Origin of the sequence: Flavobacterium fryxellicola (genome assembly GCF_900143245.1) — a bacterium.
GTDB classification, from domain to species: Bacteria; Bacteroidota; Bacteroidia; order Flavobacteriales; family Flavobacteriaceae; genus Flavobacterium; species Flavobacterium fryxellicola.
Map to the genome: position 1 here is coordinate 173015 of NZ_FRDK01000004.1, position 87732 is coordinate 260746.

Genomic DNA, 87732 nt, shown 5'->3' on the forward strand with positions numbered 1-87732 from the left:
AATACTTTTATTTTAATAGTTTTTACGATATTAAAAATGTTTTCCCTGCTCGTAATGTGACTATTTTATTAAATTGCACTTCCAGTTTAATGCTACCTGATTATTGATTTTTAGCATCGATGCATGGAGAGCTGCTTTATGAATCAGAAGCAGGTGTCTTGTTTATACTTACAATTTCTCACTATTTTGGCTGCTATATCTGAGATATTATTTTTGAAAATCGAAAAAAAATTGTTTGCTTTTTTAATTATTAATCACTTGCATGGTGTGTTGCTCAAATAAATAAATGGTTTTTTTTCCAACGAGTCAAGGCAGGCAAAATGTTTATGGCTTTTTGAACCATGTAATCAGGATGGTTCTTTTTCTCCATGTGAACTTTTACCATGTTTTTCATTTCTTCTAAGTTCATATCGGGTTGTTTAAATTGGCTGTCTTCATAACAATATTTACAGTAATCACTTGTTTTATGACCCGTATTTTCTGTTCCTTTGACTTCTTCTGTAGCCATAGGCATTCCACAACTTTGACAAAAAGGGATGATTTCCATGTCGATTGATTTAAGTGGTTAGCTTCGTTTATTTTGTTTAGATTTTTATTTTATGTCAATTTTTTAGTAATGGATCGCACAAGATTCAGATTATTAATTTCATATAAGACACTGTTGTACAATTTTTTAAAAGTAAACAGGGATTCAAACTACTACTTTATATTTGGTATTAACTGCTTTTCCAACGTATCAGTGTCGGTAAAATGTTTACCGTTTTCTGAATGGAATCTTCATTGATTGCTAATTTTTTTAATTTATTTTTCACGTTGATTTTCATCTCTTCTAAATTCATCTCTGGATTTTTGAAAGCACCATCGTTAAAACAATACTTACAATAGTCCTTACTTTTTAGACCGTTTTTTTCAGTTCCTTGCAATGCGATGGCATCAAGTGGCATGCTACAACTTTGACAGCTAATTCTATTTTCCATAATTTTTAAATCTACTATTCCTGTTTCTTATTAAACATTTATTTTTTAGTTGCGGTGAAGGCTGTCAAGTTCCAGCTTGTTCAAAATGATGCTGGAATTTTGGAATTAAAAGTAGTTCAACCTATGAGTTCGCTCAACCCCAATGTTAAACTAGTATTGAAAAAGTTTTAGTTTGATGTGATTTTCTGGTCTTATTTCTATTATTGTGCTACAAAACCGCCATCTACGACCATCGCATGTCCAGTTACAAAAGAGGCTTCATCTGAGCACATCCATACCACCGAATTCGCTATTTCTTCCGGAAGACCAAAGCGACCCAAAGGTTCTAAACCCGTAAATTGTTCTATTGCTTCTTTATTTTTTCCAGTCAGACGATCAATCATTGGGGTTTGGATTACACCAGGACAAATCACATTTATTCGGATTCCTAATAGGGCACATTCCAAAGCTGCAGTTTTAGTAAGTCCCACGACGCCGTGCTTAGACGCCACGTAAGCTGGTAATCCTGGAAAACCAACTAATCCAGCGACCGAAGAGCAATTGATAATGACGCCTTTCCCTTGTTTGCGTATTTCTGGAATTTCATATTTCATACAAAGCCAGATTCCTTTTAGGTTTATCCCAATGGTTTTATCCCAATTTTCTTCCGAGCACGCATAAGTTGGAGCAGATGTTCCCTCGATCCCGGCATTATTGAAAGCATAATCCAACCGGCCAAATGTGGCAATCGTTTTGGCGACCATTGCTTTTACATCCTCCGTTTTGGAGACATCACATTTGATAAAAAGTGCATCACCACCTAATTCTTTGATTAGGGCTATCACTTCTTTATTTTCCTTCCAGTCTACAACAGCTATTTTAGCTCCCTTTTTTGCAAAAGCAAGTGCCGACGCCTTGCCAATTCCAGAGGAGCCACCGGTTACAATGACTACTTTATTTTTAAATGGTGTTTCCATTTAGAGCTATTTTAATTAGTTTGTAATTGTTCTTTTGGTTTTATGTTCGGCCTCTAAAATATTTTCGATTCCTTTTATCAAAGCATCTGGATTAAAGGAGATGCTGTCGATTCCTTCCTGGACTAAAAAAGCAGCAAACTCAGGAATGTCGCTTGGAGCTTGACCACAGAGTCCCACTTTTATTTCATAACGTTTGGCAACTTTAATGGTTTCTTTTATTAAATATTTGACAGCTGGATTTTCTTCATTAAACAAATAACTGACTAAAGCTGAATCACGATCTAAACCTAAGGTGAGTTGTGTCAAGTCATTGGATCCTATAGAAAATCCGTCAAATAATTTTGCAAATTCAGCAGCCATCAATACATTGCTTGGAATTTCAATCATCACATATACTTGTAACCCGTTGATGCCTTGTACTAAACCATTATGTGTCATTTCAGCTAAGACATTTTCACCTTCTTCTATTGTTCTACAAAATGGAATCATCAATTTCACGTTGAGCAGTCCCATTTCGTTTCGTACTTTTTTCATAGCTTCACATTCTAAAGCAAACCCTTTTCTATAAAAGTCACTGTAATACCGGGAAGCGCCACGAAAACCAATCATCGGGTTTTCCTCTTTTGGTTCGTAAAATTGTCCTCCGATCAGGTTGGCGTATTCATTGCTTTTAAAATCACTCATCCGTACAATGACTTCCTTTGGGTAAAAGGCGGCAGCCACAATAGCCACTGCTTCGGCCAGTTTATCTATGAAATATTTTTTTGGATCTTCGTAGCCTTCTGTTAAAGCTGCAATTTCGGATTTGATATTTTTGTCGGTTATTTTTTCCGGTTCGCATAATGCCAAAGGATGGATTTTGATTGTATTTGAAATAGCAAATTCCATTCGCATTAAACCCACGCCCTGATTTGGATATTGGCTTAACTCAAAAGCTCTTTCGGGATCAGACAGAATGAGCATGGGATGCGTCTCTGGCATTTTGAGGGCACTAAAATCCTGTTCTGTAATGTCCCATTTCAAGAGTCCATCATAAATGTTTCCTGCTGTACCTTCGGCGCAGGAAACGGTGATTTCCTGACCATTTTTTATTGCTGAAGTGGCATCTCCACAACCCACAACAGCAACGGTTCCTAATTCTCGAGCCACAATGGCGGCATGACTAGTGCGGCCTCCTTTATTAGTGATAATCGCTGCGGCTCGTTTCATGATAGGATCCCAATCTGGATTTGTTACATCCGTTACGATGATTTCGCCATTTTGTAGTAAATCGCCTTCTTGTGGATTGTTTAGAATTCGGGCTTTACCGGAAGCAATTTTGTCACCTAATGCGATTCCTTTAGCTAAGAGGGTGCTTTTTTCTTTTAACTTATAAATTTCTCGCAGTTGCTTATTTGCTTTTCCGTGAACGGTTTCTGGACGTGCCTGAACAATGTACAATTGATTGTTTAGACCGTCTTTGGCCCACTCAATGTCCATTGCTTTTTTATAATGTTTTTCAATTTTTGAACACCATTGTGCCAGTTGAATGACTTCTTTGTCGTTTAGCGAAAATTGTTTTTGTTTTTCCAATGAAGTATCGGTATTAACAATGGTGTTTTCAGCAGCTGAACCTGCCACTGCATTTTTATAGATCATCGTAAATTCTTTTTGGCCGCACTGTCTTTTTAAAATGGGATTCACGTTCGGATTTGTCAATGTAGGTTTGAATACAATCCATTCGTCTGGCGTAACCGTACCTTGAACAATATTTTCTCCCAGTCCCCAAATACTATTTATGATGATGGTATTTTCGAATCCGCTATCGGGATCAATTGTAAAAGCCACTCCGGAAGCCGCTATGTCACTTCGGACCATTTGTTGGACACCCACGGAAATAGCAATGTCTAATTTAGTAAAATCCATGTCGTGACGGTATTTTATAGCACGATCTGTAAACAAAGAAGCGTAACAACGGTGTATAGTTGATAGTAATTCTTGTTCTCCATTAATATGAAGAAAAGATTCCATTCGTCCTGCAAAACTTGCTGTGGGTAAATCTTCAGAAGTTGCACTGCTTCGAACTGCCACATCAAGATTAGACGTGCCACATTGCTCGCTGAGCGATTGGTAAGCGACTTTTATTTCATCCCGTATTTCGTCTGGAATCGCTGCGGATAAAATGAGATTTCTGGCTTTTTCTCCAATAAGGGAGAGATTTGAATATTCCTTGGTATCTAAAGACAACAATAAATCTTGCAATAGTTGTTCTAAACGGTTGGTTTTTCGGAATAGCCGATACCCTTCTGCAGTAACGGCAAATCCGTTTGGAATAATGATGCCAATTGGGTTGAGCTGATTGTACATTTCGCCAAGAGATGCATTTTTACCGCCTACTTTGTCAATTGCATCTATATTTATTTCGTTGAAAAACAGGATGTATTTGTATGTTCTCATTGCGCCTTTTTTTTAGATAGGAAAGAGTATTAAATTCGTATGTCAAATAGTAATAGTCGAAAAAAACAGGTCTTGTTTTTTTTACCACACGTGTAAATTTTTTAATTAAAAGCTAGGTTTGGAATTTACGAACCGCTTTTTTTGAGCTTGTGTAGGTGAGCAGTAGGAGCTTCACCTAGTTAAACTAATAGCGTAAATTTAGATAAATATTTTTTCTAATTTTAATATAAACACTATTTTTATTTTACAAGTTGTTGTTTATCAGGGTAATGTGTATTTTGTCGAATGATTTTTTTTATTTTTTTATTTTCAAGGCCTAATAAGCGGTATTGCATGTCTTTGTTTCAAGAGGCAAGCATCAAAAAAGAAACAAAACGCAAAATAAGTAAATGAAATTACTACCCGCAATTCCTTAATTTCGACTTTAATGAATCGTTTTTGATAAGAGAAAAAAGGGCTCTTTTGCAGATGCGTTTGTTTTTCCTAATTTTGATTTTTTGATAGTGATAAAGAAGTAAAATGGAGCAATACTTTTTTATAAATTGCAGTAAATTTAAGTAGCTACAATGCTGTTTATTCGAAATTAATTTTATTTTTGTAGCTAAACCAATTGTTTTTTCGACTGGAATTAGTGCGTAGGAATGATAAGCATAAAATAATTAAGCATTAATTATTGCTCAACAATAGTAAAGAAAATCCTTATTTTAATGAAAATAAATCTTAAACCGGAAAATGAAATTGAAAGACTCCAAGTACTGAAAGACTATGCTATTCTGGACTCCTTGTCTGAACAAGAATATGATTCTATTGCACAGCTAGCTTCTTTTATTTGCGGAACCCCTATTGCTTTAGTTAATTTAATAGATGAAGACCGACAATGGTTTAAATCAAAAGTAGGAATAAATGTATCAGAAACATCGAGAGAGCTGTCTTTTTGTCAATACACCATTTTAGGTGATGATGTTTTTGAAGTTCAGAATGCTACTGAAAACAAGCTGTTTTCGGAGAATCCATTGGTTACTGGTAGTCCTAATATTCGATTTTATGCAGGAGCTCCACTTCGAACTAGAAACGGGTTTAATATGGGGTCGCTTTGTGTGATTGATACGGAACCTCGAGCTCTTAATGTAGAACAAAAAAACGCCCTAAAATTACTTGCTGATCAAGTTGTTGCATTATTGGATTCACGCAAAAAACATTTAGATTTCCTTGAATCTCAAAAGGAAATACAAAATTTCATCGAACTGTCTAAAGATTTGGTTTGTATTGCTAATGTGAATGGATTATTCTATAAAGTTAATCCCGCTTTTACAAAGGTTTTAGGTTATTCTAAAGAAGAATTGGAAGGAACTCCTTTTATTGATTTGGTGCATCCTGATGATTTGGCTCAAACCTACAAGGAAGTAGAGAAATTATCAAAGGGGGAATTAACGATAAGTTTTGAGAACCGTTACCGTTGTAAAAGTGGAGATTATATTATACTGAGCTGGAATACCTCTCCAGAGCCTAATACTGGGAATTTATACTGCATTGCTCGAAATGTAACAAAGGAAAAAGAAGCCGAGCAACATCTAATCGATGGGAATAATCTATTAGAGGAGTCGCAGCATATTGCTAAAATTGGGAGTTGGAAATTTAATTTAGTTACTAATGATCTTGTTTGGTCAGAGGGTCATTATCGTATTTTTGAATTAGATCAACTGCCTTCAGATCAGTTGTATAAAGAATATAGAAGCAGAATTCACACGGATGATTTAGTAAAGCTGGATCAAGTCAGTGAGGATGTTATACAAACAGGAAAAGACTTTAAAATCAAATATAGAATCGTATTTCCAGATCAAAGAGTCAAGCATATTCTAGAAATTGGACAACCTTTTAAAAATGAAAAAGGGGAAGTGATTGAGTTAAAAGGAATTATTCAGGATGTTACCGAGATCACATTAGCAGAGCAAAAAATCATTCAAAAATCAAAAGAAATAAGAGACATACGATCCGCTTTAGATGAATCAGCAATTGTATCTATTTCAGATCAACAGGGATTGCTAACTTATGTGAACGATAACTTCTGTAGTATTTCTAAATATACCAAAGACGAGTTGATAGGCAAAGATCAACGCACTATTACAGGGCATTTTCCTAAAGCGTTTGCGAAACAAATTTTGAAAACAATTGTCAACGGGAATGTTTGGAAAGGCGAAATGAGGAATTTAGCTAAAGATGGTTCCTATTATTGGGAAAAGGCGACTATCGTGCCGTTTTTGGACGAAAAAAATAAGCCGTATCAATACATTTCAATAAGCACCGATATTACCGATCAAAAAAATGCAGAAGCAAACTTACAAAGTGCATTATTGAATTTGGGTAAAAAAAACAACGAACTCGATCAGTTTGCTTATGTAGTTTCTCATGATTTAAAGGCGCCACTTAGAGCGATTAATAATTTGTCAGAATGGATTGTTGAAGATATGCCAGATATGCCTGAGGCCGTTAGCGCTAATTTTGACTTACTGCGCGGAAGAGTGTTGCGAATGGAAAACTTAATCAATGGAGTTTTAGAATACTCGCGTATTGGTCGTACCGAAATCGAAAAAGAAAAGATTGATTTAAAATTGATGTTAAATCAAATTATAGATTCAATCGTTCCCAAGCAAGGCTTTGAAATCACAATTGGCGAAAACTTTCCCGTGATTGAATCGGAACGAATACTTTTGCAACAAGTATTTAGTAACTTGATTAGTAATGCAGTTAAGTACAGTGATAAACCAGTAGGAAAAATAGATTGCCAGTATAAAGCACTGCCCAGTTTTCATCAGTTTAGTATAAAAGATAATGGTCCTGGGATTGCAATAGAATACCATAAAAAAGTGTTCAAAGTTTTTCAAACTATTGAGGCACGTGATGTAAAAGAGAGTACAGGTATAGGTTTGTCAATTGTAAAAAAAATTATTGAAGAAAAAGGAGGAAGTATCCATATTGAATCCGAAGAAAATAAAGGGTGTAGTTTCATTTTTACATTCCCTAAATAAACAACAATGGAGGAAGCAGAAGATAAATGTCAACAGGAATTAGCAGCCCTTAAAAAAGAGTTTGAAGAATTTGTTTATATAGTCTCACATGATATAAAATCGCCTATGCGGGCAATTTCAAATATAACAACGTGGATTGAAGAGGATCTGGGAACCGTTGAAAATCAAGAAGTGCTTGCAAACTTAAGCTTGCTGAAAAACAGGGTCAATCGAATGGAAAACATGATGAATGGACTGTTGGAACTTTCTCGCGTAGATAGGGTAGAATTGGAATTTTATGAAGTTAATATTTCTAAAATGATGGCAAACAGCATTGCATTATTTGAAACTAATTCCAACGTTGAATTTACTTTAAACACGACTCTTATTAATGAAAATTGTGTAACTTTAGGAGCGAAATTGCAAAAAGTGATATTGAGTGTACTCGACAATGCCGTCCGATTTCACGATAAAGAAAATAGAAAAGTAGGTGTTGAGGTTGTAGAAACCCAAAGCGACTATGAAATAAAAGTTAGCGATAATGGGCCCGGAATACCCGAACAAATAGCATCTAAAATTTTCTCTATTTTTTACACTGTTAATTCTAAAGATGTTGTGGATACAACCGGAGCAGGATTAGCCATCAGTTGTAAAATCATGAAATTGGTGGGAGGAAAAATTAAATATTCTGCTGGTATAAACAATGGCTCAATTTTTACGTTAATTTGGCCAAAAATAATAATATTAAAAAATTAAAATTATGAACCAAAAATTGGTAAATATTTTATTGGTCGAAGACGATGAAGTAGATGTAATGAATGTAAAAAGAGCCTTCTCCAAAAATAATATCATGAACCCGCTTTTTGTAGCCGGAAATGGAGTGGAAGCACTTGAAATGCTGGAAAACCATATTATTCCGCTGCCTAAAATTATTATTTTGGATATAAATATGCCAAAAATGAATGGGATTGAGTTTCTTAAAATAATGAGGGAAAACGAGATACTTAAAAACATATCTGTTTTTGTTATGACCACTTCAAACGAGGATAGTGACAAGATAAATGCTTACAATTTGAATGTTGCGGGATATATCCTTAAGCCACTTTCTTTTGAAAAGTTTTTGACTTCAGTGGCTACTCTCAAGAACTTCTGGCAATTATGTGAACTGTAATATATCCAATTCATTTTTGTTATGGGAAATGCAAGTATCTTATTGGTCGACAATAGAAAGGCTATCATCGAAAGCTTCAGAAAATCTTTTTCAGAAATAGAGGTGAAACATACTTTATTTTCAGCTGCCAATGAAAATGAGGCATGGTCGATGCTAGATGGCTCTCAAAAATTAAGCCCTGTACCTAAAATAATTCTAATCGATGTCAACAGGACGAAGAATAAAGGAATACAATTTTTAAATGCAATACGAAATCATACGGATTTAAAATCAATTTTAGTTTTTGTAATCACAGATTCAGAAAATGAAATAAATAAAGCAGCAGCTTTGAATTTGAATATTGCAGGATATATTCCCATGTCATTTGAAAGTCAAACTCTTAACTCATTCGTTTCAGTCCTCAATGAATATTGGAATATTATTGAATTTTCTAGTCAAAAATAAAAGCATACTATGGCCCAAGTTTTAAGAATATTAATAATTGACGATGATAAAATCGATGCTATCACTATCACTCGTTCCATTTCGCAATCTGGCATAATTGCTGAGGTCGATAGCGTTTTTTCAGCAAAAGATGGAATTGAAAAAATCACAACATTGGAGTATGACTTAATTTTTTTAGATTATATGATGCCCGAAACCGATGGAATTTCTTTTTTGAAGAAAATTAGAGATTTGGATATTGAGACGCCTGTGATTTTTGTAACCTCACAAGGAGATGAAAAAATCGCTAGTCAAGCAATATTAAGTGGCGCCTCAGATTATATTCCAAAAACGTTACTGACTCCAGATGGGGTATCTCAAAGTATCAGGAATGCCATTAAGTCGCATGAAAGTTTAAAACTTAGAAAAGTTACCGAACTAGCTTTGAAAGTCAATTCAAATCGTCTTCTTGAAGCGCAAAAATTAGCTAAAATAGGAAGTTGGGAAATTAATTTAAGCAATAATGAGGTGTATTTTTCAGATGAATTTTTTACTATTTTTGAAGTTGAAAACCAGAAGATTGCTTCAGTTGATTTTTTTAAATCATGTTTTACAGATGACGAAGATTTAGCCCTTTTTGAAACTAATCTAAAACACGTTAAAACCACAAAAACGGAAGTACAATTTCATCATAGTATAACTAGTAAAAAAGGAACTGTAAAATACATCAAGCAATTTATTAAATGTTTGAATGATGATAGAGACAAACCTTGTAAAATACTTGGAACCATTCAAGATATTAGCGAGCAGAAACGAACAGAGGCTGAGCTTATAAAGGCTAAGGAATTAGCTGAAAAAGCAGTAGTTGTAAAAGAACAGTTTTTAACGAATATGAGCCACGAGATTCGGACTCCTATGAATGGTATTATTGGATTTGCCAAAATTCTCGAAGGTACTAAATTAGATAATAGCCAGAAGCAAAGTGTAGAGGCTATTAAAAAAGCCAGTCAAAACTTGATGTTTATTATTAATGATATTCTTGACTTCTCAAAAATTGAAGCAGATAAAATGACTTTTGAAGAGGTGAAATTTTCGCTATCAAAAACAGTTTATTCTGTAATTGAGTTATTGGCTCAAAATGCAAAAGAGAAGAAAATAAAATTGTTATACGATATTGATTCTAAAATAACTGATAATCTAATTGGTGATCCTACGAAGTTATCTCAAATATTAGTAAACTTACTGGGGAATGCACTTAAATTTACCGAAAAAGGTTTTGTAGAATTAGTAGTTACTGAAGTGCAGCAAACAGCATCAGAATGCAAATTGAAATTTTCAATTATCGATACCGGCATTGGTATCCCAAGCGATAAAGTAAATTCCATATTTGAAAGTTTCAATCAGGCATCAAATGAAACAACAAGAAAATATGGTGGAACAGGACTTGGACTTACAATTACACGTAATCTTGTTGAGTTGCAGGGAGGCAAAATTAGTGTTGAAAGTGCAGTTTCTAAAGGAAGTGAATTCTCCTTTTCTTTAGTGTATAAAAAAGCGGAAAAGGGAATTACGATGTCGCCTCAGTTGACAAACAAAACCATTGCTCCAGATTTTTTAAAGGAGGTCAAAATACTCTTAGTGGAGGACAACGAGCTCAATCAACTTCTGGCAATCAAAGTGTTTGAAAAATGGGGAAAAGAAATTGATGTTGCTGAAAACGGAAAAAAAGCAATTGAAAAGATAGAAAAAACGGCTTATGATATTATCTTGTTAGACATACAAATGCCTGAAATGGATGGGATTGAACTCGCTAATTATATTAGGTCTAACATGGGAGAAAAAGCGGGGATTCCTATTATTGCATTAACAGCGCATGCCACTGTTGAGGAAGAACGAAAATGCCTTGAAAATGGAATGAATGATTATTTATCTAAGCCCTATGATTTTGATGTGTTATTGAATAAATTGTATTTAAATTTAAAGGTAAATAAAGTAAACATGACACACTCTTCAGTTGTGCAAAAGGAAGAATTAACAGCAGAAAAACTAGTTGATCTTAAATATTTGAAAGAGTTTTCGGAAGGTGATGAGACTTTTATTAAAGAGATGATCACGCTTTTTTTAGAAAACACACCAGAAACAATGGAAATAATTCTGAAATCTAATGAGAATAATGATCTCATAATTTTGAAAGAAGAAATCCATAAGCTTAAGTCCTCTCTAAGTTTGTTAGGGATGGTCAAAGCATCTCAATGTGTTGACATTATTGAAAAAGAAATTGAAATAAACCCTCTAGGACAAAAAAGAATAGAGGAAGTTATTAAGTTAAATGCTATTTGCCAGTTGGCTATCAAGGAATTACAGGTAGCGATCGAGCTTTATTCGTAAATAGGAGCTTTAATTGTTGTTGTCCTATGAATTTGCGATTAAGGCAGTGTAAAAAATCTTATTTTTAGAAATTAATTCTCCTGAAAAATCAAATGACGGGGGAATAAAATTGTGCTGCTTTTAGTATGAATCTATAAAACCAGTTAATATGAAAACAATTTTAGTTGCTGAGGATGACGAAATGATGTCAAAAGCTATGGAATTTAAATTGGTTAGAGAAGGATATAAAGTCCTCTTATGTCCAAATGGTCAGATTGCACTAGAAAAAATTGTTTCTGAAAATCCAGATTTAATAATTTCAGATATTATGATGCCATTTGTAACCGGTTTAGATATTGTCAAAAAAGTAAAAATCGAGTTGAAATTGAACATCCCAATAATCATGCTGTCTGCAGTGGGATTGGAGAAAACAGTTTTGGAAGCTTTTGAGCTTGGAGCAGATGACTTTATAACAAAACCATTCAGTCCGAATGAATTATCTGTTAGAGTAAAACGCCTGCTGCTCAAGAAATAAAAAGCAGGTACAAGTTGTTCTAATGGGTGGTAAAGTAAAAACAATTGAAGAACTTCAGAAGTGCCTTTTGCGATTGATTACTAATAAATAATATCAAAAACGGAATGGATTTTTTGCGGTAGAAACTTCGTCATGACTCACCCAAGCATTATTTTCGTTAATACTCATTTTGTAATTTGTATTGATTGCATAGCCGCCATTCCCCATAGATTTTGGATCTGTATTGGTCATTGCAATTGCAGGAATATCTAAAGTGTGTCCATCTATCGTTTAAACTTATATTCTGCTATAGGGTTGGATATGCAAGCATTCGCCATGTCCTTTTCCATCTCCGGCTCTCCATGTTGCTGATTCTTTCTCTAGCAGTTTTTTGATATTTTTTGATTCGTCACTCTTTTGATTACAAGCAATTAGTGTTACTGCTGCAAGCGAGTAAAGTAATAATTTAGAATTCATTATGTCGTGCTTTTTAAGTGTTATTAAAAAATCTGTTTCAACGCTTCATACTAAAATGATAGTACCTTCTATAAAACAGTCAGTAAAATAGGAGTAACTATCGATGTAGTGTTCTGAAACTTAAATTTTCTCTTTATTGTGGACAGATTGAAGTAAAAACACACTATTATGTCATTTCCTAGTCTTCTGTAGTGCGTTGTAAAAAAAAACGGTTATTTTTTAAAACTAATTTCATCCAATCCAATCGTGTATTCTACGCGCTGATTGTCGGCACTATCCCAAATTTCCATTTTTATTTTTGGAATTTTGTTTTTCCAATCGATTGTAATTAAGCCAAAATGATTTTCCATAATGGGACCTTCAATTCTATTTTTATTCGGTGTCGCAAAATGCCATGTGGAGGAAAGACCGCTGGAAGTTACATCATAAATAGGGTAGAGACCCGGTTCAGTAAGTTTCGAAATTTCAGCATAATGTACGTCTCCGGTTAAAAATAAAATGCCGTTAGCTTTTGTTTTTTTGATGAGATTTAAGAATTTTTTTTGCTCTAGCGGAAAATTAGCCCAACCTTCATACCCATTGTATTCAATTCCAAACTGAGATCCGGAACCAATCAATCTAATGGAGGCGGGTTTCTTTAATTCCTCTTCCAACCATTTCCATTGCGCAGCTCCTAAATAGGTAGAGTCAGGTTCCTGTTGTGGAGTATAATCTAGACTGTAGAAAAACCTTTTGTCCTTAGCAACTTCCCCGTTGTATTTCTTGTAATTATCTCTAAAAGTACGGTTGTCTAACAAGATAATCTGTACTTTTTTCCCTTTGTTTTCATACATATAGGAGGTATAAATACCTTTGTGTTTTCTTCTTTCAGAATCTTTAGGTTCATCAAAAAAATTCAGGAAAAGTTCCTTGGATTCTTCTTTTTTTGGATAATGTCTGCCCGCATCATTTTGTCCATAATCATGATCATCCCAAGTTGCAATAATAGGAATGTGTTTTTTTAGATTTTGGAAAGAGGGCTTGGCGGCTAATTGTTCGTATTTAGATTGAAGGGTACTCATATTATCAGTATCTCCATAAATGTTGTCTCCAAGAAAGACAAATAAATCAGGTTTGTGTTGAACTACAACATCAAAAATGGGCAACGGATTACTTTGATGTGAACAGGAACCAAAAGCTATTTTTGAAATATTCTTTTGGCAATACCCATTATACGACAGCAGTAAAAGCAGTACTGCATGCAAGTAGATTTTACGAGAACTGTTTTGAATCATCTTTTATTTTTTGTGGGTTGTAAATTTTTTACAAAAATTAGAATAGCTCCAAACGAAGTACTGCATCGCTTGTAATTACTAGAAAATAAATTGATAATTACCAAATGTAATAAAAAAGAACGGCAAACAAAAGGTTGGGATGCGCCAAGAAAAATAAAATATTCGACTCAAAACGGTTGTTAATTAAAAGTTAAAACATTGGTTAATATGCAATTTTAAGACACTAAAAATTATTTTTGATATTAATTAACCATTAAATAACCACTAAATGAAGAAATTTTTCATTTTAACTGCAATCGCAGCCACATTATTAATACCCACCACCCAGTTTGCCCAATCCAAAAGAAAAAAAGATAAAAATGCTGTGACGCTTCCCGCTCCGGATAAAAAGCCAGAACCTACCATCAAGGAATACAGTAAGGTAATTACTAAAGAGGCTATTTCAGACGAAGGCTTGTTTACGGTTCATAAAGTAGATAAAAAATATTTTTTTGAAATCCCGAATAAATACTTAGATAAAGATATGTTGTTGGTTAGTAGGTTGTCTAAACTACCTTCTAATTTAGGAGGTGGATATGTAAACGCAGGATCCGAAACGAACGAGCAACTCATTGTTTGGCAACGTTTTCAGGATAAGATTCTCATTAAATTGAAATCTTACAATGCGGTTGCCAATGACAGTTTGCCGATCAGCATATCGGTTAAATCCAATAATTATGAACCCACTTTATTTGCTTTTGATATTGTAGCATTCAGCAAAGATTCAGCAAATACGGTGATTGATGTGACTAAATTTTATGGTACAGATGTAAAATCAATTAGCGGATTATCAGCTGAAATGAGAGAAACTTACAAAGTAAAAGGATTGGATGAATCCCGAAGTTTTATCAATACGATGAAAAGTTTTCCATTGAATATTGAAGTGATTCAAGATTTTAGTTACAACGCTACTAAACCACCCAGTCAAGAAGATGCAGAGACAATCAGCATACAAATGAATCAATCGATGATTCTGTTGCCTGAAAAATTGATGCAACCGCGCCTTGCTGATCCACGCGTAGGATGGTTTACGATGAGCCAAATCGATTATGGAAGTAACGAACTAAAATCAGACAGTAAAACGTACATTCGTCGTTGGAAATTGGAGCCAAAAGATCCTGTCGCTTACGCAAAAGGGGAGTTGGTGGAACCCATTAAGCCCATCGTTTATTATCTTGATCCTGCCACTCCTGAAAAACTGCGCAAGTACATCAAGCAAGGTATTGAAGATTGGCAAAAGCCTTTTGAAACAGCTGGTTTTAAAAATGCCATTATTGCCAAAGATGCACCAACAAAGGAACAAGACCCTGATTTCAGCCCAGAAGACATTCGGTATTCCGTGATTCGGTATGTGGCGAGTACCACGCGTAATGCGGTTGGACCAAGTGTGTCTGATCCAAGAACAGGAGAAATTATCGAGAGCGACGTAATTTGGTACCACAACCATTTGCGCTCCTACAGAAACCGCTATTTATTAGAAACGGGAGCTGCAAATCCAACTGCACGAACATTAAACACAAGTGATGAAGAAATGGGTGAAATGATGCGTATGGTTATCGCTCACGAAGTGGGACATGCGCTTGGATTTCCCCATAACATGGGGGCAAGTTGTGCTTATGATACCGAAAGTTACAGAGATGGCGACTTTACACAAAAAAACGGAATCGCGGCCAGCTTGATGGATTATGCCCGTTTTAATTATATTGCGCAGCCTGGAGATAAAAACATTCGTTTTATCCGTAAAATGGGGCCTTATGATCATTATGCTACGAATTGGGGATACAGAGCGATTCCTAATATGACTTCACCTGAGGCTGAAGTTCCTACTTTAGACCAGTGGATTATGGAAAAATCTGCAAATATTATTTATAAATACGGGAAACAAAGCAGTAGTTTTGATCCTACGTCACAAACAGAAGATATTGGGAATGATGCGATGAAAGCGAGTACTTATGGACTCAAAAACTTGCAGTATGTAGCCTCACATTTATCAGAATGGACCAGTGATGTGACTAATAATTATGAAGATTTAGATGAATTATACAAAGAAATGTTGGATGTCTGGAGCAGGTATGTAGGGCATGTCGTTACAAATGTTGGAGGAGTTTATGAAACTACCAAAAAACCAAATCAATCTGGAAGTATTTATGATGTTGTTTCAAAATCCAAACAACAAGAAGCCATGCAGTGGTTGCAAACGAATGCTTTTGCTTCTCCAACTTGGTTGGTCAATGTAAATACCTTGAAAAATATTGATTACGCAGGATACACAGAGCGATATCGCAACTTGCAAGCCCGACATGTAAATAATGTGCTGAGTTTTGAGCGTATTGGGCGATTAATGGATGCAGAAATATTGGGAGCAGCTCATTATAAAGCGCTTGATTTATTAGGTGATATGCGCAAAGGAATCTGGAAAGAAGCTAATCTTCCATTAAATGTTACCATTTATAGACGAAATTTACAACGCGCTTACATCGAAAGAATGGCGTATTTGATGAAAGAGGAAATCAAAGCAGGTCGCTCTTCTGATTTTTATAATGTGGCACAATCTGATGTGAGAGGATTAGTGAGAGGGGAATTGAATGCTTTAAAAAGCACTTTATCAGTTGCTAGAACAAGAGCCATAAATGCAGAAACAAAATACCATTATGAAGATGCCATCAAAAGAATTGAATTGATCTTAAATCCAAAATAATCGCAATTTACGTGCTTGTTTTATACAAAAAAATCCGCTTTCGAGCGGATTTTTTGGTTTGATGCAATGGACTTTACAATTAAAAACAGATTTATTTCATTGGAAAATTTGCTTCGAAAGTCTTAAATCTAAGATCTAAATCCTTAAGAAGTTGTTTTTTTACACCCTCATCCTTTATAAAACTGTAATTGATGCTGTTGTACACATATTGCTTGATATCGCTGTAAGAAACGCCTTTGTATCTTTTGGCTAACAATACATATTGCTCAGTCATATTAGTGCGTAAAATTCCTGCATCGTCCGTGCTGATAACGATAGGAACACCAAATTCTTTATATAAAGTTAATGGATGACGACCGTCTTTTACTTTCAAAATAAATTCGTTACTCACTAAATTGATTTCGATTGGGATTGATTTCTTGGCCATATAACGCAATAAATCGTATGAATCTTTTTCGTACGCTAAGTCTACTCCGTGACCAATTCTGTTGGCTCCTGCAGTATAAACCGCAGCGCTGATGTGCCACGTAAGTTCTTCGGGTTGTACTAATCCCAAGGTAAGTTCGCCAGCATGCATCGCGTATTTTACATCTGGATAACGGGAATGACAATATTTAAACATTAGCATGTGCAACCAATAATCCTTCATCGACGTTGTTCCATCTTCTGGAGAAACAATGTTGACTCCGGCAATCAGCGGACTTTCATCTGCCGAAATAAAAGCGATAACCAGATTCTTGAATAAATCGACAGGTTCCATGAAACGCAATACAAAATTTTGGTACCGCATTGTAAATTGTTTGTCATCAATTTTAAGGTCTTTGTGAAGTTTTGCCACAAAATTGCTATTGAAATCTTTGGCATAAGATTCAGCCTCTTTTTTTACTAATGAATTGTAAACAGAATCTAGTGTTTTTAAAATTGTTTTTTCGTCTTTCGCCAAAGCTAATTTTCGCAATCTTGAATTGAACTTTGTTAAATCATCCGTATTAAGGTCCGTTGGAATCGTCGATAATTGGGTTTCAATATAACTGACGTTTTCTGAAATGGCTCTGTTTTTGAGTTCTAATAATCCTTTCCCGAAATTTCCCTTTATAGCTGGTTCAAACTTCATAAACGATTCAAAAAATAACTTATCCGAAGGGTAATCTACATAATTATAGTCCTTTACAGACCATTTTTGCATGATTTGTTGTTTGTAATAATCTAAAGTTCCATTTGTTTTTAAGGTAGAAAATAAATTCCAATTTCCAGTCGCTGGCTTTTCTTTTCGAACATCCATCGTTTCAGTATTCAAATAAAAATCGTCTGTTATGGCACGTTGTAATAAAGGCTCAGCATAAATAGAACCGGAAAAATGGTGGTGTAAATCGCCGCCTTTTGGCATGTGGGAAAAGAAAGCAGTCAACGCGACTTCATTATCCCTACTATTTTCAAAATAGTCATTCGTTGCTTGAGAATAGCTACCAGTTAAACAAAAAGCAAAAAATAAAGTATATAGTAATTTCATAACATAATTTTTTTAAAAACTGATTTTTTTTTATTAGTCGAAATTAGTTCGTTGTAGTTCTACATAATTTTTACGAATAAAAAACTTTTAATAAGTCAAAGATGAATATTTTTGATGGATTTTAAAAATTTGGAGCTAAAAGTCTTATTTTTTTAATGCAAGATATAAGTGTGGTCCAATTGCCGTTATTCTAAAATTTTCGTTATAAAAGTCAAAAGTGTTGCGTCGTAGTTCCAATTTCTGGTTGTAAAAGCAATTAAAAAATTCTATTTTTGCAATTCCAATGAAAAAACAAACAATAGCATCTTCTCAAAGTATTCCGCACTGATTTACAGTTTTTAAATCTAGGAATTTCTTCCAAGAACAATTTATCGATGATTTTATTCGATGTAATTTCTAACTATGAAATTGCGTCGTCCACTTATATTTATGAAATGAAAAAAGTATTTAATTTATTTGATTTTTCTCAAAAAGTCAATTTTAGAATAGAAATTTTAGCAGGTTTAACCGTAGCCATGACGATGATTCCAGAATCGCTCTCTTTTGCAATAGTTGCCGGTTTTCCACCTTTAATGGGCTTGTATGCTGCATTTATTGCGGGTTTAATCACAGCTATTTTTGGTGGAAGACCAGGAATGATATCGGGAGGAGCTGGAGCTACAGTGATTGTTTTAATTGCTCTAATGAAGTCCAATGGCTTAGAATATGTTTTTGCAGCAGTAGCTTTGGCAGGTATTTTACAAATTTTAGTGGGTATCTTTAAACTCGGAAAATTTATTCGATTGGTGCCGCAACCTGTGATGTTTGGGTTCGTCAATGGTTTAGCGGTTATTATTTTCATGTCGCAATTGGATCAATTCAAAGCAATAGTCAATAGGCAAATCCAATTTCTTTCAGGAAGTCCCTTACTAATTATGACAAGTTTAGTTGCGCTTACCATTGCGATTATAGTGTTGTTGCCAAAAGTATCAAAAGCGATACCGGCTTCATTGGCCGCTATTATCGTTGTCTTTGCATTGGTTTTTTTCTTTGGAATCGAAACAAAAACGGTCCAAGATATTGCTTCAATCAGCGGTGGTTTTCCTCCATTTCATATTCCAAATGTTCCAATTACTTTCGAAATGTTGGAAATTATATTTCCGTATGCCTTAATCATGGCTGCTGTAGGATTGACTGAAGGATTATTAACACTGACCTTGGTAGATGAAATTACAGGAACTAAGGGCAATGGAAATCGAGAATGTATTGCACAAGGAAGTTCAAATATTTTAAATGGTTTTTTCTTCGGGATGGGCGGATGTCCCATGATTGCACAAACGTTGGTAAATCTATCTGCAGGTTCTAGAGCACGTTTGTCTGGAATTGTTGCTGCCTTGACAATACTCGTTATTATTTTGTTTGGAGCTCCAATAATTGAACAATTACCCATGGCAGCTTTGGTTGGTGTCATGATTATGGTAGCCATTGGAACATTTGAGTGGGCGAGTTTCCGAATAATAAATAAAATGCCAAAACATGATATTTTTGTTGGAATAGTAGTAGCAGTTATAACCATTCTATTGCACAATTTAGCGCTAGCAGTTTTAATAGGAGTGATTATTTCCGCTCTAGTTTTTGCATGGGAAAGTGCTAAAAGAATTCGGGCCAAAAAGTACATTGATGCAAATGGAGTGAAACATTATGAAATATATGGTCCTTTATTTTTTGCGTCCACAACAGCTTTCTCTGAAAAATTTGATGTTTTTAATGATCCAAAAGAGGTTATTATTGATTTTAAGGAAAGTAAAATTACGGATATGAGTGCGATTGATGCCGTTAACAAAATTACGGAACGGTACGCCAAGCTTAATAAAACGGTTCATTTACAACATTTAAGCGCTGATTGTAAAACCCTACTAAAAAATGCAGATCAGATTATAGACGTAAATATTTTAGAAGATCCTACCTACAAAGTAATAATTGATTAAATCAAGTGCTAATTATAAAGATTAGATCGTTTTTTTTTTGAACCAATAAGAAAATCAAGGATAGTTGCACTTGATTTTCTTAATGGTTTTATAAAAGACAATTGCTGAATTAGATAGCTAGACTTTTTTGTAAAAATAAAGGACTAAAATTTTAAATGTAAAAATTATTTTTTGACAATACTTTTCTTTTATGCAGAATCCTAAATTTGCATTGCTTCCGCCGCTAACCTACCTGTTTTCATTGCTGCATTTATGGAACCATTCAGTAAGTTATCTCCACAAATGTACAGTACATTTGATATTTTTATTTCAGAAGCAGCGATGTCATTTCGCACACTTTCTTGTGTTGGCAAAGCATACTCAATGCGATAACCCTTTAACATTTTCCATGAAGATACTTTATGACCGTACCACTGTTTTAACTCGTCTTTCATGCTTTCAGCCAAAGTTGCGTCGTCAATAGTTGGGATTCCATTGTAGGAAACAGAAATAAGTACTTTGCCTTTTGGCGCATAAGCTTCAGAAACATTAGAAAGGACCGTCAAATTATTGACCCACTTTTTCTGTGTTGAGGCATTCAATACAACGACGGCCTTTTTTGTAGGCGCTTCTTGGGCTTCAAAATAGAGGTTAGTCACTTGATGAGAAGTCATTTTTTGGTTTGGAAAAAATTCTTGCGTAAGATTATTTGCGGTCGTTGCCAAAAGGATTTGGTTGGCTTCTAAAATTGTTCCATCTGCAGTAGTTACTTTATTGCCATCAACAGCAGTTACCTTCGTATTGCATTCTATAGTTCCTGCTGGAAGCATGGCGACTAGTTGTTTTGGGATTTCTTCCATTCCTAAAGCAGGAACTGCCACGTCACCATCAGAAAACATTTTCATCACAAAATCAAACATTCGTCGGGAAGTTTGTAAATCATTTTCTAAAAAAATTCCAGAAAGGAAAGGGGCATAAAAACGCTGAATCATCTTTGGACTAAAACCATATTCGGCTAGTTGCTTTTGGGTCGTTTGTTCTGGCTGTTCGAAAATGGCTTCGATGGTTAACTTTTGTAATTTATTTTTTAACCATAGGGTATTCATTTTATCTTTTAAAGTACCAACGGGAGCAAAAAGGGTTGCCAATGCAGCCGAAGGTCTTCGCAAGGGATCTGCAATTTCAAAAATGCCTCCGTCATAGAGTACGGTTGCTCCAGGTAGCATTTTTTTTAGTTGTAAGTCTTTGTAATTGAGTAAGGCTTGCGTTTCTGGGTAAGCAGTCAAAAGTACTTGGAAACCTCGGTCTAAGAGAAATCCTTCATGGGAATCGGTTTTTATTCTTCCTCCCGCTCGGTCGCTGGCCTCTAGAATAAGTACTTTTCGCCCTTGGCGGTGCAAATGAACAGCCGCAGTCAATCCTGACAATCCCGCTCCAATAATAATTACATCGTGTTTCATAGCTTTTAGTCCTCTTTGTTACAAAAATAAGCCAAATAACGTTTCCGACCGGCGTAAATAAGGGGGAATTTAAGTTTTAAAATTGAAAAATACTTGGTACAACGGGCAACCAAGTGTTACTTTTATGGAAGTCTAAGTTGCATTAATAAATCAGTTTGTTTATCATTTCCCAATGTGAAAACATGTTTATCAAAAACGACAAATCCATTTTTAGCATAAAATCGAAGCGCCCTGTAATTTTCTTCCCAGACACCAAGCCAAACAGACGCAACACCATTATTTTCCGCCACCTTTTTAGCCTGGTTTAGCAACAATTGTCCAATGTTTTTACCGTGAAAAGTTTGCAAAACATAAATCCGATGCACCTCCAAAGCATTTTTGTCATGGGTTTCGGTTTGGGCATCTCCAAAGTTTATTTTTAGGTAACCAACGGCTACTGCATTGGAATAGGCTAAATAAAACGTAGAATTAGTATTGTTCAATTCCGTTGTTACTTGCTGTGTGTTGAAACTATCCTTGATATAGTCGGCAATATTTTCAGGGGTATTTACGGCAGCAAACGTTTCCGTAAATGTTTGGATACTTAGTTCTTGCAGTATTTCTAGATCATTTAGGGTTGCTTGTTGGATTTCAATTGGATTCATTTTGAGGTCCGCTTTTGAGTTATTTTGAACTCAAAATTACGCAAATATAATGGGTTGTGAATTTAATTCTTTATGACAGTAGTAAACAAATCAGTGCAAATAGTTGTCGTTTCCGGTTTTCAATTTGTACTTTTGAGTTTATTAATTGAAAGAGCTCGAAAGAGTATTATTTATGAAAATTGTTATATCGCCAGCCAAATCCTTAAATTTCGAGAAAGAATTACCTACCAAATTACATACAGAACCTTTGTTTTTAAAAGAATCAAAACAGATTCAAAAAGTACTTAAAGAGAAAAAGCCCGCTGATTTATCAGATTTAATGAGTATTTCTGATAAATTGGCTGATTTAAATTGGAAACGAAATCAAGAATGGAAAACGCCTTTTACAACATCAAATGCACGTCCTGCCGTTTATACTTTTGACGGCGATGTGTACACGGGATTAGACGCTTATTCGTTACCTATAAATAAAATTCAAGCTTTGCAAGATAATTTGCGCATCCTTTCTGGTTTGTACGGATTGCTAAAACCTTTAGACTTAATGCAGGCCTACCGCTTGGAAATGGGAACTAATCTACCCATTGGCGAAAGCAAAAATTTATATGAATACTGGAAATCTACAATTACAGAAGCATTGAATAAAGAAGTAAATGAAGGAGAATTATTTGTGAATTTAGCCAGTAATGAATATTTTTCAGCAATTGATGTCAAAGCGTTAAAGGTTCCCGTAATTACACCAGAATTTAAGGATTATAAAAACGGAAAACTTAAAATAATCAGTTTTTTTGCTAAAAAAGCGAGGGGAATGATGGTGCGCTATATCATCGAAACCAATGCTCAAACAGTAGATGATTTAAAAGGTTTCAATTACGATGGCTATCAATTTGATGCTAATTTATCAGAAGGAAGTCATTTGGTTTTTACCCGATAATCTTACAGGTGCGATACATTGCGTCATTAAATAAGACGCTGTTTTCGGTTTATAAAAAAACACGATTTATAGCGTAATACATTAAGACGCTATAAATCGGATCTCTATTAATGCATTGCATCGGCGGGATTGATTTTATTTTTACCTTTTTTTATCAAAAGTATAAAAGGAATGCATAACAAAAACAAGGCGCCTAAATACAGGAAAATATCCATGTATGATAGTACAGAACTTTGTACCATTACTTTGTATTCTATCGCTTTATAAGCTTTTGCCAAAGCTTCATTTTCAGAAAATCCTTTGGACATGAATCCCATTTTGAGCTCTTGCACCGTTTTCTGTACTTCAAAAGAAGTAGCATTTAGATGTGATATCAGATTTACACGGTGTTCCTGATTGAATCTAGCAATGAAAGTGGTGATAATGGCAATACCAAAAGAACCACCTAATTGTCTCATCATTCCTGTAAAAGCAGCACCTTCGCCAATACTTTTCCCTTTTAAAGTAGACAATGAAAGGGTAGAAATAGGAACAAATAATAAACCCAAGCCAACACCTCTTAATATCAAAGGCCAAAATAAATGTTCTTCACCAGAATCTGGCGTAATTACTTGTTGCATCCAATAGGTAAAAAAGAAAAAGGTTAGAAAACCTGCAGCAACCATATAGGCCTGCGGTACCCCACGCTGGATCATTTTGCCTATAAAAGGCATCATAATTCCAGTAGTTATGGAGCTAGGAATCAATAATAAACCAGCATCCAACGCACTCCAGCCTAAAACGGATTGCGTGTAAATGGGGATAATAAAAGTAGAACCATACAACCCGAAACCAAGTATAAAGCACATAATAGTTCCCACTCTTAAGTTGGTATCCTTAAGAACTCTTAAATTCACGATGGGATGTTTATACGTTAGTTCTCTCCAAATAAACAGTAGTAAACCAAAAATGGAAATCACAGATAAAAGGACAATGGTAGTATTATTAAACCAATCATCTTGCTGACCATGTTCTAAAACATATTGTAAAGAACCAATAAAAGCAGTTAAAAGAAAGATTCCCCACCAATCGACTTGGCTCGCCTTTAGCTTGTCACCATACTTTGGACTTTTCACGAAGGATAAGGTTAATAATGTAGCGATAATTCCAAGTGGAATATTGATATAAAAGATATAAGGCCAAGAAAAATGATCTACAATATACCCTCCTAATGGCGGTCCAAGTGTAGGTCCTACAATCACTCCCATTCCATAAATGGCTTGTGCCATACCTCTTTTGGCGACCGGATAACTCTCTGTAATGATGGTTTGTGCTGTTACTAATAAAGCGCCTCCACCTAGTCCTTGTATAAATCTAAAGGCGACTAATTCCCATATATTATTGGCATTTCCACATAAAAAAGAAGCAACTGTAAAGATGATAATGGAAACTGCAAAATAATTTCTGCGCCCAAACTGTTGCGACAACCAACTCGTCATGGGAATCACAATCACATTGGCAATAGCATAAGCAGTTATTACCCAAGCCACATCAGTCAGAGAAGCACCAAGGCTGCCTCGCATATTGTTTAATGCTACATTTACAATTGTAGTATCTACAATTTCGAGCATTGCACAAAGAACGGCTGTAATGGTTATGATGACTCTTCTAAAGCCATATTCTACTAAATCATCTTCTCCGGTGTGTACCATTTTATACTAAATTGTAAACTATCATTCTCTTAAAAGTTGTGTCTCTTTTTGACATTTTAAAAGCTGCCAAAATTTTTATTTAATCTAAGTGTACGTCTACATCGACATTCATTCCTGGACGAAGTAATTTGATTTTTTCTGGATCATTTGTCGTGTTCAAACTGATCTTAACTGGAAGTCTCTGGATTGTTTTTACAAAATTTCCCGTGGCATTATCAGGAGGTAATAAGGAGAATCGGGAACCTGTAGCCGGAGAGAAAGAGGTAATGGATCCCTGAAAATTATAACCTGGGTACGCATCTACTTTTACGGTTACTTTTTGACCAATAACCATTTTGTTCAATTGCGTTTCTTTGAAATTAGCAATTACCCATGCTTCTTTGTTGTTGATGATATAAAATAACGATTGTCCTGGTTGCACTAATTGTCCGGGTTGAATATCAATTTTTGAAACTTGACCATCAATTGCAGCAGTTATTGCCGTGTATGTTAAATTTAATTTGGCAGCATCTAATACGGCTTTGGCTCTTTTAATATTGGCGGCAGCTACTTCTGTTTGCTTGTTTGAAACCTTTGACTTAGCCACGATTACTGATTTTTGAAAGGCACTTGCTCTTTCTTGCTGTTGCAACACACGAACTTGACTTTCTGCTTCCAATTTAGCCGCTAAGGCTTGCTCGTATTGTTGTTTTGTAATCGAATGGCTTTTGTATAGATTTTCATATCGTTGGTAATCACTGGTAATACGTCCTAATCTAATTTTTGCCGATTCAATATTTCCACCTGCTGACAATACATTAGCATCAGATACAGAGATGCTGGCCAATGCACTTCCAATATCTGCTTTAGAAACTTCAAAATTACCTTCCGCTCCAACCATCGCAGCATTTGCTTCTTCAATTTTTAATTGATAATCTCTTTTGTCAATTGTAAAAAGCGTATCGCCTTTAGTAACAAAATCATTGTCTTTGATATACACTTTGTCCACATATCCTGAAACTCTTGGGATAATTGGATTCATATTTTTTTCAATTTGGGCATCATCTGTTTCCTCATGCGATTGTGAATGCATGTATTTATAAATCCCGTAAGTTGCGCTTAAAACTACCAAAGCCACAAGGATAATAATAAATTTTTTATTTGTTTTTTTCTTTTCCATGGGGTGCGATTATTTTTGAGCAATAGTGAAGGTTTGTGATAGTTGGCCAGTTACGGAAAGTAACTCGTAGTATTTTTGAATGGTATTGGCTCTGGCCAAAGCTTTATTGATTTTAGAACTAAGTTGCTCTACATCCGCTTCCAATAAATCATTGGTATCGGATAGCCCGTTATCATATTTATCTTTTACAATGCGGTAATTTTCAGTAGATTGTTCTTCGGCTTCTACATAAACAACACTTTGTTTCAAGGCTAAATCGTAGTCTTCAATAGCCTTTTTTACTTGAATTTTAATATAATCAGTTAATATCGATTCCGAATTTTGCACTTCAAGATATTTGCTTTCGGCTAGTTTAACCAGCGTACCATTTTTGAGAATCGCACTTAAATCATAAGAAATTCCAACACCAATATTCATCGCATTTTGAACGGTGATTACATTGCTCAAATCTAATGCAGTGTATCCACCAACTAGAGCAATCGCTGGATAGTAAGACCCTTTGGCTATTTTGATATTAGCTTCACTTGCTTTTCCCTGAAAGCGTATGGCTTCTAAATCTTTGCGATATTCTAAAGCTGGTAAATCATTTGTTGGAACATTCGTCATTTGGAAATCAGCAAAATCTTCTTCCCGAATTTCTAGTTTTGTACTGGGATTTAATTTTAAAAGTGTTACCAAATAAAAGTTGATAATTTTTAAATTATTGTTCGTTTCGTCCAGCGATAGTTGAATTTTCGAAGTTTGTAATTTAGATTTCAGAAGATCATTTCTGGGAATAATTCCGTTTTTTTCTAATTCGATAAAATCTTTTACACGTTGTTGTGCACTTTTTTGATTTTCTTTTAAAAGTTCAATTGTTTTTTGAGCTTTGTACAAGCTAGCATAGTAATCGATAACCCGCAACGCTATTTCTTCTTTTGTTTGCGAAGCCGTTGCCATTTCTGCCTGATATAAATTCTCATAGACCGTAATGCTATTTCGAATTTTGAAGCCAGAAAAAACAGGGACACTGGCGTTCAGTTGTCCAATCATCAACTGATTGACAAGTGGCAGTGGTTGCGCGTTGTTATTTTGATTGAGTTTAAAATTGACCGATGCATTGGCCAATCTTTGATATTGACCCGATAGTTTTAAATCTGGATATTGATTGTTTTTTGTGGATTGTAATTCGTATTTTTTGGTTTTTACTTTTGTATTTGCCAACGTAACCTCATTGCTTTTGGTCCAAGCCAAATTAATGGCTTCGTTCAATGTTAAACTTGTTTTTTCTTGTGCTTCTACAGCGGAAATTCCAATGAAGAAAATCCCAAAGAGCATGAATTGACTAACTTTCATAAATCAGAAGTGCTTTAATAGTTTGTTGAATGTGCTTTGTCAAATTGGTTTTTATGTAGTTATTGTACAAATCTTCGGTTTTCAAGTTTAATAAATTTTCGAAGAAAGGTTTATTCATGTGAAAATGAAAGAAAGTACCCAAAATGGTGGGCGTAATAAGTGGAATAATAACGTCTTTTCTGAAAATCCCTTTTTTCTGACCTTCTTCAATAATGGTTTCAAGGGATTTTAGATTTCCCTTTTTTAATTCCGAAAAAGCCTGAAGATTTTGTTCTCTCTTTTTTGTGGTGAATTCAAAGTGTAGAATTCTATAAATTCCTCGATTGCTATTAATTCTATTGATGTATAATTCAATCAGTTTATTGATTTTATCAATTGGTTCAAGATCTTCCTGCAGTAACTTGTCTAATTGATGTTTAAGATCGGAGGTTCGATATACTATCAGGGATTCCAATAGACGCTCCTTGGAACCAAAGTAATAAGAAACCATGGCAACATTAATTTTTGCCACTTTTGCTATGTTGCGAATAGAAGTACCATCAAATCCTTTTTCGGCAAAAAGAACTTCAGCCACTTCGAGGATTTGAATTTGTTTGTCGTTAAAATTACTTTTCAATTGGATCTAATTTATTCAAAACAAATTTAAACAAGCGTTTAATTTAAACAACTGTTTGGTATTTATTTAACATTATATTAACACAAAATAAGCCCTTTTTTTATGTTAAAATTATCGTTTTTTAGTAGAATCTAATTCCTCTGGTAATCACTTTAATTTCACCAATTTCATTTTTAATACAGGCTGGAAAAAGGCGCTTTCAATACGTACCAATTTTATAGTTTGTTACGTTTTAGTGTGTCTGGTCACAGTGCTGCATCCAAAAAAAATACAGCCATTCTCTAAAATTGTGAATATCTATTTTGTGAAAAGTGTTTTTTTTTTTCCTTTAAAATCTATCTTTGACCTCCTTAAAAAAACATATAGATGAGCACAATTTGGTATGAATGCAAAGTAAAGTATAGAAAAACAGATGAAACCGGCGGGCAAAAGATTACAACGGAACCGTATTTGGTAGATGCTTTGTCGTATACCGAAGCAGAAAGTAGAATTACAGAAGAAATGTCGGCTTATATTAGTGAAGAGTTTAAAATCACCAATATAAAAATGGCGAATTACGCGGAGATCCATCCTTTTGAAAATGCAGACCGTTGGTTTAAATCGAAAGTTTCTTTACTGGCTTATGACGAAGAAAGCGGCAAAGAGCGCAAGACAAGCATGTATTTATTAGTGCAAGCGAATGATGTAAAAGAAGCTTTTGACAATACGACAGGTATCATGAAAGGAACGATGGGTGACTACACTATTCCCGCTATCATGGAATCTCCTATCATGGATGTTTTTCCCTACTTCAGCGGTGAAGAAGGAGAATTAGAACAATTAGAAAAGTTCAATGCGCTCAAAGCTTCGAGACCTGAAGTAGCTGCGGAAGTAGGAGACCACATGGAATTTGAGACGGCTCTTGAAGAAGAAACGACAGTTTAAGATTTTTTTTTTTATAAAACTAACCGCAAATTCCAAAAGTATAGAAACAGTTACTAACTATTTTTATCTGCGAATTTGCGGTTTTTTAATTTTAACTCTTAATTCTTTAGAGTTGTAATCAATCCTGTTTAGTTAACACTTTCTCGTATGCTTTTCTGGCACTTCCTCTAAAATAGACTTCGCCACAATAAGAGTATCCTAAACTTTCAAAAATTTTTAGCATGGCGCTATTGTCAAAATTGGTATCTGCTTTTATGCTGTATATCCCGTTGCTTAAGGCAAAATTTTCTATGTTTTTGATCATCAGTTTAGCCAAACCTTTACCCAAATGTTCTTCAGAAATGGCTACTCGGTGCATGACAACAAAATCTGCATTCGTTAACCAGTTTCCTTCAATTTGGTCATAGGCAGGCTCATTGTTGATTACTACAGCACTATATCCAATAATTGTTTCTCCTTGAAGCAAAACAAATCCTTCTCCTTTTTCTATATCTTTTTGTACAACTGGGGGATTGGGATAACCGTCTTGCCATTGGTTGCTACCATCTTCTTTTCGTCGTTGTATGGCTCGTTGTAAAATATTCCATATCGGAGCCATTTCAGATAATGTTGCTTTTCTAAAGTGATATTTTATCATTGTAATTTAAGTGTTCAGTAAATGAGTATGTTTTAAAAGTACAAACCAAACTTTAAATTTTGTATTAATCTGTATTATTGACTTTATTTATTATTTAAAAGAAGATTTTGCGGAGCTGTGCGAGCGTAAATAACCCAAATACAACCCCATTTTCAAATAGCGCTAATTGTCTATTAATTTTAACAAATGTTGGATAATCGGCTTTGCTATTAATTTATATTTATAAGGAAATCCCTCATTCAGGTGGGATTTAGTTTTTATCGATCCAATCATATAATTGTTGGAGTGTCATATTCATTGTTGCTAAATTCGTTTTAGCATGCAGTGCGGGAATATCTTTATCTTTTTCTCTGTGTGTAATTGTTCTGAAACATCCGGGACATTTATAATGATCGTGAGAAGCTTTTGTTCTTTGGTATTTGCATCCATGAGCTTCTAAAAAAGCAATCCAATCTTTAGTTTTTACTGGTCTATTATTTCCCATATTAAAAATTAAACAGTCGCTTCAAGCATTGATGTTTTTAGGGTAGACGGTTCTAATCCTTGTAGTACTCCATTTTCATCTACATAAACTTTAGAGAAGTTTTTAGTGAAATATTTTTCTTGGGAAAAGCCTAATTTTTTTAATTCAGTAATTTTTTGTTCAGGTGATAATTTGCTTAGATCATCACAAAAAGTTTCAATATTTTCTTGAAAAGATAGTTTAGCATCTTCCTCTGTCGGTCCATATCCGCTAACTAATAGCGCTGGAGAAACAACTACAAAGTGTTCACCATCTTTACCTGAGGATATTAAAATTTTAATTTTAATATTATTTCCTTTAATTCGGATAAATTCTTTGATATCCTTAAAGTTAAAACTCATTTTTTAAGTTTGTTGATTTTATATAACAAATATAGATATAAAAAGTGTCAATAATAATAAGCTTAAGACAAAAATAACTACTTATGACCACTGCACTTAAAACCACTTTTCTTTTTTCTAAATTTATAATTTTTAAGTTATCAATGAATTGAGATGAATGTACTCTAATTTCGACCACATAAATTTATTGGTATGACAAAATCCGCATTCGTTAACCAGTTTCCTTCAATTTGGTCATAGGCAGGTTCATAGTTGATTACTACAGCGCTATATCCACTAATTGTTTCTCCTTCAACCAAAACAAATCCTTCTCCTTTTCCAATATCTTTTTGTACAGCTGCTGGATCGGGATAACCGTCTTGCCATTGGTTGCTGCCATCTTCTTTTCGTCGTCGTATGGCTCGTTGTAAAATTTCCCATATTGGAGCAATTTCAGGTAGAGTTGCTTTTCTAAAGTGATAATTTATCATTGTAATTTAAGTTTTCGTTTAGTTGGTTATCGTATTTGCACTAATTCGCTGAACTTTATGTGTTGCAAATGTATCTGACTTAACAGCAGTGTTTGCCAGAAATTTATTTAAAGTAAACGTTGCGGCGCGGGATAAATGGCTCCTTACTTACCACTTCGATCAGGAGCAAATACAGACAATCTATTTCATTTGAGAGAGTGGTCTTTTATTCCTATTCTATTGAAAAATTAATCTATTTCTTTTCCTGAGAGTTGCATCAATTGATAGCATCTAGTTTAGTAAAGTCTGCTCGTTTTTTTCTAATTAGAACAACAGTATAACTTTTTCAATTGCTTTTTCAAGATATTGTAAAAGTAGTTTGAATAGTCCTCTAATTTACAAATTTAGTATCTTACCAACTTTAAATAAAATAATGCTAAAAACCATTCAGATAATCGCTCTAATACAAGGACTTTTTGTCCTTTTTATTCTGTTATTTAATCGTAAAGTTTATAAAAAAACAACTTTCTGGTTGTTGTTTGGAAGTTTACTTTCTGTTTTACTTTACCTTATTGGCGATGATAAAAATAATCTATTTATTCAAAATACAGATTGGTTTTTTTTCGACAATACGCTCTTCATAACCTTCCTTTTTCTGTTTTTTAGATATTATAAAAGTGGAGAAGAAAAATTCACAAAAATCGATTGTCTGTTTTTCCTTCCCAATGTGCTGTATTTTATTTTGGAAATAATTGAAATACAATTGCTCGCGGAAAATCTGATTGTCGAAATTTTTGAAATAATCACAGAATTATCTTTTATAGTTTACCTGTCTACTATTTTATATTCAATTCTTTCTGGTAAAAAGAAACTTTGGGTTATTTATTTTGTTGTTCCAATCGCTATTTTATTCATATTTTCATTTATAAATGATATACTTACAATAGTAGGATTGTCAGAATTACCATTGTTCACGGACCAAAATTTTAAAACCTACCTTTTATTAATTGTTGCGTTTTTATTCTATTTTATTGCTTTTAAATTGTTAAATAATGATTCAGAAATAGTACCTAAAATCGAAATTAGTAAATACAAGAATTCCAACTTAAATTCAGAATTAATAAATAAGTACAAAGCAGATTTAATTAATGCAATGGAAATTGATAAATTATATTTAAATGGAAAATTGTCAATCCAAGATGTTTCGGATAAACTTACTATTCCACGTCAATACATTTCGGAAGTTTTAAATGAGCATATGAACACCAGTTTTCAAGATTTTATAAATGAGTATCGAGTTGAAGAATTTATAAATAGGTTAAAAAGTGATCAAAACAATCATTTTACACTTTTAGGAATTGCCACAGAGGTTGGTTTTAATTCTAAATCTTCTTTTAACGCTATATTCAAGAAATTCAAAGGTTTAACGCCTACTCAATTCAAGAAAAATCTCTTGAAAATTGGCTAATGAGTGCAAATAAATTATTCTGTACTTGCATTTCTTTTCACATTATTAATTGCTTACGATATTTGATGGATAATTAATAAGTTTATTAAAAATGTCAATACGAGAAATGTCAAAAAAAATAGTGCTTTGTTTCCTTTTAACTAGTTGCACTTATTCTATTAATGCGCAAGTAAAGGATTCACTTTCTTTTATAAAATCAAAAAAAATGTCTGATGATGACCTTTTGAAAAAACGTGAAGGAACATTCGCAACAGGTTTACCTGATTTTTCATCTGATCCAGTTACTGGTTTTGGTTTTGGAATTAGAAGTAATTTCTACTGGAATGGAGAACGCACAAACCCTCTTTTTGCTTATACACCCTATTTAGCAAAATTAAAAGCCAATGTGGCTTATTATACTTCAAACGCAAGAGAATTAATTTTGTCGTTGGATGTTCCTTATTATAAAGGCACGCGTTGGAGATTTAAGATTGATTTTAAAGCACAGCAAAACCCAGCAAATTTGTACTTTGGTTCAACGGAATCAACGGTAGGAAATCTTCGATTACCTTCAGATGAAAACACTACTTTTTCAACCTATGCAGCATTTGACAAGGCTCGAAAAACGTTACGACCAGGCGGAGTGGGGGAAGCAGCCTTTGTAACAGATGCATTGTCTAACCGATTTAGGGAAACCGAATATATGCTTAATCTAAAAGCAGATTATGCTCTAGGCAATGGGAAATGGCGCATAATGAGCGGTTATGAAATTCAACATTTAAGTTATAAAACGTTTGAAGGCGAAGAAGCAGATGCAATAAATCCAATTACAGGAGAAGAAACTTCCGCTCCCAATGGATTCTCACTTTTGCAAAGAGATTATGACCAAGGCAAAATTTCTGGATTAGAAGGGGGTTGGATTTCAATATTGCAAACCGCTTTAATATTTGATACAAGAGATTTTGAACCGGACCCAACTAAAGGTTATTATTTTGAAATAGCTAATGAATATTCTAGTAAATACATTGGTTCGCAATTTGATTTTAACAAACTTTTTATTCAAGCAAGAGCATACCAAAAATTACCTTTTGGAAAAAGAACGGTGATAGCTGGACGATTAGGAATAGGAAATATTTTTGGAAAAAACGCACCGTTTTTTGAATTTCAAGACCAATGGAGTCCAGAAGGAAGTATTAATTCACTTGGTGGAAAACAATCTTTACGAGGTTATAGAGCAAATAGATTTTTAGCACGTTCCTTGTGGTTTACAAATGTCGAGCTCCGATACCGCATTGCAGAAACAAAATTGGGTAAACAAAGATTTGCTTTTGGTGTCGCACCATTTTTTGATGCAGGAACGGTAAGAGATGAATGGCAAAATTTAAATTTTAAAAATATTAAATATTCTTATGGTTTGGGTGCAAGAGTTGCTTGGAATCAGTCAACAATAATATCATTCGATTATGGAATATCAAAAGAAGATAAACTATTTTATGTAGGTATTGGGCAAGCATTCTAATTGTATATTTTACTGCTAATTATTTCTTATTTATGCGGTTTTCTGATATCGCGTACAACTTGTATATAGGTCTGACATAATCTAACTCATCTACCTTAATTTAGGTATGTAATTCTGATACATGGTGGACTTATTTTTCATAGAAAAAAATATTTACAAACGAATGTCTATTTTAGTGTAAAAAAGAAGCGTTTAATCTCTTTTTGTACTGAGATTAAACGCCGTTGACTACTTATGAAAAAGAATTTCATCGAATTGCTTCTACAAATTCTCTAATTTTTCCACTGCCGTTTTTTGTTAAATCCTGAATAAAAGCACTTCCAATAATCGCTCCTTTAGCAAATTGAGTCGCTTGCTCGAAGGTTTCTTTGTTGTTGATTCCAAAACCAATAACTTGTGGATTTTTCAGATTCATATCAGCAATGCGTTTGAAATAGTCTTCTTGTGCGTTGCCAAAACCAGTTTGTGATCCTGTCACGCTCGCTGAACTCACCATATAAATAAATCCATCAGAAACACTGTCAATAAAATGGATGCGTTCTACAGAAGTTTGTGGTGTAATCAAGAATATATTTTTTAATCCATATTTTTCGAAAGTGCTTTTGTATTCGTCCGCATACACATTTACGGGAAGGTCGGGTATGATTAGTCCGTCAATACCAATGGCAGCGCACTGCTTGCAGAAATTCTCAATTCCGAACTGCAACATTGGGTTGAAATAGCCCATAATAATTAGCGGAATAGAAACGGTTTTTCGGATGTCTTTTAATTGATCAAACAAGACTTGACTTGTCATTCCATTGTGCAACGCTTGCGTAGAACTTTCTTGAATAGTAGGTCCATCGGCCAAAGGGTCGCTAAAAGGCAACCCGATTTCGATCATGTCTACGCCATTTTTCTCTAGGTCTTGAATGATTTGTACGGTATCTTTTAAGTTGGGATATCCTGCCGAAAAATAGATAGAAAGTACTTTCTTGTTTTCCTGTAATTTTTGGTTTATTCTGTTCATTATTGTATTTATTATCAAATTTTAAAGGGTATAGAAACCCTAATTTTTTCGTAATTAACTGATCTAAATAGCTGCGCTGTACGCCCAAGCTTTTTGTTTCGACTGCAGCTGTACTTCAACACGCTTGTAATGCAATCCTTCGTAAAGATCCGATTGATGCAGTTCCTTTGTGGTTATGGCATAAACTATTCCGTTGATTGTATCTTCAGGCTTGTTCGTTTCTGTAATTATAGGATAGTAGACCAACCCAAATTCTTCTTCAATTTGAATTTTTTTTACAATATAACCAATTAGTTTTTCAGGAGTTCCCTCAAGAATTCGTCCAAAAAGATCTTTTTGTATGTCCTCATTTTGAAGGCTACCGTACGCGAATAATTTTTCCATAGTTTCTATTTTCAAAATCTGAATTGAACTGCTTTGTGTACTCGTTTTTTTGCGTTAAGGGGTGGAGTGAAAATCCTTTTTTAGCTCGCTTTTTTGCGAGGTGAAAAAGATTGCAACGAAAAACCTGACCTTGCTGCAACGCTAGTGAAAGCGAGGGAACGCCCTAAAATTAAGTAGTGCGAACGCCTTTATAATTTGAAATAATCAATATAGGTATTCAAATCTTTGTCGCCACGACCGGAGAGGTTGATGACTACAATATCTTCTGGTTTAAATTTCATCTCGTCAAGAACGGCAAAAGCATGCGCGCTTTCGATGGCCGGAATTAACCCTTCCATTTGGGACAATTTGATGCCCCAATCCATAGCTTGCGCATCGGTTATTGAAATGAATTGTGCTCTTCCAGTTACAAATAAATTAGCGTGCATAGGTCCTACACCCGGATAATCCAGACCTGCAGAAATGGAGTATGGTTCTGTGATTTGGCCATCAGTAGTTTGCATCAATAGTGTTTTGCTACCGTGAATAACTCCCACTTTTCCTAAAGCAGAGGTAGCTGCACTTTCTCCAGAATCAACTCCTAAACCAGCTGCTTCAACAGCAATAATTGTCACGTCTTCGTTGTCTAGAAAGTGATAATAAGTTCCTGCGGCATTGCTACCGCCACCAACGCAAGCGATTAAGTAATCCGGATTTTCACGTCCTTCTTTTTCCAATAGTTGTTCTTTTATTTCCTTTGAGATAACACTTTGAAAACGCGCTACCATATCTGGATACGGATGTGGTCCTACAACAGACCCTATAATATAATAGGTGTCAACAGGATTATTGATCCAATCTCTGATGGCCTCATTGGTAGCATCTTTCAAGGTTTTTGAGCCTGATTTGGCAGGACGAACTTCAGCTCCTAACATTTTCATGCGCGCCACATTTGGTGCTTGACGCTTAATGTCGACTTCGCCCATATACACGATGCATTCTAATCCCATCAATGCACACACGGTCGCAGTGGCTACACCATGCTGACCTGCACCGGTTTCGGCAATTATTCTGGTTTTGCCCAAACGTTTTGCAAGAATAATTTGTCCAATTGTGTTGTTGATTTTATGCGCACCTGTATGGCATAAATCTTCTCTTTTGAGGTAGATTTTAGTGTTGTAGTGCTCTGACAAGCGTTTTGCAAAATACAGCGGCGTAGGGCGACCTACATACTCTTTTAGCAAGTCATCAAATTCTGCTTGAAAAGAGGGTTCTGCTGTGATTTTTAAATAATTCTGACGTAATTCTTCGACATTTGGATATAACATTTCAGGAATGAAAGCACCTCCAAAATCACCGTAGTAACCTTTTTCGTTGACGTTGTAACTCATTTTTTTTAAGTTTAAAAGTTTAATGTTTCAATTTATGCTGAAACTTGCTTAATAAAATTTTGTCTTTTAATCCAGGCCCCGTTTCAAATTTACTATTTAAATCCAAAGCATGAATGGGTAAATGTGTTGTTAAAATTGCATTTGTCACATCGATTTCTTCCAATCCGAGACCACCGCTCAGAAAAAAAGGTTTGGTCGATGGATATTTTTCTAGGACTGTCCAATCGAATGTTGTTCCATTGCCGCCTGGTAATTTTCCCTTGGTATCAAAAAGGAAATAGTCACAAACAGCTTCAAAAGGCTGCGTTAACTCAAATTCAAAATCAGCAGCAACCGAAAATACTTTTATTATTTCAATATCATTACCAATTGCGAGCCTTAGTTCAGTACAAAATGCAACCGATTCATGACCGTGCAATTGAATGGCTTGTAAATCGTAAGTTTGCGCTTTCGCCAAAATAACAGCGATACTTTCGTTAACAAAAACACCCACTTTTTTAATCGATTTGGGTAAAGGTGGAATCACGCCATCAAAATACCGAGTGGATTTATCCCAGAATATAAATCCCATATAATCAGGTAGGAGCGAGGCTACTTCGAGTATATTGTTAGGGTATTTCATTCCGCAGATCTTAATTCCCACTCCTCCCGAAGCGTCGGGACCACCCGAAGGTGAGAGAGCCGAAATACCTTGATGGTTTGTATTTTTTTTCATTTTAAGCTTTTATCGCAGATTTTTCGAACTTCCAACGATGAAATTGGTGTAAATTCTTGAAATTTATGTTTTATATTTTGTTTAATCGTGAGATAAATTCGGTTGCTGCTTGACCAGCATTATCCGTCTTCATGAAGTTTTCACCAATTAAGAATCCTCTGTATCCAAAAGGTTTTAATTCATTAATGGCTTCGGTGGATGAAATTCCACTTTCTGAAATTTTCACAAAATCATCTGGAATTTGGTTTGCCAACTGCTTGCTGAAATCCAAGCTCACTTCGAATGTTTTTAGGTTTCTATTGTTTACCCCAATCATGTCTAATGTGGGCATAATCGATTTTTCTAGTTCTTCCTGATTGTGCACTTCAAGCAAGACTTCGAGTCCTAAACTTTTTGCAAATTCCGACAGGGATTTAATTTCGTCTCGGGTTAAAACCGCTGCAATTAGCAAAATTAAATCAGCGCCATGCGCTTTGGCTTCCAGGATTTGGTATTCATCTACAATAAATTCTTTTCGCAATAACGGAATGTTGACCGTGGCTCTTGCCAAAAGTAAATCGTCTAACGAACCTCCAAAATATTTTCCATCCGTCAAAACCGAGATGCCACGAGCACCAGCATTTTCGTAGCCTTTTGTTACTTCTTCAACAGTAAAACTATAATTTATTTCTGCTTTAGAAGGGGAACGACGTTTGTGTTCTGCAATAATACCGGAGGTGCTATTTAATAAATTAGCACGCAATGAAAGTGTCTTTTTTTCGAAGAAAACAGACGCTTCTAGTTGTGAAACTGGAATGATTGATTTCTTGAGAATGACTTCTCGTTTTTTGTCAACTATTATTTTATCGAGTATGTTCATTTTCTATTTTGCCGTAAAGGCCCTAAATAATTACTTGTAAAATTTTATTTATCTACTCAATTCTTGTAGCGTTTGCAAAGATAAAAGTCCTTTTCCGGATAATAAACTTTCTTTCGCTATTTGAAATCCTTCTAAAGGAGTACATTTTGTCACGGTCGCAATGGCCATTCCAGCGTTGGCACAAACCACATTGTTCTGTGCCTCGGTACCTTTTCCTGAAATAATAGTGGTAAAAAGCTGCGCCGAATCCTCAATTGTGGTTCCGCCTTCGATTTCGCTTTGCAGCAAAAGTCGAACGCCAAAATCTTCTGGATGCAGCATTCCTTCCATCGAACTAGTGATTGTTTTTGTAGGACCTGTCAAAGAAACTTCATCATAGCCGTCAAGCGAATGCAAAATAGTGAAATTCACATCGGTATTTTGATATAAATAAGCATACATTCTGGCTAATTCTAAATTGAAAACCCCAACCAATTGGTTTTTTGGAAAGGACGGATTTACCATTGGTCCCAACATATTAAAAAATGTTTTCACGGCTAATTCTTTTCGTATAGGACCCACATTTTTCATGGCTGGGTGAAATAAAGGTGCATGTAAAATAGCAATTCCTGCTTTGTCGATACATTTTTCTAAGAAATCAGCATTACTACTGAACTTGATACCCATTTGTTCCATGACATTACTGGATCCTGAAACAGAGGAAACACCGTAATTTCCATGTTTTGCTACTTTTATTCCCGCTCCTGCAGCAACAAATGAAGCCAAAGTAGAAATATTGAATGTGTCTTTACCGTCGCCACCAGTTCCACACAAATCAATCGTGTTGTAGGCAGACAAATCAACTCGAATGCATAATTCAAGTAATGCCTCCCTAAAGCCAGCAAGTTCATCAATACTGATGCTACGCATCATGTACACAGTAAGGAACGACGCAATTTGGCTTGTGTTGTAACTTCCTTTAGAGATGTTAATCAATACCTCTTTGGCTTCTGCAATAGAAAGCATTTCGTGATTGATTAATCTGTTTAATATGTTTTTCATTTTTTTAAATATGTCTTAAAGTTGAAAGTCGATGGCCTTAAAGTCTTACGACATTATGACATTTGACGTTATGTCTAGCTATTTACCCAATTTTCTAATATTTTTTTTCCATTTGGTGTCAAGACGCTTTCTGGATGAAACTGAACACCGCGCACATCGTAGGTTTTATGTCGCAAGGACATTACTTGACCATTTTCGTCAAATGAGGTGGCTTCAAGTACATCAGGTAAGTTAGTGTCAACTACCCAAGAATGGTACCGCCCTACTTCAAATTCATTTCCTAATCCTTCAAATAAAAGTTCATCATCGACCACTGTTTTTACCATTGTGGCTACACCATGGTATACTTTGTCAAGATTTGAAAGTGTTCCTCCAAAAACTTCTCCAATGGCCTGCTGTCCGAGACACACTCCAAAAATGCTTTTGGTAGGTGCATATTTCCGAATGACATCTTTCAATAAACCAGCTTCATCAGGAATTCCAGGACCTGGCGAAAGAAGTATTTTATCAAAAATGGCAATCTCTTCAATATCAAATTCGTCGTTTCTATAAACAGTAACTTCACAATTCAAATCTTCTAGATAGTGCACTAAATTGTAGGTGAAACTATCGTAATTATCTATGACTAGTATTTTTTTCATTTTTATTATTGAAAAATTGAAAGATTTAAAGATTGAAAAATTTGAGTGTTTCAGCAATCTTTAAATTCTTAAATTATTGAATCTCTAAATTATTTTATATTGTTTCCGCTAAATCTAAAGCAGCATTCAGCGCTCTTAGTTTGTTGTAAACTTCTTGCATTTCGCTTTCTTCGTCAGAGCTGGCCACTATTCCAGCACCCGCTTGAGAGTGCAATTGATGATTTTTGCTCAAGAAAGTTCGGATCATTATGGCATGGTTAAAATTACCTTCAAAGTCCATAAAACCAATTGCTCCACCATAGAAATTTCTATTGGTTTTTTCATACCCTTCAATCAACTGCATTGCTCGGTGTTTGGGAGCGCCACTTAATGTTCCTGCCGGAAAAGTATCCGCTACGACTTGCATTGTCGTTGCATTTTGATGCAAATGCCCCGTTACTTTTGAAACCAAGTGAATCACATGAGAAAAAAATTGTACTTCTCTATATTTTTCGACATTGACATCGTGTCCGTTTCTACTCAAATCATTTCTGGCTAAGTCAACCAGCATTACGTGCTCGCTATTTTCTTTTCTATCTTCTGATAATTGTTTGGCTAATACGGCGTCTTTTTCATCATCACCTGTTCGTTTGAAAGTGCCTGCAATAGGATGAATTTCGGCTTTACGATCTTTTACAATGATTTGTGCTTCGGGTGAAGAGCCAAATATTTTGAAATCACCATAATCAAAAAAGAATAAATAAGGAGATGGATTAATACTTCGCAGCGCTCTGTACACATTGAATTCGTCACCTTTGAAACCTTGAGTAAATCTTCTTGACAAAACTAATTGAAACACATCGCCACGGAAGCAGTGCTTTTTGGCCAAAGCCACATTGTGCTTGAATTCGGCATCTGTTAAATTAGAAAATCCTTCTCCTTCTTTAGAAAATTTGTAGGAAGCGATATTTCTAGATTGCAGCAATTGCTCGATTTCTGAAATGTTATTTTTACCATCCAAACTGTGACAGAAAATATACGCTTCATTTTTGAAATGGTTGATGGCAATGATGTTTTGGTACACTGCATAGTACACATCCGGTATGGTGTTGCTATTTTCTTTTTTGGCAATAGTTACTTTCTCAAAATAGCGCACGGCATCATAAGAAATGTAGCCAAACAATCCGTTGTTGATGAACTTAAAATTATTTTTCTCGGATTTGAATTGCCCTGCAAACTCCTGAATGACTTGTGGAATATCAGTAGTAGCATCAATAGTTGTTTTATGCGAACTTTCATCAGGAAAAGTCGTATGAATAATTTCATTTTCTATTTTTATAGTAGCAATTGGGTTACAACAGATATACGAAAAACTGTTGTCATTCCCATGATAATCACTGCTTTCCAGTAATAGACTATTTGGAAATTTATCTCTAATTTTAAGATACACACTCACAGGAGTAATCGTGTCAGCGAGAATTTGTTTGTAATGGGTATTTAGTAAAAAAGGTTTCATTTTGTTTTTGTTTGGTAGTGAAAAGTAGCAACTTGTCAGAACTAATTAATTAAAAATTGGAACAAAAAAAAGGCCTGTCGTGATGACAAGCCTTTTATATTTATAGTTTTAATAATACTATAGGAGCTTAGTTCACGACGATTGACGTAAATTGTTCCACCACCAAGTATTGTTTAAAATTGTTTTCATGTTTTATTTTGTTGTAGCAAATATATAAATGAAATTTGACTATTCAAAAATATTAAGCGTTAAAAAAATTAAAAATTCGACTTTTATTGTTAAATAAATTTTAATCACGGATTTTTATCCAAAACAAAACCCCAACAAGAATTGTTAGGGTTTGAAAAATAATTGTACTGAAATTTAAAACTTCAAAATAATAGCTAAGTCGAAATTATCGTTGATTGCTTTGTCTCCTAAGCTGTCGAAGAAACTTCCAGAACCGTATTTAATATCGTATTTAGTTCTGTCAATTTTTACGTTAGTTGTCGCTGTATTTGCAGTTGTCGTAAGATCAAAAGTAACTGGTTTAGTAATTCCTTTAATGGTTAAATCTCCTGTTACTACATATATATTTGGAGCTTTTGCAACTATTTTTTTGAAAACTAAATTTGCTGTAGCAAATTTATCAGTTCCAAAAAAGTCATCCGCTTTCAAGTGACCTTCTAATTTCTCTTTTCCTTGACCAGCTTTTAAGTCAGTAGCAATAATGGATGTCATATCAACATTGAATGTTCCTCCCACTAGTGTTTTTCCCTTAAAAACTAATGCACCATCTTTTAGGTTGATGGTTCCCTCATGTTCACCCGTTACTTTTTTTCCGGTCCAGTTGATTGAACTTTTTGAAGCATCTACTTTTTTAGTTTGTGCTGTTACAGATAAAGTAGTTAGAACGACTACTAATGCTAATGCGATTGATTTGAAATTCTTCATTTTTTTTCGTGTTTAAAATGGGATTAATAATTATAATGTAATAAACAATTCGTCGTTTGATTTTCTAACTTTTTTGTAATACTGTGTTGCGTCCTGATCGTGTCTGTAACCAAGAGTTGCCAGTAAAGTTGCATTTAGTCCTAATTGGTCCAAACCTAATATTTCATTTACTTCAGTATCAACAAAACCTTCCATAGGGGTTACGTCTATTTTAAGCTCTGCAGCAGCATTTAACAAATTACCTAAGGCTAAATACGTCTGTTTTGAAGTCCAGGTATTTCTGGCCTCTTCTGGAAGAGTTAATATATTTGATTTAATAAAAGAAGCATACCCTTGTAAACTTTCAACAGGAACCGCTCTTGTTTCACTCGTGTTTTTGATATAATTGTCTATTCCAACATCACCAAAGTTAGTTTCATTGGCAAAAACAATTAAATGCGAAGCTTCAACTATTTGTGATTGTCCCCAAGCTGAAGGTTGGATTTTGGCTCTTAATTCTGGATTTTCTACGATGATTACTTTATACGGTTGTAAGCCATACGAAGAAGAACTCAAGCGAATTGCTTCTTTTAATATCATTAAGTCTTGCGTTGTTATTATTTTTGTAGCATCAAATTTTTTCGTTGCGTATCTCCAATTTTGATTTTCTAAAAAAGTATTCATAGTGTATTTATTATTTTTTATTGGTTTCTGTATTTTTCTAATAAGTGATTTAGTTGAACGATTTCTTCAGGCGATAAATTTCGCGAAAAAAATTCTTCATGTGCTATTACTATTGGATCTAAAGCTGTCAGAACAGCAAGTCCTTTTTGTGTAATCACCACTTCTATTTTACGTCGGTTTTCAGGACATACTTTTCTCGTGACAAGATCTTTTAATAATAATTTATCAACTAATCGAGTCGTATTACTGGTCTTCGCAAGCATTCGTTCCTGAATCATGGACATATTTGCCGGATTTCCTTTTTGCCCTCTTAAGATGCGAAGGACATTATATTGTTCTCCTGATATGTCATGAGGTTTTAATATTTCATTAAAATTTTCCACAATAACATTTTGTGTGTACATAACGTTCAGAATAATTTTTTTGGAATTATCCATCGGTACAGTGGATTTTAAGATTTCTTCAATTTTCATTTCTATTGCCATGTCATTTGTTGGTACAAATATAACGTATTTTATAATTGTATATACAAATGTTTGTTATTTTTCTTAAAAATCATTTTTTGCTTACCCAAAAGCGCTTTTTTGTAAGTTTTTTACTTTTATATAGTCATTTACATTGTACTATTGTTGTATTATTTTTTGAATCCACATAAATGCATTTCGATTTCTATAATCCTACTGTATATAAAAATTTATGATTACTACTCCAGTTTTAGATTCAAAACGCGTACCAGAATTATTCTAGGCTTAAAATGAAATATCTTGCAAGGAGATAAAAAGTAATTTTTGTTCCCATTTCAGTATAATTTTAACTCCTCCCATTTGCAATAAACTTTAATTTAACTAGGTTTATTTTGATGATGATTTATTTCCTCAAAGTGTTTTTTTAATTATAAAAAATTGTAAATCAATTATTTATAATTTTTTATAAAATAATATTGTAAAATTTTATTAGAATTATATAAACAGATAATTTTTTAAAAGTGTAAATTTATAATAATTACAAACGCTAAAAAATTGGCAAAATGAAAAACACCAAAAAAGACCTAGACGATGCTGAAAACAGGAAGCAACAGGATTTAAATTTAAATAAATCGGATGGTACTGAACATTTTATGACTACGGATCAGGGTTTAAAAATCAATGATGACACGAATTCCTTAAAAGCTGGTGAACGTGGCCCTTCACTGTTGGAAGATTTTATTTTAAGAGAAAAAATCACCCATTTTGACCATGAAAGAATCCCTGAAAGAATTGTACACGCCCGAGGTTCAGCAGCACACGGTTATTTTCAGGTTTATGAATCTATGGAGAAATACACCAAGGCAGGATTTCTTCAAGATCCAAGCATTAAAACTCCTGTTTTTACTCGGTTTTCAACAGTAGCAGGATCTAGAGGTTCTACAGATTTAGCACGCGATATTAGAGGATTTTCGGTAAAATTTTACACGGAACAAGGCAACTATGATTTAGTTGGAAATAATGTCCCCGTGTTTTTTATTCAAGATGCTATAAAGTTTCCTGATTTAATTCATGCCGTCAAGCCGGAACCGAATAACGAAATGCCGCAAGCTGCCTCAGCACATGATACTTTTTGGGATTTTATTTCCTTAATGCCAGAGACGATGCATACCATTATGTGGGTGATGTCTGATAGAGCAATACCCAGAAGCTTAAGAATGATGGAGGGTTTTGGTGTTCACACCTTCCGCTTTGTAAATAAAGAAAACGAATCTCATTTTGTTAAGTTCCATTGGAAACCAAAATTGGGAACACATGCAGTCGCTTGGGATGAAGCCCAAAAAATATCAGGGAAAAATTCAGACTTTCATCGTCAGGATTTATGGGAGGCTATCGAGAACGGACAGTTTCCTGAATGGGAATTAGGAGTTCAAATTATACCAGATGCCGATGAACACAAATTTGATTTTGATTTATTAGATCCCACTAAGTTAGTACCCGAAGAATTAGTTCCAGTTACCATAATTGGAAAAATGGTTCTCAACCGAAATCCAGATAATTTCTTTGCTGAGACAGAGCAAGTGGCTTTTCACCCTGGTCATATTGTTCCAGGAATCGATTTTACAAACGACCCTTTACTGCAAGGACGTTTATTTTCTTATACAGATACGCAATTATCGCGCTTAGGGAGTCCAAATTTTCATGAAATTCCAATTAATAGAACCATTGCCCCGATGCACAATAACCAGCGTGACGGACACATGCGTCAGGAAATCAATGTAGGCAGAGTGAGTTATCACCCGAATTCTTTAGGTGGTGGCTGTCCTTTTCAGGCAAAAATTGAAGAGGGAGGTTTTGCCAGTTTTAATGAAAGAATTGATGCCCAAAAAGTGCGTGACCGCAGCGAAAGTTTTTCGGATCATTTCAGTCAAGCAACATTATTCTATAACAGTCAGACTCAAATAGAAAAAAATCATATCATAAATGCGTTGCGCTTTGAACTAGGTAAATTAGAGACTACGGCAATTCAAACCCGCATGCTTGGACTATTATCTCAAATAGATACCACTCTGACAGACAAAGTAGCCAAAGGTCTAGGGCTTAAGGTGCCAAAGAGTCCTGAAAAACCGATGAATCATGGTGTTGGCGCGAATGCAGACAAACAAAAATACGAACCTAAAAAAGTTCCACAAAGCGTGAAATCCTCCGATGCATTGAGTATGCTTAAAAGCAAAACCCTGTCCAAAACAATTGCGAGTAGACAAGTTGCATTTTTATGCTCAGAGGGCGCTGATAGGGCTTCAATTAATGCTATGAAAACCGCATTAGAAAAAGAAGGAGCGAGTATAAAAATTATAGCACCACATTTAGGCAGCATAAAAACGGACGATGGAAGTGAAGTCAAAGTAGATCAAAGTTTTCTAATTGCTTCCTCAGTTTTATTTGATGCAGTATATATTCCAGGGGGGAAAAATGCTAAATTCATGAATTCCAATGACGCAGTAATCGAATTTATAAATGAGGCCTATAAACATTGTAAAGTTATTGGTGCTGACGAATCAGATATATTTAGCAACACAAAACGTACAGACAAATTGGATTCTACAGAGGGTGAAAATGGAATAATTATTAATTCAAAAAATCCAGATAAAACCTTTACAACTTCTTTTATAGAAGCCATGGGCAAACATCGTTTTTGGGATCGTGAAGAAGAGCTATAGTGGAATTTTTTTTATTTTATAACCGAAGCATACAGTCAAGAAAAAACCGAAATGAAAATTTCGGTTTTTGTATTTTATAAAGAATTAGAATACTCGCAACTAAATAGATTCTATAAAAAGAGAAATTGTAAGTTATGCTTTATAACGTAATTAAGTAAGTAGAGAAGTCGTTGCATTTTTCATTGCTTATTGCTTCAGCAGAAGTGAAGCGTAAGTTTTAAATTTTTTTTATAAAAGCGAACCTAATTTTATATGTTGTTTTTATTTTATTACATTTAGCCTTTACAATAAATTTATTGCTAATTATTTCAATTTTGTGGGTATGAATGAGGCCAAACCAACGTACGATGAATTGCTCAAAAAAATACAGGAACAAGAATTAGAGATAATTCGGTTAAAGAATGGAGAACATAAAAAATCCAATTTTGAATTCTTGGCAAAAGAATCGGAAGATATGCTCTGTGTATTAGGTTCTGGTGGCTACTTTAAAGAAATAAATCCAGATTTTGTCCTTAAATTTGGGTATACAGAGCAGGAGTTCCTTAACAATCCATTTGCTACATTCGTTCATCCCGAAGATCAAAAAAATACAGCTGCGGAAGTCGAAAGATTATCCAAAAATCAAACTTCATTAAATTTCGAAAATAGGTGTATTAAAAAAAATGGAGAAACTGTTGTTATTCATTGGATTTTCAGCGTAAATCTGCCGATGCAAATTATTTATGGAATTGGAAGAGATATTACCGAAAAGAGAAAAGCTCAAGAAAATTTAATTTTCAGTGAAAATCTACTAAACATTGCCCAAAAAATTGCCAAGATAGGAACATGGGAATTAGATTTAATTGATAACAAAATGGTTTGGTCTAAGGAATTGTATTCTATTTACGAAATTGATGGAAAATTAGAGCAAAATTTATTCGAGGGATATTTAAGTCGTTTTGCGAAGGAGGATCTTGTTATTTTTCAGAATAAAATCGAACAATCTAGGCTTGATAAAAAATCGTTTGAATCAGAGCAGTGCGCGATTTTTTCGAAAAAAAGAATAAAATGGCTCACGATTATTGTAACACCGGTACTAGATAACAAGGGAAATGTTGTTAAACTTAGAGGCAATACTCAGGACATCACAGAGAAAAAACTAATCGAGCAGTCAACAAAAGAGCAAGAAGTGGCAGTGATAGACTATAAACTTAAACTAATTGAGCAAGAAAGCGATGCTAAGTTTAAGTATTACCTTGAAAATGCTCCAGATGGGATTTTTGTCATCGATCAAAATAGAAACTATATTGAAGTAAACCAAGCTGCTTCTACATTAACGGGATATTCTGAGCAAGAACTTTTACTGATGAAATTTGGCGATCTATCATCAGTGGACCAAGCTGATGCTACCTTGCAAAAATTTCAATTTTTACAAGAAACAGGCGCGATAAAGGGGGAGATTAAAATTGTTCGTAAAAATGGATCCGAAATATTTTGCTTCATTGATGCAGTAAAGCTCTCGGAGGACCGATTTTTAGGTTTTGTTAAAGACGTTACTGAAAATAAAAAAGTCGAAGAGAAAATAAAAGAAAGCGAAAAACGCTTTCGAGCATTGGTGGAAAACAATGACAGTATTATAACGGTCATCGATGAAAATTTAAATACTCTATTTCGCAACCCTTCGTCAGTTCGTGTTAACGGATACTCACACGAAGAATATGAAAGTTTACCGGAGCAAGAATATTTTCATCCTGATTATTTAGTATATGTTCATGAAATGTTACAGAAAGCTTTGGATAATCCAGGAAATCCACATCCCGTTTTATTTCAGGTTAGGCACAAAAATGGAAATTATATTTGGTTACAAGGAGTCCTCAATAATATGATGGAGTACAGTGGTGTGAATGGTATCGTTGCCAATTTAAGAGATGTCACTGAAAGTGTAGTGGCCAATGAGACCTTAGTAAAAGAAAAAGAAAAATTCGCTAAGATTGCGGCTACCGCACCAGGATTGATCTATTCGATGCGGCAAAATAGAGACGGTACATTATGTTATCCGTATGCTAGCCATGCTATTGGAGAAATATATGGGTATACACACGAAGAGATTGAGTTTGATGCAACAAAAATTTTCGGATTAATTCATCCAGATGATTTGGAGAGCGTGATGTGGAGCATAAATGAAACTAAATCCAAGTTAATTCCCCTCAAAGGAGAGTACCGTTATTTGCACCCTAAAAAAGGAATGGTATGGCATGAAGTAAACTCATTACCCCTAGTTGAGCCTGAAGGAACAGTGATTTGCCATGGAATTGTTACGGATGTTACTGAAAGAATTTTAGCAAAGCAAAAAATCATTAAAGCCAATCGGCTTTATTTGTTTATCAGTCAGATTAACCAGATGATTGTGAGAACTACTGATCAAGAAACTTTGTTTACGGAAGCATGTACTATCGCAGTTGATTTAGGAAAATTTAAAATGGCATGGGTTGGAATTGTAGATGAGGTTACTAAAGAAGTGATACCTGCAAAGATTGTAGGAGATGATCATGGTTATTTCTCTAAAATTAAAACGATAACAATAAATGATAAGCCACTAGGAAGGGGGCCAGCAGGTTGTGCCATTAGACTAGGCAAATCGGTAGTTTGTAATGATATTGAAAACGATTTAATGATGCTGCCTTGGAAAGAAGAAGCATTGGAGAGAGGATATTTATCTGTAATGTCAGTTCCAATAAAAAAATTTGGAAAAGCAATTGGTGCTTTTTCTTTCTATGCAGAGGAGAAAAACTTTTTTGATAAAGAGGAAATCGCATTACTAGAGGAAGCGACAGGCGATGTGGCTTTTGCATTAGAAATTTTTGAAAAAGAAGCACTACGCAAAAAAGCGGAAGAAGATATATTTGATAGTGAGCAAAGATATCACACCTTAACGGAAGTTTCTACAGTTGGAATTTTCCGCACAGATACAAAAGGAGATACTACGTATGTTAATCCCTATTGGTGTCAAATTTCTGGATTGTCTTTTAAAGAAGCTATGGGTAAGGGCTGGTTAAAGGCTGTTCATGAGGAGGATAAAAAAATAGTAGCGCAAGGATGGGAGGAAGCAACAAATGATCTTGAAACGTCATTGTCAGAGTATCGTTTTGTGCGTCCAGATGGATCAATAGCTTGGGTTATGGGCCAGGCGATTCCGGAAAAAAATGTCAGAAATGAGATCGTAGGATATATTGGTACTATTACTGATATTTCAGAGCGCAAGATTGCTGAAGATGCCATTTTGAAGGAAAAACAACTTTCGGAACTGATAATCAATAACCTTCCTGGTGTTTTTTATCTTTATGACGAATCAGGAAATTTTGTCAAGTGGAATAAAAATTTTGAGACAGTTACGGGTTATAGTGCAGCTGAAATTGGTCAAATGGAAGCGATAGATTTTTATGATGAAGACTATAAAGAAATAATAAAAACAAGATTAAAGACGGTCTTTAAAATTAAATCACCTGGATTAGAAGTCAAATTATTAACAAAAAATAAAGATAAAATTCCGTATTACATTAATTCTCATGCTTTTGAGTATAAAGGAAAGAGGTGTCTCTTAGGAATGGGATTGGATCTTTCTGAAGTCAAGAAAGCAGAGGGAAAAATAAAAATTGCAAACGAAAGATTTGAAATGATCTCTGCAGCAACTAATGATGCAGTATTTGAATACAATATACTAACAGGAGAAAGTTGGAACAATCAAACTTTCATTGCTCTTTTAGGCTTTGGGAGTAGTTTACCAAACGGACAGAACAACAGCGTTATATGGCGATCCAAGGTTCATCCAGATGACCGCGAAAGAGTGGTGAAAAAACTAGAGGATTCTTATGTAGGTTCGACAAATTTGTGGTCAGATGAATTCCGTTTTCAAAAGGCAGATGGCAGTTATGGAATTTTCTATGATAGAGGAATTATCTCCAGAGATGAATCTGGAAAAGCCATTCGTTTAAATGGAGCCATGATCGAAATCACCGAATTAAAAAATATTAAGGAGCAGTTATTACAAAGTGAAGAGAAATATAGAAGTCTTATTGATCAAGCTTCAGACTCTATTTTTATTAATGATGCCGCTGGACATTTACTAGAGGTAAATGAAAGTGCCTGTGTTATGTTAGGGTATAGTAAAGAGGAACTTTGTACAAAAAACATAGTAGATTTATACACTAATGCCGAACTTGTAAGAAGGCCAATTATGTACAAAGAATTATTAAACGGCGAACAAACCTTGATTGAACGTACTATGCTTCACAAAACAGGATCTTTTATTGCAGTAGAAATTACGGCAAAGATGATTCTTGATGGTCGAATTGTTGCCATTGTGAGGGATATAAGCGAGCGTAAAAAAAAGGACGACGAATTTAGGAAAATGCATAAAAAAATTGAAGCTATTCTTGGCGCCATTCCTGACCTGTTATTTGAAGTAGACATAAACGGTAAAATTTTTAATTATCATTCTCGCCGCGATGATTTATTAGCGCTGCCTCAAGAAGTTTTTTTAGGAAAAACATTTTCTGACGTTTTAAATAAAGATGTAGCTAATTTAATTTTGTCTGCTATAAAAGAAGCTTCGCTAGAAGGATATTCTAACGGAAAACAATATTCCTTAAAGCTAAATGAGGAATTGCATTGGTTTGAACTTTCAATTGCGCCTATGATGGAAAGTGATGCACAAGAAATTCACTTTATTTGTCTGTCACGTGATATTACTGCGGCAAAAAATTCCGATTTTGCACTTTTAAAAAGCGAGGAGCGATACCGTGGTTTACTAAACAATCTTGATGCAGGGATTCTAGTTCATGCTGCTGATACTTCCATCATTGTCAATAATCAAAAAGCAGCTGAATTATTGGGATTGGCTAATAATGAAATGAAAGGGATGAAAGCTTCTGATCTTGCTTGGAATTTCTTAGATGAGGAAAATGAAGTGTTGTCTTTGAACAACTATCCTGTAAACCAAATTATTGCTACAAAGAAATCTTTGAAAAATTTTGTTTTAGGAGTACATCGTTCCGTAAAAAACGATGTGGTGTGGCTATTAGTAAACGGTTATCCAGATCGTAACGAAGAGGGTGAAATCTATGAAATAGTAGTAAGTTTTATAGATATAACAGAACAAAAAGTAATGGAAATGGAACTGCTAAAAGCAAAGGATTTAGCAGAATCCGCAAACAAAGCAAAGACTGATTTTCTAGCTAATATGAGTCATGAAATCAGAACGCCATTAAACGGGATAATTGGATTCACTCATTTATTAATGAAGTCAAATTTGAAAAAAAATCAAGCAGAATATATGACTACAGTCAATGAATCTGCGACATCATTAATGGAAATTGTCAATGATGTACTGGATTTCTCCAAAATTGAATCTGGAAAATTAGAGCTTAATATTGAGGAGGTGAATCTTTTTAAATTGACAAATCAAGTCATAGATTTATTCAAATTCCAAGCAAACCAAAAGAAGATAGATTTAATACTTGACATAAATAATAACGTTCCGCAATACATTCTGGCTGATTCTGTGCGATTGAAACAAATATTGGTGAATCTCTTGAGTAACGCGATTAAATTTACCAATTTTGGAGAAATAAGATTAGATATTAACGAAATCGACTTGTCAAATACAAAAGGGTCAACGATTCAGTTTTCTGTAAAAGATACAGGAGTGGGAATTAAAACTCAAAATAACGAAAAAATATTCAATTCGTTTGTACAAGAAGATAATTCCACCAATAGAAAATTTGGAGGAACAGGATTAGGGTTGGCTATTTCAAATCAATTATTAGCTTTAATGGATAGCAAGCTACAACTGATCAGTAAATATGGCGATGGAAGCGATTTCTTTTTTGTCATTAAATTCAAAAAGGCAAAACATAAAAAAAATGCGGCTGCGTTATTTGTCAAAAGCATAAAAAAGGACGGTACTACACCGTTGAAAACGTTAAGTGATCTTACAGTTTTAATAGTGGAAGACAATAAAATTAATATGCTGCTAGCTAAAACATTAGTCAAAAGAATCATTTCTAATTGTACTATTCTTGAAGCTAAGGATGGTAATGAGGCTGTCGATATGTATAAAAAAGAAAAACCTGACGTGATTTTAATGGACATTCAGATGCCAAATAAAAATGGATATGAAGCAACAGATGAAATTAGACAACTAAAAGGGGCTAAAAATATTCCTATAATTGCTATCACTGCAGGCATAATGGTAGGCGATAAAGAAAAATGCCTTCAAGCCGGTATGAATGATTACTTGCCAAAACCCATTATTCAATTGGATTTAGAAAAAGTATTGCAAAAATGGTTGAATAAGAATTGATTCTATTTCAACAAAGTTTAAAAAGAGCGTTTAATTATTGACGCCTAGTGAGAAATTAGGTAAAAAACTGAAAAAGAAAAGAGAAAAAAGGAGTGAAAATAAAATTATTTTCGCTCCTTTTTTTTCATTCTTTTAGGCCAGGTAACTGCAATTTAAGCCGGTTGTAAAAAAAAATTATTAGGTAAGATTTGATGAAGATAAGCGAAAGCTGCTCAACGATAAGCTCCACATCAAAATAAATGAGGTACTTCGATTTACTTTCACCTTCAATAAATGATTTAAAAGCAAGGTTAAAAAAACGTGTTCACTACTTTTTTGAGAGTGCAAATGCCTGTATGATTGAGCATACAGGCTTTAAACTGGCTTATTACAAGCAGGATTGTTTCAAGATATTTAAATATTCAATTCCATCATACACGCTTTCATCATTTGATAGGTTCTTTCAATATCATTGTCTAATCCTATAGAGAAGCGGATTAAACCATCAGTCAATCCCATTTCTATTTGTTCATCTAAAGGGATTTCACTTGATGTCGAAGTTCCAGGGGCGCTGAATAACGTTTTATAAAATCCTAAACTTACTGCCAGATATCCAAGATTTTTTGCTTGCATTAATTCCATTAATTCATTGGCTTTTGCCAAAGTTCCCACATCCAATGTCATCATTCCTCCAAAACCATATTCTGGATTGATCATCGTTTTATAAATTTCGTGACTTGGATGACTTTCTAAACCGGGATAAACTGTTTTAATACCATCGTTTTCGAAGCGCTGCGCCAGATACAGCGCATTATGGCTGTGTTGTTTCATTCTAATATGCAAGGTGCGCAAGTTTTTCATCACACTCGCTGAACGCAAACTATCCATCGTAGGTCCCAGTAACATGCTGGCTCCGCTATTGACGTTTTTTAAACTATCAATAAATTCTCTCGAGGCACACGTTACTCCGCCCACAGTATCACTGCTTCCGTTGATATATTTAGTCAAACTGTGAATCACAATATCAGCACCCAATCGTGCAGGAGAAACGGACAATGGTGAAAATGTATTATCAACCACAAGCGTTAAATTATGGCGCTTTGCAATTTTAGATAAACCTTCAATATCAGCTACTTCTAGCAACGGATTACTAACTGTTTCACAATATAAAACTTTGGTTTCAGCTGTTATTGCAGCTTCTACAACAGCAAGTTTTGTAATGTCTACAAAAGTAGTTTTAATGCCTAATCGTGGGGTAAAATTCTTCAAGAAAGCATACGTTCCGCCATAAATTGTTCTGCTCGAAACAATGTGATCGCCTGCGCCGCACAACTGCAAAAGAGTAGGGGTAATCGCGCCCATTCCGGAGGCCGAAACATTGGCTGATTCTGTTCCTTCCATCGCTGCCAAAGCTTTGTCTAAATACAAATTACTTGGTGAAGAATGGCGCGAGTACAAGTAGCAGCCTTCCATATTTCCTTCAAAAGTATCAAACATGGTTTTTGCCGATAAAAACGTATATGTGGAGGAATCAGAAATGGATGGGTTTACACCACCAAATTCTCCAAAGTACTGTAAATCCTGAATGTTGTCTGCGGGATTGAAATTTTTCATAGTTGTATGTATTATTATTTGAAGCTATTCCTGCTATTCGTTTCAATCTTTTCTTTTAAAAAAAAGAAAAGGATTTCTACTGCTATCAGGGCTAGGGTATTATGTTAGTAACAAAATCTATTCAAAATAACGCGGTTCTAGATTAATAATCAATACTATTGTTTATTATTAGATTTTAAAACTATAAATAACATGTAATGTGTTTTATTTATCTAAATTAGCTCCTTAAATAGGATGTATATAGATTTTATTTCCATTTCAACTTTAAATAAAGATGACACTAGATTCAACAGATAAAAAACTGCTCTATTTATTACAATCCGATTGTAAGAAAACGACAAAAGAATTTTCAGTAAAGCTCAACCTTTCGGTTACTGCGGTTTATGAGCGCATTAAAAAGCTCGAAAGAGAGGGAATCATCGATAAATATGTAGTGCTAGTCAACCGTTCTAAAGTCGAAAAAGGATTTGTCGTTTTTTGTCATCTTAAACTTATTCAGCATACCAAAGAGTTTCTTACCAAGTTTGAAAGTGAAGTTGTGCAGTTAAAGGAAGTGCTGGAATGCCATCACGTGAGTGGCGATTATGATTATATTTTAAAAATAGTGGTAAAAGATATGGAAGCGTATCGAGAGTTTTTGGTCACTAAATTAACCACTTTGGAACATATTGGAAGCACGCACAGTACCTTCATGATTAGCGAAGTAAAAAGCACAACGGTTGTTGATCTTTAAAGATAATGGAGGTGCAGCGACGAATTTTGTATGATGCAATAGTAATTACTTGAAAATCGCATCAAAAAACCTGACACTTTAAACTTTAAACATAACTTAATTCCTTAATTTTGCAGTACTAAAAATAAAAACACATAAACTATGAGTTCATTTGACGTAGTCATTATAGGTTCTGGCCCAGGCGGATATGTAGCAGCGATTCGTTGTGCGCAATTGGGTTTCAAAACAGCAATTATCGAAAAATATGCCGCTCTTGGTGGAACTTGCCTAAATGTAGGTTGTATTCCTTCTAAAGCGTTGCTGGCTTCTTCCCATCATTACAGTGACATAGCGCATTTTGCTGAGCACGGAATTGAAGTTTCTGGGGAAATAAAAGTGAATCTAGAAAAAATGATCGCACGAAAACAAGCCGTAGTTGACCAAACTGTGGGTGGGGTGAAATTTTTGATGGATAAAAATAAAATTACTGTTTTTGAAGGTTTAGGTTCCTTTATTGACGCCACGCACATTGCGATTGCAAAAGCAGATGGAACTTCGGAAACTGTAGAAGCTAAAAACATAATTATCGCTACAGGTTCTAAACCATCGAACTTACCTTTTATTAAATTAGATAAAGAAAGAATAATCACTTCTACTGAAGCTTTGAAACTTCCTGAAGTTCCAAAACATTTGGTTATTATTGGTGGTGGAGTCATTGGAATTGAACTTGGACAAGTGTATTTGCGTTTAGGAGCTCAGGTTTCTGTCGTGGAATATCTAGACAGAATCATTCCAGGAATGGATGCTTCATTGTCCAAAGAATTGACTAAAGTCTTGAAAAAGCAAGGTATGAAATTCTACGTTTCGCATAAAGTGAAATCAGTAGAAAGAAATGGGGATATTGTTGCTGTTCAAGCAGAGAATACTAAAGGAGAAACGATTACGCTAGAAGGAAATTACGCCTTGGTTTCTGTAGGTCGTCGCCCTTATACCGATGGATTGAATGCTGATAAAGCAGGAGTTAAAATTTCAGATCGAGGAATGGTTGAGGTAAACGATCATTTGCAAACGAATGTTCCAAATATCTATGCCATTGGGGATGTCGTTCGTGGAGCGATGCTTGCTCACAAAGCAGAAGAGGAAGGAACTATGGTCGCGGAAATTTTAGCAGGTCAAAAACCACATATCGATTATAATCTTATTCCAGGAGTTGTATACACGTGGCCCGAAGTGGCTGCTGTAGGACAAACAGAAGAGCAGTTAAAAGCAGCTGGAATCGAATACAAAGCTGGAAGTTTTCCATTTAAAGCATTAGGTCGTGCGAGAGCGGGAGGAGATTTAGACGGATTTGTAAAAATTCTTGCTGATGCAAAAACGGATGAAGTTTTAGGTGTTCACATGATTGGAGCGCGTTGTGCTGATTTAATTGCCGAAGCAGTGACTGCAATGGAATTTAAAGCATCTGCCGAAGATATTTCTAGAATCTCTCATGCGCATCCTACTTTTGCGGAGGCGATGAAGGAGGCTGCGCTTGCCGCTACAGACAATAGAGCGTTACACGTGTAGTTAAAATTCAAATATTTTAAATACCGATTTACAAAATAATAAATCCCAAATTCCACAATGTATCAGTTGGAATTTGGGATTTTTTTATTTTGCGATTGACTAGATTTTATTTCAAACTTCCCACCATATCTTCAGGTTTAACCCAAGCATCAAAATCTTCTGGAGTTACATAACCTAAACGCACCGCCTCTTCTTTTAATGTTGTTCCGTTTTTATGTGCCGTCTGAGCAATTTCAGCCGATTTGTAATATCCGATTTTAGTGTTCAAAGCAGTAACTAACATTAAGGAATTATCTACTAATTCTTTGATTCGTTTGTAGTTGGGTTCAATACCTTGAGCACAATGTTCGTCAAACGAAAGACAAGCATCACCTAATAAACGAGCCGATTGTAAAAAATTTGCTGCCATTAATGGTTTAAAAACATTCAATTCATAATGACCTTGCATTCCTCCCACAGAAATGGCGACATCATTCCCCATAACTTGTGCACAAACCATTGTCAAAGCTTCGCATTGGGTTGGGTTTACTTTTCCTGGCATGATAGAAGAACCTGGTTCGTTTTCTGGAATAAGGATTTCTCCAATTCCGGAGCGTGGTCCTGAAGCTAACATACGTACATCATTAGCAATTTTATTCAATGAAACGGCTAATTGTTTTAAAGCACCGTGTGTTTCTACAATTGCATCATGTGCAGCCAAAGCTTCAAACTTATTTTCGGCTGTTACAAAGGGATGTCCTGTAAACTCCGCTATGTATTCCGCTACTTTTACGTCATATCCTTCTGGAGTATTCAATCCAGTTCCTACTGCTGTACCTCCTAAAGCTACTTCTGATAAGTGAGCTAACGTATTTTTAACTGCTTTTAAACCATAGTTTAATTGTGCTACATATCCTGAAATTTCTTGACCCAATGTAAGCGGAGTAGCATCCATTAAATGCGTACGGCCAATTTTTACCACTGTTTTAAAATCAGTAGCCTTGGCGTGCAAAGTGTCTCTTAATTTTTCAACAGCAGGAATTGTAATCTCCACCACCGCTTTGTATGCGGCAATGTGCATTCCAGTTGGGAACGTATCATTTGAAGATTGTGATTTGTTCACATCATCGTTTGCTTTAATGAATTGTTCGCCTTCGCCAATGTTAAATCCCTTCAATACCTGAGCGCGATTTGCAACTACTTCATTTACGTTCATGTTACTTTGCGTTCCTGAACCGGTTTGCCAGATAACCAATGGAAATTCATTGTCAAGTTTACCGGCTAGGATTTCATCACAAACGGCCGCAATAGCATCTCGTTTTTCGATTGGTAAAACTCCTAAATCACAATTAGCGTATGCAGCTGCTTTTTTTAGATAAGCGAAACCTTCTATAATTTCTTTCGGCATCGAAGCAGATGGGCCAATCTTAAAATTGTTACGAGAACGTTCTGTTTGTGCGCCCCAATACTTGTCAGCGGGAACCTGCACTTCACCCATGGTGTCTTTTTCTATTCTGAATTTCATGTTGATGTTATTTATAAATATGTAGTTTATTCGGTTTTTAGCCCCGATTGTCCCGAAGCTTCGGGAGGAAATCCTTTTCTTTTTTTCTTTAAAAAAGAAAAGATTGGAGTGCACAGCGGGATCAGCTCCAAACTCTGAGTTCAAAAATACGGAAAATTCCTTTTTTATAAAAATTCATAGGTAGTTTTTATCCATTTTTATTGGTATGAAAAGGAATTAAACTTACATTTGTGGCTACATTCAAAAATTCCGGAAAACATGTTTGAATTTTCACAGTATTTAGGCTTTTTACTTTTCTTAACCATTCTTACTATAGGGTTTTGGTTGATGTTCTTTTTAGTTGGTTTTGTATCCTATTGGATAGGTGGAGCATCTTGGGAAGCATACAAAGAGAAAAGAGATAAAAAGAAGCAAGAGTAACAAGCAGTATAATCTGTTTTGTTACAGAAAAAGGACCCGTTTTTACGAGTCCTTTTTTTATACTTCTTAGTTTTTAAAATCGCGTTTTAATGCAAAAAAACAAGGACTCCTTTTCGGGAGTCCTTGTTTTTTATCCTTGATAGTCACCTTCGCCCTCATTTTGATTTTGTCTAGGTCTTTCTCTTTCGTTTTTTGGTTTGTTAAAACGGTACGTAAACGATAAACTAAACTGTCTTTCTCTCCATTGCATTTCACTGTATGAATTTACAATTCCTGGAAGATTGTTTTCCATGATTCTTTTTCTGGAATTGAGCACATCACTAATATTAAATGAAAGTGTTCCTTTGTCCTTCATGATGTCTTTACTAAAGGCCAAGTTTGCACCAAAAACACCTAAACTCCTCCCTTGAGCATTGTTTTGTGGGCCATTATAACTAGCATTAGTTTGCCAATCGATTTTGTATGGCAACGTGATTTTAGAGGTTAATCTTGTAGACCACGAAGTGGCTGTATTGTCAAAATTCTGTGAGATTTTATTATTGTTAAAGTCGGTATACGTGAAATCACCTTGTGTTTCGTTTCTAAAGAAATTAAAATTCCCATTTAATTTCCACCATTTGTATGGAGAAAAGTTCAAAGTAAATTCAAATCCTGTTCTGAATTCCGTTGCTAAATTGATAGGCGTGCTAATAAGTATAGGGGTGCCGTTAACAAAGTTACCAGATTCTCTTCTGGCAAATTGAAACGAATCATTTGTTTTATTGAGGTATAAGGAAGTATTGAATGTTAATTTTTCCCATCTTTTGATATAACCAAAGTCAATGGCATCAGTAAATGCTGGATCTAAATCAGGATTTCCAACAAAAATATTGATATTGCTGGATAAGTTAGTGAATGGATTTAAGAATCGGCCTCTAGGTCTTTGAATTCTGCGACTGTAACTGACTGAAGTGCTACTTTTATCTGAAATTTCATAAGTGAAGAAGGCACTAGGGAAAAAATTATTGTATTTTTTAGTATTGAAATCATTCGTGGCTAATTGGTTGATTTCAATATTTGAATCTTCAAAACGCAACCCAAAAAGGGCTGAGAATTTTTTAATTTTTACGCCATATTGTGTATAAAGAGCATTTACTTTTTCTTTATATTCTAATGTGTTAGTAAAGTCGTTGTTAATCACTCCGTCATTATCCACTTGATAATCCGTTAGTAATTTTGAAAAATCACCGCGATATCCTGCTTCAAACTGACTTCCTTTTCCAAAAGGTAAAACATAATCCATTTGAAGCAAATTTCTACTTTGAGTTTGATCATTTCGAGTATTATCAAATTTAACCAGACTTGTTCTCGTGTCTTTATCTGTAATTATAGCATTATTGACATCATCATTAGTAGAAAAGGATCCGTCAATTGACAATTTGTGTCCGTCTTTTTTGAATTTTTTAATGAAGTTGGTAGCAAATTCTACATTTTCACTGTCGCTATTTTCATTATTTATTCGATTGCGAGTGTAATCAAAATTAAAACCTGAATCATAATAGTTTTGAAAAACGTCATCTTTATTCTTTCCATTGCTTTTACGGTAATTAATGGAATTGGTCCATGATGTTGATTTGTTCAAATACCATTCTACACCAAAATTTCCGTTATAACCTTTGTTGTTTCTTGCGTTTTCTCTAGTTTCATAAATGTAATCTCGAGTTGTATTATCAGCATTTAAATACCTTGAGTTTGTAAATGCATTTCCAGGATTATTACGATCATTATAGGATTGTGTGGTAAAAAGATTAAAATTGTCTGATTTATAATTTAAAGTACCGCTTAAACCGTAAATTTCGGGATACCCCGTTGAGGCTATAAAGGTTCCATTTAAACCTAAGTTTTTACCTTTTTTTAAGATGATATTTAATAGACCCCCACCACCTTCAGCATCATATCGAGCGGATGGGTTGGTAATTACTTCCACTTTTTCAATGGCATCAGCAGGGATTAAACGCAATGCTTCAGCTATGTTTATCGCGTTTGATGGTTTTCCATCTATCAATACTCTAACATTTTCATTTCCGCGCAGGCTTATGTTTCCTTCAACATCTACTGAAACCGAGGGAATATTATCTAAAACATCACTAACCGTTCCACCTTTAACCATAAGGTCACTACCTACATTATATACTTTTTTATCTAATTTGATCTCAACCGTTGTTTTTTCAGAACGAATGACAACCTCATTCAGTTGGTTTGCATCTTCCTCTAAGCTAATTAGGCCTAGACTTGTATTTGATTTAAGGTTTTTCTGTTTGATCTCGTTCACCTTGAAAGATATAAACTCAATTTTTATATCATAAACACCTGGTTTAATATCAATCTCAAATTCTCCTTTTGGATTTGTAATTCCACCTGCAATGGGTTTGGGATTGTTAGGAGCTAAAAAAGTAATCGTAGCATATTCTAGAGGTTGTTTGCTGATTTTTTCTACCACTCTTCCTGTAATTTTAATTTTTGGAACTGTAGGCCCTTGCTGGGCAAAACTAAAAAGGGTATTAAATGAGAGAACAAGAATTAAAACAGATTTTATTTTTTTCATTTCTATAAACATTGGTTAAACAACGTTAGACGTTAAAAGTTGGTTTTTGTTTAATGCCTACTGTCATAAAAAAATGTTAAAATTAAGTACTTGAATTGTTACGAAATGAACATGCTAACTTTTTCTAAATCTCGTCCTATAATTGCCTTACTTCCCTTGACTACAATAGGTCTTTCAATTAGAATTGGATACGATATCATGGCTAGAATAATTTGTTTGTCATCTAATTTTTGGTCTTTATAATTTTCGATCCAAATTTTTTCTTTTTGCCGTACTAACGCCATAGGTTTTATATTTAGTTTTTCAATAATAGTAGACAGCTCTTCAAATGAAGGTGGATGTGTAAGATAGTGGATGACTTCAAACTTTTTGTTTGAACTTTCTAACAATACTAAACAATTTCTGGATTTTCCGCAGCGCGAATTATGGTATATTTGTAGCATGTAAACTTATATTTTGTTTATTATATTTTTTAAAACAAGGAACTTTATAATGTAACAAAAATACGGTTTGTTAAACTAATCAGGGATACAATTAAAGTAAAATTCATGTTTATAGAACAAGGTGTAAAGTCAGAAAATAGGTTTTGGAAGTATATTTGGGGTTCGGTATTACTCGTTTTGGCCTCGCTTGTAGGTCAGCTGGTATTTGTTGCGGCTTTGTTTTATGAAACATTTACAAGTGACCGTTCTTACCCAACTAACAATGAGGCATTGATGAAGTTTTTTGAACCTAATTTAACCTTGTTTTTAATATTGATTTCCTTTGTCTTCATTATGCTTGGTGTTATTTTAGTGGTGCGCTATTTACACAATCAAACGCTACTATCTGTAACTACCGCTAGAAGTAAAGTGGACTGGAATCGAGTCATTTTTTCCTTTGTAGTTTGGTCCGCAATCACAATAGTGTCTACACTGTCATTTTATTTTTATGAACCCAATGACTTTGTACTCAATTTTAAACCAATTCCCTTTGCAATTCTTGCTGTAATTGGAATACTACTTATTCCAATACAAACCAGTTCTGAGGAATATATTTTTAGAGGATATTTGATGCAGGGATTTGCTAATTTGTCTAAAAACAAATGGTTTCCTCTACTCATGACTTCCCTTATTTTTGGGGGAATGCATATTCTTAATCCAGAAGTGGATAAAATTGGATATATTATATTGGTTTACTACATTGGGACAGGTTTGTTTCTTGGGATTATTACTCTTATGGATGAGGGACTGGAACTCGCCTTAGGATTTCACGCTGCTAATAATTTGGTTGGCGCTTTACTAGTGACTTCGGATTGGTCTGCCTTCCAGACACATTCTATTTTCAAAGATGTTTCAGACCCTTCAGCAGGTTTTGATGTTATTCTTCCGGTTATTATTATTTACCCGATACTTTTATTTATCTTTAGTAAAAAATACAAATGGACCAATTGGAAAGAAAAATTAACAGGAAAAATTTAGTATGTTTATCTTTCAATAATTTAAAAAATCACAGAACTATGACCGATGCCATATCCTATAATAATGTCCATAATTTATTTAAATTGAATGGATTTCACTTAAATCGCAATGATTTATGCAGAGTAGCCTACAGCTTTATCAAAGAAGGTGAGGAGTTCGAAAAAGCATTTGGTGATTTTATTCTTGATTGGTTTGATGCTAAGCCCTATCTGGAAATGAATACATCTGGAACAACAGGAACGCCTAAAGTGATCCGAATTGAAAAACAGGCAATGGTCAATTCAGCGATAGCAACAGGAGATTTTTTCGATTTAAAACCAGGAGATAAAGCGTTACACTGTTTACCTACTAAATACATCGCCGGAAAAATGATGTTTGTAAGAAGCTTTATTTTAGGTCTCGATATTGATTTTGTAGCACCAAGTTCACATCCTTTGCTAGATAATAATTGTAAATATGATTTTGTTGCTATGGTGCCTTTACAAGCTCAAAATTCTTTGTCGGAATTAGAAAACGTAAAAAAAGTAATCATTGGCGGTGCTAAAGTGAATAATGTTCTTGAAAAAGCACTATCTAAGCTGAAGACAAAAGTATATGAAACTTATGGTATGACTGAAACGATAACTCATATCGCTGCAAAGCAAGTAGGAGCAGAAGCTTTTTCAGTTTTGCCAAATGTAAAAATTGCTATGGATGACAGAAATTGTCTCGTAATTGATGCTCCTAAAATTTCAAAAGGGTCTATCGTAACCAATGATCTTGTAGCATTAATTGGGGAGAACCAATTTGTGTTTTTGGGACGAATGGATAATATAATCAACAGCGGCGGAATCAAATTGATACCAGAGAAAATTGAAGCTAAATTATCCCATAAGATTCATGCTAGATTTTTTGTAGCGGGACTTCAAGATATTGATTTAGGCGAGAAATTAGCTTTAATAATAGAGGGTGAAGAGCAAGTTCTAGAAGATACTATTTTTGAAGGTTTAGATAAATATGAAAAACCGAAAGAAATTTTTTATGTGGCAAAATTTACAGAAACTGAAAACGGAAAAATTAAACGCAAAGAAATCGTAGAGGGTATTTAAAGAAACTACTTATTTCTTTTTCCGTATTCTGAAAAGCATCTTGTGTGAACAGATGCTTTTTTTATTATGACCTTTTTTGGTTTTAAAAGGCTAGTTTAAAAAGCGGTAATTTAGTTTGAATCCAAGACTATTTTCAGCATGGCCAAGAGCTAAGAATTGAGTTAAATTCATGGATATGCCTATTTTATTTATTTTAGGATTGATAACAAAATACCTCCCCATATACAAGCCGGAACACAGCCCGAATTGCTGATCACTGGCATATTCTGACACATAACCCAGTCCAATCTTGGGATCTTCATCTGAAAGCGCATAACCAATACCCGTTTCTGCACCCCAAAACCAATGTGAATTCATATTAAATTGAATGTTGGGTTTGATGCAAAATAGACTGAAATTATTGTGACTGGCTCTTTCCGCGAGCGTACTTTCAGCAGTTAGTATTCGCGTATTTTTTTTAATGAATCGGTAGTCATAGTCAAAACGAATGCCTAGTTCTACTTTTCGGGAAACTATTTTTCCAACTCTAGCGTTTATGCCAATTCCCATTCTGTGCGTTCGGTACATTTGTATATGTACGGGTAAAGATGCGTTAATTCCGGATTCAAAATAAACGGATTTTTTTTCCAGTGCAGCATTGGAAGGCTCTCCATTAGTTTGGGCAGCGATGAACTGACCTTGGAGTAGTGCAGTAGCAAGTAGTAAAACCGAAATCTTTTTCATTTGTCTCTAATTTTAAATTATTAAAATGAATTAGGTTAAGATTTTTTGGGCTTTGTATAACAAGAAAGGCTGCTTTGCAACTACCTTAAGTAAATTGCAGAACAGCCATAAATGTACAAAATAATTATATAAGTACTTTAAAATCAGCGTTAAACTTGAATGACACCCAGATTAAATTTCTTTTCGATAGGAGCGTGGTTTGCCGCTTCAATACCCATTGAAATCCATGTTCGAGTGTCTAAAGGATCGATTATGGCATCCGTCCATAATCTGGAAGCAGCATAATAAGGGGAAACTTGTTCGTCATATCGAGCTTTTATTTTGTCAAAAAGTGCTTTTTCTTTGGCTTCATCCACTAATTCTCCTTTCGCTTTAAGCGAAGAAGCTTCAATTTGTGCCAATACTTTTGCCGCTTGAGTTCCACCCATAACAGCCAGTTCTGCACTTGGCCAAGCAAAGATTAATCTTGGGTCATACGCTTTTCCGCACATCGCATAATTTCCAGCACCATAAGAATTTCCAACAATTACAGTAAATTTTGGAACAACTGAATTACTAACAGCGTTGACCATCTTTGCGCCATCTTTTATAATTCCGCCATGTTCGGATTTAGATCCTACCATGAAACCGGTAACATCTTGAACAAAAACCAAAGGAATTTTCTTTTGGTTGCAATTCGCAATAAAACGAGTAGCTTTATCTGCTGAATCGGAATAAATTACACCGCCAAACTGCATTTCACCGTTCTTTGTTTTTACCACTTTACGCTGGTTAGCAACAATTCCTACTGCCCAACCATCAATTCTGGCATAACCAGTAATGATTGTTTGTCCGTAACCCTCTTTGTAAGCTTCAAACTCAGAATTGTCCACTAAACGATTGATGATTTCCATCATATCGTATTGTTCATTGCGGGCTTTTGGCAAAACTCCATAGATTTCTTTTTCGTCTAATGCTGGTTTTTCCGCTTTAATTCGGCTGTACCCTGCTTTATCAAAATCACCTATTTTGTCTACTATATTTTTTATTTTATCTAAGGCATCTTTGTCATCTTTGGCTTTATAGTCCGTCACGCCTGAAATTTCACAGTGTGTAGTTGCGCCTCCTAATGTTTCGTTGTCGATGCTTTCGCCAATGGCAGCTTTTACTAAATAGCTTCCTGCTAGAAAAATACTTCCTGTTTTTTCAACAATCAAAGCTTCGTCACTCATAATAGGTAAATACGCACCACCGGCAACACAGCTTCCCATAACGGCTGCAATTTGCGTGATTCCCATACTGCTCATTTGAGCATTGTTTCTGAAGATGCGTCCAAAATGTTCCTTATCTGGAAAAATTTCATCTTGCAAAGGCAAATAAACGCCTGCACTATCCACTAAATAGATAATTGGTAAACGATTTTCCATTGCAATTTCTTGCGCACGTAGATTTTTTTTGGCAGTGATAGGAAACCATGCACCTGCTTTTACAGTAGCATCATTAGCTACTACAATACATTGTTTTCCTCTAATGTATCCAATTTTAACCACAACCCCGCCTGAAGGGCATCCTCCATGTTCAGCGTACATTCCTTCTCCAACAAAGGCTCCGATTTCAATACATTTCGCTTTGGGATCTAATAAGTAATCGATGCGTTCTCGTGCCGTCATCTTGCCTTCGTTATGTAATTTTTGAATGCGTTTTTCACCACCACCCAATTTCACAACACTTAGTTTTTGTCGCAAGGAAGAAAGTAAAAGTTTATTGTGGTCTTCATTTTTGTTGAAGTTCAAATCCATGATGCAATATTGTTAAAAATAATTTGGGCTAAAATACAAAATCCAATGAAATAAATTTTACTATTTTGTGGCTTTAGAAAGGAAATCGAATATTTGTATACTGTTAAAACAAAAAAATAGAAGTTACCTCCTGTTTTTTTATGAATTTAATAAAAAGCGAACTATTTTTTTTTGGATTCATTTACAAGTCTTTTGAGAATCGCCCATTGTTTTAATGCATCTCGAGCCTCTACAGCCGGATAACCTAACATTGTTTTTCCGGCAGGAATATCTCCTGTAACTCCAGAACCAGCGCCTACAATAGCTCCATCGCCAATAGTAGTGTGGTCTTTTATAGAAGCGCTTCCTCCTATAATCACACCGTTTCCGAGTGTTACTGAACCAGCAAGTCCGCTATTACCAGCCATAATACAAAATTTCCCTAATTTACTGTTATGGCCTATTTGGACTAAATTATCAATTTTGCAACCATCTCCTAAAATGGTAGAACTAAATTTCCCTCTGTCGATGCACGAATTGGCTCCAATTTCTACATTGTTGCCAATAATAACATTACCAATTTGTGGAATTTTTACCAAGCCTCGTTGTGGATCCGGTCGAAAACCAAAACCATCGGCACCGATAGTAGCATTAGGATGTATGATACAATCATTCCCAATATGACATCGTTCCCGAATAACAGTTCCTGACCAAATTACAGTGTTTTTTCCCACTGTAGATGCATCAAGAATGGTAACATTGGGATAAATCGTTGTATTGTCGCCCAGAACCACATTTGGTCCTATGTAACAGCCCGCACCAATTCTTGCGCCATTGCAAATAGTGGCTGTGAGATCAATCACAGCGGTTGGATGGATGTCAATAATAAATAAAGGTGCTGGAGGTGCAAAAAGTTCTAAAACTTGTGACATCGCTAAATCAGCATCCTTAACTTTAATAAAAGCCCTATTTTCTCCTGGTTCTATTGCAATATTCTCATTGACAACTGCAACACAAGCTTTAGAAGTTTCCCAAAATTTTTCGTATTTTTTGTTTCCAATAAATGAAATTTCAGTCGCGCCAGCCATTTCTAATTGTTCTGGAGCAGTAATATTTTCAGAGGTATTCCCGACAATAATTCCTTGTAGAATCTCATTTATTTCTTGTACTGTATAGGATTTCATTAGGTGTAAATATGGTTTTGTTATTTAATAATTTTCAAATAAAAGAATTTAGGGTTAATATTCCTAATCCTATCCCTTTCTTTAAAAAAAGAGAAAGTTTGCGCACTAGCAATTATCACCTCAATTCTCTAACGAAAAATAAAGGGCAAAGAGTATATTTGCAAATTATTAATTCTATAACCTTTATGAAATTCTTTCAATTTAAAATAGCATTATTTTTTTCCTTATGTTTTTTCAGTAATGCAAATGCACAAATTCAAGCGCTTTTCAATAGCAAGACGCAATTGAGGGACTTAACGGAACGTTGGGAATTGGATACCACTTCAACGAGAGGAACTTTTTTGGTTACTCCTTATAAACCAATGTACGTACTGCCCGTTCGATGGACAAGTAATCCCAATGAAAAACCAATTTCTGGGAACTTAGATCCTGATTATGTAGCCCCGCCGGGAGTTAATTACAATAATATTGAATCTAAATTTCAATTGAGTTTTAAGACTAAGGTAATGCAGGGGATATTTTGGGGTTATGGTGATTTATGGGTTGCTTACACACAAATATCGCACTGGCAAATCTATAATAATGCTCTTTCTAGACCTTTTAGAGAAGTTAATTATGAGCCAGAACTAATTTTGAATGTACCTATTAAATTTAATTTTTTGGGTTTTAAAACCCGAATGGTAGGAGTCGCTTTCAATCATCAGTCTAATGGTAAAAGTGAGCCCTTTTCAAGAAGTTGGAATAGAGTAATTTTTCACGCTGGACTAGAACGTAAGAACTGGACCATTTATGTCAGACCGTGGCTGCGAGTGCCAGGTGGGAAAGATGATAATCCAGATATTGCTGAGTTTGTGGGCCGAGGCGATGTGAATGTAATTTATACTAAAAACGGAAATATAATTTCTTTCGTTGGTAGTCACAATCTAAATTTCAATTCCAAAGCTAGGGGTAATTCAACATTTTCTTGGTCTTATCCTATTAAAGATAATTTAAAAGGGTATTTATTAATCTCTCATGGATACGGCGAAACATTGATTGATTATAATCATTTGCAAACTACAGTAGGTCTTGGCGTTTCGTTAATTGAATGGCTTTAGATTTATAAATTGCCATTATATTTAATGTATGGGTTACTTTACTATTGAAATTTGGCTCCACTATTTTGATAAACGATGATGGAGCCTGTTTTTATAATTTAGGTCTTATTAAATGGTACTGATTGCATTTTGAGCGATTCCAGCAGATTACTCCTCTTTTTGTCCCATCATCATTAGATAGGCTTTCAAGAATTCATCAATTTCACCATTCATAACACCATCAACATTACTCGTTTCATAGCCCGTGCGGACATCTTTGACTAGCTTATAGGGCTGCATGACATAATTCCTAATTTGAGAACCCCACTCTATTTTCATTTTACCAGCTTCAATATCAGCGCGTTGTGCTTGTTTCTTTTTTAGCTCAATTTCGTACAATTGAGATCGTAACATTTGCATAGCACGTTGTCTGTTATCTTGTTGAGAACGCGTTTCGGAACATTGTATTTGAATTCCGGTTGGTTTATGAAACAATTGCACTTTGGTTTCAACTTTATTTACATTTTGTCCTCCTGCGCCACTTGATCGCGACGTTGTGATTTCAATGTCGGCAGGATTAATGTCAATTTCAATACTGTCATCTACAAGTGGATATACATAAACGGAAGCGAATGAAGTATGACGTTTGGCATTACTGTCAAAAGGTGAGATACGCACCAAGCGATGCACTCCGTTTTCTCCTTTTAAATAGCCAAAAGAATAATCGCCCTCAAATTCGAGTGTTACTGTTTTAATTCCAGCAGCTTCTCCTTTTTGGAAATTCAGTTCTTTTATTTTATAACCGTACTTTTCGCCCCACATCATGTACATTCGCATGAGCATTTCGGCCCAGTCACAACTTTCGGTTCCACCTGCACCAGCTGTTATTTGCACAACTGCACTCAAAGTGTCTCCTTCATCCGAGAGCATGTTCTTGAATTCGATAGCTTCAATATGAGCTTGGGTTTCGTTGTAATGTTCGTCTAATTCTTCACTTGTAAATTCCCCTTCTTTATAAAAATCGTACGCAAGTTGCAATTCGTCCGTCATTTCGATGGCTTTATTGTAATCTTCAATCCATTTTTTTTTATTTCGAAGATTCTTGACAATGATTTCGGCATCTTTTGCGTTATTCCAAAAGTCGGGTGCAAAAGTCTTCTCTTCTTCGTTTGAAATTTCTATTAATTTGGCATCAACGTCAAAGATACCTCCTCAACGCACCAAGGCGCTCTACAATACCTTTAATTTGTTCGGTAGTTGTCATAAATTATGTAATTTTGTGGCGCAAAAATAGATAATTTTTTGCATCGGGACAAGGTAGGTGACAAATAGCAACCCGTTGAACATAAAAAATAATAAAAAAATATGGAAATAAATTTAGTTAGCGATACAATCACGAAGCCATCACGCGAAATGCTAGTATACATGTTAAATGCTGTTGTTGGCGACGACGTGTACAAACAAGATCCTACCGTGATTGAACTTGAAGCCAAAGTTGCTGCAATGTTTGGTATGGAAGCGGGGCTTTTTTTTCCGTCAGGAACGATGGCCAATCAAACGGCTATAAAATTGCATACGCAGCCTGGAGAACAATTAATAGCGGATAAATATGCCCACGTATACCATTATGAAGGAGGTGGTGCTTCTTTTAACAGCGGGGTTTCCTGTTGTTTATTGGATGGAAATCGTGGAATGATTACTGCTGAACAGGTAGCTGGGGCGATTAATGATCCTGAATTCTATCACAGTCCCTTAACCAGTTTAGTTTGTGTCGAAAATACAACCAACAAAGGCGGCGGTGCTTGCTATGAGTTGGAAGATTTGCAAAAAATAAAGCAAGTTTGCGATGCCAATAATTTAAAATTTCACTTGGATGGAGCTCGTATTTGGAATGCCTTGGTTGCCAAAAATCAAGATCCTAAAGCGTTTGGAAAACTTTTTGATACGATTTCAGTTTGTTTGTCTAAAGGTTTGGGAGCACCTATTGGCTCTGTACTATTGGCTGATAAAGCAACGATTCATAGAGCTTTGCGAATTCGTAAGATATTAGGTGGCGGAATGCGTCAAGTAGGTTATTTGGCAGCAGCCGGAATCTATGCTTTGGATCACAATATTGAACGTCTTGCAGAAGATCATCGCAGAGCTAAAGAAATTGCCGAAGTATTAAAAAAGTTGAGTTGGGTAGCCTCAGTAGAACCAGTAGAGACTAATATTTTGATTTTTTCCTTGGTTCCAAATTGCATCGAAAAGAACTTAATCGAATTGTTGAAACAAAAAAATATTTCCATCAGCTCCATGGGGCATGGCAAACTTAGGATTGTGACCCATCTTGATTATAGAGAAGTCATGCACACCTATGTACTAGAAACATTAGAGAAATTAGTTTAGTGTGTGAGTATTTATTTGAAATTGAAGGTTTAAAGTTTTTAACATTATTAAAAACTTTAAACCTTCAACTTTTTTATTTAAACAAATCTTCCATTCCCGGAATCATTGGCATATCCATTTTAGTAACTGCATCCAATTCAATTTGATTGACGTTAGTTGCTTTTTCAATCGCTTTATTCAACACTAAAATCAAATAATCTTCTAATTGATCTTTATCCTCTAGCAAAGTATCGTCAATTGTAATCGATTTTATAGTTCTATTGGCAGTCAAAGTAACTTTTAACAATGAATCAGTACTTTGTTCGTCAATAATAACGGTATCTAAACGTTTTTTTGTGTCTTCTATTTTTTGTTGGGTCTCTTTAAGTTTGCCCATCATTCCCATTAAATCCATTGTTAAATCTTTTAAATTAATTACTGGTACAAAATTACTATATTGCGTAGACATAATCAATAAAAATTCATGAAAAATAAACTCATCTTAAGTTGTCTTTGTGTTATTTTTGCAGCATCAAATACTAAAATTAAAGCACAAAAAATGTCAAAAAGCAATACAGCTCCAACAGCTAAAATTATTCCTAAAACTTTAGAAAAACATGGTGAAAAAAGAGTAGATAATTACTTTTGGTTAAACGACAGAGAGAACCCAGAAGTCATTGATTATTTGAATCAAGAGAACACGTATTATGATGCTATGACTTCGAATACTAAAGGTTTTCAAAAAGAATTGTATGAAGAAATGAAATCGCGAATTAAGGAAGACGATCAATCGGTTCCTTATTTGTACAATGGGTATTATTACATCACGCGTTTTGAAACAGGAAAAGGCTATCCTATTTATTCGCGAAAAAAAGCGAGTCTTTCTGCTGCAGAGGAAATTTTGTTCAATTGCAATGAGCTGGCTGAAGGGCATTCGTATTTTCAATTGGGAGGTTTAAGCATAAGTCCAGATAATAAATTTGTAAGTTTTGGCACGGACATAATGGGAAGACGGATCTATACTATACAAATAAAAAATCTCGAAACAGGTGAACTACTTACTGAAAAGATTGAAAATGCTACCGGAAGTTCTGTATGGGCAAATGACAATAAAACTATTTTTTACACTAGGCAAGATGAAGTTACCTTGCGATCCGATAAAGTTTTCAAACATAAACTAGCAACCGACTCCGCTGCCGATATATTGGTTTTTAATGAAAAAGATGATACGTTCAACGTTTCTGTTGGGAAAGAAAAATCAAAAAAATACATTGTAATTGCATCAGGAAGTACCTTAACGACGGAGTATAGAACATTAAATTCAGATATGCCAGATGGAGAGTTTAAAGTTTTTCAGCCTAGAGTACGTGGATTAGAATATAGTATATCTCATTTTGGAGATTCTTTTTACATCATTACAAATAAGGACAAAGCGACTAATTTTAAGTTGATGAAAACTCCTGAAAATGCTACTGCAAAAGAAAATTGGAAAGATGTTATCTCACATCGTAAAGATGTTTTGCTAGAAGATATTGAAATTTTTAGAAATTATTTGGTGGTTGAAGAACGTTCTAATGGTTTGAATCATATTCGCATCATGCCTTGGAATGGTGAAGGGGAGTACTACTTGCCTTTTGGCAGCGAAACGTACAGCGCAAATACGACAACCAATGTAGATTTTGATACTGATATTTTGCGTTACAGTTATCAATCTTTGGCGACACCTTCTTCGGTTATTGATTTTAACATGAAAACTAAGGAGAAAGAAATCAAGAAAGAACAACAAGTTCTTGGCGGTACATTTGATAAAAATAATTACGTAGAAGAACGGGTTTGGGTTACTGCAACGGATGGAACCAAAGTGCCTGTTTCTATGGTTTACAGAAAAGGATTAAAAAAAGACGGCAATAATCCAACATTACTCTATGCTTATGGCTCCTATGGTGTGACAATGGATGCTTACTTTTCATCTACCAGATTGTCCATATTAGACCGCGGTTTTGTATTTGCAATAGCGCACATTCGTGGTGGTGAGGATTTAGGAAGAGAGTGGTATGAAGATGGTAAATTATTGAAAAAGAAAAATACATTTACTGATTTTGTCGACTGTTCTAAATTTTTAATTAAGGAGAAATATACTTCTCCAAAGCATTTGTATGCTGAGGGCGGTTCAGCAGGTGGATTATTAATGGGAGCAGTAGTCAATATGGCGCCTGAATTGTACAACGGAGTAATTGCGCAGGTGCCTTTTGTGGATGTAATAACTACGATGCTCGATGACACTATTCCGCTTACGACAGGAGAATATGATGAATGGGGAAATCCAAATGATAAAAAATCGTATGATTATATGTTATCGTATTCGCCTTATGACAATGTAAAAGCTCAAAAATATCCAAATATGTTTGTTTCAACCGGACTTCATGATTCTCAAGTGCAATATTGGGAACCTGCAAAGTGGGTTGCAAAGCTACGAACTCAAAAAACAAATGATACCGTATTATATCTTAATACCAATATGGATGCCGGTCATGGTGGTGCTTCTGGACGATTTGAAGCGCTGAAGGAATTAGCCAAAGAATTTAGTTTTTTATTAGATTTAGAAGGAATTAAAAACTAATTAGATTTTTTTTGTTAGATTTGTAACATTCGTGTCTAATGAAAAATTGTCACGACTAACTATTTTTTTATGAAAAAAGAAATAACTGCTTATAATAATGTCTTAGAATTAATAGGGAATACTCCACTTATTAAGCTAAATAAAGTTACTGAAAATTTAGAAGGAAATTTTTACGCTAAAGTAGAAGCTTTTAATCCAGGACATTCCTCAAAAGATAGGATAGCATTATACATAATTGAAGAAGCTGAAAAGAAAGGTATTTTATCTCCGGGTGATACCATAATTGAAACAACTTCCGGTAATACGGGTTTCAGTTTAGCAATGGTCAGTATCATAAAAGGCTACAACTGCATTCTTGCTGTTAGTTCTAAATCATCTAAAGATAAAATAGATATGCTTCGCAGCTTAGGTGCTAAAGTGTATGTTTGTCCGGCACATGTTGCTGCTGATGATGAACGTTCGTATTATAACGTGGCCAAACGGCTGCACGAAGAAACGAAAGGCTCGGTTTATATCAATCAGTATTTCAATGAGTTAAATGTTGATGCACATTATAAGTCTACCGGTCCAGAAATTTGGAAACAAACTAATGGAGCAATTACACACTTGATTGCTTGTAGTGGTACAGGTGGAACTATATCAGGTACGGCAAAATACCTAAAAGAACAAAATCCTAATATTAGAATTCTTGGCGTAGATGCTTTTGGTTCAGTATTGAAAAAATATCATGAAACCAGAGAATTCGATAATGATGAAATTTATCCATATAGAATTGAAGGTCTGGGAAAAAATTTAATACCATCCGCAACAGATTTTGATATTATTGATAAGTTTATGAAAGTAACGGATGAGGAAAGTGCTCATGCTGCCCGAGAAATCACCAGAAAAGAAGGCTTATTTGTTGGATATACTTCAGGAGCAGTAATACAAGCGATAAGACAATATGCAGAAGAAGGAGAATTTGACGAAAACAGTAATGTAATTGCAATTTTCCCGGATCACGGTTCCCGTTATATGAGTAAAGTATTTAGCGATGATTGGATGAATGAACAAGGTTTCTTTGACAGCATCAACGAAGAAGAAGTTCAGAAAATTGAAATGATTAAATAAGCTAAAATTATAATTAAAAAAAGTCCCATCTGCTTTTGCAAAATGGGACTTTTTTTTGAACTTTAAATAAGAACCCTTTTATATTTAATCCAACAGTTCAGGATTATTCAATAGCAATTCAATTTTTTTAATAGTGATTGTGATCTGACTCATTTGTGATTCTATATTTCTAAAAAAGAGACTAATATCTCTATTGACCCAGCTTTCAGAAATAACTCTGGCACCCAAACTAATTCTTAAAATAGCACTTTCAATTTCTGTAGTATATTTTACATTAACTGCTTGACCAATATGACATTTTTGGGCCGCAAGTCGGATGATTTCTAAAGAAGAACCTTCAAACTGATCCGATAAATCAGAATTTAATAAAGTATATAATTTTTTGACTTTATCAACAGACAAGACTTCATTGTTTTTAAAAATAAAGAAAGGAAAAATGGTCCGGATATTTCTTATGCCAAATTCTTTACTACTGTAACTCTTCGTTTTTGTTTCATCACCGTAAATAGGCTGTAAAAAAGTAGCTTCTTTTATGGAGTCATCCACAAAATTGCAAAACATCTCAATACCCATATTTCGATATAAAATAGGTGTTTTGTAATACCTGTCCATTTCAACTACAGCAGCATTCCACCTCATGTAAGAACCGTAGTTATAGCCGTCAGATAGCGCATTGGAACAAAACCAGGAAGTTGGCCAATCAGAACGATTATAATATTGGGTTAAACCTTTGGGTAATGTATTTTTTGCAGAATGAATTAATTTATTGACACTTTTAGGTAAAATTAATGCGCCGCAGTATGGAGGACCGGTGAAGAATTTACTTCCCGTAATGGTGACAATATATCCTTTATTTAAATAATTTTGTATGTCTTTTGGATCTAATCTTAGCTGTGATCCATCGACAATTATTTGAATTGATAAATTTTCAAGAGAGTTTAGTTTTTTAATAAATTCGTCGCTCGGAGATTGGTACCCTAATTTTGATTGGTCCATAGTATGTAATACGATGTGCCTGCCTTGATTTTTGGTACTAATAACGGCATCTAATACCTCCTGATCTAATTGAGCAGAAGTTTTTAATGCACCATTTTGATCTCTGAAAGGAATTTGTATTAAATCAACATCTCTAAAACCTTCAATTTTAGTGTCTTTTTTAATTGGATAATTTAAAGCAGTAGTATTTTCAAAATGACATCCCTTTAATGCCGCTGCCACACCGCTACCAGTTTCATCAGAGGCAACCAGAATATGTGTTATTTCTTTATCGGAAATAATTTGTGTTATGGCTGCTATTTGAAGCGAAGAATCAGTACCTGATGGTGAAAAAATTATTTCACATTCCTCATTTAATTTAAATATATTTCGAAGGTTATTTTTTAACAATTCAGAAAACTCGATAGTAGTATTTTGAAAACCATTTTTAAGGCTATTTCTAATCAATATACTCCTCACTTTATCTGTTTTATCAAAAGCAAAATTAGAAACGCTCGAAGCCGTAGACGAAGCAAAAGTAAATGCTTCTGGTCTTGGAAATGGGCGACATCCGTATTTGTTAAGCAAATGAATCTCATCGATATTCAATCTAAGATCTCCTCCAGACATTAACATGTATTCTGTGGGTTTTGCAAGATTTTCGACAATAGGTTTCCAAGATTCTTTGAGTGCAGTGTTAGCATTTTTTAAACCATGAAAAGATTGAATTTCTTCGTTTATTAAGGAGGATTCAGTATTTAGATCGATATCATTTTTAATTAAATTAATGAGAAGATAATCAAGATTTTCTAATTTTTCTTTATCATCTTTCGGTAGTAAATTATAAAATATTCTGATTACTTCAAGAGCTGCAATATCACATAAAACAACATCTTTTTTCTCGGCGTTCAATGCTTTATACCAGAGCTGCCATTCGATTCCATATCTTAAATAGACTAAAGCTAAAATGGGTTTGTCCAAAAAGGAGGAACCAATTATAATTGATTTGTTGGGTACAATTTTGAAAATAGTTGGTTCACTATTAGACGTAATAATATTGATGTTATTTATCTTTGGAACGGTGTTAAATCTTTTTAAAATGCGAACTAAATAGTTTACATTTTCTTTTTCAAATAAGCTGCTTCTTTTGTATTGATTTTCAATTAGAATATTGTTTGTCATATTTTGTTTTAATTTTAAGCGTTCCTTAGAACGATATTCTGTATTTGGAAATTTAGCTTGCTAAATGAAGTCATTCAATCAGGGACTGTCTTTTGTAAAATATCCTTACAAAAAACGATGCTGCTCCCAATAGTTTTATGTTTCGCTTTTATTAGGGCGTTACATTTCGCAAAAGTCAGCAAATATAAGAAACTTGGTAGCAGTAAAAAACAGTAACAAATACTCATTTGCTAAATTTTCTGTTTTTAATTAAAGTCTTTTATTTAAAAGGTATTGACACCATGATTTTAAAGTAAATACTTATTGAAAAGAGTATGACGCATTACTAATTAGTATTAAAAAATTTCATAAAAGCAAAAAGAAAAAAGGCGATCAAATAATTCCTAGTGATTATCTGGTTTGTGTTCAAATTATGTTTTCGGCCGCTTTAAAATCAGCTCACAGAATACTTTAAAAAAGGATTTACAGAGGCTATCTTCTTAGTACGTAAACGATGAAAAAAAAACTCCAGCCAAAGCTAGAGTTTTAAGTATAATTGTAATTATGTCTAGGCCTCTTCCATAGTATGATACACGTTCATAACGTCATCATCTTCCTCCAGTTTTTCAATTAGCTTTTCGATATCAGCCATTTCAGCTTCCGATAATTTCTTTGTGATCTGCGGAATTCTTTCAAAACCAGAGGAAAGAATTTCTAAGCCTCTATTCTCTAATTCTTTCTGGATGGTTCCAAAACTTCCAAAAGGAGCATAAATCAATATACCGTCTTCATCTTCAAAAACTTCCTCAGCTCCAAAATCGATTAATTCTAACTCTAGTTCTTCAGGATCCATTCCATTGGCTGGAATTCTGAAGTTGCAGGTATGATCAAACATAAATTCTACAGAACCTTGCGTTCCCATAGTTCCGTTGCATTTGTTGAAATAACTTCTAACATTAGCTACCGTTCTGTTGTTATTATCCGTTGCTGTTTCTACCAGAATCGCAATTCCATGCGGTGCATATCCTTCAAATAAAACTTCTTTATAATTGGCTGTGTCTTTATCAGTTGCTTTTTTTATGGCGCGTTCTACATTTTCTTTCGGCATATTTACTGCCTTAGAGTTTTGGATAACGGCTCTTAATCTGGAGTTAGCATCAGGATTAGGTCCGCCTTCTTTTACAGCCATTACAATATCTTTACCAATTCTTGTAAATGCTTTGGCCATTGCTGACCAACGTTTCATTTTTCTTCCTTTTCTAAATTCAAATGCTCTTCCCATTACTAATTTATTATTTTGAACTGCAAAAATACAGCTATTAGTTATTTTTTCAAATGTTTTTATTAATCAATTGGTACGTGTTTTGAAATAAAAGTAGTTCCTGCTGTATTCCAAGAATTGATTGCATTTGACCGCTCTGTATTGAACTTTGTATTGAGTTTGTTATAAGTTCCTACTTCTTTATTCAATTCATTTACTAGCAAATTGAAATTATCAACCTCTGCTTTTGTTCGGCTCTTTGTAGCTTTATCATCCATTGTTTTCTTACTTTCCTGAAATTTTTGGTTCAACATCATAAAACCAATAACTCCTGGAGCGAATTCTATCGCTTCTTTTTTACTAAATTCCAATACTTTTTTGGTTGCATTGACTAATAGTAAATCGTTTTTATACGGTTTGAATGTTTTCAGTTTATCTAATCCTTCGTTCGAATATTGTTCTAGCGCATTGCTGTTTTGTTGTATGGCGTTCAAATTGTTTTCGGCTACTGCTTTCATTAAAACAGATTCTGTAAAATTCACTTTAAAAAAGATTAAGTACAATTGCGTATGATTTTCAAAAACTTCGTTAGAGATTTTCATCTTTTTGCCCAGTTCACTGTTGTCCTCGCCAATTTGGATACCATATTTAGTTGCAAATATTTTTTGGTTGGCATTCAGTTTATCAACTTCTTCATTAATTTTTGCATTAACTAAATCTCTCGCTAAAATAAAAGCTTCCATAAAATCATACGACTGCTCCGCCACTTCTTGCATGTCTATGATTTTTTCATATTCCTGATTAATTTGTTTTTCGGAAATGGATAAGTAGGTTAACAATTGGTTTTTATATTCCACATCTCCTTTGTAACCCTCTTTTAGTGCTTCAATTTTTTTTGCGGCAGTTTGTATACTTCGCACTAATGTTTTTCGAGTAACGTCAATTTTTCTTGCATTTTTACTGTGCGCCACTGCTGATGTGTATTTCCAAGTGGTTCTTGCAATAACATCCGTTTCTTTACCAATATAATTTAGATAGTCCACAGGTGTTTTAAACTCTTGAGCAGTAGTTAAAGTTACAGTAAACAAAAATAGAAGCGAGGTAAAGGTAGATTTCATAGTGTATAGTTTAGTTTATTTGGTTAGTGTAATGTAATCGTTTAGTATGGCTACAGCTTCCTCTAAATAGGGACTGCTGTTAAGATTTTGAATTTTGTACGTATTAATATCTTGCTGAAAAGCATCAAATTTTAATTTTTCTAAATCATAAGAAGTGTTGGAAATAGTGAAGGCACGTGGACTATCGACTATTTTTTTTACCTTTTTCCAGAGCGAATCAATTTGGTGAACATCATTAAATACATCTTTAAAAACCAATCGAGTTGGTTTTTTAGGATTGTTGTAAAGTGCATTTATTTGATCATTGGCAGCACTTATTTCATTAAAAAGAGTCGCAGTTTTTATTCTTGAATTACTCAGTTGAATTAATTCTGAAAAATGGTTTTTTGGCAAAGGATTAAATCGGGCTTTGGTTACAATGACATCATTTTTGAAAGCTGTTTTGTAGCTGATTTCGCGAGGAATAACACTGTCAAATAATACTGGAAGCGAAATGTCAGGAATGATCCCTTTTATCTGATGGCTTTCGCCGGTAATTCTATAGAATTTTTCAATGGTTACTTTAACGAAATCCTGCTGATTTTGCTCGTCTAATGGCAAAATTGACTGCATAGTAGCTTTACCCAATGACGTGCTTCCAATAATAATTCCTCTGTTGTAATCTTGGATTGCTGCTGCAAAAAATTCACTCGCTGAGGCAGAGTTTCCATTGATTAACAGCACTATGGGGCCCGTATATACACTCCCACGGTTGTAATCTTTTAGAATAGTTTGATTGGCTTTGCTGTCCATCAAAACAGATACTGGTCCTATGTCTATGAACATTCCGGCTAATTTTATTGCTTCTTCTATCGAACCACCGCCGTTATTTTGAAGATCAATCACTAGTCCCTTAATGTTGTCTTTTTGAAGTTTTACAATTTCTTTGGCAACATCATCGGCACAACCTTGAACGGTATTGCCTTCAAAATTGGAGTAAAAACTTGGGATATTTATATAGCCAATTTTGGTTTCCTTTTCGGCAATAAAACTGTAAACAGCATTATCATTCGCTTTCATTAATTGTTTTTGGAGAAAAACCTTCATGACTACCCCGTTTTTTTTCTGTATCGTCAATTCAATTTCAGTTTGGGAATCAGAAAAAATCAATTCTCCAATCCTTTCAATCGAAGAACAAGAAACGGTATATTCTATTCCTTTGGTGTTAGAAACTTTCAGAATGACATCTTCTTTATCAAATTTATGGGTCTTTGCGGCGGGTCCACCAGGTACAATTTCAGCTATGATGATTTCCTCTTTTTCATTAAAGCTAACATTCAAACCTAAAGAAAGTGTACTTGTTGATAAACCCGACATGAAACTGGATTTAGCAGCTAATGAAAAATAATTGGAATGAGGATCAAAATAAGTGCAAAAAAGATTTAAAAAAGTATTTTGAAGATCATCATCTATTCGGTTTTTAGTTTCTAAAATGCTATTTACTTGGCACAAATTAGCATCAAATAATCTTGCTTTCGTTGTTTTTTCAAGTGTAGAAAAGTTTAGAGTCAGCGAATCTAAATTGGTGCTCAATTTGGAAATATCCTCTAAAATGTCATATTTAATTCTCTTTTTCCAAATACGTTCTAAGTCAGTTGCAACAAGATCAAACGGAAAATTTTTCTTGGAGAATCTAACGGAGTCCATTGTAGTATAATCAAATGGTTCTTTTTGTATTTTTTCAAGTACTTTCTTCTTTCTGATTAAAGCCAATTTGTAAAGAGAAACAAATTCATTCATAAAAGAACAATTATGCTGTAAAATATAATTGTCCAGTTGAAGCCTGTGTTGACGTAGTTTTTGATATTCAATTTGGGTAAATAAGTTCCTATTGGAGTCTAGAGCATCCATAAAACTATCAAAAACAAAAACCGATAAACTGTCGTCTACCGGTTTTGGTTGGTAATGTTCCCGCTGAAGTAGCGCGTTTATTTTAGAAACTATTTCACAGGTTTTTACATCATTTTGACCAAAAAATGAAAATGTAGTCAATAAAAATACGAGTGAAATCTTTTTCATTTATTTTTATTTCTTGTAAAAAGGCAATTTCACCACTTTGGCAGGAACATCGTTTTTACGAATTCTAATGAAGATACCACTATCTAAAGCGCTGTTTTCAACAGTAACGTAACCTAACCCAATTCCTTTATTCATTGACGGAGACATCGTTCCAGAGGTTACAATTCCAATTACGTTTCCTGCAGCATTCACAATTTCATAGTCATGTCGTGGCACCGCGCGTTCCTGCATTTCAAAGGCAACTAGTTTTTTAGAAACTCCTGCTTCTTTTTGTTGTTGAAGGTTTTCTGAATTCGTGAATTCTTTGTTGAATTTCGTGATCCAACCCAATCCAGCTTCCAGCGGAGAAGTGGTGTCGTTAATGTCATTTCCGTACAAACAGAAACCCATTTCTAAACGCAGCGTATCACGTGCGGCTAGTCCAATTGGTTTAATTCCAAATGCAGCACCCGCTTCAAAAACTTTATTCCATACTTGTTCCACTTCCGAATTCTTGCAATAAATCTCAAATCCTCCAGAACCAGTGTAACCCGTAGCCGAAATAATTACGTTTTCAATTCCAGCAAAATCACCCACTTCAAAATGATAATAAGGAATCGCTGCTAAATCTTTGGATGTCAAGGATTGCATTGCTTCAACGGCTTTGGGTCCTTGAATTGCCAACAAAGAATAATCATCCGATAGATTTTTCATCTCCACATCCAAATCGTTATGACTTGAAATCCAGTTCCAATCTTTTTCAATATTCGACGCATTTACCACCAATAAATACTGTTCCTCTTTCATTTTATAGACAATCAAATCATCTACAATTCCGCCGTCATTGTTTGGTAAACAAGAATATTGCGCTCTTCCAATCGTCAAAGTGGAAGCATCATTCGAAGTCACTTTTTGAATCAAAGCCAATGCATTTGGACCCGTAAGTAGAAATTCTCCCATGTGTGACACGTCAAAAACACCCACAGCATTTCTAACCGTTTCGTGCTCTGCATTGACTCCTTCATATAAAATTGGCATATTGTATCCCGCAAACGGAAGCATTTTCGCTCCCAAACTCTCATGTATGTGCGTAAGCGCAGTATTTTTCATTGTGTTTTTGTATAAAATTTGATGGTGCTAATTTATTGCTTTTATTCCGAGTGACAAAGGCGAGAGCAACCAAAGTTCAAAGTTTCAAACGTTTTCGAAAATCATAAAAAATTTTTCAAGATAATTGTTTTTTGGAGCTAGTTCCAGCTATCCATTTCAAGTCCTCGTCTCGCCAAAAAAAGGCGCGACTGTGGGCTTTACACTGCTATCTGGGCTAGGGCATTTGTCTGTTTAATTTCATCCTTTTTTAAAAAACTTGTTTTCGTTGACTAAACAAAAAAAGACAAGTCAAAATGGGTTTGACGTGTCTTTTTTGTCTAAAACCGGATAATCTTAGTACTTTGCAGATACTCCACTTTTGGGTAATGATTGTTTAATGAATGCTCTAATGTCTTCATTTGCGGTTTCCAAATCTTTTTTTCTTAAATACATCATGTGTCCGCTTCGGTAGCCTTTCCAACTCATTCTGTCTTTTAGCTTTCCGCTGGGATCCATTTGCCATAAATTGTATTTTGCATTAAAATAATCACAAGCACCATCATAATATCCAGATTGAACCAGTACATTTAAATAAGGATTTTGTGTCATGGCCTGACGCAAATTTTCTCCTGTTGCATCATTAGAATTATCCCAAGGATGAACGGAACCAAACATATTATATTTGAAATCGGTTTTATAATTCAAATTGTTACGAATGTACATATTGATAGCAGGTGTAAAGGAATGCAGCCAAGAAGTGAGTTCGGCATTAAAATCTGGACTGTCTCCAGAATCTTTGCGATCAATTCCTTTATAACGAGAATCCAGTCTTCCCACAGTAAATCCCTTATCACGTAACAATTCTTTCCAGAAATAACTATAAGGAACATCCAGATTATTTTGCAGAACCACTTTTTCCGAAATACCGGAATAGCGCGCTATTTTAGCGGCTATCGCTGTCCTTTTTTGCTCGTCAAGTGAGCCACCTTTGCTTAAAGAAGGAAGCAGTTCATTGATGGTAAAATCTTCAACTTCCGGAAGCATATCAGTCAAATCTTTATTCTGTAAATCGGGTGGCAGCATTTTATGATACCAAGCTGTCGCTGCAAAATAGGGTAATTTGAGCGCTGCATCTGCGGCTACTCCGCGCGTTATTCCCAACTCTGTTGGGGAAACTAATATCACTCCATTAAGGTACATCCACTGATTGTTTTGTAATTGTAGCGCTAATCCAGAAACACGAGTGGAACCATAGCTTTCACCAATAAGATATTTTGGCGATGACCAACGGTTCGTGCGAGTGACAAATACGCCAATCCAATCGGCTAAGTATTTGATGTCGGCATTTATTCCAAAAAATTTAGTAGCTGGAATCTCTTTACTTGTTGCTCTGGAATAGGCAGTGTTAACGGGATTTACAAAAACAATATCCGCCACATCTAAAATAGAATAAGGATTTTCTTTGATTCCGTATGGTTGCAAAGGATATCCTTCCTCATCAATATTTAATAAACTAGGACCGGTGTACGCGATTTGCATCCAGACGGAAGCTGATCCTGGGCCGCCGTTAAAAGAAATCACTAGTGGGCGTGAAGCGCGATCTTTAACATCGGAGCGTTCATAATAGGTATAAAATAATCCGGCTATTGCTTTTCCATCTTCATCCCAAACCGGCATGGTGCCTGTGGTTGCTTTATAGGAAATCTTTTGTCCTTTTATAGTTGTGGTGTGTTCTGTAACCACATTTTGATCGGGATTGAACACGAGATTTGCGGGAGAAGGTTTTTCGTCTTTAGCGATGCCTTTTGTTTCTTTCGATTCAGAACCTGTTTGTTGCGCGTACGAATGATTTATAAATGCAGTGAGTACTAATAAAAATAGTGTTTTTTTCATAAGATGATTTAACTGGTTTTAATGGTAGTTTAAGAAAGACTAATGTATCCTTTTTTAAAGTAGGAACAAAAAGCGCTACTATAATATTTTAAGAAATAGTTGTGGATTAAATTTTATCTTTAAATAAACCTGGTGATTCTTAGAAAATGTAGATTCCCAAATTTCATAGTGGGATATAGAATTTTGATTTAAAATGTGTAATTTTAGACAAACAAATCCTATTATGAATACCATTTATATTAACCAAAAAGAAATACTCAAACGCTATAAAGACATTGATAAAAACACGCATAAAGGCATTCAAGGTCATGCTTTATTCATTGGCGGAAGCTATGGAAAGATTGGTTCCGTTTGCCTTTCCTCCAAAGCAGCGCTGAAAACTGGTTGCGGTTTAGTAACTACTTTTGTTCCCAAATGTGGGTATGAAATTGTTCAAATGAGTATTCCCGAAGTGATGGTTTTGACAGATGTTCAAGAAAATTTTATTTCGAAAATTAAGGTTGATATTGTACCTCAAGCCATTGGAATTGGGCCTGGAATGGGTCAGGAACAAAGCACACAAAAGGCGTTTCACGAATTTCTGAAAATCAATAAAACCCCTTTAGTAATCGATGCTGATGCGTTGAATATTTTATCCCAAAACAAATCATGGCTTTCTTTATTGGCTCCAAAAACCATTATAACACCCCATCTTAAAGAATTAGAGCGACTGTTAGGAAAGTGGAGTTCAGAGGAAGAAAAATTCGAGAAAACGAAAGCCTTTTCGAAGCAATATAATTTGATTGTAGTGATGAAAGGCGTACCGACGCATACTATTGATGGCGAAACAATTTATGAAAATACCACTGGAAATGCCGCGCTTGCAACGGCAGGAAGCGGGGATGTTTTAACTGGCATGATTACCAGTTTATTGGCACAATCCTATGAACCGGTGAATGCGGCGATTCTAGGTGTTTATCTTCACGGTTTAACAGCTGATATTGCGTTGCCGGAAACGGGTTATCAGTCTTTTATAGCTTCGGATATTATTGAGAATATTGGTAAAGCGTATTTGACTTTACAAAATGCTCAGAAATAACAATAGCAGCTATTAAATCCATCACAGTTATTTGTAAGTTTGTAGCAACGTAAAAAGCGTAATTAAAATTAGAGTATGGAAAACAACCCCCATCTAAGAACTGTAAATGTTACCCGATATATTACTCCTTTGCGAGAAGGCGGTTCGTTACCCGCTTTGGCGGAAGCCGATGATGATTTTAAATACGTTTTAAAATTCAAAGGTGCCGGACATGGCGTCAAAGCCTTAATCGCCGAATTGATTGGTGGAGAAATTGCACGTGTTTTAAAATTGAAAATTCCAGAATTGGTGTATGCTAATCTGGACGAAGCATTTGGCAGAACAGAAGCTGATGAAGAAATTCAAGATTTATTACAAGGCAGTCAAGGACTTAATTTAGCATTGCATTTTTTATCAGGAGCCATTAATTATGATCCCGTTGTCACTGTTGTCGATTCAAAATTAGCCTCCCAGGTAGTGTGGTTGGATGCATATATTACTAATGTGGATCGTACGTTTAGAAATACTAATATGCTTATGTGGCACAAAGAATTATGGCTAATTGACCATGGTGCATGTTTGTATTTTCATCATTCGTGGACCAATTGGGAAAAACAGGCTCAAAGTCCTTTTGCGCTGATAAAGGATCATGTTTTATTGCCACAAGCTGCGCTGCTAAAAGAAACCGATAGTTTATTCAAAACTATTTTGACACAAGAAGTCTTACGGTCTATTGTTAACCTTATTCCTGAGGAATGGCTCAATTGGGAAGATAGCGATGAAACTCCCGAAGCGCTTCGAGAGGTCTATCTACAGTTTTTATTAATCCGATTGAACCATTCTGAAATTTTTATAAATGAAGCCCAAAATGCAAGAGAAACACTTATATGAATACTCCGTGATACGGGTTGTACCAAGGGTAGAACGCGAAGAATTCCTTAATGTGGGTATTGTTCTTTTTTGTAAAAAAGCAAAATATATAAAGATGATTTATGCTATAGACGAATCAAAACTCAAAGTTTTTGCAAGTGAATTAGACTTAGGACAACTGCAATTAAATTTAGAAGCGTTTCAAAAAATTGGTAATGGAGCTAAAACTGGTGGACCTATTGCGCAATTTGATATTCCATCCCGTTTTCGCTGGTTAACTGCGCTTCGAAGTTCATCTATTCAAACCTCAAGACCACATCCAGGGTTGTGCGCTGATTTAGAACACACAACGCAACGCTTATTTGAAGAAATGGTGTTGTAAATAAAGGAAAATAAATTTTTTAAAAGCCGTTTCGTTTAATAATATAATTTTTCGCAGGCAACAATAGAAAAAAAAATTAATGAAGACTGTTTAAATGCTTTGCAAGATACTTGCCCATGCTAAAGCTAGCTTGAAGAAGGTAGCCTCCCGTAGGGGCATCCCAGTCTAACATTTCCCCAATACAATAATGCCTTTTCATTTTTTTTAATTCAAAATGTTCATCCACAGCAGTAAGGTGGATGCCGCCCGATGTAGATATTGCCTCATTCAAAAGTGATGAACCCATAATTTCGATAGGTAGCTCTTTAATGTGTTGTGCTAATAATTCTGGATTAAGGTAGGTTTCTTTTGAAAGGTAATTTTTCAAAAGCCCAATCTGCACAGAACTTAATTTAACCTCTTTTTGAAGTGTTTCGCTCGTCTTTTTGAAGATTGATTTTTGGATCTTATGAAGTACGTCAGTGTAACTTAAAGAAGGCTTTAGATCTATGCAAACAATGGCTTTTTGGTGTTTTTCAAGTTCTTCACGAATCTGTGGACTCAGGGCATATATGGCATTGCCTTCTAATCCAAAATGCGTAATGACCGCTTCGCCTTTTTGACTTTTATTCAAACAGCTAATGGCAATATTTTTAACGGGACTGCCTTCGTGTTCAATAATAAAATCTTTCGGCCAATTTACGTGGTAGCCGCAATTAGAAGATTGAAACGGTGCTACAGGAATATCTTGCTTTTTAAATGTGGCAAGCCATGTCCCGTCAGAACCGGTTATTTTCCAACTGCCTCCACCCAAAGCAAAAATGGTATAATCAGATTGTATTTCAGTATCAGTATTGAAAACGAGAGCGCCTTTAGAGGTCCAGCCTGTCCAGATATGATTATAACGGATATCAACCGTTTGTTTTTCTAGAACAGTTATGATTGCGTTCAGGACCGTTATAGGTTTGATCCCGATTACAGGATACACGCGTTTGCTGCTGCCTACGTATGTTGGAACGCCAATGGAATCGAGCCAGTTTCGAAAATCGTGATTATCAAATTCATCTAGCGCTTCACGTAAAAAATGCGCGGGAGTATATCGCGCTATAAGTTCCGTGATGGGTTCTGAATGAGTCAGATTAAAACCTCCCTTTCCAGCCACTAGAAATTTTCTTCCTACTGTTTTGTTTTTCTCATATAAAGTGACCTTGAATTTTTTGCAATCGAGCGATGCAGCGAGTATAAGTGCTGCGGGACCTCCTCCAATAATTGAAACTGATTTCTTCACATGGCAAAAATAGGGTTTGTTTTGGCGTTTAACACAGAATCTTTTTTAAATAATTTTACGGTAGTTAAATAATGGATTTAGTTCATGACTTCAAATAGTAGTTATAAAGAGTTAAAAAAGTAGCTTTGATTATAACTTGGGCGTTTCCCATTATAAAAAAGAGGCTATTATCTAATTGTGTAGTAGCCTCTTTTTTAAAATGGGTCGGGCTATTCGCTACAAGTCCTCGTCAAGTTGCGTTACACTTCACTTGGCTGCGGGCTTTGCGCTACTATCCCTAACGCGGGGAGTTGTATAATTGATTTAGAATTCGGTGTACCTTATATATAGGTAGGTATAAAATGTCTTACTATAATAAGTACCGCAATAAACAAACAAGGAACAACTCCCCAGACGATAAAAAGCTTAACCTATCTTAGATGATAGTGCAGGCAAAGGACCTAATTTCAGAATTAATCCTGTCTATGATCCTAACAAAGCGGCTCAGAGAACCAATAAATGTCTAAAAGGGATTGCATTTCCAATCGCTCGTAGAGCGATATAATTATAAAAAAACTAGATTTTGGTTATTTTCGCATGCATTGCTTAGGAAGTGAAGCGAGAGATCAGAAAAAACTTTTTTTTCAAGAAGCGTATTTTCAGCGAGTTAAATGCAGTATAAAGAAAGCGATAAAAAAAAGCGAATAAAAAGCTTGAATAACGGTATAAAGGTGTTAGTTTTGCACCCGCAACAACGGCAAACGTTCCTTTAAATA

At 34.8% G+C, this 87732-nt stretch carries 71 protein-coding genes; 26 read left to right on the plus strand and 45 right to left on the minus strand.

Annotated elements, in window-relative coordinates; genetic code table 11:
• Window positions 1–274: 274 nt before the first annotated feature.
• From BUA03_RS08610 to ppsA, 4 genes are all read right to left on the minus strand, one after another.
• On the minus strand, window positions 275–547 hold the full coding sequence (locus BUA03_RS08610; RefSeq protein WP_066081546.1) for a zinc ribbon domain-containing protein: 273 nt from the start codon (window positions 545–547) through the stop codon (window positions 275–277).
• 169 nt (window positions 548–716) lie between these two features.
• Complete coding sequence (locus BUA03_RS08615; RefSeq protein WP_066081544.1) at window positions 717–977, minus strand: zinc ribbon domain-containing protein; 261 nt, start codon at window positions 975–977, stop codon at window positions 717–719.
• Between the two features lie 200 nt (window positions 978–1177).
• Entirely contained in the window at window positions 1178–1933 is a 756-nt protein-coding gene (locus BUA03_RS08620) for an SDR family oxidoreductase (RefSeq protein ID WP_066081542.1), read from the minus strand.
• 15 nt (window positions 1934–1948) lie between these two features.
• On the minus strand, window positions 1949–4369 hold the full coding sequence (gene ppsA, locus BUA03_RS08625; protein ID WP_066081540.1) for a phosphoenolpyruvate synthase: 2421 nt from the start codon (window positions 4367–4369) through the stop codon (window positions 1949–1951).
• A gap of 707 nt (window positions 4370–5076) precedes the next feature.
• On the opposite strand from ppsA, the gene BUA03_RS08630 reads away from it, so the two are divergent.
• The 6 genes from BUA03_RS08630 (at window position 5077) to BUA03_RS08655 (ending at window position 11870) form a co-directional block, all read left to right on the plus strand.
• Window positions 5077–7395, plus strand: coding sequence for a PAS domain-containing sensor histidine kinase (locus BUA03_RS08630; protein WP_066081539.1), 2319 nt, complete (start codon window positions 5077–5079; stop codon window positions 7393–7395).
• Between the two features lie 6 nt (window positions 7396–7401).
• Window positions 7402–8130 (plus strand): sensor histidine kinase, encoded by a 729-nt coding sequence (locus tag BUA03_RS08635; protein ID WP_066081537.1) that lies wholly within the window; start codon window positions 7402–7404, stop codon window positions 8128–8130.
• 4 nt (window positions 8131–8134) lie between these two features.
• Window positions 8135–8545: a response regulator gene (locus tag BUA03_RS08640; RefSeq protein WP_066081535.1), complete on the plus strand. Its 411-nt coding sequence runs from the start codon at window positions 8135–8137 to the stop codon at window positions 8543–8545.
• A gap of 21 nt (window positions 8546–8566) precedes the next feature.
• The gene (locus BUA03_RS08645; protein ID WP_066081534.1) at window positions 8567–8989 is read left to right on the plus strand and encodes a response regulator; all 423 of its coding nucleotides are present in this window, start codon (window positions 8567–8569) and stop codon (window positions 8987–8989) included.
• Between the two features lie 9 nt (window positions 8990–8998).
• Window positions 8999–11356 (plus strand): response regulator, encoded by a 2358-nt coding sequence (locus tag BUA03_RS08650; RefSeq protein WP_066081533.1) that lies wholly within the window; start codon window positions 8999–9001, stop codon window positions 11354–11356.
• A gap of 148 nt (window positions 11357–11504) precedes the next feature.
• Window positions 11505–11870: a response regulator transcription factor gene (locus BUA03_RS08655; protein ID WP_066081531.1), complete on the plus strand. Its 366-nt coding sequence runs from the start codon at window positions 11505–11507 to the stop codon at window positions 11868–11870.
• A 93-nt stretch (window positions 11871–11963) separates the two neighbouring features.
• On the opposite strand, the gene BUA03_RS16680 is transcribed toward BUA03_RS08655, so the two are convergent.
• The 3 genes from BUA03_RS16680 to BUA03_RS08665 all read right to left on the minus strand — a co-directional run bounded on the left by BUA03_RS16680 (window position 11964) and on the right by BUA03_RS08665 (window position 13600).
• A complete protein-coding gene (locus BUA03_RS16680; RefSeq protein WP_157492207.1) occupies window positions 11964–12101 on the minus strand; it encodes a hypothetical protein in 138 nt (45 codons plus the stop codon).
• Between the two features lie 45 nt (window positions 12102–12146).
• A complete protein-coding gene (locus BUA03_RS08660; protein WP_066081528.1) occupies window positions 12147–12326 on the minus strand; it encodes a hypothetical protein in 180 nt (59 codons plus the stop codon).
• Between the two features lie 212 nt (window positions 12327–12538).
• Entirely contained in the window at window positions 12539–13600 is a 1062-nt protein-coding gene (locus BUA03_RS08665; RefSeq protein ID WP_066081527.1) for an alkaline phosphatase D family protein, read from the minus strand.
• A 268-nt stretch (window positions 13601–13868) separates the two neighbouring features.
• On the opposite strand from BUA03_RS08665, the gene BUA03_RS08670 reads away from it, so the two are divergent.
• Complete coding sequence (locus BUA03_RS08670; RefSeq protein WP_066081523.1) at window positions 13869–16337, plus strand: zinc-dependent metalloprotease; 2469 nt, start codon at window positions 13869–13871, stop codon at window positions 16335–16337.
• A 91-nt stretch (window positions 16338–16428) separates the two neighbouring features.
• Here the strand turns inward: BUA03_RS08670 and BUA03_RS08675 are convergent, their stop codons facing one another.
• A complete protein-coding gene (locus BUA03_RS08675; RefSeq protein ID WP_066081520.1) occupies window positions 16429–17847 on the minus strand; it encodes an amidohydrolase family protein in 1419 nt (472 codons plus the stop codon).
• A gap of 434 nt (window positions 17848–18281) precedes the next feature.
• Here BUA03_RS08675 and BUA03_RS08680 point away from each other — a divergent pair, with 434 nt between their 5' ends.
• On the plus strand, window positions 18282–19814 hold the full coding sequence (locus tag BUA03_RS08680) for a SulP family inorganic anion transporter (protein ID WP_066081832.1): 1533 nt from the start codon (window positions 18282–18284) through the stop codon (window positions 19812–19814).
• A gap of 200 nt (window positions 19815–20014) precedes the next feature.
• Here the strand turns inward: BUA03_RS08680 and BUA03_RS08685 are convergent, their stop codons facing one another.
• Both BUA03_RS08685 and BUA03_RS08690 read right to left on the minus strand, forming a co-directional pair.
• On the minus strand, window positions 20015–21253 hold the full coding sequence (locus BUA03_RS08685) for a protoporphyrinogen/coproporphyrinogen oxidase (RefSeq protein ID WP_066081516.1): 1239 nt from the start codon (window positions 21251–21253) through the stop codon (window positions 20015–20017).
• A 122-nt stretch (window positions 21254–21375) separates the two neighbouring features.
• Window positions 21376–21897, minus strand: a complete 522-nt coding sequence (locus BUA03_RS08690) for a GNAT family N-acetyltransferase (RefSeq protein ID WP_066081512.1) — start codon at window positions 21895–21897, stop codon at window positions 21376–21378.
• A 172-nt stretch (window positions 21898–22069) separates the two neighbouring features.
• Between BUA03_RS08690 and yaaA the strand changes: the two genes are divergently transcribed.
• The gene (gene yaaA, locus BUA03_RS08695; RefSeq protein WP_066081830.1) at window positions 22070–22828 is read left to right on the plus strand and encodes a peroxide stress protein YaaA; all 759 of its coding nucleotides are present in this window, start codon (window positions 22070–22072) and stop codon (window positions 22826–22828) included.
• 107 nt (window positions 22829–22935) lie between these two features.
• On the opposite strand, the gene BUA03_RS08700 is transcribed toward yaaA, so the two are convergent.
• The 4 genes from BUA03_RS08700 to BUA03_RS08715 all read right to left on the minus strand — a co-directional run bounded on the left by BUA03_RS08700 (window position 22936) and on the right by BUA03_RS08715 (window position 27629).
• The gene (locus BUA03_RS08700) at window positions 22936–24519 is read right to left on the minus strand and encodes an MDR family MFS transporter (RefSeq protein ID WP_066081507.1); all 1584 of its coding nucleotides are present in this window, start codon (window positions 24517–24519) and stop codon (window positions 22936–22938) included.
• A 79-nt stretch (window positions 24520–24598) separates the two neighbouring features.
• The gene (locus tag BUA03_RS08705) at window positions 24599–25678 is read right to left on the minus strand and encodes an HlyD family secretion protein (RefSeq protein WP_066081504.1); all 1080 of its coding nucleotides are present in this window, start codon (window positions 25676–25678) and stop codon (window positions 24599–24601) included.
• Between the two features lie 9 nt (window positions 25679–25687).
• Complete coding sequence (locus BUA03_RS08710) at window positions 25688–27013, minus strand: TolC family protein (protein ID WP_066081501.1); 1326 nt, start codon at window positions 27011–27013, stop codon at window positions 25688–25690.
• Window positions 27003–27629 carry a TetR/AcrR family transcriptional regulator gene (locus BUA03_RS08715; protein WP_066081498.1) on the minus strand — a complete coding sequence of 209 codons (627 nt, stop codon included), beginning with the start codon at window positions 27627–27629 and terminating at the stop codon, window positions 27003–27005. Before BUA03_RS08715 ends, BUA03_RS08710 begins: the two co-directional genes overlap by 11 nt.
• Before the next feature lie 366 nt (window positions 27630–27995).
• Between BUA03_RS08715 and BUA03_RS08720 the strand changes: the two genes are divergently transcribed.
• Window positions 27996–28553, plus strand: coding sequence for a DUF4494 domain-containing protein (locus tag BUA03_RS08720; RefSeq protein WP_066081495.1), 558 nt, complete (start codon window positions 27996–27998; stop codon window positions 28551–28553).
• Window positions 28554–28671: 118 nt separating this feature from the next.
• Here BUA03_RS08720 and BUA03_RS08725 read toward each other — a convergent pair whose 3' ends face one another.
• The 4 genes from BUA03_RS08725 to BUA03_RS08740 all read right to left on the minus strand — a co-directional run bounded on the left by BUA03_RS08725 (window position 28672) and on the right by BUA03_RS08740 (window position 30524).
• Complete coding sequence (locus BUA03_RS08725) at window positions 28672–29190, minus strand: GNAT family N-acetyltransferase (protein WP_066081493.1); 519 nt, start codon at window positions 29188–29190, stop codon at window positions 28672–28674.
• A gap of 250 nt (window positions 29191–29440) precedes the next feature.
• Window positions 29441–29674: a type II toxin-antitoxin system HicA family toxin gene (locus tag BUA03_RS08730; protein ID WP_066081491.1), complete on the minus strand. Its 234-nt coding sequence runs from the start codon at window positions 29672–29674 to the stop codon at window positions 29441–29443.
• 8 nt (window positions 29675–29682) lie between these two features.
• A complete protein-coding gene (locus tag BUA03_RS08735) occupies window positions 29683–30054 on the minus strand; it encodes a hypothetical protein (RefSeq protein WP_066081488.1) in 372 nt (123 codons plus the stop codon).
• A 164-nt stretch (window positions 30055–30218) separates the two neighbouring features.
• Complete coding sequence (locus tag BUA03_RS08740; RefSeq protein ID WP_175542102.1) at window positions 30219–30524, minus strand: hypothetical protein; 306 nt, start codon at window positions 30522–30524, stop codon at window positions 30219–30221.
• Window positions 30525–30936: 412 nt separating this feature from the next.
• Here BUA03_RS08740 and BUA03_RS08745 point away from each other — a divergent pair, with 412 nt between their 5' ends.
• On the plus strand, window positions 30937–31971 hold the full coding sequence (locus BUA03_RS08745) for a helix-turn-helix domain-containing protein (RefSeq protein ID WP_066081486.1): 1035 nt from the start codon (window positions 30937–30939) through the stop codon (window positions 31969–31971).
• Between the two features lie 106 nt (window positions 31972–32077).
• On the plus strand, window positions 32078–33469 hold the full coding sequence (omp85, locus tag BUA03_RS08750; RefSeq protein ID WP_245792593.1) for an Omp85 family outer membrane protein: 1392 nt from the start codon (window positions 32078–32080) through the stop codon (window positions 33467–33469).
• Between the two features lie 247 nt (window positions 33470–33716).
• On the opposite strand, the gene trpA is transcribed toward omp85, so the two are convergent.
• The 11 genes from trpA to BUA03_RS08805 form a co-directional block, all read right to left on the minus strand.
• Window positions 33717–34478, minus strand: a complete 762-nt coding sequence (trpA, locus tag BUA03_RS08755; RefSeq protein ID WP_066081480.1) for a tryptophan synthase subunit alpha — start codon at window positions 34476–34478, stop codon at window positions 33717–33719.
• A gap of 63 nt (window positions 34479–34541) precedes the next feature.
• Window positions 34542–34862 carry a gamma-glutamylcyclotransferase family protein gene (locus tag BUA03_RS08760; protein ID WP_066081478.1) on the minus strand — a complete coding sequence of 107 codons (321 nt, stop codon included), beginning with the start codon at window positions 34860–34862 and terminating at the stop codon, window positions 34542–34544.
• Between the two features lie 188 nt (window positions 34863–35050).
• Window positions 35051–36232 (minus strand): tryptophan synthase subunit beta, encoded by a 1182-nt coding sequence (trpB, locus tag BUA03_RS08765; protein ID WP_066081474.1) that lies wholly within the window; start codon window positions 36230–36232, stop codon window positions 35051–35053.
• 19 nt (window positions 36233–36251) lie between these two features.
• Complete coding sequence (locus BUA03_RS08770; RefSeq protein WP_449403955.1) at window positions 36252–36875, minus strand: phosphoribosylanthranilate isomerase; 624 nt, start codon at window positions 36873–36875, stop codon at window positions 36252–36254.
• A gap of 142 nt (window positions 36876–37017) precedes the next feature.
• Window positions 37018–37806 carry an indole-3-glycerol phosphate synthase TrpC gene (gene trpC / locus BUA03_RS08775; protein WP_066081470.1) on the minus strand — a complete coding sequence of 263 codons (789 nt, stop codon included), beginning with the start codon at window positions 37804–37806 and terminating at the stop codon, window positions 37018–37020.
• A gap of 48 nt (window positions 37807–37854) precedes the next feature.
• Window positions 37855–38847, minus strand: a complete 993-nt coding sequence (gene trpD, locus BUA03_RS08780; RefSeq protein WP_066081467.1) for an anthranilate phosphoribosyltransferase — start codon at window positions 38845–38847, stop codon at window positions 37855–37857.
• Between the two features lie 74 nt (window positions 38848–38921).
• Window positions 38922–39488, minus strand: a complete 567-nt coding sequence (locus BUA03_RS08785; RefSeq protein WP_066081462.1) for an anthranilate synthase component II — start codon at window positions 39486–39488, stop codon at window positions 38922–38924.
• Window positions 39489–39582: 94 nt separating this feature from the next.
• Window positions 39583–40983, minus strand: a complete 1401-nt coding sequence (locus BUA03_RS08790) for an anthranilate synthase component I family protein (protein WP_066081459.1) — start codon at window positions 40981–40983, stop codon at window positions 39583–39585.
• Between the two features lie 363 nt (window positions 40984–41346).
• The gene (locus BUA03_RS08795) at window positions 41347–41916 is read right to left on the minus strand and encodes a YceI family protein (protein WP_066081456.1); all 570 of its coding nucleotides are present in this window, start codon (window positions 41914–41916) and stop codon (window positions 41347–41349) included.
• Window positions 41917–41946: 30 nt separating this feature from the next.
• Window positions 41947–42579 carry an NAD(P)H-dependent oxidoreductase gene (locus BUA03_RS08800; RefSeq protein ID WP_066081453.1) on the minus strand — a complete coding sequence of 211 codons (633 nt, stop codon included), beginning with the start codon at window positions 42577–42579 and terminating at the stop codon, window positions 41947–41949.
• Between the two features lie 17 nt (window positions 42580–42596).
• A complete protein-coding gene (locus BUA03_RS08805; protein ID WP_066081827.1) occupies window positions 42597–43052 on the minus strand; it encodes a MarR family winged helix-turn-helix transcriptional regulator in 456 nt (151 codons plus the stop codon).
• Between the two features lie 554 nt (window positions 43053–43606).
• Between BUA03_RS08805 and BUA03_RS08810 the strand changes: the two genes are divergently transcribed.
• Entirely contained in the window at window positions 43607–45763 is a 2157-nt protein-coding gene (locus BUA03_RS08810) for a catalase (RefSeq protein WP_066081450.1), read from the plus strand.
• 322 nt (window positions 45764–46085) lie between these two features.
• Window positions 46086–52103: a PAS domain S-box protein gene (locus BUA03_RS08815; RefSeq protein WP_066081447.1), complete on the plus strand. Its 6018-nt coding sequence runs from the start codon at window positions 46086–46088 to the stop codon at window positions 52101–52103.
• A gap of 393 nt (window positions 52104–52496) precedes the next feature.
• Here BUA03_RS08815 and BUA03_RS08820 read toward each other — a convergent pair whose 3' ends face one another.
• Window positions 52497–53696: an aminotransferase class I/II-fold pyridoxal phosphate-dependent enzyme gene (locus tag BUA03_RS08820; protein ID WP_066081445.1), complete on the minus strand. Its 1200-nt coding sequence runs from the start codon at window positions 53694–53696 to the stop codon at window positions 52497–52499.
• A gap of 274 nt (window positions 53697–53970) precedes the next feature.
• Between BUA03_RS08820 and BUA03_RS08825 the strand changes: the two genes are divergently transcribed.
• Window positions 53971–54429 (plus strand): Lrp/AsnC family transcriptional regulator, encoded by a 459-nt coding sequence (locus BUA03_RS08825; protein WP_066081442.1) that lies wholly within the window; start codon window positions 53971–53973, stop codon window positions 54427–54429.
• Window positions 54430–54570: 141 nt separating this feature from the next.
• Window positions 54571–55974: a dihydrolipoyl dehydrogenase gene (gene lpdA, locus BUA03_RS08830; RefSeq protein ID WP_066081438.1), complete on the plus strand. Its 1404-nt coding sequence runs from the start codon at window positions 54571–54573 to the stop codon at window positions 55972–55974.
• A 106-nt stretch (window positions 55975–56080) separates the two neighbouring features.
• Here lpdA and fumC read toward each other — a convergent pair whose 3' ends face one another.
• Window positions 56081–57478 (minus strand): class II fumarate hydratase, encoded by a 1398-nt coding sequence (gene fumC, locus BUA03_RS08835; protein ID WP_066081825.1) that lies wholly within the window; start codon window positions 57476–57478, stop codon window positions 56081–56083.
• A gap of 258 nt (window positions 57479–57736) precedes the next feature.
• Between fumC and BUA03_RS16505 the strand changes: the two genes are divergently transcribed.
• Window positions 57737–57898, plus strand: coding sequence for a hypothetical protein (locus tag BUA03_RS16505; protein WP_139255638.1), 162 nt, complete (start codon window positions 57737–57739; stop codon window positions 57896–57898).
• Between the two features lie 130 nt (window positions 57899–58028).
• Here BUA03_RS16505 and BUA03_RS08840 read toward each other — a convergent pair whose 3' ends face one another.
• Both BUA03_RS08840 and BUA03_RS08845 read right to left on the minus strand, forming a co-directional pair.
• Window positions 58029–60482 (minus strand): TonB-dependent receptor, encoded by a 2454-nt coding sequence (locus BUA03_RS08840; protein ID WP_066081823.1) that lies wholly within the window; start codon window positions 60480–60482, stop codon window positions 58029–58031.
• Between the two features lie 98 nt (window positions 60483–60580).
• A complete protein-coding gene (locus tag BUA03_RS08845) occupies window positions 60581–60925 on the minus strand; it encodes an ArsC/Spx/MgsR family protein (protein ID WP_066081435.1) in 345 nt (114 codons plus the stop codon).
• 105 nt (window positions 60926–61030) lie between these two features.
• On the opposite strand from BUA03_RS08845, the gene BUA03_RS08850 reads away from it, so the two are divergent.
• Both BUA03_RS08850 and BUA03_RS08855 read left to right on the plus strand, forming a co-directional pair.
• Window positions 61031–61942, plus strand: coding sequence for a CPBP family intramembrane glutamic endopeptidase (locus BUA03_RS08850; RefSeq protein ID WP_066081432.1), 912 nt, complete (start codon window positions 61031–61033; stop codon window positions 61940–61942).
• A gap of 38 nt (window positions 61943–61980) precedes the next feature.
• On the plus strand, window positions 61981–63030 hold the full coding sequence (locus tag BUA03_RS08855; protein ID WP_066081821.1) for an AMP-binding protein: 1050 nt from the start codon (window positions 61981–61983) through the stop codon (window positions 63028–63030).
• 90 nt (window positions 63031–63120) lie between these two features.
• Here the strand turns inward: BUA03_RS08855 and BUA03_RS08860 are convergent, their stop codons facing one another.
• The 3 genes from BUA03_RS08860 to lpxD all read right to left on the minus strand — a co-directional run bounded on the left by BUA03_RS08860 (window position 63121) and on the right by lpxD (window position 66694).
• The gene (locus BUA03_RS08860) at window positions 63121–63753 is read right to left on the minus strand and encodes a hypothetical protein (RefSeq protein ID WP_066081429.1); all 633 of its coding nucleotides are present in this window, start codon (window positions 63751–63753) and stop codon (window positions 63121–63123) included.
• Window positions 63754–63902: 149 nt separating this feature from the next.
• Entirely contained in the window at window positions 63903–65531 is a 1629-nt protein-coding gene (locus tag BUA03_RS08865; RefSeq protein ID WP_066081426.1) for an acyl-CoA carboxylase subunit beta, read from the minus strand.
• A 161-nt stretch (window positions 65532–65692) separates the two neighbouring features.
• Window positions 65693–66694: a UDP-3-O-(3-hydroxymyristoyl)glucosamine N-acyltransferase gene (gene lpxD / locus BUA03_RS08870; protein WP_066081424.1), complete on the minus strand. Its 1002-nt coding sequence runs from the start codon at window positions 66692–66694 to the stop codon at window positions 65693–65695.
• Between the two features lie 185 nt (window positions 66695–66879).
• Between lpxD and BUA03_RS08875 the strand changes: the two genes are divergently transcribed.
• The gene (locus tag BUA03_RS08875) at window positions 66880–67791 is read left to right on the plus strand and encodes a phospholipase A (RefSeq protein ID WP_066081819.1); all 912 of its coding nucleotides are present in this window, start codon (window positions 66880–66882) and stop codon (window positions 67789–67791) included.
• 147 nt (window positions 67792–67938) lie between these two features.
• On the opposite strand, the gene prfB is transcribed toward BUA03_RS08875, so the two are convergent.
• A protein-coding gene (gene prfB, locus BUA03_RS08880) for a peptide chain release factor 2 (protein WP_139255639.1) occupies window positions 67939–69034 on the minus strand; the annotation gives its coding sequence in 2 pieces (ribosomal slippage) (window positions 67939–68970 and window positions 68972–69034; 1095 coding nt in all).
• 101 nt (window positions 69035–69135) lie between these two features.
• Here prfB and BUA03_RS08885 point away from each other — a divergent pair.
• Window positions 69136–70158: a threonine aldolase family protein gene (locus BUA03_RS08885; RefSeq protein ID WP_066081419.1), complete on the plus strand. Its 1023-nt coding sequence runs from the start codon at window positions 69136–69138 to the stop codon at window positions 70156–70158.
• A gap of 73 nt (window positions 70159–70231) precedes the next feature.
• Here BUA03_RS08885 and BUA03_RS08890 read toward each other — a convergent pair whose 3' ends face one another.
• Window positions 70232–70552 (minus strand): YbaB/EbfC family nucleoid-associated protein, encoded by a 321-nt coding sequence (locus tag BUA03_RS08890; RefSeq protein ID WP_066081817.1) that lies wholly within the window; start codon window positions 70550–70552, stop codon window positions 70232–70234.
• A 69-nt stretch (window positions 70553–70621) separates the two neighbouring features.
• Here BUA03_RS08890 and BUA03_RS08895 point away from each other — a divergent pair, with 69 nt between their 5' ends.
• Together BUA03_RS08895 and BUA03_RS08900 are read left to right on the plus strand one after the other, a co-directional pair.
• A complete protein-coding gene (locus tag BUA03_RS08895) occupies window positions 70622–72757 on the plus strand; it encodes a S9 family peptidase (protein ID WP_066081416.1) in 2136 nt (711 codons plus the stop codon).
• A gap of 69 nt (window positions 72758–72826) precedes the next feature.
• Window positions 72827–73867, plus strand: a complete 1041-nt coding sequence (locus tag BUA03_RS08900; RefSeq protein ID WP_066081413.1) for a cysteate synthase — start codon at window positions 72827–72829, stop codon at window positions 73865–73867.
• A gap of 84 nt (window positions 73868–73951) precedes the next feature.
• Here the strand turns inward: BUA03_RS08900 and BUA03_RS08905 are convergent, their stop codons facing one another.
• The 6 genes from BUA03_RS08905 to BUA03_RS08930 all read right to left on the minus strand — a co-directional run bounded on the left by BUA03_RS08905 (window position 73952) and on the right by BUA03_RS08930 (window position 83401).
• Window positions 73952–76024 carry a hypothetical protein gene (locus BUA03_RS08905; protein ID WP_066081410.1) on the minus strand — a complete coding sequence of 691 codons (2073 nt, stop codon included), beginning with the start codon at window positions 76022–76024 and terminating at the stop codon, window positions 73952–73954.
• A 547-nt stretch (window positions 76025–76571) separates the two neighbouring features.
• On the minus strand, window positions 76572–77285 hold the full coding sequence (locus BUA03_RS08910; RefSeq protein WP_066081408.1) for a YebC/PmpR family DNA-binding transcriptional regulator: 714 nt from the start codon (window positions 77283–77285) through the stop codon (window positions 76572–76574).
• A 62-nt stretch (window positions 77286–77347) separates the two neighbouring features.
• Entirely contained in the window at window positions 77348–78382 is a 1035-nt protein-coding gene (locus tag BUA03_RS08915; RefSeq protein WP_066081405.1) for an LIC11966 family surface protein, read from the minus strand.
• 15 nt (window positions 78383–78397) lie between these two features.
• A complete protein-coding gene (locus BUA03_RS08920; protein ID WP_066081402.1) occupies window positions 78398–80440 on the minus strand; it encodes a S41 family peptidase in 2043 nt (680 codons plus the stop codon).
• 6 nt (window positions 80441–80446) lie between these two features.
• Window positions 80447–81529 (minus strand): glycine cleavage system aminomethyltransferase GcvT, encoded by a 1083-nt coding sequence (gene gcvT / locus BUA03_RS08925; protein WP_066081399.1) that lies wholly within the window; start codon window positions 81527–81529, stop codon window positions 80447–80449.
• A 333-nt stretch (window positions 81530–81862) separates the two neighbouring features.
• Window positions 81863–83401, minus strand: a complete 1539-nt coding sequence (locus BUA03_RS08930) for a S10 family peptidase (protein ID WP_066081395.1) — start codon at window positions 83399–83401, stop codon at window positions 81863–81865.
• Window positions 83402–83624: 223 nt separating this feature from the next.
• On the opposite strand from BUA03_RS08930, the gene BUA03_RS08935 reads away from it, so the two are divergent.
• The 3 genes from BUA03_RS08935 to BUA03_RS08945 all read left to right on the plus strand — a co-directional run bounded on the left by BUA03_RS08935 (window position 83625) and on the right by BUA03_RS08945 (window position 85710).
• Window positions 83625–84479 (plus strand): NAD(P)H-hydrate dehydratase, encoded by an 855-nt coding sequence (locus tag BUA03_RS08935; protein WP_066081393.1) that lies wholly within the window; start codon window positions 83625–83627, stop codon window positions 84477–84479.
• A 75-nt stretch (window positions 84480–84554) separates the two neighbouring features.
• Window positions 84555–85349, plus strand: a complete 795-nt coding sequence (locus BUA03_RS08940) for a HipA family kinase (RefSeq protein WP_066081391.1) — start codon at window positions 84555–84557, stop codon at window positions 85347–85349.
• Complete coding sequence (locus BUA03_RS08945) at window positions 85327–85710, plus strand: DUF3037 domain-containing protein (RefSeq protein ID WP_066081388.1); 384 nt, start codon at window positions 85327–85329, stop codon at window positions 85708–85710. The genes BUA03_RS08940 and BUA03_RS08945 overlap by 23 nt, the downstream gene beginning before the upstream one ends.
• A 76-nt stretch (window positions 85711–85786) precedes the next feature.
• On the opposite strand, the gene BUA03_RS08950 is transcribed toward BUA03_RS08945, so the two are convergent.
• Window positions 85787–86977: a BaiN/RdsA family NAD(P)/FAD-dependent oxidoreductase gene (locus BUA03_RS08950; protein WP_066081385.1), complete on the minus strand. Its 1191-nt coding sequence runs from the start codon at window positions 86975–86977 to the stop codon at window positions 85787–85789.
• Window positions 86978–87732 lie beyond the last annotated feature (755 nt).

Bases quoted from the DNA above. Each gene is read 5' to 3' on its own strand.
- BUA03_RS08635 (WP_066081537.1), top strand. From the start codon at position 7,402: ATGGAGGAAGCAGAAGATAAATGTCAACAGGAATTAGCAGCCCTTAAA.
- gcvT (WP_066081399.1), bottom strand. From the start codon at position 81,529: ATGAAAAATACTGCGCTTACGCACATACATGAGAGTTTGGGAGCGAAA.
- BUA03_RS08640 (WP_066081535.1), top strand. From the start codon at position 8,135: ATGAACCAAAAATTGGTAAATATTTTATTGGTCGAAGACGATGAAGTA.
- BUA03_RS08720 (WP_066081495.1), top strand. From the start codon at position 27,996: ATGAGCACAATTTGGTATGAATGCAAAGTAAAGTATAGAAAAACAGAT.
- BUA03_RS08735 (WP_066081488.1), bottom strand. From the start codon at position 30,054: ATGAGTTTTAACTTTAAGGATATCAAAGAATTTATCCGAATTAAAGGA.
- BUA03_RS08810 (WP_066081450.1), top strand. From the start codon at position 43,607: ATGAAAAACACCAAAAAAGACCTAGACGATGCTGAAAACAGGAAGCAA.
- BUA03_RS08745 (WP_066081486.1), top strand. From the start codon at position 30,937: ATGCTAAAAACCATTCAGATAATCGCTCTAATACAAGGACTTTTTGTC.
- BUA03_RS08660 (WP_066081528.1), bottom strand. From the start codon at position 12,326: ATGAATTCTAAATTATTACTTTACTCGCTTGCAGCAGTAACACTAATT.
- trpA (WP_066081480.1), bottom strand. From the start codon at position 34,478: ATGAACAGAATAAACCAAAAATTACAGGAAAACAAGAAAGTACTTTCT.
- BUA03_RS08620 (WP_066081542.1), bottom strand. From the start codon at position 1,933: ATGGAAACACCATTTAAAAATAAAGTAGTCATTGTAACCGGTGGCTCC.
- BUA03_RS08865 (WP_066081426.1), bottom strand. From the start codon at position 65,531: ATGGATTTGAACTTCAACAAAAATGAAGACCACAATAAACTTTTACTT.
- BUA03_RS08890 (WP_066081817.1), bottom strand. From the start codon at position 70,552: ATGGATTTAATGGGAATGATGGGCAAACTTAAAGAGACCCAACAAAAA.
- BUA03_RS08805 (WP_066081827.1), bottom strand. From the start codon at position 43,052: ATGAAAATTGAAGAAATCTTAAAATCCACTGTACCGATGGATAATTCC.
- BUA03_RS08840 (WP_066081823.1), bottom strand. From the start codon at position 60,482: ATGAAAAAAATAAAATCTGTTTTAATTCTTGTTCTCTCATTTAATACC.
- yaaA (WP_066081830.1), top strand. From the start codon at position 22,070: ATGAAAATTGTTATATCGCCAGCCAAATCCTTAAATTTCGAGAAAGAA.
- BUA03_RS08725 (WP_066081493.1), bottom strand. From the start codon at position 29,190: ATGATAAAATATCACTTTAGAAAAGCAACATTATCTGAAATGGCTCCG.
- fumC (WP_066081825.1), bottom strand. From the start codon at position 57,478: ATGAAATTCAGAATAGAAAAAGACACCATGGGTGAAGTGCAGGTTCCC.
- BUA03_RS08665 (WP_066081527.1), bottom strand. From the start codon at position 13,600: ATGATTCAAAACAGTTCTCGTAAAATCTACTTGCATGCAGTACTGCTT.
- BUA03_RS08845 (WP_066081435.1), bottom strand. From the start codon at position 60,925: ATGCTACAAATATACCATAATTCGCGCTGCGGAAAATCCAGAAATTGT.
- BUA03_RS08655 (WP_066081531.1), top strand. From the start codon at position 11,505: ATGAAAACAATTTTAGTTGCTGAGGATGACGAAATGATGTCAAAAGCT.
- BUA03_RS08740 (WP_175542102.1), bottom strand. From the start codon at position 30,524: ATGATAAATTATCACTTTAGAAAAGCAACTCTACCTGAAATTGCTCCA.
- BUA03_RS08610 (WP_066081546.1), bottom strand. From the start codon at position 547: ATGGAAATCATCCCTTTTTGTCAAAGTTGTGGAATGCCTATGGCTACA.
- trpB (WP_066081474.1), bottom strand. From the start codon at position 36,232: ATGAGTTACAACGTCAACGAAAAAGGTTACTACGGTGATTTTGGAGGT.
- BUA03_RS08690 (WP_066081512.1), bottom strand. From the start codon at position 21,897: ATGAATCCAATTGAAATCCAACAAGCAACCCTAAATGATCTAGAAATA.
- BUA03_RS08905 (WP_066081410.1), bottom strand. From the start codon at position 76,024: ATGACAAACAATATTCTAATTGAAAATCAATACAAAAGAAGCAGCTTA.
- BUA03_RS08850 (WP_066081432.1), top strand. From the start codon at position 61,031: ATGTTTATAGAACAAGGTGTAAAGTCAGAAAATAGGTTTTGGAAGTAT.
- BUA03_RS08825 (WP_066081442.1), top strand. From the start codon at position 53,971: ATGACACTAGATTCAACAGATAAAAAACTGCTCTATTTATTACAATCC.
- BUA03_RS08615 (WP_066081544.1), bottom strand. From the start codon at position 977: ATGGAAAATAGAATTAGCTGTCAAAGTTGTAGCATGCCACTTGATGCC.
- lpxD (WP_066081424.1), bottom strand. From the start codon at position 66,694: ATGAAATCCTATACAGTACAAGAAATAAATGAGATTCTACAAGGAATT.
- BUA03_RS08800 (WP_066081453.1), bottom strand. From the start codon at position 42,579: ATGAATACTTTTTTAGAAAATCAAAATTGGAGATACGCAACGAAAAAA.
- ppsA (WP_066081540.1), bottom strand. From the start codon at position 4,369: ATGAGAACATACAAATACATCCTGTTTTTCAACGAAATAAATATAGAT.
- BUA03_RS08930 (WP_066081395.1), bottom strand. From the start codon at position 83,401: ATGAAAAAAACACTATTTTTATTAGTACTCACTGCATTTATAAATCAT.
- BUA03_RS08760 (WP_066081478.1), bottom strand. From the start codon at position 34,862: ATGGAAAAATTATTCGCGTACGGTAGCCTTCAAAATGAGGACATACAA.
- BUA03_RS08920 (WP_066081402.1), bottom strand. From the start codon at position 80,440: ATGAAAAAGATTTCACTCGTATTTTTATTGACTACATTTTCATTTTTT.
- BUA03_RS08910 (WP_066081408.1), bottom strand. From the start codon at position 77,285: ATGGGAAGAGCATTTGAATTTAGAAAAGGAAGAAAAATGAAACGTTGG.
- BUA03_RS08820 (WP_066081445.1), bottom strand. From the start codon at position 53,696: ATGAAAAATTTCAATCCCGCAGACAACATTCAGGATTTACAGTACTTT.
- trpD (WP_066081467.1), bottom strand. From the start codon at position 38,847: ATGAAAAACATATTAAACAGATTAATCAATCACGAAATGCTTTCTATT.
- BUA03_RS08730 (WP_066081491.1), bottom strand. From the start codon at position 29,674: ATGGGAAATAATAGACCAGTAAAAACTAAAGATTGGATTGCTTTTTTA.
- BUA03_RS08710 (WP_066081501.1), bottom strand. From the start codon at position 27,013: ATGAAAGTTAGTCAATTCATGCTCTTTGGGATTTTCTTCATTGGAATT.
- BUA03_RS08685 (WP_066081516.1), bottom strand. From the start codon at position 21,253: ATGAAACACGATGTAATTATTATTGGAGCGGGATTGTCAGGATTGACT.
- BUA03_RS08670 (WP_066081523.1), top strand. From the start codon at position 13,869: ATGAAGAAATTTTTCATTTTAACTGCAATCGCAGCCACATTATTAATA.
- BUA03_RS08680 (WP_066081832.1), top strand. From the start codon at position 18,282: ATGAAAAAAGTATTTAATTTATTTGATTTTTCTCAAAAAGTCAATTTT.
- BUA03_RS08935 (WP_066081393.1), top strand. From the start codon at position 83,625: ATGAATACCATTTATATTAACCAAAAAGAAATACTCAAACGCTATAAA.
- omp85 (WP_245792593.1), top strand. From the start codon at position 32,078: ATGTCAAAAAAAATAGTGCTTTGTTTCCTTTTAACTAGTTGCACTTAT.
- BUA03_RS08790 (WP_066081459.1), bottom strand. From the start codon at position 40,983: ATGAAACCTTTTTTACTAAATACCCATTACAAACAAATTCTCGCTGAC.
- BUA03_RS08855 (WP_066081821.1), top strand. From the start codon at position 61,981: ATGACCGATGCCATATCCTATAATAATGTCCATAATTTATTTAAATTG.
- lpdA (WP_066081438.1), top strand. From the start codon at position 54,571: ATGAGTTCATTTGACGTAGTCATTATAGGTTCTGGCCCAGGCGGATAT.
- BUA03_RS08885 (WP_066081419.1), top strand. From the start codon at position 69,136: ATGGAAATAAATTTAGTTAGCGATACAATCACGAAGCCATCACGCGAA.
- BUA03_RS08700 (WP_066081507.1), bottom strand. From the start codon at position 24,519: ATGGTACACACCGGAGAAGATGATTTAGTAGAATATGGCTTTAGAAGA.
- BUA03_RS08900 (WP_066081413.1), top strand. From the start codon at position 72,827: ATGAAAAAAGAAATAACTGCTTATAATAATGTCTTAGAATTAATAGGG.
- BUA03_RS08675 (WP_066081520.1), bottom strand. From the start codon at position 17,847: ATGAAATTACTATATACTTTATTTTTTGCTTTTTGTTTAACTGGTAGC.
- BUA03_RS08795 (WP_066081456.1), bottom strand. From the start codon at position 41,916: ATGAAGAATTTCAAATCAATCGCATTAGCATTAGTAGTCGTTCTAACT.
- trpC (WP_066081470.1), bottom strand. From the start codon at position 37,806: ATGAACATACTCGATAAAATAATAGTTGACAAAAAACGAGAAGTCATT.
- BUA03_RS08815 (WP_066081447.1), top strand. From the start codon at position 46,086: ATGAATGAGGCCAAACCAACGTACGATGAATTGCTCAAAAAAATACAG.
- BUA03_RS08630 (WP_066081539.1), top strand. From the start codon at position 5,077: ATGAAAATAAATCTTAAACCGGAAAATGAAATTGAAAGACTCCAAGTA.
- BUA03_RS08705 (WP_066081504.1), bottom strand. From the start codon at position 25,678: ATGGAAAAGAAAAAAACAAATAAAAAATTTATTATTATCCTTGTGGCT.
- BUA03_RS08860 (WP_066081429.1), bottom strand. From the start codon at position 63,753: ATGAAAAAGATTTCGGTTTTACTACTTGCTACTGCACTACTCCAAGGT.
- BUA03_RS16680 (WP_157492207.1), bottom strand. From the start codon at position 12,101: ATGACCAATACAGATCCAAAATCTATGGGGAATGGCGGCTATGCAATC.
- BUA03_RS08645 (WP_066081534.1), top strand. From the start codon at position 8,567: ATGGGAAATGCAAGTATCTTATTGGTCGACAATAGAAAGGCTATCATC.
- BUA03_RS08650 (WP_066081533.1), top strand. From the start codon at position 8,999: ATGGCCCAAGTTTTAAGAATATTAATAATTGACGATGATAAAATCGAT.
- BUA03_RS08940 (WP_066081391.1), top strand. From the start codon at position 84,555: ATGGAAAACAACCCCCATCTAAGAACTGTAAATGTTACCCGATATATT.
- BUA03_RS08895 (WP_066081416.1), top strand. From the start codon at position 70,622: ATGAAAAATAAACTCATCTTAAGTTGTCTTTGTGTTATTTTTGCAGCA.
- BUA03_RS08785 (WP_066081462.1), bottom strand. From the start codon at position 39,488: ATGAAAAAAATACTAGTCATAGATAATTACGATAGTTTCACCTACAAT.
- BUA03_RS08915 (WP_066081405.1), bottom strand. From the start codon at position 78,382: ATGAAATCTACCTTTACCTCGCTTCTATTTTTGTTTACTGTAACTTTA.
- BUA03_RS08945 (WP_066081388.1), top strand. From the start codon at position 85,327: ATGCAAGAGAAACACTTATATGAATACTCCGTGATACGGGTTGTACCA.
- BUA03_RS16505 (WP_139255638.1), top strand. From the start codon at position 57,737: ATGTTTGAATTTTCACAGTATTTAGGCTTTTTACTTTTCTTAACCATT.
- BUA03_RS08875 (WP_066081819.1), top strand. From the start codon at position 66,880: ATGAAATTCTTTCAATTTAAAATAGCATTATTTTTTTCCTTATGTTTT.